90 protein-coding genes, 1 tRNA gene and 2 pseudogenes (2 of these 93 running past the window's edge) are annotated in these 115,343 nt (G+C 41.6%); 46 read left to right on the top strand and 47 right to left on the bottom strand.

Translation table 11 applies throughout. The features are described from left to right. From ACM0OT_RS05275 to ACM0OT_RS05255, 5 genes are all read left to right on the top strand, one after another. A protein-coding gene (locus ACM0OT_RS05275) for an energy-coupling factor transporter transmembrane component T family protein (protein WP_414563328.1) crosses the window boundary here: on the top strand, nt 1–444 show its end. The gene continues 483 nt to the left of window position 1, outside the view; the window shows 444 of its 927 coding nt (coding positions 484–927); its start codon lies off the left edge, out of view; the stop codon is at nt 442–444. A 136-nt stretch (nt 445–580) separates the two neighbouring features. Continuing rightward, complete coding sequence (locus ACM0OT_RS05270; RefSeq protein WP_414543293.1) at nt 581–898, top strand: hypothetical protein; 318 nt, start codon at nt 581–583, stop codon at nt 896–898. Between the two features lie 252 nt (nt 899–1,150). After that, a complete protein-coding gene (locus ACM0OT_RS05265; protein ID WP_414563326.1) occupies nt 1,151–2,878 on the top strand; it encodes a succinate dehydrogenase/fumarate reductase flavoprotein subunit in 1,728 nt (575 codons plus the stop codon). 112 nt (nt 2,879–2,990) lie between these two features. Next, nucleotides 2,991–3,497 carry an SgcJ/EcaC family oxidoreductase gene (locus tag ACM0OT_RS05260; RefSeq protein ID WP_414563325.1) on the top strand — a complete coding sequence of 169 codons (507 nt, stop codon included), beginning with the start codon at nt 2,991–2,993 and terminating at the stop codon, nt 3,495–3,497. 302 nt (nt 3,498–3,799) lie between these two features. Further along, entirely contained in the window at nt 3,800–4,420 is a 621-nt protein-coding gene (locus ACM0OT_RS05255) for a TMEM165/GDT1 family protein (protein ID WP_414563323.1), read from the top strand. A gap of 110 nt (nt 4,421–4,530) precedes the next feature. Here ACM0OT_RS05255 and ACM0OT_RS05250 read toward each other — a convergent pair whose 3' ends face one another. Beyond that, the gene (locus ACM0OT_RS05250; protein ID WP_414563321.1) at nt 4,531–5,394 is read right to left on the bottom strand and encodes a tetratricopeptide repeat protein; all 864 of its coding nucleotides are present in this window, start codon (nt 5,392–5,394) and stop codon (nt 4,531–4,533) included. A 376-nt stretch (nt 5,395–5,770) separates the two neighbouring features. On the opposite strand from ACM0OT_RS05250, the gene ACM0OT_RS05245 reads away from it, so the two are divergent. Both ACM0OT_RS05245 and ACM0OT_RS05240 read left to right on the top strand, forming a co-directional pair. Further along, nucleotides 5,771–6,781, top strand: coding sequence for a hypothetical protein (locus ACM0OT_RS05245; RefSeq protein ID WP_414563319.1), 1,011 nt, complete (start codon nt 5,771–5,773; stop codon nt 6,779–6,781). A 1,418-nt stretch (nt 6,782–8,199) separates the two neighbouring features. Continuing rightward, a pseudogene (locus ACM0OT_RS05240) lies at nt 8,200–9,267 on the top strand (diguanylate cyclase domain-containing protein); the annotation flags it as partial. A 167-nt stretch (nt 9,268–9,434) separates the two neighbouring features. On the opposite strand, the gene ACM0OT_RS05235 reads toward ACM0OT_RS05240, so the two are convergent. Continuing rightward, entirely contained in the window at nt 9,435–10,613 is a 1,179-nt protein-coding gene (locus tag ACM0OT_RS05235; protein ID WP_414563317.1) for a patatin-like phospholipase family protein, read from the bottom strand. A 263-nt stretch (nt 10,614–10,876) separates the two neighbouring features. On the opposite strand from ACM0OT_RS05235, the gene ACM0OT_RS05230 reads away from it, so the two are divergent. Then, the gene (locus tag ACM0OT_RS05230) at nt 10,877–11,437 is read left to right on the top strand and encodes a sugar O-acetyltransferase (RefSeq protein ID WP_414563316.1); all 561 of its coding nucleotides are present in this window, start codon (nt 10,877–10,879) and stop codon (nt 11,435–11,437) included. On the opposite strand, the gene ACM0OT_RS05225 is transcribed toward ACM0OT_RS05230, so the two are convergent. Together ACM0OT_RS05225 and ACM0OT_RS05220 are read right to left on the bottom strand one after the other, a co-directional pair. After that, nucleotides 11,434–11,814, bottom strand: a complete 381-nt coding sequence (locus tag ACM0OT_RS05225; protein WP_414563422.1) for a calcium-binding protein — start codon at nt 11,812–11,814, stop codon at nt 11,434–11,436. The genes ACM0OT_RS05230 and ACM0OT_RS05225 overlap by 4 nt on opposite strands. Before the next feature lie 59 nt (nt 11,815–11,873). Then, on the bottom strand, nt 11,874–12,512 hold the full coding sequence (locus ACM0OT_RS05220; RefSeq protein WP_414563314.1) for a Uma2 family endonuclease: 639 nt from the start codon (nt 12,510–12,512) through the stop codon (nt 11,874–11,876). 148 nt (nt 12,513–12,660) lie between these two features. Between ACM0OT_RS05220 and ACM0OT_RS05215 the strand changes: the two genes are divergently transcribed. Both ACM0OT_RS05215 and ACM0OT_RS05210 read left to right on the top strand, forming a co-directional pair. Then, entirely contained in the window at nt 12,661–12,957 is a 297-nt protein-coding gene (locus ACM0OT_RS05215) for a hypothetical protein (protein ID WP_414563312.1), read from the top strand. A 46-nt stretch (nt 12,958–13,003) separates the two neighbouring features. Beyond that, a complete protein-coding gene (locus tag ACM0OT_RS05210) occupies nt 13,004–13,783 on the top strand; it encodes a class I SAM-dependent methyltransferase (RefSeq protein WP_414563310.1) in 780 nt (259 codons plus the stop codon). A 9-nt stretch (nt 13,784–13,792) separates the two neighbouring features. On the opposite strand, the gene ACM0OT_RS05205 is transcribed toward ACM0OT_RS05210, so the two are convergent. Together ACM0OT_RS05205 and ACM0OT_RS05200 are read right to left on the bottom strand one after the other, a co-directional pair. Further along, nucleotides 13,793–14,662: an SDR family oxidoreductase gene (locus ACM0OT_RS05205; RefSeq protein ID WP_414563308.1), complete on the bottom strand. Its 870-nt coding sequence runs from the start codon at nt 14,660–14,662 to the stop codon at nt 13,793–13,795. A 12-nt stretch (nt 14,663–14,674) separates the two neighbouring features. Next, complete coding sequence (locus ACM0OT_RS05200; RefSeq protein WP_414563306.1) at nt 14,675–15,418, bottom strand: tetratricopeptide repeat protein; 744 nt, start codon at nt 15,416–15,418, stop codon at nt 14,675–14,677. 425 nt (nt 15,419–15,843) lie between these two features. Between ACM0OT_RS05200 and ACM0OT_RS05195 the strand changes: the two genes are divergently transcribed. After that, nucleotides 15,844–17,196, top strand: a complete 1,353-nt coding sequence (locus tag ACM0OT_RS05195; protein ID WP_414563304.1) for a pentapeptide repeat-containing protein — start codon at nt 15,844–15,846, stop codon at nt 17,194–17,196. A 15-nt stretch (nt 17,197–17,211) separates the two neighbouring features. Here the strand turns inward: ACM0OT_RS05195 and ACM0OT_RS05190 are convergent, their stop codons facing one another. After that, nucleotides 17,212–17,859 carry a type I restriction endonuclease gene (locus ACM0OT_RS05190; RefSeq protein WP_414563302.1) on the bottom strand — a complete coding sequence of 216 codons (648 nt, stop codon included), beginning with the start codon at nt 17,857–17,859 and terminating at the stop codon, nt 17,212–17,214. Nucleotides 17,860–18,135: 276 nt separating this feature from the next. Here ACM0OT_RS05190 and ACM0OT_RS05185 point away from each other — a divergent pair, with 276 nt between their 5' ends. Together ACM0OT_RS05185 and ACM0OT_RS05180 are read left to right on the top strand one after the other, a co-directional pair. Then, the gene (locus ACM0OT_RS05185) at nt 18,136–19,317 is read left to right on the top strand and encodes a C1 family peptidase (RefSeq protein WP_414563300.1); all 1,182 of its coding nucleotides are present in this window, start codon (nt 18,136–18,138) and stop codon (nt 19,315–19,317) included. 248 nt (nt 19,318–19,565) lie between these two features. Continuing rightward, nucleotides 19,566–19,898: a protease inhibitor I42 family protein gene (locus tag ACM0OT_RS05180; protein WP_414563298.1), complete on the top strand. Its 333-nt coding sequence runs from the start codon at nt 19,566–19,568 to the stop codon at nt 19,896–19,898. Here the strand turns inward: ACM0OT_RS05180 and map are convergent. Together map and ACM0OT_RS05170 are read right to left on the bottom strand one after the other, a co-directional pair. Next, nucleotides 19,895–20,659: a type I methionyl aminopeptidase gene (gene map / locus ACM0OT_RS05175; protein WP_414563297.1), complete on the bottom strand. Its 765-nt coding sequence runs from the start codon at nt 20,657–20,659 to the stop codon at nt 19,895–19,897. The two genes, ACM0OT_RS05180 and map, sit on opposite strands and share 4 nt — an antisense overlap. After that, entirely contained in the window at nt 20,659–21,675 is a 1,017-nt protein-coding gene (locus ACM0OT_RS05170) for a Gfo/Idh/MocA family protein (RefSeq protein WP_414563295.1), read from the bottom strand. The genes map and ACM0OT_RS05170 overlap by 1 nt, the downstream gene beginning before the upstream one ends. A 736-nt stretch (nt 21,676–22,411) precedes the next feature. Between ACM0OT_RS05170 and ACM0OT_RS05165 the strand changes: the two genes are divergently transcribed. Continuing rightward, nucleotides 22,412–22,711 carry a ferredoxin gene (locus ACM0OT_RS05165; protein ID WP_414563293.1) on the top strand — a complete coding sequence of 100 codons (300 nt, stop codon included), beginning with the start codon at nt 22,412–22,414 and terminating at the stop codon, nt 22,709–22,711. Between the two features lie 317 nt (nt 22,712–23,028). Here ACM0OT_RS05165 and ACM0OT_RS05160 read toward each other — a convergent pair whose 3' ends face one another. Beyond that, nucleotides 23,029–24,693 carry a SpoIID/LytB domain-containing protein gene (locus ACM0OT_RS05160; RefSeq protein WP_414563291.1) on the bottom strand — a complete coding sequence of 555 codons (1,665 nt, stop codon included), beginning with the start codon at nt 24,691–24,693 and terminating at the stop codon, nt 23,029–23,031. 99 nt (nt 24,694–24,792) lie between these two features. On the opposite strand from ACM0OT_RS05160, the gene ACM0OT_RS05155 reads away from it, so the two are divergent. The 7 genes from ACM0OT_RS05155 to ACM0OT_RS05125 all read left to right on the top strand — a co-directional run bounded on the left by ACM0OT_RS05155 (nt 24,793) and on the right by ACM0OT_RS05125 (nt 38,149). Further along, nucleotides 24,793–25,056 (top strand): ParB N-terminal domain-containing protein, encoded by a 264-nt coding sequence (locus ACM0OT_RS05155; RefSeq protein ID WP_414563421.1) that lies wholly within the window; start codon nt 24,793–24,795, stop codon nt 25,054–25,056. 110 nt (nt 25,057–25,166) lie between these two features. Next, the gene (locus tag ACM0OT_RS05150) at nt 25,167–25,658 is read left to right on the top strand and encodes a Dps family protein (RefSeq protein ID WP_414563289.1); all 492 of its coding nucleotides are present in this window, start codon (nt 25,167–25,169) and stop codon (nt 25,656–25,658) included. Nucleotides 25,659–25,693: 35 nt separating this feature from the next. Continuing rightward, nucleotides 25,694–26,338: a nucleotide exchange factor GrpE gene (gene grpE, locus ACM0OT_RS05145; RefSeq protein ID WP_414563287.1), complete on the top strand. Its 645-nt coding sequence runs from the start codon at nt 25,694–25,696 to the stop codon at nt 26,336–26,338. A gap of 7 nt (nt 26,339–26,345) precedes the next feature. Continuing rightward, entirely contained in the window at nt 26,346–26,516 is a 171-nt protein-coding gene (locus ACM0OT_RS05140) for a DDE transposase family protein (RefSeq protein ID WP_414563286.1), read from the top strand. Nucleotides 26,517–27,485: 969 nt separating this feature from the next. Further along, a complete protein-coding gene (locus ACM0OT_RS05135; RefSeq protein ID WP_414563284.1) occupies nt 27,486–30,956 on the top strand; it encodes a response regulator in 3,471 nt (1,156 codons plus the stop codon). 29 nt (nt 30,957–30,985) lie between these two features. Then, on the top strand, nt 30,986–32,320 hold the full coding sequence (locus ACM0OT_RS05130) for a hypothetical protein (RefSeq protein WP_414563282.1): 1,335 nt from the start codon (nt 30,986–30,988) through the stop codon (nt 32,318–32,320). Between the two features lie 303 nt (nt 32,321–32,623). Beyond that, nucleotides 32,624–38,149, top strand: coding sequence for an AAA family ATPase (locus tag ACM0OT_RS05125; RefSeq protein WP_414563281.1), 5,526 nt, complete (start codon nt 32,624–32,626; stop codon nt 38,147–38,149). A 344-nt stretch (nt 38,150–38,493) separates the two neighbouring features. Here the strand turns inward: ACM0OT_RS05125 and ACM0OT_RS05120 are convergent, their stop codons facing one another. The 6 genes from ACM0OT_RS05120 to nfi form a co-directional block, all read right to left on the bottom strand. Beyond that, complete coding sequence (locus ACM0OT_RS05120; RefSeq protein WP_414563280.1) at nt 38,494–38,934, bottom strand: hypothetical protein; 441 nt, start codon at nt 38,932–38,934, stop codon at nt 38,494–38,496. Nucleotides 38,935–38,966: 32 nt separating this feature from the next. Then, nucleotides 38,967–39,701 (bottom strand): GDSL-type esterase/lipase family protein, encoded by a 735-nt coding sequence (locus ACM0OT_RS05115; protein ID WP_414563279.1) that lies wholly within the window; start codon nt 39,699–39,701, stop codon nt 38,967–38,969. Between the two features lie 88 nt (nt 39,702–39,789). Next, nucleotides 39,790–40,677: a lysostaphin resistance A-like protein gene (locus ACM0OT_RS05110; protein WP_414563278.1), complete on the bottom strand. Its 888-nt coding sequence runs from the start codon at nt 40,675–40,677 to the stop codon at nt 39,790–39,792. A 229-nt stretch (nt 40,678–40,906) separates the two neighbouring features. Next, complete coding sequence (locus ACM0OT_RS05105; protein ID WP_414563276.1) at nt 40,907–42,868, bottom strand: FHA domain-containing protein; 1,962 nt, start codon at nt 42,866–42,868, stop codon at nt 40,907–40,909. 13 nt (nt 42,869–42,881) lie between these two features. Then, the gene (locus ACM0OT_RS05100) at nt 42,882–43,454 is read right to left on the bottom strand and encodes an FHA domain-containing protein (protein WP_414563275.1); all 573 of its coding nucleotides are present in this window, start codon (nt 43,452–43,454) and stop codon (nt 42,882–42,884) included. 122 nt (nt 43,455–43,576) lie between these two features. Further along, complete coding sequence (gene nfi, locus ACM0OT_RS05095) at nt 43,577–44,251, bottom strand: deoxyribonuclease V (protein ID WP_414563273.1); 675 nt, start codon at nt 44,249–44,251, stop codon at nt 43,577–43,579. 163 nt (nt 44,252–44,414) lie between these two features. On the opposite strand from nfi, the gene ACM0OT_RS05090 reads away from it, so the two are divergent. Then, complete coding sequence (locus ACM0OT_RS05090; RefSeq protein WP_414563272.1) at nt 44,415–45,257, top strand: prohibitin family protein; 843 nt, start codon at nt 44,415–44,417, stop codon at nt 45,255–45,257. A gap of 199 nt (nt 45,258–45,456) precedes the next feature. Here the strand turns inward: ACM0OT_RS05090 and ACM0OT_RS05085 are convergent, their stop codons facing one another. Continuing rightward, nucleotides 45,457–47,367, bottom strand: coding sequence for a cyanophycin synthetase (locus ACM0OT_RS05085; protein ID WP_414563270.1), 1,911 nt, complete (start codon nt 47,365–47,367; stop codon nt 45,457–45,459). A gap of 316 nt (nt 47,368–47,683) precedes the next feature. On the opposite strand from ACM0OT_RS05085, the gene ACM0OT_RS05080 reads away from it, so the two are divergent. The 7 genes from ACM0OT_RS05080 to urtE all read left to right on the top strand — a co-directional run bounded on the left by ACM0OT_RS05080 (nt 47,684) and on the right by urtE (nt 54,567). Further along, a complete protein-coding gene (locus ACM0OT_RS05080; RefSeq protein WP_414563268.1) occupies nt 47,684–47,887 on the top strand; it encodes a hypothetical protein in 204 nt (67 codons plus the stop codon). A 299-nt stretch (nt 47,888–48,186) separates the two neighbouring features. After that, nucleotides 48,187–49,038: a cyanophycinase gene (locus ACM0OT_RS05075; RefSeq protein ID WP_414563266.1), complete on the top strand. Its 852-nt coding sequence runs from the start codon at nt 48,187–48,189 to the stop codon at nt 49,036–49,038. A gap of 352 nt (nt 49,039–49,390) precedes the next feature. Beyond that, nucleotides 49,391–50,695, top strand: coding sequence for an urea ABC transporter substrate-binding protein (gene urtA / locus ACM0OT_RS05070; protein ID WP_414563264.1), 1,305 nt, complete (start codon nt 49,391–49,393; stop codon nt 50,693–50,695). 71 nt (nt 50,696–50,766) lie between these two features. Next, nucleotides 50,767–51,921: an urea ABC transporter permease subunit UrtB gene (gene urtB, locus ACM0OT_RS05065; protein ID WP_414563262.1), complete on the top strand. Its 1,155-nt coding sequence runs from the start codon at nt 50,767–50,769 to the stop codon at nt 51,919–51,921. Nucleotides 51,922–51,948: 27 nt separating this feature from the next. Next, nucleotides 51,949–53,070, top strand: coding sequence for an urea ABC transporter permease subunit UrtC (gene urtC / locus ACM0OT_RS05060; RefSeq protein ID WP_414563260.1), 1,122 nt, complete (start codon nt 51,949–51,951; stop codon nt 53,068–53,070). Further along, nucleotides 53,045–53,788 (top strand): urea ABC transporter ATP-binding protein UrtD, encoded by a 744-nt coding sequence (gene urtD, locus ACM0OT_RS05055; RefSeq protein WP_414563259.1) that lies wholly within the window; start codon nt 53,045–53,047, stop codon nt 53,786–53,788. The genes urtC and urtD overlap by 26 nt, the downstream gene beginning before the upstream one ends. A gap of 80 nt (nt 53,789–53,868) precedes the next feature. Next, nucleotides 53,869–54,567, top strand: a complete 699-nt coding sequence (urtE, locus tag ACM0OT_RS05050; protein ID WP_414563257.1) for an urea ABC transporter ATP-binding subunit UrtE — start codon at nt 53,869–53,871, stop codon at nt 54,565–54,567. 9 nt (nt 54,568–54,576) lie between these two features. On the opposite strand, the gene crtR is transcribed toward urtE, so the two are convergent. Next, nucleotides 54,577–55,467, bottom strand: a complete 891-nt coding sequence (gene crtR / locus ACM0OT_RS05045) for a beta-carotene hydroxylase (protein WP_414563255.1) — start codon at nt 55,465–55,467, stop codon at nt 54,577–54,579. Between the two features lie 442 nt (nt 55,468–55,909). Between crtR and pyk the strand changes: the two genes are divergently transcribed. After that, nucleotides 55,910–57,679 (top strand): pyruvate kinase, encoded by a 1,770-nt coding sequence (gene pyk, locus ACM0OT_RS05040; protein ID WP_414563254.1) that lies wholly within the window; start codon nt 55,910–55,912, stop codon nt 57,677–57,679. 61 nt (nt 57,680–57,740) lie between these two features. Here pyk and ACM0OT_RS05035 read toward each other — a convergent pair whose 3' ends face one another. The 6 genes from ACM0OT_RS05035 to ACM0OT_RS05010 all read right to left on the bottom strand — a co-directional run bounded on the left by ACM0OT_RS05035 (nt 57,741) and on the right by ACM0OT_RS05010 (nt 65,780). After that, on the bottom strand, nt 57,741–58,328 hold the full coding sequence (locus tag ACM0OT_RS05035; RefSeq protein ID WP_414563420.1) for a Uma2 family endonuclease: 588 nt from the start codon (nt 58,326–58,328) through the stop codon (nt 57,741–57,743). A gap of 46 nt (nt 58,329–58,374) precedes the next feature. Then, nucleotides 58,375–59,478, bottom strand: coding sequence for a glycosyltransferase family 4 protein (locus tag ACM0OT_RS05030; protein WP_414563252.1), 1,104 nt, complete (start codon nt 59,476–59,478; stop codon nt 58,375–58,377). Next, nucleotides 59,478–60,638, bottom strand: a complete 1,161-nt coding sequence (locus ACM0OT_RS05025; protein ID WP_414563250.1) for a glycosyltransferase family 4 protein — start codon at nt 60,636–60,638, stop codon at nt 59,478–59,480. The genes ACM0OT_RS05030 and ACM0OT_RS05025 overlap by 1 nt, the downstream gene beginning before the upstream one ends. Nucleotides 60,639–60,646: 8 nt before the next feature. Continuing rightward, complete coding sequence (locus tag ACM0OT_RS05020; RefSeq protein WP_414563248.1) at nt 60,647–61,618, bottom strand: GDP-mannose 4,6-dehydratase; 972 nt, start codon at nt 61,616–61,618, stop codon at nt 60,647–60,649. Between the two features lie 332 nt (nt 61,619–61,950). Further along, nucleotides 61,951–63,099 carry an AI-2E family transporter gene (locus ACM0OT_RS05015; protein ID WP_414563246.1) on the bottom strand — a complete coding sequence of 383 codons (1,149 nt, stop codon included), beginning with the start codon at nt 63,097–63,099 and terminating at the stop codon, nt 61,951–61,953. An 89-nt stretch (nt 63,100–63,188) separates the two neighbouring features. Beyond that, nucleotides 63,189–65,780 (bottom strand): DUF3458 domain-containing protein, encoded by a 2,592-nt coding sequence (locus ACM0OT_RS05010; protein ID WP_414563244.1) that lies wholly within the window; start codon nt 65,778–65,780, stop codon nt 63,189–63,191. Between the two features lie 502 nt (nt 65,781–66,282). Here ACM0OT_RS05010 and ACM0OT_RS05005 point away from each other — a divergent pair. Next, nucleotides 66,283–67,959 carry a DUF3352 domain-containing protein gene (locus tag ACM0OT_RS05005; RefSeq protein ID WP_414563242.1) on the top strand — a complete coding sequence of 559 codons (1,677 nt, stop codon included), beginning with the start codon at nt 66,283–66,285 and terminating at the stop codon, nt 67,957–67,959. A gap of 181 nt (nt 67,960–68,140) precedes the next feature. Here ACM0OT_RS05005 and mscL read toward each other — a convergent pair whose 3' ends face one another. Further along, nucleotides 68,141–68,575: a large conductance mechanosensitive channel protein MscL gene (mscL, locus tag ACM0OT_RS05000; RefSeq protein ID WP_414563241.1), complete on the bottom strand. Its 435-nt coding sequence runs from the start codon at nt 68,573–68,575 to the stop codon at nt 68,141–68,143. Nucleotides 68,576–68,854: 279 nt separating this feature from the next. Here mscL and ACM0OT_RS04995 point away from each other — a divergent pair, with 279 nt between their 5' ends. Both ACM0OT_RS04995 and ACM0OT_RS04990 read left to right on the top strand, forming a co-directional pair. Beyond that, nucleotides 68,855–69,775 (top strand): class I SAM-dependent methyltransferase, encoded by a 921-nt coding sequence (locus tag ACM0OT_RS04995; RefSeq protein ID WP_414563240.1) that lies wholly within the window; start codon nt 68,855–68,857, stop codon nt 69,773–69,775. 199 nt (nt 69,776–69,974) lie between these two features. After that, nucleotides 69,975–70,047 (top strand) — tRNA-Ala (locus ACM0OT_RS04990). Between the two features lie 295 nt (nt 70,048–70,342). On the opposite strand, the gene ACM0OT_RS04985 is transcribed toward ACM0OT_RS04990, so the two are convergent. The 3 genes from ACM0OT_RS04985 to ACM0OT_RS04975 all read right to left on the bottom strand — a co-directional run bounded on the left by ACM0OT_RS04985 (nt 70,343) and on the right by ACM0OT_RS04975 (nt 72,343). Continuing rightward, nucleotides 70,343–70,582 (bottom strand): hypothetical protein, encoded by a 240-nt coding sequence (locus ACM0OT_RS04985; protein ID WP_414542835.1) that lies wholly within the window; start codon nt 70,580–70,582, stop codon nt 70,343–70,345. 222 nt (nt 70,583–70,804) lie between these two features. Further along, nucleotides 70,805–71,335 (bottom strand): phosphate-starvation-inducible PsiE family protein, encoded by a 531-nt coding sequence (locus ACM0OT_RS04980; protein WP_414563237.1) that lies wholly within the window; start codon nt 71,333–71,335, stop codon nt 70,805–70,807. Between the two features lie 90 nt (nt 71,336–71,425). Beyond that, nucleotides 71,426–72,343 (bottom strand): tetratricopeptide repeat protein, encoded by a 918-nt coding sequence (locus tag ACM0OT_RS04975; protein ID WP_414563235.1) that lies wholly within the window; start codon nt 72,341–72,343, stop codon nt 71,426–71,428. A gap of 283 nt (nt 72,344–72,626) precedes the next feature. Between ACM0OT_RS04975 and ACM0OT_RS04970 the strand changes: the two genes are divergently transcribed. Continuing rightward, nucleotides 72,627–74,672, top strand: a complete 2,046-nt coding sequence (locus tag ACM0OT_RS04970; RefSeq protein ID WP_414563234.1) for an elongation factor G — start codon at nt 72,627–72,629, stop codon at nt 74,670–74,672. 64 nt (nt 74,673–74,736) lie between these two features. Here the strand turns inward: ACM0OT_RS04970 and ACM0OT_RS04965 are convergent, their stop codons facing one another. The 7 genes from ACM0OT_RS04965 to lepB all read right to left on the bottom strand — a co-directional run bounded on the left by ACM0OT_RS04965 (nt 74,737) and on the right by lepB (nt 86,451). Beyond that, nucleotides 74,737–76,473 (bottom strand): R3H domain-containing nucleic acid-binding protein, encoded by a 1,737-nt coding sequence (locus ACM0OT_RS04965; protein ID WP_414563232.1) that lies wholly within the window; start codon nt 76,471–76,473, stop codon nt 74,737–74,739. 66 nt (nt 76,474–76,539) lie between these two features. Beyond that, nucleotides 76,540–77,658 (bottom strand): circadian clock protein LdpA, encoded by a 1,119-nt coding sequence (gene ldpA, locus ACM0OT_RS04960; RefSeq protein ID WP_414563230.1) that lies wholly within the window; start codon nt 77,656–77,658, stop codon nt 76,540–76,542. A gap of 129 nt (nt 77,659–77,787) precedes the next feature. Then, nucleotides 77,788–79,191: a sensor histidine kinase gene (locus tag ACM0OT_RS04955; RefSeq protein WP_414563419.1), complete on the bottom strand. Its 1,404-nt coding sequence runs from the start codon at nt 79,189–79,191 to the stop codon at nt 77,788–77,790. A 230-nt stretch (nt 79,192–79,421) separates the two neighbouring features. Then, nucleotides 79,422–81,257, bottom strand: a complete 1,836-nt coding sequence (locus tag ACM0OT_RS04950; protein ID WP_414563228.1) for an EAL domain-containing protein — start codon at nt 81,255–81,257, stop codon at nt 79,422–79,424. Next, the gene (locus ACM0OT_RS04945; RefSeq protein ID WP_414563226.1) at nt 81,254–84,328 is read right to left on the bottom strand and encodes an ATP-binding protein; all 3,075 of its coding nucleotides are present in this window, start codon (nt 84,326–84,328) and stop codon (nt 81,254–81,256) included. Before ACM0OT_RS04945 ends, ACM0OT_RS04950 begins: the two co-directional genes overlap by 4 nt. 590 nt (nt 84,329–84,918) lie before the next feature. Then, complete coding sequence (locus tag ACM0OT_RS04940) at nt 84,919–85,710, bottom strand: MOSC domain-containing protein (RefSeq protein WP_414563224.1); 792 nt, start codon at nt 85,708–85,710, stop codon at nt 84,919–84,921. A 99-nt stretch (nt 85,711–85,809) separates the two neighbouring features. Beyond that, nucleotides 85,810–86,451, bottom strand: coding sequence for a signal peptidase I (gene lepB / locus ACM0OT_RS04935; protein WP_414563223.1), 642 nt, complete (start codon nt 86,449–86,451; stop codon nt 85,810–85,812). 216 nt (nt 86,452–86,667) lie between these two features. Between lepB and ACM0OT_RS04930 the strand changes: the two are divergent. Beyond that, nucleotides 86,668–87,125, top strand: a pseudogene (locus ACM0OT_RS04930) (amidohydrolase family protein); the annotation flags it as partial. 942 nt (nt 87,126–88,067) lie between these two features. Then, a complete protein-coding gene (patS, locus tag ACM0OT_RS04925; RefSeq protein WP_414563221.1) occupies nt 88,068–88,175 on the top strand; it encodes a heterocyst-inhibiting signaling peptide PatS in 108 nt (35 codons plus the stop codon). A gap of 281 nt (nt 88,176–88,456) precedes the next feature. Here the strand turns inward: patS and tsaE are convergent, their stop codons facing one another. Then, complete coding sequence (tsaE, locus tag ACM0OT_RS04920; RefSeq protein WP_414563220.1) at nt 88,457–88,912, bottom strand: tRNA (adenosine(37)-N6)-threonylcarbamoyltransferase complex ATPase subunit type 1 TsaE; 456 nt, start codon at nt 88,910–88,912, stop codon at nt 88,457–88,459. 252 nt (nt 88,913–89,164) lie between these two features. Continuing rightward, nucleotides 89,165–90,535, bottom strand: a complete 1,371-nt coding sequence (locus ACM0OT_RS04915) for a gluconeogenesis factor YvcK family protein (RefSeq protein WP_414563219.1) — start codon at nt 90,533–90,535, stop codon at nt 89,165–89,167. Nucleotides 90,536–90,689: 154 nt separating this feature from the next. Between ACM0OT_RS04915 and ruvC the strand changes: the two genes are divergently transcribed. Together ruvC and ACM0OT_RS04905 are read left to right on the top strand one after the other, a co-directional pair. Then, a complete protein-coding gene (gene ruvC, locus ACM0OT_RS04910; RefSeq protein WP_414542849.1) occupies nt 90,690–91,181 on the top strand; it encodes a crossover junction endodeoxyribonuclease RuvC in 492 nt (163 codons plus the stop codon). A gap of 323 nt (nt 91,182–91,504) precedes the next feature. After that, nucleotides 91,505–94,093 carry a GUN4 domain-containing protein gene (locus tag ACM0OT_RS04905; protein WP_414563217.1) on the top strand — a complete coding sequence of 863 codons (2,589 nt, stop codon included), beginning with the start codon at nt 91,505–91,507 and terminating at the stop codon, nt 94,091–94,093. A gap of 49 nt (nt 94,094–94,142) precedes the next feature. Here ACM0OT_RS04905 and ACM0OT_RS04900 read toward each other — a convergent pair whose 3' ends face one another. The 5 genes from ACM0OT_RS04900 to ACM0OT_RS04880 form a co-directional block, all read right to left on the bottom strand. Then, nucleotides 94,143–94,331 carry a hypothetical protein gene (locus tag ACM0OT_RS04900; protein WP_414542851.1) on the bottom strand — a complete coding sequence of 63 codons (189 nt, stop codon included), beginning with the start codon at nt 94,329–94,331 and terminating at the stop codon, nt 94,143–94,145. 223 nt (nt 94,332–94,554) lie between these two features. Beyond that, the gene (locus ACM0OT_RS04895; protein WP_414542852.1) at nt 94,555–96,129 is read right to left on the bottom strand and encodes an NAD(P)H-quinone oxidoreductase subunit 4; all 1,575 of its coding nucleotides are present in this window, start codon (nt 96,127–96,129) and stop codon (nt 94,555–94,557) included. A 248-nt stretch (nt 96,130–96,377) separates the two neighbouring features. Beyond that, on the bottom strand, nt 96,378–98,468 hold the full coding sequence (locus ACM0OT_RS04890) for an NAD(P)H-quinone oxidoreductase subunit 5 (protein ID WP_414563214.1): 2,091 nt from the start codon (nt 98,466–98,468) through the stop codon (nt 96,378–96,380). 206 nt (nt 98,469–98,674) lie between these two features. Continuing rightward, a complete protein-coding gene (locus tag ACM0OT_RS04885; protein WP_414563212.1) occupies nt 98,675–99,061 on the bottom strand; it encodes a thioredoxin family protein in 387 nt (128 codons plus the stop codon). Between the two features lie 398 nt (nt 99,062–99,459). Beyond that, nucleotides 99,460–100,173 (bottom strand): NnrU family protein, encoded by a 714-nt coding sequence (locus ACM0OT_RS04880; RefSeq protein WP_414563210.1) that lies wholly within the window; start codon nt 100,171–100,173, stop codon nt 99,460–99,462. 215 nt (nt 100,174–100,388) lie between these two features. Here ACM0OT_RS04880 and ACM0OT_RS04875 point away from each other — a divergent pair, with 215 nt between their 5' ends. The 4 genes from ACM0OT_RS04875 to ACM0OT_RS04860 all read left to right on the top strand — a co-directional run bounded on the left by ACM0OT_RS04875 (nt 100,389) and on the right by ACM0OT_RS04860 (nt 105,421). After that, nucleotides 100,389–101,402, top strand: coding sequence for a LysR family transcriptional regulator (locus ACM0OT_RS04875; protein ID WP_414563208.1), 1,014 nt, complete (start codon nt 100,389–100,391; stop codon nt 101,400–101,402). A 227-nt stretch (nt 101,403–101,629) separates the two neighbouring features. After that, entirely contained in the window at nt 101,630–102,997 is a 1,368-nt protein-coding gene (locus ACM0OT_RS04870) for a protein kinase domain-containing protein (protein ID WP_414563206.1), read from the top strand. Nucleotides 102,998–103,018: 21 nt separating this feature from the next. After that, nucleotides 103,019–104,410 (top strand): ABC transporter substrate-binding protein, encoded by a 1,392-nt coding sequence (locus ACM0OT_RS04865; protein ID WP_414563205.1) that lies wholly within the window; start codon nt 103,019–103,021, stop codon nt 104,408–104,410. 138 nt (nt 104,411–104,548) lie between these two features. Continuing rightward, nucleotides 104,549–105,421, top strand: a complete 873-nt coding sequence (locus ACM0OT_RS04860) for a 6-carboxytetrahydropterin synthase (protein ID WP_414563203.1) — start codon at nt 104,549–104,551, stop codon at nt 105,419–105,421. 241 nt (nt 105,422–105,662) lie between these two features. On the opposite strand, the gene ACM0OT_RS04855 is transcribed toward ACM0OT_RS04860, so the two are convergent. Together ACM0OT_RS04855 and hisF are read right to left on the bottom strand one after the other, a co-directional pair. Then, complete coding sequence (locus ACM0OT_RS04855) at nt 105,663–105,854, bottom strand: hypothetical protein (protein ID WP_414542859.1); 192 nt, start codon at nt 105,852–105,854, stop codon at nt 105,663–105,665. Between the two features lie 105 nt (nt 105,855–105,959). Further along, entirely contained in the window at nt 105,960–106,733 is a 774-nt protein-coding gene (hisF, locus tag ACM0OT_RS04850) for an imidazole glycerol phosphate synthase subunit HisF (protein ID WP_414563201.1), read from the bottom strand. Between the two features lie 155 nt (nt 106,734–106,888). On the opposite strand from hisF, the gene ruvB reads away from it, so the two are divergent. The 4 genes from ruvB to ACM0OT_RS04830 all read left to right on the top strand — a co-directional run bounded on the left by ruvB (nt 106,889) and on the right by ACM0OT_RS04830 (nt 111,496). Beyond that, the gene (gene ruvB / locus ACM0OT_RS04845) at nt 106,889–107,989 is read left to right on the top strand and encodes a Holliday junction branch migration DNA helicase RuvB (RefSeq protein WP_414563199.1); all 1,101 of its coding nucleotides are present in this window, start codon (nt 106,889–106,891) and stop codon (nt 107,987–107,989) included. A 220-nt stretch (nt 107,990–108,209) separates the two neighbouring features. Next, nucleotides 108,210–109,094 (top strand): FkbM family methyltransferase, encoded by an 885-nt coding sequence (locus ACM0OT_RS04840; RefSeq protein ID WP_414563197.1) that lies wholly within the window; start codon nt 108,210–108,212, stop codon nt 109,092–109,094. 198 nt (nt 109,095–109,292) lie between these two features. Further along, nucleotides 109,293–110,099 carry a tetratricopeptide repeat protein gene (locus ACM0OT_RS04835; protein ID WP_414563196.1) on the top strand — a complete coding sequence of 269 codons (807 nt, stop codon included), beginning with the start codon at nt 109,293–109,295 and terminating at the stop codon, nt 110,097–110,099. Nucleotides 110,100–110,212: 113 nt separating this feature from the next. Continuing rightward, nucleotides 110,213–111,496: a glycosyltransferase gene (locus ACM0OT_RS04830; protein WP_414563194.1), complete on the top strand. Its 1,284-nt coding sequence runs from the start codon at nt 110,213–110,215 to the stop codon at nt 111,494–111,496. A 96-nt stretch (nt 111,497–111,592) separates the two neighbouring features. Here ACM0OT_RS04830 and ACM0OT_RS04825 read toward each other — a convergent pair whose 3' ends face one another. The 3 genes from ACM0OT_RS04825 to ACM0OT_RS04815 form a co-directional block, all read right to left on the bottom strand. Further along, entirely contained in the window at nt 111,593–112,981 is a 1,389-nt protein-coding gene (locus ACM0OT_RS04825; protein WP_414563192.1) for a cytochrome P450, read from the bottom strand. A 269-nt stretch (nt 112,982–113,250) separates the two neighbouring features. Beyond that, nucleotides 113,251–115,065, bottom strand: coding sequence for an alpha-amylase family glycosyl hydrolase (locus ACM0OT_RS04820; protein ID WP_414563190.1), 1,815 nt, complete (start codon nt 115,063–115,065; stop codon nt 113,251–113,253). 100 nt (nt 115,066–115,165) lie between these two features. Next, nucleotides 115,166–115,343: the end of a sodium:solute symporter family protein gene (locus ACM0OT_RS04815; RefSeq protein WP_414563188.1), read on the bottom strand. It continues 1,478 nt past the right edge of the window; the window shows 178 of its 1,656 coding nt (coding positions 1,479–1,656); the start codon falls outside the window, past its right edge — the gene reads right to left on this strand; its stop codon occupies nt 115,166–115,168.

Here is a 115,343-nt window from a genome sequence, read left to right as displayed (position 1 = left end):
AGCAGTAACTTATATCTCCTCACCACAGCGCCTGAAGAAATTACTACAGCCATAGAAAGCTTAATGCAGCCCTTGCGACGGTTGAAAATACCTGTAACTGAAATTACTTTAACTTTAACTTTGTCCTTACGATTTATTCCCTTAGTTCTTGAAGAAGTGCAAAACTTAATTCGCTCTATCATGACCAGGGCCATAAACTGGAAAAAACTGGGGTTGAAGGGAGCAGTCAAGGTTTGGATGATAGTAGCCGAAAGACTATTAGAAAATCTCTTATTACGGGCAGAACAAATGGCTAGCGCCATGATGGTACGCGGCTTTACTAGCCCCAACGAACATCAAGTCAAATGGCACGAACTACGACTCAAAGCACGAGATTGGCTAGCGATCGCAATCTTAACGTTATTTTGGGGGGCAAGGTTAGTTCTAGGCAATATGGCGTTTTAAAATAGTGTTGAGATGGGTAACAAAAAGAAATTTTTGTTAAGTGATATTACAAAGCTTGCAAAAATATTGAGAAATTACCTGCTATTCAAACATGGTTCTAACGTAGAACCTATAAGAGAGACTTGAGGTAAATATGATGAATAAGAGCAATATTCAAAAATATCGGTTTGTTTGTACCCTGACCTTTGGTGATATCTACGGTCAGATCATGATTTGGTTAATCACAATTACTCTGAGTTTGGCATCAGCCTTAGCATTGATGGGTGCGAAACGGCCTGTGTATGCCTTAGTAACCGTAGGTCTTATCGTTCTGCTATCGCTGCCATTTTTATTGTTTGCATTCGTCACGACATTGTTAAATCATATTGAAGTCATGCCGATGGAATCAACAACTAAGACCGAACCTATCCCTGGCAATATTTCTCAGCAACAACCAGTACAGGCAACTAGCTGACTATTAATCATCAAATTTTCCTCTAAAAAAAATATCCAGTCAGTAGGGTGCATTGTCGCGTAGCGCAAAGCACCATTTTTATCCGAAATGTCGTGTCATGGAAGTGTATCCATACTCACGTTTGAAAATGTCATGTACCCTATCAACTAATCTTTGTTGGTAGGGATTTTTTTTCAAAATGCATTTAACTCACTGCTGGATGAATTACATCTCTACAATAGAACAGCAGCTTTTTGCAGTCAGGGGCTAGTTATGCTGGAACATGATGTGATAATTGTCGGGGGTGGATTGGCGGGATGTCGCGCTGCTGTGGAAATTGCACGCACTGACCCCAGTTTAAATATTGCTGTGGTAGCTAAAACTCACCCAATTCGTTCGCACTCGGTGGCGGCTCAAGGTGGTATGGCGGCGTCGCTGAAAAATGTTGATTCAGAAGATAGTTGGGAAGCACATGCGTTTGATACTGTCAAGGGTTCTGACTATTTAGCAGACCAAGATGCCGTAGCTATTCTTGCCCAAGAAGCCCCAGATGTGGTGATTGATTTGGAACACATGGGTGTTTTATTCTCGCGTTTGCCGGACGGTAAGATTGCCCAAAGAGCTTTTGGGGGACATTCCCATAACCGTACTTGCTACGCCGCTGACAAGACTGGTCACGCGATTCTACACGAATTAGTGAACAACCTGCGGCGTTATGGGGTGCAAATTTATCAAGAATGGTACGTCATGCGCCTGATTTTAGAATCAAATCAGGTCAAGGGTGTGGTAATGTTTCACCTGCTAGACGGACATATAGAAGTGCTGAGGGCCAAGGCGGTGATGTTTGCCACTGGCGGGTATGGTCGCGTTTATAACACCACGTCTAATGATTATGCCTCTACAGGTGATGGCTTGGCTATGACAGCCATCGCAGGTTTACCTTTAGAAGATATGGAATTTGTGCAATTTCATCCTACTGGCTTGTATCCGGTGGGGGTACTGATTTCCGAAGCAGTGCGCGGGGAAGGAGCGTATTTAATTAACAGTGAAGGCGATCGCTTCATGAAAAACTATGCACCCAGTCGCATGGAACTAGCTCCTCGTGATATTACCTCACGGGCGATCGCCTATGAAATTCGTGCCGGTCGGGGGATTCATCCTGATGGTAGTGCAGGTGGACCCTTTGTCTATCTTGATTTGCGGCACATGGGCAAAGAAAAAATCATGAGTCGCGTTCCTTTTTGTTGGGAAGAAGCCCATCGTTTAGTCGGTGTAGATGCTGTAACTCAACCAATGCCCATTCGCCCCACCAATCACTATTGTATGGGTGGTATACCTGTAAACACAGACGGTCAAGTCCGCAGCAGTGGCGATAATTTAGTTGAGGGCTTCTTTGCTGCTGGGGAAACAGCTTGCGTGTCTGTACATGGTGCCAATCGCCTCGGTAGTAATTCGCTATTAGAATGTGTAGTTTATGGTAAGCGCACTGGGGCGGCGATCGCTCAATATGTACAAAATCGAAAGCTACCAGACATCGACGAGCAACTTTACGTTAACGAAGCCCAGCAACAAATCCAAGCCTTACTCGAACAATCAGGAAAATATCGTATTAACCAAGTGCGTCAATCTTTCCAAGATTGCATGACTGAGCATTGTGGCGTTTTTCGCACTGAAGAATTGATGCGCCAAGGATGGCAGAAAATAGATCATTTGCAACAGAAATATTCTGATATTTATTTAGATGATAAAGGTAGTTGTTGGAATACAGAATTAGTAGAAGCCTTAGAACTAAAAAGTTTAATGGTAGTAGGACAAACAATTTTAGCCTCAGCCATAAATCGTCAAGAAAGCCGTGGCGCCCATTTCCGTGAAGACTATCCCCAAAGAGACGATACTAATTTTCTCCAACACACTATGGCTTATTATTCACCAGCAGGTATCGATATTCAATATCGGCCAGTGGCAATTACCATGTTTGAACCAAAGGAGCGAAAATATTAAAAATTGCCAATAAACCCCTATGAAAAGCGATAAGACTACCTCTAAACCCTTTGGTTTTAATAGTTAAGTTGGAGTAATTCAAAGTTCACTTTCTAGTAAAAACAAAAAAGTCATGAGAACAATGATTGCTCAATCTACCCTGTCATCAGTTTTTGGAGCTGCACTAGCTTTTTCTAGCATCGTGCCCATACCTGTCCAAGCTCAAACTAACTGTCCTACAGTCGAAGAAGGCGATATTGCCCAACTCTTCGACCGCTGGAATGCGTCTTTACAAACGGGTGATCCAGATGCAGTTGTCCAAAACTATGCCCAAGATGGTGTTTTATTACCGACAGTTTCTAATCAAGTGCGAACAAATCATGATGAAATCAAAGATTATTTTGTCAAGTTCTTGGCACTGAAACCCGAAGGTAAAATTAATCAGCAAAACATTCGTGTTTTTTGTGGTCTTGCCATCAATTCAGGCATTTATACATTTAATGTGACTCAAGATAATCAAGCCGCACAAGTCCAAGCAAGATATACATTTGTGTATCAAAAAATAGATGATAACTGGGTAATAGTCGAGCATCACTCTTCAGCTATGCCAGAAGTAATTGGTGTTAGCGCTCATAAATAATCTGCTAACCCAGCAAAATACAAAGTTGGTCAAGCGACGCTGAAACTAGCTTGACTGCTACCGCGTAAAGATGTACAATCCAAGCACTCGAAGGGGAGTAGCTGCTGGCATTAAAGAAATTTCCGTGCCAGTACATCTGAATCAACATGCTGGTGATGAGCCTGGTTCAGATGACAAATAACAAATATTTGGCAGCGAGACCTTCACTAAAGTTTGCACAAAAAAGTGTGTGAGCTTCTGTGAAGTGTTTTTGCTCTCATTGAAGCTCCATACAGGTAAAAAATCCTTGGGAGTTTTAGAGAGTGTTAACAGCATTTACCGCAGGTTTATTACTAATTACAGTTTCAGAACTAGGAGATAAAACATTTTTCATTGCTGTCATATTAGCGATGAAACACTCACGCAGACTGGTGTTCATGGGTGTAGCATCGGCTTTAGCGGCGATGACAATTCTGTCAGTGCTATTCGGGCAAGTAGTATCTTTATTACCAAAATTTTATATTCATTACGCAGCGATCGCTTTATTTATAATCTTTGGGATTAAGTTGTTATACGCAGCAAGTAAAATGCCCGCCTCCACATGTGACACAGAAGTTGTAGACGAAGCCAAAGCAGCCGTAGAAAAGGCCGATTCCCAACTATCAAAGAGACAAACCCCATTAACAATTTTTCTAGAAGCCTTTGCCCTCACATTTGTAGCAGAATGGGGCGATCGCACACAAATTGCCACAATTGCCCTAGCAGCCAGCCACAACCCCATTGGAGTCGCAGCAGGAGCCGTATTAGGACATGCCATTTGTACTGCGATCGCCGTCATCGGCGGTAGAATCATCGCCGGGCGCATTTCCGAACGTCAACTCACCTTTGCCGGCGGATGCTTGTTTCTGCTCTTTGGTATCCTCGCTGCGGTGGAAGGAGTGTGAGGGATTGGGAAAAAAGGCAAGGGGGAAGGGTGCAGGGTGCAGGGGGGAAGACTTTCGGTTGGTATTCCAAACGTATACCCCATCTCCCCCATCTCCCCACTCTCTACTCCCTACTCCTCACTCCCTGCTTCCGGTGCAGCAGCAGGCGGAGACGGCGGCGGAGCGGCGGCTTTGTTGATTTCGTCTTTGTATTGAGCAGGTGCTAAAGCCAAGGCGCTATCGAATAAAGGTTTTGCTTCTTCGACTTTGCCTTGTTCTTTGAGTAGCATTGCTTTTGCTAAAACTGGACGAAAATCTTTGGGGTCGTTTTTAATTGCCTGATCGTAGGTAGAGCTAGCTTGAGGATAGCGTTTTTGGGAAGCGTGAACCGTACCCAATAGCACTTGTACAGCCACAGTATCCACGCTTCCCGGTTGAATTGTATTCACCTGAGCAGCGTTAGAGAGGGTTTCTTGTAGTAAACCTACAGCGGCTTCAGGACGTTGCTGATCTAACAACAGCGCCACCATCCCCTGCAAAGCTTTCAAATCACCAGGTCTAGTGGACAAAATCCCGCGATAAGCTTGAGCGGCTCCTTCTTTATCGCCCATTTGCTGCTTGGCTTGGGCTAGTAATACTCCATATTCCGACTGCTCAGGATTGAGTTTAGCTAATTTTTCTAGAGGTTCAATAACTCCTTGAACATCACCTTGATTTAAACTTAAGAGTTGTAGCCTAGCCTGTAACAAGCCTTTGAGCGCAGTTTGATTTTCTGGCTCCCGTTGCAACACCAGTTCATAACCTCGTACTTCGTCTGCCAACTTTGATGTTGGGTCAGAGGAAGATACACTGGTTCTCGTGCCAGTAGCCTCCTGGTTTGGGGATGAGGTATTATTCAATGCGCTAATGATAGGAATCACCGAAACGCCTACAAAAGCAAGAACTGCCAGCGCTAAAATGATCCTAACTATCCAACGATTGCGCGGTTGAGACACAGTTTTGTCTTACTCCAGAATTCAAACGACATGATCATTGACATAAAATCGGCAAGCGAAAAATTTCCAAAACTTTGCGGAATACCGCCAATTGCCTGTGAATTTTATAACAAATAACTATTCACACTGCTAAAGTAAGTGTTGACTTTAGGAGGAGCCATCAGAATTGTACTTATGATATGCTTCCGAAACTAGTGTAAAGGCGCTAAATTACATTAGCGTATAAATGTAAATGTAGCGTCTCTACTATTGTATTGGGCGCTCTGGTGTAGGTTTGTAGAAAGCAAATACACTTTCCATTAGCCACACAAACGCTTTTTCAAGATGCCTTCGTAAAATCCCACTATGGGATGTGTCTCCGCCGCAAGGAGTTTTTATGAATTCCGACCTGATGCCTTCGCCTGAACCTTCCAACTCTTCTGCCAACCATCAACCTCAAATCAAGAAAGAGATAGCCGCTAATGTTCGTACAGTGGCAGCCCAGACCTCTAAACTTGAAAATTCCTCTGTCAATAGTAGCGAGACTGCTGCCAATGGGAACTTAGCCAATCGGCAACAACCGATTCCGCCTCCCAGTGAACCAATGCAGTATCGAGCCATCGGGTTAGTCCGAGGTCGCTATCATGCCAGCAGCGAACAATTTACTCAAGGAACACTGCTAACTCCAGATGGTGTAGAACTTAACGCCGTCCTACTTGGCAGGATTATGAGCTTAGTCAAAAATCACCTAGATTTAGAAAAAGATCATTTATGGGTGGTTTATCCGCGCACACGCCAAGAAAACGATACCTTGCACCTCCAAGTTGTGGGAGTTTGGGAACCAGAAAATCTGGCAAAACAACCAACAACAGAAGCAGAGGAGTCAACTGCGGGTGATCAACAGTCACAGAAAACCGATGATGAACTAGAAAACCCAGCAGAATCTCCCAGTGACCTCGTATCCTCATCCGAACTTCCTGATGGTAGTTTTTCCGTTCGAGGCGAGGTAGTCTATCAGTCTTTTGACGCCAAAAGCTTAGTAGTCAAAATTAAACAAGCTCCTCGCAAGCCAACTGACAAACCCAAATATTTTAAGTTGAAATTGCGGGGTGTGTTGACCACCAAAGCCGTTGGTAAGTTTTGGGACTTCCAAGCCAAACGAGAAGCCGACGGATTAGTAGTAGAAAAAGCCGAAGCGATCGCTGATTTGCCCAAAAAACGCAAACCACCGTTCAGAGGTGGCCCTCGTGGTGGTGGTGGTGGAAGGAAACCCTTTCCCCCCAGACGCAATGGAGAAACCCCAAAACCTATCAAGAAAACAGGTGGCGACCCCTCCGCAGTTTCTAAACCCGTACCTAAAACGCCTGCGCCTAAGCCCATTAAACGGACAAAACCAACTCAGGAGTAGATGATGGGGTGATGGGGTGATGAGGGAGCATTTTATTTCCAGTCCCCATTACCCCTGATACCCAGCTAGCGTGTACACACAAGTGGGAAAACCTCACCCTCGTTTGTTTTTAACTGGTAGTAGTGGACTTTAGTCCTAAAGCACCGGCAAACAAACATTAATGGTGCGTTGCGCGACAACACACCCTACTTGCAAAGGATTTGGGGTGATTAGATAATTTGTGTGTACACCGTAGATTATCCCCATGTCTCAAGTTAAGTCCGATGCCCAGATGTCAAGTAACCGACACCGACGCATGGCTTTAACTAGATCCATAAAACGATGATATTCCACAAGCTATAGAGACTTCTTAATGAGTGTGCCGCAACTAAAACATTCCTAGGAAGTTAATGGTGGGTTAACTGCAACAGCCAAACTTAACGCCAAAATATTCCAGCCATTTTCTGAATAAATACCTATCTGCATCATTAATAACCTGAGTTCGGGATAATCTGAAAACTCGATTCTGTCGTTATTCTGGCTGAATACCTACGATATGTCCGCCGCGAGTGGAACAACTCAATTACAGGGGTTTTGGGATTGCTTCCCTTCTCCTAAGGGAGACGCTGTGCGAACGGTCGTAATGACAACAATTTTTCTACTGGATAGATATTTAGTTCTGAACCCGAACTGACGTTTAATAGACTTGGCGAGACAGTGATTTTTCACTAAAATCTTAATCCTCAAATCTATAGGCTTCTCGAACATAGGCGACCAAATCGTGAAATTGAATTACGCACCGCGCCACTCTCTTGGCAGGTTCTATACGCTTCGAGCAGGCTTCACCAACACGTTGCCTGCTTATTTTAATGTAAAAACTGGGATGCCCGTCCTTCTAATGTAATATTTCACAAAAATTTGATTTATATAAAGTATTTTGTATGAATTATTGCTTCGTAAAATCAGCATTTATCTGGATAATTTTCTAGCTGAATCAATGAAAATTGTATCAAAAATAGAAAATACTTGAAATTAAATTCATCGCCTGCCAAAAATGAACTTATTTGAAGTTGTTGGCTAGTAAGCAAATTGGGTAATTTTTGGATTTAATAATGTATATATAGGACTTGTTTTTACGTAAATGCCGTAATTAATTGTATTGATTATTTATATATTTTTCTACATGTAAAATATGATATTTCCCTGTAGCATTCTTACGGTTTTTACGCTTTTTTTGAAAAATTTGATCTAAAATATGTCAGTTAAATAAGCTAAGTTAGGAAGACTTGATAAACATACAGTATGAGGTCTAGCATGAAAATAGTATTTGATAATTAATCAGTATTTTAGTCATAAAAATACACCTATATTAGAGAGATTGATTATCATAGAATTATTAACTTTCAGATTGAGTTAACACTAAAAACGATTTTTATACTCTGGTTTTGTATTTAGCTGAATGTTTAGAATATATCAAGTCACCTAATAATAGATTAAGTGAGTCTTTGAGTTACATCTTAAAACCATTCACTGAAATAGACCTGCATCTCGCTGTGGAAATGGCCATTTATAAGCACCAAGTGAATCAGAAAATGCAGTCAGAAAAACAAAGAATGGGGTCGATTATTGACAGTATGCCCTGTGCTGTAGTGGTGACATATACCAGTGGACGTGTCCAAATGATGAATCCAATGGCGGAAGCACTCACTGGTTGGAAACAAGATGAAGCATTTGGCAGAGATTTATCAGAAGTTGTCAAGCTAGTGGACAAAGATATGGATGAAGCAATCAATAATTTAGTAACACAGGTAATGGAAGTAGGTGAGATATTGAACTTACCAGAAAACTGTATGTTGATTGCCAAAGATGGGAGAGAAATAGCCATTGGCGATAATATCGCACCTATCCGCGATCGCAATGGTCAGATTACCGGCGCAGTGTTAGTGTTCCATGACATATCTCAACGCAAGCAAATGGAAGCGCAACTGTTGCGGAATGCTTTTTATGATGGGTTAACTGCATTACCAAATCGAGTATTATTTTTAGATCGGCTGAAGCACGCAATACAGCGCCGAAAAAGACGACATGAATATCGGTTTGCGGTTTTGTTTTTAGATTTAGATGGCTTTAAGGAAATTAACGATCGCTTTGGGCATGGTATGGGAGATGATTTTTTAGTAGCGATCGCTCGTCGGTTAGAATCATGTGTACGTGGTGGTGATACTGTCGGCAGATTTGGTGGTGATGAATTTGCTGTACTGTTAGAAGAAATTAAAGATGTCACCGACACGACAAATGTGGCCAAACGCATTCAAGATACTTTAGGATTGCCAATTAACCTCAATGGACATCAAATTTGCACCACAGTTAGTATTGGTATTGCCTTGAATAGCGGTGATGATGATGAACCGGAAACTTTGGTACGGGATGCTGATATTGCGATGTATCGCGCTAAACAACAGGGAAAAGCTCGTTATAGTGTATTTGATGCAGCAGCTAATTCTTAGCTGTTTTTCCATCACAACACATTCATTTTTTCAGGCGCATTTACCTAATTTTTCACTAAATATTTTTTTTATATTTTCTAACATTTTTATGTTATTTAAAACTAAAAAGAGGTATACGTCCCCGAATTATTGAACAATCGGGGATATTTTTATTTTTGTCTCTTTATTCAATTAATTTGCAGAAAATTCTGTATTTCAGCTTGTATATTTGATTGTTGAACATACTTTTGAGCTGCTTCGACTAAATTATCAATATTCTCCTGACTCACATCATCAATATCATCACTCAAGCGTTTACCTGTTAACGCTCTATCTAGCTTAAACTGTAAACGTAAAACTCGCTCATGCAGAAGTTGATTAGTAATATATTCAGGAACATTAGATGAAGCATCTAATAATACACCAATAAGTGGTTGTGCCCACTGTACCAGACCCCAACCTTGGGCTTTTTCAAATGGAATTACTCGCGTGAGATCCCCAGTACCTATAGAAAGAATGCTAATTTCTTCAATGTTATGGCCTAACCTGACTGCTTCAGCAAGGGCACAGCTAGAAGGATTATTAGCAGCAACGCCACCATCAATAACAGAGTAAATGGTTTTAATTGAATATTCAGAAGTGTTATCGGGAATTTGTTCCCAAGGTAAATTTATTAAAGCGCGTTGTTTTTCACCAACATACTTTTTAATAGTGCGAGTTTGACCTTTTCCTTTACCATCAATAATTCTAATTTGCCCGCCTTGATATATATTCTCTATTAAAGACTCCTTTTCCTCAAAAGTTATGGTGTTATTATTGCCATCTTTAGCTATGCCATTAATTCTTTTATCAAGTTTCTGTGCGGGGAAATATGTAGGAGCCGATGCTGAACATAAACAGGCTTTCCATAAAGGAAGATTACCATAACTAGCATCTTGGTGCCAGCTTTTAAAAATAACTGGTTTTCTGCCAATAGTATCGTAAGCAACTATTAACAGCATAGGTGCAGAAATATCTAATAGCTTGATATCACCTAAAGCAGATTGCAAAACTTGTGTTAACCCACTGTCAGAAAACTTAGGCGCAGATAAACCATATTTCAGTATTAGAGGAATTCTCCGCCATGAAAAACGACTTCTGTAAGGAAAGATAATTGAGCCTTGTTGTCTATATATATCAATGATTTCTTGGCTACTACGTCCTGTGGCGATCGCAGCTGCTAAAATCGATCCTGTAGAGGTACCGGCAATCAAATCAAAGTACTGATTTAAAGGTTGATTAATTTGTCTTTCGACTTCTGCCAACATAGCTGCGGCAACTACGCCCCGAATGCCTCCTCCGTCCAAACTTAAAATCCGAAAAACCATATTTAACTACATCTCCTGCAATTTTTCTTAACTCAATTTCAAAAATATTAATTATTTGCGTAAAGTTATTAAAATTATATTTTTGGTAATTACATTTTAAAAAAAGTACCCTAAATAATAGACAATATTTAGTATTGTTACTATAGCTTATTAGGTTTCATGTATTTTCAAACCAGTGTAAATACCGTTATTAACTTAATGAATTTATTTTAAGTTTCCCAATATCTATGAATTTTATTTAATTGATGCAGCTAAAATTTTTTATGGAAAAAACCGAAAGACAAAAAATGTTAGCAGGTGAGTTATATCTAGCAGATGATCCTGAATTAGTTGCTCAAAGTAAGCAAGCCAGTCATCTTTTGCAAAGATACAATGCTACAACAGAAGAAGAAAAACCCCAACGCCAACAAATTCTGCAAGAATTATTGGGACAAGTAGGACAAAAATTAACCATTGTGCCACCCTTTCATTGTGATTATGGCAGCCATATTTATGCTGGTAACGGCTTATATATGAATTATGGCTGTGTCATTTTAGACTGTAATGTCGTGGAAATTGGGGAAAATGTTTTGTGCGGCCCCTATGTCCAGATTTATGCTGCCTATCATCCTACAGAACCAGAAATCCGACTATCTGGAAGAGAACTTGCTGCCCCTGTGAAAATTGGCAATAATGTTTGGATTGGGGGTAGTGCAATTATTTGTCCAGGAGTCACCATTGGCGATAACACTACTATTGGTGCTGGTAGCGTAGTTGTCAAAAATATACCCGCAAACGTTGTCGCTGCGGGCAATCCTTGTCGGATAATTCGGCACTTATCTTAAAACTTGTATCCTCTGGCAAGCCAATAATGCCAATCAGCGATCGCCTCTAACGTATCATTATCTGTATCAAGTGCAACTAAATCTGACAACTTAGCCACAAATACATCTTCATCATTGCCATTGGGATAAACCACTTCCACATACATATCTTTCAAGCATTCGTCTTCTGGCGCCATTCCTAACACCTCGACTTTTTTTTCCTCGACTGTAGAAGTTTTGCGTGACTTTTTCGACCAATTAGCCATAAAAGGCACATTTAGAGTATCGTCAAGGTAATAGTACCAACCCATCGCTCGGTCTTCTTTGTCTTCAGCATCGACAATTATCTCTGTTTCAATGCGATGCTCTCGTTGCTCGTCACGTTCAACACTAGGCATAAGATAAAAGCTTACATAGGATGCACCTTGATATGGTATAGCGTTTTGCCAATGGTGTGTCAATTTTCTCTTTGCTGTTTTACCCAATCACGGAACGAACGAATCATAGGTATTTCCCCAATTATGAGACTTTCTTGCAAAAAACGGGGAATTTCAGTGGTTAGTGGTAAATTTTTAAAAGTCGGTGAAACATCACAAGGGATGTATACACTCTCTTGTAATTGGTAAATTTGCATTACAGGTTCGTCATAACGCCACACTTCTGGAATACCCAAAGCCAGATATATAGAAAGGCGGTCAATAGAAGCGCTGGTGTAGTCCACCTCAACTACCAAATCAGGTGGTGGATCTTGACTTAAATCGAGATTTTGCTTATGTCGCATCACAGGTTCATTCTGGATATAAAAACTCGAATCTGGTTCCACACCCCGCAGTAAGTCTTGGCGCTTACAAGTCACAGAACCAGTGCTTTTCAGATTAAGGTTAAGTTCCTCAGCTAAATTATCTATCAATTTTTCTATCAGTCTTTTATTATGCTCATGGGGCATTAAAGGAGTCATAATTTCCAGCGTTCCGTGGTCATAAGCCAGTCGCGTTGCTCGATTATTCCCCATTTCTGTGAGAATGGTTTCAAAAGTTTGCCAACTGATGTTAGGTAGTATGGCGCGTTGGGAATTTGAGGGTGCAGTTATTACCATAGGACTTATTCCTCAGGCTTTTTACCAAGATATCAAACAAAGGAGTTAGCAGGATTCAAGTAACTGTTCACACTCCCCCACCAAGAAAGTATTAAGAAGCAACAGGAATAGGAGGATGTGTTATGTCCCGATGAGCTTGAGTGAGAACGTGAGCAAGATAACTGGGTCAACTTTTCTCAAACGACAAGTCTCAACGATACTCAACAAGGAGCGACAAAACTGGAAACAAGAACCAGGGAGTTATCCAAGCGAGTGCATGGTGGAGATGAGAGTTCTCATGCTATCTCTGGAGACTATCGGTTCTCCTTATAATCGCGCTCGTCGTCAAGAGAGTTATACAGTGTACAGTAGTGGGCTTCATGAACATGAGGGAGATGAAGGCTATTTTGGTAAAGAAGTTGCCCAAGATGATGGCAAAACCTATATCGAACTAACATTGAAGTAGGTTAAAGAACTCCCTATCTGGACTTCTGCTTCACAAGGAGAAGATTTTGCCAAAAAAAATCAACATTGATTTAGATTTTTCAGAAGATTGTATTAATCCATTTGATCAAAATAATCAGAATTTATGGATTAAAATCGAGCATTTAGGGCGTTATTTATTTGCAGCTGATTACCTGCGACAATTTAAGCTTAACTGTATTGCTGATATTGCTTGTGGCTTAGGCTATGGCATACCTGAACTAGAAAAAGCTGCTAATTTAGTCATTGGTGTAGATGGTAATGCTGAAGTTTTACAACAGGCAGCACAGCAATGTCATCATTCCCAGACCCAATTGATTCAACATAACTTAGAAAAACCAGGATTGTTGGCAGATAAAAAATACCCAATTGTTGAGGCAATTGTGAGTTTTGAAACCTTAGAACATCTAATTAATCCTACTAGTATTTTAAAGCAATTTTCCCAAATTTTGCCATTAGGTGGATTGCTTATTTGTTCTGTTCCTAATGTTTTATATGAACCCCATGACGTAGCCAGATTGCCCACAAATTCATGTCATAAACAGTTGTTTAACTATCAATCGCTAGCTCAGTTACTCGAAACCAATGGGTTTAAGGTAAATTATCGAGTTGGTCAAGCCTGGTCAAATATTTTATTTAAACGTGAGTCTCAGCTTTTAAGACATCGCGCAATTAAACAACGTCTAGGAGAATATTCTGGTTTACATTCCCCAGAAATAATTCGTTACTTCTCTTACCTTATTGCTTACCCAACAGTTGAGGATGTAGATGGTTCTTACTCTTTGATTGTGGTGGGACAAAAAATTTAGGAATTTTGCTCAAAGTAATAGTTGCTCTAATTCTGATTTTACAGATAAAGGTTGATAACCTAAGGCAAAGGCTTGAGAACTATTTAAGGAAACGTCTGCTGGTCTAGGTGCTGCCATTTTCACATCTTTTTGGCGACAACCTTTTAGTCCAGTGGTAGGTAATTGAAATACTTCTACTAATAGGCGACCAAAATCATAACGCGAAATTCGCTCTTTTCCTCCTAAATGAAGATAACCGTTGATTTTTTCTAAGGCTAATAAAATTCCTTTGGCGGCTGTGGTTGCACTGGCTGGGGTCCGAAATTCATCTGTAAATAAACTTAATTCTTTGCCATCTTTTAATGTTTGCATAAATGGCTGAATAAAGCTTTTAGCGGTGGGTGTTTCTCCACCGAACATTAACGGCATTCGACATACGGCTGTCATTGGATAGCGCTCTAACATACCGATTTCTGCCGCAACTTTTTGCTCACCATAAAGGTTTACAGGGCATACTGGATCTGTTTCTTCATAGGGTGCATTTAAGCCATCAAAAACTAAATCTGTTGATGTAAAAGCACAAGGAATAGCATCATCTGCACACAGTCCGGCAACATCACAGGATGCTGTAACGTTAATTTTATAAGATTCTTGGGGATGGGTTTGACAAAAATTAGGTTGCGATTGTGCCACAGTATGAATAACTGCTGCTGGCTTAATTTCCCTAAATAACTGCTTTAATTCGGCAAAGTCTGTTAAGTCAACTGGGATAATTTTTACACCAGGAATATCTATAGAATGGGAGTAACAAGTACCATAAACTTCCCAATTTGTTTTTGCTAGTTGGCAAATATGCCATCCTAAAAAACCACTACTGCCAGTAATTAATAATTTTTTCATTTCTCAAAAAAACTATTTAATTAATGCTTTAAATTTTGGATGTTCACGGACATGGTCAAAATCTGAATCTATTTTTGCCAATTGTTGGTATTGATGAGGAGAAAGCTGAATAGCTTTTTGGAGGTTTTCAATTGCTAAATCTACATTTTTTTCTAAAGCATAAGTACAAGCTTTATTGTAATAAGCTTGGTGCTTCTCTGGCTTAATGGCGATCGCCTGATCATAAGATGATAATGCTTCTTGATATCGTTGCAATTTTGTGAGGACAATACCCCGGTTAATCAATGCTTCAGGCTTGTTGGGCTGGAGTGCGATCGCTTGATCGTATGATGCTAGTGCTTGTGGGTATTGTTTTAACGATGTGAGGACATTACCGCGGTTATACCAAGCTTCATCTTTGTTGGGGTTGAGTGCAATGGCGTGATCGTATGATTTTAGTGCTGTATTGTAACTTGACAATGAAAACAAGGCATTACCCCGGTTAATCCAAGTATCTGGATTGTCTGCTTTGATAGCTATGGCTTGATTGTACACTGCGATCGCATCTTGGTAGCGTTGTGTATCTAGTAAATTATTGCCTTCATCAAATAACGTTTGTGCTTTTTGGATAGACTCTGCTTCTGTCAGGAATTGGGCAACATTAATTTCTTGTACTGCTTGCTTGGTATATTTAGTTGATGAATTTCCTCCATTATCGCAACCAAGTGTGAAAAAAAGGCTCAAACTTGAAGCAACTAAGCAACGCCGAACGACCATTCTGTACCTACAAAAGTTATCAGATAATATTAAAATTTGTTTGTATTTTGTAATGGTATCAGTAATTGCTCTGTTTGAAAATTAATTTCATCATATTTTGATAATTAACTCTGCTAATATTTTTCTGGTGATGAATTGATGCATTTGTTAAGTAAAAATATTAAAACATACATATTAATTATAAACAATATAAGGTTGCTACAAAATTTTAACTATCCTAGGGGATTTGCGAAAATTTGGGAAAAATATTATGGCAATATTATTAGAAGCAGGAAAGTGATCGTGCGGGACGTATATCCCACCAAGTCGGCCAGGACACCAAGAAACAACAGTTGAATTTGTTTTGTTGTTGGTAATTTAAGCTATTTTGGTGACAGTTATATCAAACAGTGTTGAACTGGATCTGCTGGCCCAAAATAGTAAGCATGACAACCGAATCTAACTCCTCTAATCTACCCACGCCAGAACCTATACCCGAACCTGACTTGCAGTCCGATGACTTTGACAGTGGTACAACTGAAAATCACTTAACCCCAGAGGCACTGGCTACCCAACAATCCTTAGCGGCAATAGCATCTTTGCAATCTCCGCAACATGCAGATGCCTTGAAAAAAGCGCGTTCTAGCATCAACCAACATAGTGTCAATCAATTTGCAGTTAAGCCTAGAGCATTACTGTTAACTGTAATGGCCATCGCCTTGACTTTGTTAGGCTTTGCCCTGAATAACTGGATTGTGGGTTTTTTGGGCACAGTGGCAACTTTGGTGTTATCTCTGGCGATGTTATTACCTTGGTGGCAATCTGTGTTGCAAAGGTGGTTTACTGCTCAAGATAGAACCCTGTTTGTGGCTTTTGTGGGATTATTGGTAGGCATTATCGGTATATTAAAGTTTACCAACGTAGGCGATCGCTTGCTGGTTTGGGGACGCCAAATTAGTTGGGAGGCTTCGGGTTCCTTAGCAGAATGGTTTGGCGCATTGGGGCAAATTCTCATCGCCATCATTGCTGTGTATGTGGCTTGGCGACAATATATAATTTCCAAAGACTTGACAATTCAGCAAAACTTACTCACAGTTCAGCAAAATATTATTACCCAGCAGCAAACAATAGACTCTTATTTCCAGGGCGTCTCAGATTTAGTATTAGATGAAGAAGGATTATTAGAAGACTGGCCCCAAGAAAGAGCCATCGCCGAAGGACGCACCTCCGCCATTTTTAGTAGTGTTGATGGTAGTGGTAAAGCCAAAATTCTCCGCTTTCTCTCTCGTTCTAAATTGCTAACACCCTTAAAGCGCGATCGCCGCTTAGGTCGAGCTATTCTCAATGGTGTGGGTGGTTATGCCGAAGACCGTTTAGAAGGTGTGCGTGTCATCGATTTAGGTGTCATGTTAGCCGCCGCCGACCTTTCTGATAACGATTTGCGTTGGACTGACTTGAGTGAAGCTAATCTTGTCCGCGCGAATCTGAGAAATTGTGATTTAGTCAAAGCCAACCTCTCCCGCACCATTCTATATGATGCTGACCTCAGTGGTGCTGATCTGCAAGGGACACGTTTTTTCTATGGTTCAGTCGCCACAGCATCACCCCGGAGTCGCACTGAACCACCAAATTATCAAACTGGCGAACACACAGGTGCTGTTATAGAAAATGCCAATTTCACCCAAGTACAACGCCTACCTGATATTACCCGTTGCTATTGCTGTGCTTGGGGTGGCGAAAAAACCAGAGCCACTATTCCCGGCGGTTGTGAAGATGTCCCTAACAAATTGGGGAGATGAAGGATAAAGATTGTGTTACGGCAAATCATCACAGATTGTTTGACCGATACGCTTGAGGATTTGCAAAACGTTGTACAGTTCTTTGGCAGATGTAAATAGAGCAAAGACCCGTGACAAGTCATATTGTAGTGTGCCTACTTCTCGCTTGACTTTGATAAATAAAACATCGTCCCCATTTGTTAACATCCCAAACACAGGTTTATCGGGTTGAGGGTTAGCCATAAGATAAGCTAAGGCTTGCGGTAGAGCTGACCAAACCGAAAGTGTAGTTTTTTTGCACTCTAATACCATTACCCACAACTGATTTTGTAGTACCAAAACGTCAATTCGACCACGCAGCACTTCTTCACCATCATCCAGTACCAACTCTACTGATGATTCGGCTTTCATTTTAAAAGGAGGATCGTAAAATCCAGACAGTGCAAGTAAAGGCGACACAACAAGCAACATGACTGTTCCCTCTAACAAATTACCTTCGCCACGATGGTACAAATATCTCCGGCGTAGTACATCTAGGGAGGCTGTTTCTGTTTCGGTAATTTGGCGCAATTCACTAGACCACTCTGGGAAAAATTGCTCTGACTCAATGCGAACTAAGCCAAAGCGGGTATGTACTTCATTCAAGCTGGTAATTGCTTCTGTGATTGCTTTTACCTGTGTCATTATTTCTTTACCGCTAGTGTTTTGTGGTTGTTAAGGAAGGTATCCATAACAAATTGGCGAGATGGGGAAGAAAAACCCTTGTAGTCCTGCATGAATTTTGGGAACCAATCCTATATCTCATTAGAGTAACCGCAGCTAGCTGTAGGTGAGAAATGACACCATTTTGCATTTTAGATTGGGAATCGACTTATCCTAATTTACGAATTGGTATCAATTTTATTTACAGCCTAGAACGGACTTTGTGAGTGTTAATTAGGCATTTCCAAGGTAAACAGGATGAAACCGTCTACATTTTTGCCATTATCTGCTGCTGCATTGTTGAGTTTGGTGAGCTTGCAAAGTACATCTTTAGCTCAACAAGTTAGACCCATTAATGCACAACTACAAATCCCTTCATCTCCAGTTTTAGAGCGCAATTTAACTCAAATAAAACTTAGTCCCTTTTATCTTGAGCGAGAACAAAAAGCTCCTTTAGCAATTAAAAATCAAATTGTAGATCTACGGCGCGACATCCAAGCCAAAAATCTGAGTTTCCAAGTGGGTTACACCACTGCTTTAGATTATAAATTACAGCAACTTGCTGGCACAAAAGCCCCAGATGATTTACCAGCACAAGCTCAAAAACAAAATGCTTTAGCTACACAAATTTTAAATATTGACTTAGCTGAACGCGATACATTTGAAAGACTGAATCCAGGAAAAATACCTGAGTTACAATTAATTCAAAATCGTGGATGTTTTGCCTCAGCTAAATCTTTTGATTGGCGTAATTTAAATAAAGTTACACCTGTTCGGAATCAAGGTGGTTGCGGTAGCTGTTGGGCGTTTGCAGCCCTGGGCGCTTATGAAGGTAATAACTTAATTCGTAACAACGCTCAAGCTGATGCTTCCGAACAGCATATTGTTAACTGGGGTAATGCAGGTAGTTGTAGTGGAGGCTGGTGGGCGAAAGCGTTTGATTTCTTGATCAATAATGGTACGGCCACCGAAAGCGCTGTACCTTATACGGCAAGTAATAATGCTTACAACTCCAATGTATCGACTCCTTACCGTTCTATAGCGTGGGGTTATGTCAAGCCCGATGGCGGGATTCCCACAGTTGCAGCGATGAAACAAGCTATGTGTAAGCATGGCCCTTTAACCGTTGCTGTACGTGTTACTCCTGCTTTTCAGGCTTACACTGGTGGTGTATTTAACGAACAATCCACTGGTGCGATCAATCATGGTGTTACTCTCATCGGTTGGGATGATAATAAAGGAGCCTGGTTAATCAAAAATTCTTGGGGTACAGGCTGGGGTGACAATGGTTATATGTGGATTTCTTATAACAGCAATAGAATCGGTTATGGCGCTGCATGGACACAGACCAGAAGCACTTTTTACAAAATATCTCCTGAGTTGTTTAAAAAATTAAGTCCAGATTTAATTAGACTTAACCCGCACATTATTCCTCGTTAATGGTTAAATTTGGGGGCTGGGGACTGAGAAAAACACTTTAGGTGAGTGCCACAATCATTGATTTTCCCTAATCCCCCATCCTACGGGAAGCTGCTGTCAAGTCTCAATCTTTCATTTCCACACTCCATACTATGAATTCGATTAAGCGAGTTTTACCCAGATTTTTTATAATTATTTGTCTGCTAACTCTCTTGAGTCTCGCTTTACAAGTACAAGTTACTTCTAATACTTCTATATCAAACTCTGAAATGGCTGTTTCTGAAATAACTGTTGATGACACCAATCATGATCAGCAAATTACTCTGGAAAAAGGTAATACTTTGATTATCCAACTGTTATCAAATCCAGGTATAGGCTACGGTTGGCAAATTATCAAAAACGATGCAGACAAACTTCAACCTGTAGGAGATTCGGTATTAGAACCATTAGAAGAGGAAGCACCAGGAGCAACGGAAAATCAGGTTTTCCGCTTCTTAGCACAAGATACAGGTTTTACTTCTGTAGAACTCCACTATTTACGCCCCTGGGAAAGCAATATTCCTCCTCTGAAAACTTACCGGCTCAATGTGCAGATTCATTAATCGGCAAGAGTCAGGATTTCTACACCATCTTCTGTCACGGCTAAGGTATGCTCACATTGGGCGGATAGTTTGCGATCGCCTGTGACAGCAGTCCAATTATCATCCAGTACTTCGACTTCCCAAGTACCTTCGTTAATCATGGGTTCAATGGTAAAAACCATCCCTGGTCTTAAACGTTTGCCTTTACCACGTGTCCCATAATGGGGAATATCCGGCGCAGTATGAAAAATATTACTAATGCCGTGTCCGACAAAATCTCGCACCACAGAAAAGCCCTGAGATTCGGCATATTCTTGGATTGCTGCCCCAATGTCGCCAATTTTGGCCCCTGGTTTGACTTCGGCAATACCTAAGCGACGACATTCTTCGGTGACTTCAACCAACTTTTTCGCTATGGGGGAAGGTGTACCGACAAAAAATGTTTTGGATGTGTCGCCGTGGTAGCCTTCCACAATCAGCGTCACGTCGATATTGATGATGTCACCATCTTTGAGTATTTGCCTGTTATTAGGAATACCGTGACATACGACCTCATTCACACTGGTACAAATAGACTTGGGATAGCCTTTATAACCTAGAGGTGCGCTTTTTGCTCCATGAGCTTGCGTCCAACGTTCGGCTTCATCGTTGAGCTGGAGAGTCGTCACCCCTGGCTTCACCATTGGTTCGAGATGCTGTAATAGTTGAGCTGCCAAGCGTCCTGCTTGACGCATTTTATTAAGTTCTCTTGTGGATAAAATAACAATTGGTTCGGTTTTCATTAACTTTCGGCTAACGTATCTGTCATAAATATAGTGAAACCTGTCTGTGCAGCTCTTTGAGCAGCATCAGCAACTTTGAGGGTATACAGGCTCTCCTCTGGGGTAACGTACAAATCAGAGCCATGCAAGAGATGATCTAACACCATACTTGTATCTTTAGCAAACAAACCCCGACGAGTACCAACCTCTATGGGTGTTTTTTCCTCTGCCTGAATTAAAAATCCGCTGTTGCCTTCAAAAATTAAACCCCCCTTTTCGCCGTGAACCTCAAATTTGCGTTCTGGTTGCCAAATAGTTTCGCCTTTGCCATAAACGACTTCTGCTAACAGTCCACTGTCAAAGCATAGTTGACTATTACAAAAACAGGTTTGGTAGTATTCATCTTCTGTTTCCCAATATCTTTGGTGACAGTTAACTGTAAAAACTTTACCAAACAAATCGGTGAGTCGATGCAATCGGGAAAGCGCACCAATTAAAGGAAAACCAAAAAGTTCATGATTATAAGTCCACTTACGCGGTGCAGGATGCTGAGGATTGATGGTGCTGTAGGAAACATAGAAGACATCGCCTATTTTTTCTATGTTTTGTTTTAAGGCTTGATGTAATCCGCCTAAGAGTTCGATATGTTCAACGTGCAAGAATTTTTTTTGTGCTTTGGCTAAGGCGAGAATTTCTTCAGCTACTGTGAAATCTATAGCTAAAGGATACTCAACGACTACGTGTTTATCCTGTAACAACGCTGCTTTGGCGATCGCCCCATGATCACGATTAATTGTGGAAATGACCACCAAATCTACATCTTCGCGCTCTATTAATTCCTGCCAAGAACTCAATGCTTCCGTGTGATATTCTTTCGCCAATGCTGCCGTGATTTCTGGTCGATGTCCGGCGATGGCTACTAGCTGCGATCGCTCATCACAAACTAGTGCTTCTGCTCGGAGTTTTGCCGCATATCCAGTACCAATCAAACCCACGCGCACTTTTGCTGTTTCCAAAGCTGCCTCTGAATTATACATGATCCTCAATGGTTCTATTTTTGACCATCACACGTCTAGAATATGGGAAATACTTTGTTCATGGGTAAGCCACTTTCAGTTTAGAGACTTCCAAAAATTAAATTACTCAATTCCTGCATCCAATACGACTGTCAAATTTATTTTCTCCCTGCTCCCTGCTCCCCTACCGATTGATTATTTTTTTAATTGGAAGTCCCTTTGCCAGTCCCTTACTGTGTGCCTGTGGTAACTATGCCATGCTAGCTTGTTCTACAACTCCTAACACCTGTTGCAGTTCATGAAGTCCGGGTACAGGTTTGATGTTCTTGAATATTTACACTCAGGAAATTCATGGTGGTACTAAACATTTTCCTGATACACTCCCCTGTAATGCATCTGAAAATATTCTCGGTGTTGCTTTTCCCAGTCTTTACTCTGATAAATAAAGCAGCTACAAAGAACTATCAACTCCCTCAATATCCTCTGTAATTTTTTGGCTGCATCTAGGTTCTATTTTTAACTCATCGTTTTTACACATCAAAGCATGGTGAGGCTGTTAGATGTATAAAAAAAACTTATTGTTATTTACTAACTAAACTTCATTACTAATCGCGGACGATTTAAAGTTATAACCTGGAATTTTTCTCGTAGTATCAGAATTGAAGCAAGTTTAATTTAACGGCTAATCCATAAGGGAAGCTGTTGAGATTGCTTCAGGATAACTTATACTGCCGTTTGCAAAAGAGAGGATTACTGAATGGCTACTTTTAAAGTCACACTGATCAACGAATCTGAAGGATTAAACCAAACCATCGAATGCGACGATGATGTGTATATTCTAGATGCTGCTGAAGAAGCGGGTCTGGACCTACCCTACTCTTGTCGTGCGGGTGCTTGCTCAACTTGTGCAGGTAAAATCAAAGGCGGTACCGTTGACCAGTCTGACCAATCTTTCTTAGACGATGATCAAATTGAAGCTGGATATGTGTTGACCTGTGTCGCTTATCCAACTTCTGACTGTACAATTGAAACCCACAAAGAAGAAGAACTCTACTAGGAGTTAGGTGTGTGAATTAACCATCTCTTGCTTGCAAGAGTTACTAGCGATTTAGTGGGGGTGTAAGGCCTTGCACCCCTCTGTTTAAAAAACCGGGTTTTTGTCCCAGGGATCATTAAATTTCCTTGAAGGACTGTCAAATAAAAATATCCACAAATTTCTTGTGGTGCAGGTATCTTGCCCGGTAATCAGTAAAGTCTGGCAAAATGCCCATACCACAAGATGGGATAATTTATTTGCTGATGTTCCTTTATGCCCAAGTAGCAAAAACCCTGTTTCTCAGATTAATCCAATATCGATTGAACTCTCTGATAGTTTTAAAACTTGACATTGTTGCTGAGATTTTGAATTTCAGTATCGGGATAATAAAATTGCAAAATTTTCGGATTTGACCAACCTAGCTTGGCTAAATTTTGGGCGCCAGTTTGACTTAAGCCGACTCCATGCCCGAACCCACCACCAATAAACGCATATCCCCAGATATCAGGTTTGCCTTTGTTGAGGGGTTCTATGTAAAAAAGTGTACTAATAGGAGCTGCAAAGGCGCTACGAATTTCGTCTTTCTCTAGAGTAAAAATGCCGAGATCAGTCTTCACCGCCATTTCCAAAATACGTCCACTTTTACTACGCTTCACTATAGACATAGCCTCTAGGGTGTTAAATTTGGCATAGGGGCTATTTTTGATAGTCAAGAATTTTTGTAAGAGCTTGGTAATATCCTCTATAGGAGTTTCCCTATGCCAACGAAAGGTTTTCCAGGCACTTTCATTAAATCCTTCTTTGCGATTAATAAATTTGCGAAAATTGGTTTCATCCGCTAAACTCTGCTGAGATAAGTTCCACAAATTAGTAGCAGAGTCTACTACTGGGCGTAAATAAGGACGATCTTCACCATTCCAGACATCGCTAAAGTAAGCGGTAACGCCCCCAGTAGTGGAAGAATACAGAGCATCTACTAGCTGATTATTATAAGTTAATACCATGCCCTTGGTGGCAGCGATCGCCTTGTCGGTATTAGGACTTGTTCCACTCAGCCCGTAATAAACTTGGCAATGTGTATCCGCACACAACTGATAGTTATCTATGGCAAACCGACGTAAATTTCTCAAAGCATAAGTCCGAGCGATAACTGCTTGGGCTTCTACGGCTGCTGCTGGCGCATTGGTGCCAATTTCGTGAGGAACTACCCCACGTAAATAGCTTTCTAAAGGGACTTCATTGACTAAAGTATATGTACCATAGGCATTTGGCTGCAAAGTCAAACGGCCTGGATAAAGACGAGAAGTTTCTAGCTTTTCGCCCTTCTTTACCTGAATCAAGTTTTTGTCTGTACTAATTTGTAAATCATTGGGGCTGTAGCGGTTACCGTTGATTTCCCAACTGACTCGCGGCACTTGTGACACAATCTTGGTGTCGATATATGCCATTTCCTTACCCCCAGCTTGTACACTCTGGAATAACAAGCGTCGTAGTAAAGGCGTATTGTAAACATCCCGTTTAGCCCAAACTTGCCAACGTTCTGGCTGGGCTATTTCTACCTGGATTCCCTGAGAACGCCACTTTTCGGCACTGTTTTCTGCGGTTTCAAAGGTACGGTATGTACCTAAAACCACAACCTCCTCCACCTCAGGTTTAGCTAAAGGTTGCATGACAGTTTCCAGCTTGATGGGGTTTTGGGTGACTAAAGTCTTTTGCTGGTTGCCTGCTGTAAATTTTAGCGTTAAGCGATCGCCTGTGGTGGGTTCTAGTTGCATCTGGTATTGGGGATTCTCGCCCAGTCGCTGCACAACCCCCACTCTCAGTTCTAAATCCTGATTTTTGCTCTCAATGGCTGAGGCACCTGTTAGCCCCAATACACAAAATGTCGTCAGTACTGTGTAAGAAAAACGCCAGAATGTAAATTTCATCATTATCTGATTCTTACCCTTTGTACCTTGGGGCTGATTTTTCCCTTGCTTTGTAATGCGGTGCTGTTGTCGCATGAATGCTCCAATGATACCGTTACCTATTTTTACTCAAATATCACTTGCAAAACGAAGTCATAACGACTATGATTTATTTAAAGACACAAAACAAATGTGATCATGAGAGTTCAAGAAATTCCCTTGAATCAAATCAAACGCCCATTACCCCGTGCCAACGATGCCCATAAAGTCCAAGCCTTAATGGAATCGATAGCCGCCATTGGGCAGCAAGAACCAATAGATGTCCTAGAAGTAGAAGGACAGTATTATGGCTTTTCGGGTTGCCATCGTTATGAAGCTTGCCAACGCTTAGGCAAAGAAACCATTCTCGCCAGAGTTCGGAAAGCGCCACGTAGCGTTCTGAAGATGCACTTAGCATGAGTTAATGGATTTTAGCTTTGTGATTTGGCATCGCAGATCCGGAAAATTCAAAGTTAGCCGCCAATAGTTAAGTTACTCCACTAAAACATATAATCAACTGGGAAAAAAATATGTCATCTCAAGCAACAGTTAAAAGCATCAATATCGGCATTGATGAAGAAAGCAGAGCCAAAATTGCCGAAGGGCTGTCTCGCGTGTTAGCCGATACCTATACACTCTATCTAAAAACTCATAATTTTCATTGGAATGTCACAGGGCCGATGTTCCAAACCTTGCACTTAATGTTTGAGACTCAGTATACAGAACTAGCCTTAGCCGTTGATTTAATTGCCGAAAGAATCAGAGCGCTAGGCTATCCCGCCCCCGGAACTTACAGCGAATACGTCAAACTAAGTTCAATTCCCGAAACTCCTGGAGTTCCCAAAGCTAAAGACATGATTAGCTTACTGGTGGAAGGACAAGAAGCTGTAGTGAGGACTGCACGGTCAATTTTTCCAGTTTTAGAAGAAGTCAACGACGAACCCACCGCCGATTTATTGACTCAACGGATGCAAGTTCATGAAAAAACCGCTTGGATGTTAAGAAGTTTGTTGGAAGAATAGAGGCTAGGGGCTAGGGAGATAGGGACTAATCAAGAATGACTAATTACACCGAAAAGTTGCAAAATTTAATGCAACGTGTGAATGTTTCTAGTTTTAAAGCGCTGAGTCGTCATGCTGGTGTTTCAGAACGCCAAATTTTGCGGTTGCGACAAGGCAAATTAGAACAGATGCGACTGGAAGTGCTACTTAAGTTAGCGCCAGTGTTACAAGTTTCCTTGAGTGAATTAGTCGAAACCTTTTCCCCAGTCCCTATTGCTCCTGATCCTCAGGCTCCAGTATCTACCCATCAAGAAATTGCAGATTTAACCACAGAATACCAGCGATCGCTCTTACAACTGCAACAGCAGCGAGAAGTATTACAGCAAGAATTTCAGCAGTCGAGTTTGCAACTACTGGAATCATTATTATTACAATGGCCCACAGCAGCCCAGAAAGCTACGGAAAATCCTCAGCTAGCAGCAGTTAAAATTGTGCCTTTGGTACAGAAGCCTTTAGAAAAATTATTACAAGCCTGGGGAATAGAAGCGATCGCCCCCGTAGGATCAGAAGTATCATATAATCCACAACTGCACCAATTAATAGAAGGTACAGCACAACCAGGTGATTCAGTCAAGGTGCGCTACATCGGCTACCTGCAAGGCGACAAACTACTTTATCGAGCCAAAGTCAGTCTAATTTAAAAGAATTATGTGGTTTATTGTTAAAAATAATACTGGACATTGTCAAATCGTCTCTAGCGACCAAATTAAAGCAGATAATGCGGAAATTCTCGAACAGTGGGGGCCATTTACTTCTGCGGAAGAAGCGATCGCTCATCGCGTAGGATTGATCAGGGCTGGCAAGTGTCAACCCCAATAAATTCCCCATCATCCCAGTTTAAATCATTGCTGACATCTGGCGATCGCGTGCCCAAACCTCAGTACTAGCTAGGCAATTGCCACTCTACAAAAGAACCTGACAACTCTAGTTAATGGTTCTGATTGCTAAAGTAGAACGAGATACTATATTTTTGTCATCTAAACCATATTTGTTGTCATGTTGCTGACTCTACCATGGTTGATGTAAATAAAATTTACCTGCAAGTGTTAGTGAAACTGCTGCAACGGGAAAACTTAATATGCAGCCTCAGATGGTTTTTGCCGCCAGCCTGAGTCTGTGTATATAGTATGAGAAATTTCTCGTAAAAGGAGGTACAGAAAAGGTTGGCAAATAAGGAACAACTCTATGACACCAAAACTCAGTATGTAAATTCCACTCCATTAAGTAGAACGACTTGAGAAAACCAAACTATGTAAACTAATGTAAATTCACCTAAAATCAGTTCGTAGTTAGGACTTTAGTCCTGATTTGAGAACTTTAGTTCTCACTACAAACCTTTAATTATTTACCCTGTTCTACTTAGAGCAATTAGCAATCTGTACAAGCTATTGAAACAAATTACGGTGAGTAAATATTCTGACACTCAGCCGTCACTTAGTCCAACAGCCTCATTGGTCAAAATTCTTGGCTCTGATATTACCGAAAGAGTCAGGATAAAAGATATTAGGGGCAAGGGGTAAAAATTATCCCTACCATAGCGGTTTCAGGATGCCTAAATTTGTTTATGGAAAAGGAAAAAAGGTTTTATTATGCCTACGGCACGCTGCGCGAACGAGATGATTGCACGAGAAATAATACGTCCTTGGTTTAGAGTTATGTAAATATACTGACAAAATAGCGTCCCATGCTACTTATCCCCTGCTTCCTTTCATCTTTGATGACTCGTAAATATTCCCATCTGATCAGATTATTCTTTATTCCACTGCCGTTGCAGCAGGAAAGCGGTGCATGAAATCTCAAGCAAACAGTAAGCCCAAAATTTTGGTTGTTGATGACGAACCAGACAACCTTGACTTGCTTTACCGCACCTTCTATCGCGACTATAAGGTGTTGAGGGCCACCTCCGGCCCAGCGGCATTGGATCTGCTAGCGCAAGAGGGAGAAGTCTCAGTGATCATATCCGACCAACGGATGCCGATCATGAGCGGTACAGAATTCCTGAGCCTGACAGCAACTCAATATCCAGATATTATCCGAATTATTTTAACTGGTTACACTGATGTCGAAGACCTAGTAGAAGCCATTAACGCTGGTAAGGTCTTTAAATATGTTACTAAACCCTGGGAAGCGGAAGAACTTAAAGCAGTTGTCCGCCAAGCCCTAGACACTCATAATGTCCTCAAAGCCCGCACCCGTGAACTAACACGTACCCTCCGTCAAGAATCACTGCTGAACACAGTCACCAATACAATCCGCAGTGCTTTAGACTATCGGCAAATTTTACAAGCAATTGTCGATACCGTTGGTCATATGTTGGAGGTGGATGTTTGCCTATTACGTCCCTTTCAAGATGGACAGTTAGTAGATGAAGAATTCATTTACCAAAACACTCCCCAGGAAAAAGTTGAGGGAAATTTTGCTACCTCATCCCTTTTAGCTCAAACTGTTTGGGAAACCCATGAAGTTCAGGTAATCTATGATGTCGCCAATGATGCGCGCATCCAAGGAGAAACGCCCGAACTACAGCAAAGAACTGAGGCTTTTGCTACAGCAAATATTTGCTCTAGTTTAATACTACCTTTAATTTGCCAACAAGAGTTGATGGCCGTACTGGCACTGCATCAGTGTGCCCAGCCCCGCTTTTGGGAGCAGGATGAAGTACAGCTGATATTGATGGTAGTAGATCAAGCCGCTTTAGCACTGTCTCAAGCTTATGCCTACGAGCAGGTGCGGGCCCTGGCCAAGCGAGAAGCTTTAATTAATACAATTACAACGGCAATTCGTTCTAGCTTAGATCCTGAAGATATTTTCGCAGCCATCACACAACAATTGGGACAAGCCTTACAAGTTGATGGCTGTGTGTTGTCTTTGTGGACTGAGGAAGATGAATTTGTCCATTGTGTAGGCTTGTATGATAGTTCTCGACATGCTGGTAATTCTTGCCTAGCCGCAAACAATATTTTAAATAATCATCATCACCAGATCAATCAGGAATCACCAGACTCCCGCACCTTTCAAAACAATCCCATTTTTCAAGAAATTTTGCGGACACAAGAGCCAGTGGTAATTACTGATATGAGCGATTGTTCTCTAGCAATCCAAGGTCATGATTTGCCTTTAAAAATGCCTGGGCGATCGCTCATGCTTGTTCCTCTACTGGCTGATGGTAAATGTATCGGTAGTATTACTCTAAGTGAAAGTCATAAAATACGTAAGTGGTTGTCATCTGATATTGAACTAGCGAAAGTAGTCGCAGCCCAAGCCGCGATCGCCGTGCAACAATCACGTTTATACCAAAAAACTCGTGAGCAAGCCGAGCGCTTGTTACAACTAGACAAACAAAAAACCGAATTTTTCCAGAATATTTCCCATGAATTTCGCACTCCCATTACCTTAATTCAAGGGCCTTTAGAATCAGCAGTCAGTACTGGTGAAGGATTATCTCATGAACAAAGTGCGATCGCTCTACGTAACTCCCGCCGCCTCTTACGACTGGTAAACCAATTACTAGATTTGCAACGCCTAGACGCTGGACGAATGCAGCCAAAATTCCGTCCTTGTGATTTAGTCGAATTTGTCAGCCAAATTGTCGAATCATTCCGTCCCTACTGCGAAAAAAAGGGACTAATTTTAGTTACTCAAATGAGTGCATGTCCTACGGTTTACCTAGACATGGAAAAATTTGACAAAGTGGTTTATAACCTGCTGTCAAATGCCATGAAGTTCACACCTGATGGTGGCACTATCAGCGTCAAACTGCAATCGACAGAAAACCATTGTCAATTACAAGTCCAAGACACAGGAATTGGCATTATTCAAGAACAAATTCCCCAACTATTTGAGCGCTTCCGTCAAGCCGAAGGTTCAGCAAATCGTTCCTATGAAGGCAGTGGTTTGGGTTTAGCCTTAGTTAAAGAATTAGTAGAACTACACGGCGGCAAAGTCACAGTAAACTCAGCCTATGGAGAAGGCACAACCTTTACCTTATGGCTAGTCATTGGCAATTCTCATTTACCGCCAGAGCAAATACTAGAAACTCCTGTTGAACTCAACACCAGTCGCGCTAGTGTGGAATTAGCTGATTTAGAACTAGTAGAATCAACTACAGACACTATTGAAATTATTACAAAAGAAATATCATCTAATTCTGACACACCGCAAGGAATACACAGCACACAGCACTCTATCTTAGTTGTAGACGACAATCCAGACTTACGAATTTATGTATCTGATATACTCCGTCGCCACGGTTATCAAGTGATCACAGCTCGTAACGGATATGAAGGATTCGGTAAAGCCCAGGAAAATACACCCAGCTTGATCGTCACTGACTTGATGATGCCCTTGGTGACAGGACTAGAAATGATTCAGATGATCCGTAAAGAGGAGAATTTGCGAGGAACACCGATTATTCTCCTCACAGCGAAAGTTGATGAAGAAACCCGCATCGAAAGCACAGAACATGGTGCAGATGCTTATTTAGCTAAACCATTTAATGACCGGGAACTTCTGGCAGAAGTGAGGAATCTTTTAGCTTTGAAGGCCAATGAACGGCGGGTTGTGGAGTTAAATACTTACCTCACAGAATCAGTATTAAAACGCTTTTTACCGACTGCATTGGTGCAAAAAGCCGCAGCCGGCACTTTAACACTAGATTTGCGACCAGAACCGCGCTTAATCACAGTTTTATTTAGTGACATTGTAGGTTTTACTCAGTTAGCAAATACCCTGAGATCCCGACGAGTAGCAGAATTGCTTAATGAATATTTAGAAGCCATGACCAAAGTCGTCTTTGAAAATGGCGGCACTGTCGATAAATTTATGGGAGACGCTATTTTATCTTTATACGGCGCACCAGAGGAACTCACCCCCAATGAACAGGTGCGCCGTGCCATCAGTACAGCCAGAGCAATGCAAAGCTCACTTACTCGATTAAACCAGCGCTGGCAAGACCAAGGACTTTTTGAAAGTCACACCCATAAAGGCGTACAGTTTCGCTGCGGTATTCACCAAGGTACGGCAGTTGTGGGGATGTTTGGTAGTGCTGAACGTGCTGATTATACAGCTATTGGGCCGAGCGTTAACATAGCAGCTAGATTACAGGCTGCCGCTGTTCCCGGCACAATTCTTGTTTCTGCCGCCGTGGCAGATTATTTACAGGACGAAGAAATTATTAAAGGTAGTCCGTTAAAGCTCAAAGGAGTAGATGAAACAGTTTTGACCTTTGCTGTGACACCAGAGCTGATGGCTAATCGTTAAGATGAAAGCTGGATTTCATGGCATGAGCAATGAGCAAGAACACCGAATCATATCTGGGTTCAAATATGACACCATCGGTTACAGACAAAACTCCTATTTCCCCCAAAAACTGGAGGAGACACACTGATCCACCAAGTTTGTGGATTGCTGTAACTATAGGTTCACTTTCCTTGCATTTGTTAGTTTTCTGGTTCATGCGCTCATCTGAGGGTTTTAAACCGTGGTTTCCCCAGCAAAGCCAAGCCTTTGTTCCCATTGAATTGATTGACATTTCTCCCCAGGAAACACCTCCCGAAACACCTCCCGAAATAACTCCCGAAACACCTAACTTACAAGCTCAAAAAATCTCTCCCAAACCACCAGTTTCAACTCAACAGTCTGTACCAGAACAACTACCAAAAACTACCCCAGTCACACCAAATACTCAGGAAACTGAGGTGATAGATTCTGATTCTAGTGTCCAAGAAGAGAGTACTGCTGATGCTCCTCAACCTGATACGGAAATCTTTTCTGACAGAATAGCTGCAATGCCAGGGTTCACACCGACACCCATACCCACACCGACACCAACACCGACACCCACTGCGACACCGACACTGACGCCTACACCCATACCCACACCGACAATTCCAGTTGGTGATCTTCCTTGGAACCGTCGTCAGGAAGTAGAACTAGGAAAAGGCACACCACTACCGACAGATATTCCATCTATTCCATCAGAACAGCCACAAGTTTCTGATACTGAACCTGGGGAAACTGCAAATACACCAGAAGCCGCAACAGCACCGACACCTCCTGAGGAAACTGCAAATACACCAGAAGCCGCAACACCGACACCTCCTGGGGAAACTGCAAATACACCAGAAGCCGCAACACCGACACCTCCTGGGGAAACTGCAAATACACCAGAAGCCGCAACAGCACCTACACCTCCTGAGGAAACTGCAAACACTAGCTCAGAGGGAGGAGCGATCGCCACTGTTGCGCCTTTGCTTGAAACGGAAGTACGCCAGTTAATACAAGAGGGGAGATTAAGACCAGACGGTCTACCCGATGTTCTAGCTATATACAAGGGAAGTAACACCAAACAACTAGACGCCACCTTTCAACCTGGTGCTTCTGTGCTTCAGCCTGCACAGTTCCTCGTTAGCTTGGTAATCGATCAAAATGGCAACTTTCAACAGGCTACAGTTTTAGAAATAGAACCAGTAAGTCTACAAAGTGAAAAAAGGTTGTATGAGGAAGTCGCCAACGATATTTTCAAAAACGATAACTTTTTGCCAGCCCAAAATAACGATGGCTCCAAACCAGAATTGAGTAACCTGTTTGTACGCATCACGATTCAGCCCGTTAACCGCAACTAGTGCCGCCGTGAAGTCAAAAAGAGCCAGTGCATTGGGGAGAAATCACTGTGGTGAAGCAGTCCGTTGGGCAGGTAACGCCCGACTTGTAGCCACTGGCGTTAATTAAACGAATCCCATAGCTAACCAGGTTCGGGAAAGCTCCACGCCAACCGGGTAACACGTGCAATGTATAGAACAGAACTCCTTGAAAGTGCGGTATCCACTGCCGGAAAGACTATCACTATGGAATCACTGCTCATTTGACCCCATAAAATATTTGGTGTGTATGGGAATACTAAATCTAGTGCTTAAGAATTTGGTAGTATGATTAGCATTCCTGGATATTGCCTTAGTGAAAAACTTTATGATGGTTCGAGAACCCTGGTTTATCGAGGGAATCGAGAGACCGATTCATTATCTATAGTCATCAAACTGCTGAAAAATCCTTATCCCAGCTTTAGCGAACTAGTACAATTTCGCAATCAATACACCATCGCCAAAAATCTCAACTATCCGGGAATCGTCCAAACCTACAGCCTAGAACGGTTCAAAAATGGCCATATATTAGTGATGGAAGACTTTGGGGGAATTTCCCTCAAGAGTTATTTCGCCAACAATAATCATGTCCCATCTCTAGATGAATTTTTACAAATTGCGATCGCTGTGTGTGACACCTTAGACAGACTCTACCGCGATCGCATTATTCATAAAGATATCAAACCTGCCAATATTCTGATTAATCCCGATACCAAGCAAGTTAAACTCATCGACTTTAGTATCGCTTCATTACTTGCCAAAGAAAACCAAGAAATTAAAAGTCCCAATGTCTTAGAAGGTACACTTGCTTATATTTCTCCCGAACAAACTGGAAGGATGAACCGAGGGATAGACTACCGTAGTGATTTTTATTCTTTGGGTGTGACTTTTTATGAATTACTAACGGGAGAGTTACCATTTATCTCTGATGACCCGATGGAGTTGGTGCATTGTCATATTGCCAAACAACCGCCCAACATAAATATACCTCACCCTAACCTGATCCTGATAAACTCCAGGGAGCGAGAGGGAATGAATATTCCCCAGGTTATTGTTGATATTATTTTCAAATTAATGGCGAAAAACGCCGAAGATAGATATCAGAGTGCTTTGGGATTAAAGCACGATTTAGAAACTTGTTTGTATCAACGCAAAGAAACTGGCAAAATTAACTATTTTGAAATTGGTCAGAGGGATATTTGCGATCGCTTCCTGATTCCCGAAAAACTCTATGGTCGAGAAATCGAGGTTGAGCAATTATTGGCTGCATTTGAGCAAGTTTCTCAAGGGAACAGTGAAGTGATGCTGGTTGCTGGTTTTTCTGGTATTGGCAAAACTGCGATCGTCAACGAAGTTCACAAGCCCATTGTCCAGCGACGGGGCTATTTTATTAAAGGCAAATTTGATCAATTCAATCGCAACATTCCTTTTTCGGCATTTGTGCAAACGTTCCGTGATTTAATGGGGCAATTGTTGAGTGAAAGTGATGCTCAATTGTCAAGTTGGAAAAATAAAATTTTACAAGCTGTAGGGGAGAATGGACAAGTCATCATTGATGTGATTCCTGAATTAGAACGCATCATTGGAGTGCAACCATCTGCACCAGAACTATCGGGGATCGCCGCCCAAAATCGGTTTAATTTACTATTTCAAAAGTTTATTCAAGTTTTTACCCAGCCGGAACATCCATTAGTCATGTTTTTGGATGACTTGCAGTGGGCGGATTCTGCTTCATTGAATTTAATCCAACTGCTAATGGCGGAGTCGGGAACAGGCTATCTGCTGATGATTGGTGCTTACCGAGATAATGAAGTTTTTGCCGCACATCCATTGATGCTGACTTTAGATGCGATCACCAAAACCGGGACAAAGGTAAATACCATCACCTTGAAACCCTTAAGCCACGACAGTCTCAATCACTTGGTAGCCGATACCCTCAACTGTGCCACCGCAGGTGCAAGCGAAGCTATCGCCTTAGCTCAACCCTTAACAGAATTGGTGTATCAAAAAACCCAGGGTAATCCCTTTTTTACCACCCAGTTTCTCAAGGCGCTGCATCAAGACCAACTGATTACTTTTGATACCCAAGCTAGACATTGGCAATGTGATATTGTGCGGGTGCGGGAAGCAGCACTGACAGATGATGTGGTGGAATTGATGGCTACCCAGTTGCAAAAGTTACCAGAAATCACCCAAAACATTCTCAAGTTGGCGGCTTGTATTGGCAACTCTTTTGATTTAAATACATTGGCGATCATTGCGGAACAATCCACAATCGAAATTGCAACGGCATTATGGACAGCCCTGCAAGAAGGACTAATTCTGTCCCAGAGTGAAATCTACAAGTTTTACATCGGGGAAGCAGTGCAGAATGTTGATCTAAATGCCCAGGTTGCCCATTACAAGTTTCTGCATGATCGCGTCCAACAAGCTGCTTATTTGATAATTCCAGAAAACCAAAAACAGTCTACACACTTAAAAATTGGTTGGCTTCTGCTCAGAAATACCTCAGCAGCAGAACGAGAAGAGCAGATATTTGCCATTGTCAACCAATTGAATATGGGACGAGGCTTAATTATTCAAGCAGCAGAGCGAGATCAACTCTTGCACTTGAATTTGATGGCAGTTCAAAAGGCTAAAACATCAACTGCTTATGGTGCGGCGACTCAGTATTTAGAAATCTGCATTGAACTTTTGCCAGAAGATAGTTGGCAGTCTCAGACTGACTTAACTAGGACGATCTATGAGTTAGCCACAGAAGTTGCTTATTTGAATACAAATTACGAGCAAATGGAGCAACTCGCAGCAATATTTCTATCTCATACAGATAGCTTCATCGAGAAGATTCGGGTTTATGAAATCAAGATGTTGGGAGCAAAAGCTCAAGGGCAATTACGAGAATCGATTCAGATTGGGCTGCAATTGCTCAAACTACTGGGGGTAGAGTTTCCAGAACAGCCAACGTCTGCGGATATTGGGCAAGCCTTGGAGCAAACTTTATTAAAGTGGAAAGACCTTTCCATTCCTAGTTTATTGGATTTAGCAGTGATGACCGATCCTAGTAAGCTAGCGGCAATGCGAATCTTAACCCAAATGATTGCCCCTGCCTATCAATCGTTTCCAATCTTGATGCCATTACTGATCTTTGAACAAATCAATTTATGTATTGCGGAGGGTAACTGTGAAGTTTCTGCCTTTTCCTACGCCGATTATGGGTTGGTGCTTTGCGGCATCGTCGGCGATTTGGATGCGGGCTATCAGTTTGGGCAACTAGCGTTAAATATCCTTGATCGCTTCCAAGAAAAGGCTTGCAAATGTCGCACCTATTTTATTGTGCATAGCTATATTAGCCATTGGAAAGAATCCCTCAGTAGCCGATTACCTTTCTTCCGCGAGGCATATCAAGTGGGTTTAGAAACCGGGGACTTAGAGAGTAGTGCCTTAAATGCCCAAATGTATTGTGCCAACGCCTACTTTGCGGGTCATGAACTGCCAACTTTGGCAGCAGAGATGGAAACCTATCGGCAGGGACTCTTACAGCTGAAACAGGAAACAGCGCTCAATTATCAAGCAATCTATCATCAAACCGTTTTGAACTTGCTGGGACAGTCTGACGATCCCTGCCGCTTAGATGGGGAAGTCTATACTGAAACACAGACATTGCCAACGCTCCAACAATCAAATCATCGTACTGCCCTCTATTACTTGTACTACAACAAAACAGTTCTCTCCTGCTTGTTCGGGCAATACCAGCAGGCAGCAAATTACGCTGCTTTAGTCGAGTCCTATGCCGACAGTATGGTGGGGATGTTTGCCATCGCACTGTTCTGTTTTTACAGTTCTCTGATTTATCTGAAGTTGTATTCATCAATAAATGAAACTGAGCAGGCTCGGTATCTTGACAAAATAGCAGTCAATCAACAGAAACTAAAGGCATGGGCAGACCATGCCCCGATGAATCATTTACACAAATTTTATTTGGTGGAAGCAGAGCGACATCGGATTTTAGGGGAAAAAATTGAGGCAATGGAGATGTATGATCGTGCTATCGCTCTCGCCAAAGAAAACGGCTACATCCAAGAAGAAGCCCTAGCTAACGAACTGGCATCTAAGTTTTACCTAGATTGGGGTAAAAAGCAATTTGCTCAAATTCACATCGCAGATGCTTACTACTGTTATGCTCGCTGGGGAGCAAAAGCCAAAATCACTCATTTAGAACAAAAATATCCCCAATTACTAGCAGCTATTCTCCAAGCTCCTACCCTTCCTATCACCCATGAGGGAACCATCGCCCCAACCTTGATGAGAAGTTTCACTAACGTCAACAGCAGCCAGAATTTATGGTTAGATTTTCCGGCGGTAATGAAAGCAGCACAAGCTATCTCACAAGAAATTGAGTTAGAGAAACTGTTAGCAACCTTGATACAGATGGCGATCACTTTGGCGGGAGCGCAAATCGGTCGTTTAATTGTCCGCCAAGACGAACAATGGTTAGTAGTTGCTCAAGCCGATTCAATGCAAACACACAGGTTAGAAATTCTCCTCGAACAATGTCAGGAAATTCCCCAAAGTGTGATTTATGCGGTAGCGCGGACACAACAGACGACTGTGTTTGAAAACTTGAGCTATTCAGCACAATTTGCAGGTGATCGCTATGTTATTACCCACCAACCCAAATCCGTATTATGTACTCCCATTAGCCAGCAAGGAAAATTAATTGGCATCCTGTACTTAGAAAATAACTTAACCGTGGGCGCATTTACGAGCGATCGCCTGCAAGTCATTCAACTCCTTACTGCCCAAGCAGCTATCTCCCTGGAAAATGCCCAGTTGTATTGCCAATTAGAGAAATATTCCCATACTTTGGAGCAAAAAGTATCCGAACGCACCCAAGAACTCACCGAAAAAGCAACTCAGCTAGAATCAATCTTGCAAGAATTACAACGCACTCAAACCCAACTACTTCAATCAGAAAAAATGTCGAGTTTGGGACAATTGGTGGCTGGAATCGCTCACGAAATTAATAACCCTGTCAATTTTATTCACGGGAATATTAGCCATGTGAAACAATATACACAAGATTTATTAAAGTTGGTCAATCTCTATCAACAGTCCAATATCAACCAGGTGGAAATTCCAGAATTATTAGATGAAATAGATTTAGATTTTCTTCAGAAAGACTTACCCAAAACGCTCAAATCGATGCAAGTGGGGACTGAGCGCATCCGCGAAATTGTTTTATCGCTGCGAACTTTTTCTCGCATGGACGAAGCTGAATTTAAACAGGTTGATATCCACGCAGGTATCGATAGTACACTGATGATATTGCAACATCGCCTCAAAGAGAAAGCAGAGTGTCCGGCAATTGAGATTATTAAAGATTATGGCAAATTACCTGTAATCGAATGTTATGCCGGACAATTAAATCAAGTATTTATGAATATTTTGACAAATGCAATTGATGCAATCGAAGAGAAAAATCTTCAACAGAATTTTGAGGAAATAGAAGCGAATCCGCAGCAAATAAAAATTCGGACTTCAGTTATCGATACTAACTGGATCGAAATTGCGATCATTGACAATGGTATAGGTATAACTTCGGAGGTGCAACAAAAAATATTTAACCCATTTTTTACCACTAAATCCGTTGGTAAAGGGACGGGAATGGGCATGTCGATTAGTTATCAAATTATCACAGAAAAACACGGTGGCAAATTAAAGTGTGTTTCCATCCCCAATCAAGGCACTGAATTTGTGCTGCAAATACCTATTCGTCAATCATCAGTAAACCAAAAAGTTTTTCTGAAAGAGTGATCGCTAATCAAAGTTACTTAGGTTAATGTGCTACAAGCTACCTGCTTTATAATTAATGGGAAGTTGAAGCCCCGACCGGGCAAGAACAGTGCGCGGTCGCACCTACTAAAAGCTTTGATATCGCTGGGTTGGGACAATTACAGTAAGAAATTCAGTGAAGACGTTTCTTACTAGGTGGTTTTTAAAGTATTTTTGGCTCTACTCTTTGGTGGCGATAGCGCAAGCGCTGTTTTTTGGATGCCCGGAGGGCTTTTGTCAGTTCGCTCAAGACTCAAAAACTCAACCGGGATGACTGGGCTTTTATTGGGGTCATATTCCCCAAGGGCTTGTTTACACGCTTCTTTTTAAGATTTCAACCACTCTCCGCCTCGGAAACGCCAACGAGGAAAAATAATTCGCATCAGGCTTTGAGAAGAAATAAAAACCGCTAACCAAACACAGCTGTAGTGTACTAAAAAGGCTCCTATTGGTAGTTCTGCTTTTGGTATGGGTATGGGCAAGAATCCAACAAGTTTTACCCCACAAAAGATAAACAATAATTCCCAAATGCCAGCTAAAACTTGATAAGCTGCGGGCCAGTCTCTATCCCAGCGAACTTTTTGCAGATAGTCATACAGCACATCCCAACCTAAGCCAAAGATGGCAACATAGGCAAGTATCCAGAAATAAATTGAGTTAGCACCAGGGCCAATGATACCCATTGCAAAGGGCAAAGATACTACAACGCCCACAGTTACCAATAGTAATAAGCGCGTTTGCCAGCGACCAAATAAAGTTGGTGTCATCTGAGATTAGAAAAGTAGATATGTAAAAAAGATTACTGATTTGAGAATGTTCTTAGCTGTCCATCAAATTTAGCATGATACGCTTTCAATGGTTCCCAACTGATGACATCCTCTAACAAAGCCTGATAGCCCAGTGTATTAGGATGCAAACCATCTGTACTCAAGCGTTTTGTCCACCAACTTTCACCACGTGCCATCCATTGATCGAAAATATCCAGATAGGGAATTTGGTGTTGACGGCAAGCTAATTTAGTCGCTTCCTTATAATGGTACTGGTCGCTGTGATTGTAGTAAAAACAATCGAGAAACGGCATTTTTGCCTGATCCACTGGTACCATGCCCACAAATAACACCGGACATAGTTGCTGTGCTTGGTCTAGTAAAGCAGCAATTTCTGATTCAAAAACCGAAAAATCTGTATAATTTTTGCCGTTGGGACGTGCTAATCGGGCTGAATCATTCACGCCCACGGAGAGAATAATTAAATCAGGGACACGATTGCGGAGTTCACCCCGATGGCGAAATTCTACTTCTAGCCTTTGTGCTACTTGTTGAGTGCGATCGCCTCTGACTCCCAGATTATATAGTACATGTCCAGAGCTATCCGGTAACATCCACCACCGCCGCAGTTGTTCAACCCAACCGCCTCTTTCTGGGTCTCCAAATCCGTAAACTAAGCTATCTCCCAGTGCAATAATCTTTAAAGGCTGACATTGGGTTGGTGCTACAGATAACTGCATTGAGGAAGAAAGCTCGAATGTTTGCATTTTCCAGAATATATTTTATATCTTTACAAGATTCTATACATTTCTACATCATTCAAGAGTATCTTTCTTTTCTAAAATTATGCAAGCTTTACATATTTGCTGGGGAAGCGTTGACTAAGTAAGGTATTGCTGTATTCTTGCGGGGCCAATTCCGGGAGAGGAAACGCATCAGCAAAGGTAAGGATATCAGCATCAGCACAACCCCAACCCACCAACTAGAACGCAATTGTTCTAAATTATTTACGGCTGAGGTAGTTTGCGATTCACTAGCAAAAAAGCCCATGCTCACGGCTAGTAAATTATTCACCGCATGGCAGACAATAGGCACAATCAGCGTGCGGGTTTTGATGTATAGCACCCCCATCATGATGCCAAACATAGATAATCCCACGATATTGGCGTGTAAAATTCCAAACAGTAGAGATGAAGAAATCAAAGCGGTGCGTATACCCCATTTAGCCGCCCAGCGCTGTAATATTACCCCCCGAAAAATAAATTCCTCAGCAATAGGTGCGACCACGACAGTTGCGATCGCCGCAAGTACGTTGTTCAATAAAGGTGCCGAACTTTGCGGAGTAGGATTACTAGCAACTTGACGCATCAATTCTTCAACGAAATTCGGGGCAACCCATGATAAAAGAGAAAATGATACTAAATAGGCACTGAGTGAAAACAAAATTAATAAAAAAACTAATCCGATAATAGGCAACCATCTGTAATTTTTAGGGACAGTGCCCACAACATACTGAAGATTAATTCCTAAGCGATTAAAGTCTGATAGTATCCACAAACAAAGCAACACAAAAATTAAAATATAGAGAATTAGGGGCATAACTTGATTGTTCAAGGTTATACCACTAGCCGCCATTCCAAAACCTAATGCTATACCGAGAATGAACGATATAAGTAAACCCTGCAAGAACAAATTACGAACCTTGAGCTTGCGGAATGGATGATCTAAATTATCAGGTGTCATAAATATAAAAGCATTCCTTTATTCCTGAACGTACTTTGCGGTTACCTTCTCAATATTAAGTACATTTTTATTGTTAATTAGTATCAGAATTAACTAATAATAATCAATCCACAAAACAACCGATAGGGGATATCCAAAATGTGAAAGTATAATTTATATATGGGATTGTGACTGAAGTTACATAATTTTCCTCATTACAGTGGCGTATATGGTGGGCTGCCATAACTAATTATTTACTAGGTGAGTGATTTAATACCCACTTCCACCACTGCCCAAAAGAACTGACAGTATTTAAACGACGAACACCAGGCGCATGGGCGGCGGCGAGTCCATCAACAGCAACCAATGCGGAGTACTGCAAACCAAGGAAACTATCAACAGCAGCATAAGGGCCACCCAAAGTAATTGCCCCAGCCGCATACATTTGACCTTTGCCATTCCGCATTTCTGGTAATTCAAAATTATTAGCCACAACCAAGCGTCCCAAATAATTCAGAGGCAAGTTGTAATGTTTAACAAGATCCTCAAGTAAAGGGCTGGCTTCCACCTTGGCATCAAGCCCGGTAGCATCAACAATGAAGTCAGATGCTAATTTCATTTCTCCCAAGCCTTTTTCTTGGATATGGGTGATAGTGCGGTTTTGAGTATCCCGTTCCACACCCATCACTTCACCGAAAGTAATTTGATACCAACCTTCACTTAAACCTTGTTCCGTAATGCGCTGCCAATCGTGACGGTCCGCAGTAGTAGTACCGCCCCAATCAGCTAGCAAACGCTGGCGTTCATCAGGATTCGCTTGTTCTAACATAACGCGGAGTTCCCCGCCCCAACAAGCTTTCGGCCAGTTAAACGGCTGCAATTCGTAATGATTTTTGACGGAACGCTGGGATTTTTGAAATTTGTTGCCTTGGGGTTTAGGCGATCGCATCAAATGCAAAACTGTAATTTGACGATTTTGTTTTCTCGCTTCATAAATTCGCTGGACAATGCGCGAAGCCACAATTCCCCTTCCTCGAATTAATACTGTTCCACCTTGTCGTTCCAGTTGCTGATAAACGTGGTCGTGTGCTTCATAAGCATTCACCACTGACTTAAAATCTTGATATTTTTCTCTATAAGCTTGCAAATCTGGGAGAAACTGAATTGCTGGATACCCAGTAGCTAAATGTAAATAACGACTAACTAAAAAAGCATAATTTCCCGGCCCGCGAGAATAGGCTACACAATATCTGCCATCATCTGTTTTACGAATTGCCCTGACTCGCCCATAACGATAAATTTGATTCCAGCCAATGCGCTTCACTTCCCTATCTATAGAATCAAAGACATTAGCCGCGCGGGGTGTATAAGTTTCTGCGAAAGTTGGTTCAGCGAACACTTGCCATAAATACTGGAATGCTGATTTTAACTTGCTTTGAGTCACGTCACGCCATGCTTCCCGCAAAGCATAACTAGGCCAACCCCAAATATTATCAGGACAAGAATCGGAATTAGATCTCAATCTTTCATATAAGGGAATTTGCGAATTCAGACATAGACGCTTATAACGTGCATATGGTTCTGCTTCTAATCCCAACGCGACAATTTTGCTGGCATCTACACCACTAATCCTCAGTAAATCGACCCAAATGAAACTCCCCAGCCCAGCCCCCACGGCCAGATAATCGCATTCATCCACTGGTAAACCGGTCGCGTGGAGTGCTTGCACCGCAACATATTCTGCTTGAAACGCAGGTGGCGGAAAATTACTTCCCAAGGGCGTTAGCGGCTGTACAAGTGGCAAGCCAGGGTCAGGGACATTGGTATTAGGGTTAAATTGAATCGTTGACGGCGGACTGGTAACTTGGGTGGTGGCGTTGACATTAACCATCACCGTCATCATGTAGGGGCCAATTTGCAATGTATCGCCATTAGTTAAAACACTACGCGTTTGTTTATGGCCATTGACAAACACCCCATTAACACTGCCTTGGTCAATGACTACTAGCTGATTTTGTTCCCAATCAATTAGGGCATGATAGCGAGATACTTCATTACTATTAAGCAGCATCCTAGCCACACGCTGTCCCTGAAATTCAACAGGTAACCGGGCAAATTCACGACCAAAAGCTATAGGCACACTCAACCTTGGTTCTCGCCTTTCCCCTGTAGCTGGATCTTCCCAACTTAATTGAATTTGTGGATTAGTCATCTTCTCCATCTTTCTAATGATTAGGTGCTACCAACACACTAGCTGCGGCAGCTAAAGATGTCCCACACCAAGGACAGCCAATTTGCAGATTCTCTGCTGGGGAAACTTTGTGACATTTGGGACACTCTAGCCCATAAACACCTTGGGGGGGAACTAGTTGATGGTGATGATGTCTTGGTTGTACGGGTAATTGCTGGGGGTGGGAGTGGGTTACTTGTGGTTGTGGCGGTATCAAAATTGTTGCCGGAATATGGGAGATAGCAACTTTGGTAACTTGGAGTTGCGCTTGACCTAAATAGATAATACTGCCTTCGTGTAAAGGCATTTCACCCTGGACTAATTGCTGTCCATCCACAAGGGGGGGATTAGGCGATCGCAAATTTCTGATATAAAAGCGTTGTTGCTGGTGGTGAAAAAATATTTCCACATGTAAACCAGATACAGTCGGGTTACTCAGAACAATGTCACACCGCAGTGGATCACGACCGATGCGGACAGTGCTAGGATTTTTACTGGGTTGTTGTTCATAAATGTTTTGAATTTTATCTTGGCCTGCATCATGCCACTGTAAAGTTAGTGCATTCATTGTTCTAACTTGGGTAACTCGTATTTATTTAATTACTTCAATTTTTATCTGTGCGATTCCTAACACGATTGAGTAGGAGCAAGCAAGTATTTAGGACAAACTTCAACAAAATGATATGGAAACTATTTGCTTGATCTCGCAGATGCCAATTTATCAGCAACACGTGTGGTTTCTGGTAGGCGATATTTTGGTGTGCAACGTAATACATAGTCAATTGCTGTAGGTAAACTGATTTTATGCCCTATGGAGACATATACAGGCTTGACTCCTTGACGTGTTCTTAAAACTGCGCCAATAATTTCACCTCTATGTTTCAGAGGTTGCCAATTACCTTTAATGTCTGGCAATTCTTCATGCTTGCCAATTAACAATGATTTTGCGACACCGATTGTCGGCATATCTAAGATCACCCCTAAATGGCTAGCGATGCCAAGTCTGCGGGGATGGGCGATTCCTTGACCATCACACAAAATAATATCTGGTGTGATTTTAATCTTTTCTAGTGCATCGAGGACTGCCGGGATTTCCCGAAATGAAAGGAAACCGGGAATATAGGGAAACGAAGTCGGACGGTACGCTAACGTCGTCTCTACGACTTGCAAATCAGGAAAACTCAGCACCGCCACTGCTGCACGGCTAATAGTGCCATTGGACTCAAAACCCATATCCACACCAGCAACATACTGAACTGGTTGTGGAAGTTGATCTAATGGAATTACCTGATATCGCAAATTTTCTTGGATGGCTATAGCTTCCTCTAGGTTGAGAGGCCAAGTATGATGTTGATGAATTTTCATATTTAAACTGGGAATTAAAAGCTGTATTTTTCCGCAATCTTGATTGGTAACTGTGTATCTACCGATGACATTAATTTTTAAATTTTTGTAGCTTTTAGAAAATAGCGATTCGTTTGTGTATCCATAATTAACGAAAATATCATTTTATTTAGGTGCAAAATATATGCGTAACATTAGCAGTACTACTGAGAATAATCTTCAGTATGGATTTTATATTGCTGGAGGCATATTTATCTTAATTCTGGCATTTATGATTCGTCCTTTTGCCATTGTTAATGCTGGTGAACGGGGTGTAGTGATGCAGTTTGGCAAGGTTCAAGATAAGATATTAGATGAAGGACTACATCCTATTATGCCAATTGTCACATCAGTTAAAAGACTCAATGTTCGTGTTCAGCAAAATACTTTTAAATCTGATGCAGCTTCTAAAGACCTCCAGACAATAACTACAGAATTGGCAGTAAATTGGCATCTTGACCCGCTAAAGGTAAATAAAATATTTCAACAAGTTGGAGATGAAAAATTAATTATTGATGGTATTATTACTCCTGCGGTATCAGAAGTTCTTAAAGCGGCTACTGCTAAAAATACAGCCGAAGAAGTCATTACTAAAAGGACGGAATTAAAACAAGAAATTGATAATCATCTGAAAAATCGTTTAGCAAATTATGGCATTATTATAGATGATGTTTCTTTAGTAAATTTTGCTTTTTCGCCAGAGTTTAGTAGAGCCATTGAATCTAAACAAATAGCTGAACAAGAAGCTAAACAGGCAGAATTTATTGCTCAAAAAGCAACTCAAGAAGCTCAAGCAGAAGTTAATCGTGCTAAAGGTCAAGCGGAAGCGCAAAGATTACAGAGGCTAACTTTAACGCCAGATTTATTGCAAAAGCAAGCCATAGAAAAATGGGATGGACGTTTTCCCACAGTTATGGGTGGTAATAGTTCAATCCCATTGATTAATATTAATCCTGGTAGTTTAGCAGGTGGAGAGAAGAAACAATAATTTTTAGTATTGATTACCCATGAATAATTTTGCACCAAACCCTTTCTACATTTGAGAGAGGGTTTTGATGCAACTAAATATATCCAGGACTTACGTAACCAACCACGTATTTTCATCATTGCGACCCTAGGGAAGCAATCTCAAAGCCTTGATTTTCGTAGCGAGTGGGTAAATTCTAATATCTCACAAAAATCTGTGTTTACTCAATCGTCCCAACTTCTTTGAGATAAACTCGAGTGAATGGTTCGTCTACTCCTAAGGTGTAATCTTCAATCAACCCCTGACGACGGATAGAAATGTTGTGATCTTTCTTAATCACAACTGTAGACCCATCAATCATATTCCGCATTAACATCATTTCTGTTTCTGTGGGATTATCTAAAACTACCATGTTGCTATTCTGGTAAAACATCCCCTGCTCTTCTAAAGTGGTGTCATCGTATTCCACAATCAACAAATCAACCTGGGGATTACGTAGCAAATTTTGCACATTGCTGTTGTAGTCTTGGCGGAATGATTTTTGCGACCGATTGACGAAAACTGCATCGTGGCAAACAGCGCCTATTGTCCAGTCAGGATGGTGGGACAGAATATGGTCTATGGTTTCTTGGAGTTCTCCGACTGAAATTTTGTTAAAGGTGATAATGGGAATTTTGGTATTGATACCCGATGTAAAAAAGGTTTCTAAAATATGGGAAGGCACATCAACACTATCACCCACACAAGGGTTCAGATGCATCAAAATTCCCGGTGCGGCGTTGATTTCTATAATGGCAAAGTTCCCAGATTTCCAAGATTCCGCCAGATTTTCAGCAATGACATCAATGCCAAGACAAGTCAATCGGAAGTGTTGGGCAATATCTTGAGCCAAGATAATATTGTCATCATGAATTATCGAAGTAGCATCAATGCTAATTCCTCCCGCCGAAAGATTGGCAACTTTGCGAAGATAAACAGTTCGTCCTTTCTTAATTACACTGTCTAATGACAAACCTTGTTCTTCTAAGTACAGTTCCATTGCCTCATCGCACTGTATTTTAGACATGGGCGAAGTGGGTGTATCTAAGCGTGCTGATGTGCGATTTTCTTCGCGGATTAACTCTTGAATGGTTAAGTAACCATCTCCAACCACTGATGCGGGACGACGTTCGGTGGCGGCTACAAATCTACCGTTGACACACAACAACCGAAAATCCTGGCCGGAAATGCTTTTTTCGACGATTATCCGCGCTGGCTGGTCTTCAGGAATTGCTGCTAATGCTCTACCATAAGCTGATTCTAGTTCTTTGGAATCTTGCACACCAGCCGTTACACCAATTCCTTTGTGACCAACTACAGGCTTGACTGCTACTGGGTAACGAATTTCTCTGGCTACTGCTAAGGCTTCCTTTTCTGACCAGACAATATCTCCTTTGGGGATTGGTAAACCCAAAGTTTTCAAGAAGGTTTTGCAATCATCTTTGCGGGTGGTGAAATCTGAATCTAAATGACTATCACACTCAAAGGTCGTTGCTACACCACGAACTTGTTTCTTACCATAGCCATATTGCATTAGTCCTTCTTCCCACAGATAAAAAGTGGGAATACCTTTTTCGTAGGCTGTTCGCAATAAGGCGTAAACTGTGGGGCCACCGTAAACAGATTGGCGGAATTGCCTTTGAAGACGCAATAATTCTTCATCAAAGAAAAAGTCTTTATCTTGAGTTATGGCTTCAAACCAATCCCAGACAAAGTAAACCACTGCTCTAGTGGTGCGTTCATGCAACGATTGAACACTGATGCGCCAGTAATTTGCACCTGGCTTGATACTCCAGCGGTGAGAGTGTAAATTCATGTCCAACTTACTCACTTCTGACACTACTTGAGCAAATAGATGGGCATGGGATGCGTATGTTTGTTTGCTCAGATGCGGGTAGCGATCGCCTATGCTGGAAATATAATCTTCAATGGGTAGGGTTTTTCTATTCTCAATTAGCGCCCAATCAAATACCAGCGCCCCTGTATCTAAATAAGGGTTAGGCCCGACGTAATGCTTGAAATTGAAAATATCGAATACATCACTTTTTCTAGCATTAACGCGTACTAAAACACTACTTGTTCCTTGCGTCATTGATGATAAACCTTTAGCTAAACACCCTGATTATAGAATTTAATCTCAATTTTTTTAGGCTTGTAAATTGTTAGTTAATTTAATGCAAACGATTAATTTATTTAAAAGTTTAGCTATAACTCACCTAGCATACACTTTATGGCTACGCGGTTTCAACCGCTACCCAATTTACCAAGAGCTACTCTAACTCATAAATTTATAAATATCTATCTGGCAATAGTCATAAATCACTAAAAAATATATCCTTTGGAGGGTGAAATCTGCTGACTAAATAAATAAACTATTGAAAATTAGGTTTATAAAAAAAAATTCAGTCATGAATAGCACACAGGCCACTCTTAGGGATGAAGTTCGTCAACTAGCTGAGGAAGCCTTCCACCTTAAGCTAATTTCTGGTCATGGAGATGGGCCAAATATTGATGAATACCAAATTGTCTATCAGGGTAAACCTAGACATATCTCACTAGAGCAAGCACGTTTTTTCTTAATGAACTTGCTGTACAGAAAAGGTATTAGTTAAACTTCCCTTAAATAAGTCATAACTTTATGCATTCAAGCCAGTCCTTAAGGTAAGGACAAAAATAAATTGACCGATAATGACAGGGTGTATTGCTAGACAATGCACCATCTTCATTTTCAGGAATTTTATTCTTTATTTATCGAATTTTGGCTAACAAAAAGTAGTTTATTTATCAACAAAAACTACTTAATAAATCTTTCCATCTTACAGACTCGATTGTATCTGCCAAATGGATGATTTTACGGATCTAATTGTCATGCTTTAGTTATATTAATTAACTGATATCAGGAGTCAAAATCATGGACGATACAAGCAAAAGACAGCTAGTAATTATTGGGGGAGCTGAAGATAAAGAAAAAGATTGCGTGATTTTGCGGGATTTTGTACGGCGCTCAGGAGGTATCAAGTCGAAGATTGTAATTATGACTGCGGCTACAGAGCTACCAAGAGATGTCGGAGAGAACTACATTAGAGTATTCGAAGGACTAGGAGCCGAAGAAGCTCGCATCATTGACACAGAAACCCGTGAGGATGCATCATCATCTACAGCTTTACAGGCGATCGCTCAAGCTACAGGGATATTTTTTACTGGAGGAGACCAATCTAGAATCACCAGTATTCTCAAAGATACAGAAATAGATACAGCTATTCACAAACGCTTCTCTGAAGGGGTAGTTATTGCCGGGACTAGTGCAGGTGCTGCGGTAATGCCAGATAAAATGATTGTAGAAGGTGATTCCCAGACCAACGCCAGAATTGAAGTCGTAGAAATGGGGCCAGGTTTGGGGTTTCTTCCAGGAGTAGTTATCGATCAGCATTTTTCTCAGCGTGGACGCATAGGACGCTTAATGGCAGCATTAATCCAAGAACCTGCTGTGTTAGGATTTGGCATTGATGAGAATACCGCTATGGTAGTGACTGACCACCAAGTAGAAATCATTGGAGAAGGTTCAGTCACAATTGTCGATGAATCAGAATCTACACATAACAATATGGATGAGATTTTGAAAGATGAGCCATTGGCGATTTTTGGAGCGAAACTGCATATATTACCCCACGGCTATAAATTCGATCTCAAAACCCGCCAGCCAATTCTCGATCAAAATCCTATGGCGAATATCGCCCCACCACTAGCTGTCAGTAATTCGTAGTAGCCGCCCAAGGCTTGTTACGCACTAACCCAGCTATACCCACAAGGCTCTACATAATCTAAGAAACTTACTTTTTTAGGGTGTTTTATGCTTTAGACTAACGCACTATCCCAGATTTTTGGTGCGGTAGAACTAGTATACATAACGCACCCTTGTATTTTTATAGGTCTTTTTTGACTGTCATACCATCTCAGCATTAAGTAAAGATTAACTTTTTATGATGCAATACCAAATTTTGTATAACAGATAACTTTTTAATAGTAAAATATCGCACTAATATCACAACTTAAAGATTAATCTTGTCAGCCTTTGATGATTTGGCTGATTCATACAAACACAAATTTATCAAGATATGAGTAGAAAAATTAACAGACGCAAGTTTTTAATTTACAGTTCTGCAACTATCGGTAGCAGCATTTTGTTAAAGGCTTGTACAAATGACACCCCAACCGCCATAAACAGTCCAGGGGGTGCTTCTACAACCGCCACAGCTGGTGACACTATCAAAGTAGGCATTTTGCACTCCCTCAGCGGCACAATGGCCATTAGTGAAAGAAGTGTTGTTGATGCTGAAAGATTAGCAATTAAAGAAATTAACACGGCTGGTGGTGTCTTAGGTAAACAAATTGAAGCGATTACTGAAGATGGCGCTTCTAACTGGGATACCTTTAGAGAAAAAGCTACCAAGTTAATTGATCAAGATCAGACTGCTGTCATTTTTGGTTGTTGGACTTCTGCTAGTCGCAAGAATGTGAAGCCAGTATTTGAGAGCAAAGATCATATGCTCTGGTATCCAGTACAGTATGAAGGTCAAGAATGTTCTAAAAACATTTTCTATACTGGTGCGGCGCCAAATCAACAAATTGAACCATCTGTTGACTGGATGTTAAAAAATAAAGGCAAAGAATTCTTTTTAGTTGGTTCCGATTATGTTTTTCCCCGCACTGCTAACACCATTATTAAAGCTCAACTAGAGGCATTAGGTGGTAAAACAGTTGGGGAGGATTATTTACCATTAGGTAACGTCGAAGTTACACCAATTATTTCCAAAATTCGGCAAAATTTACCCAATGGCGGCGTAATTTACAACACCCTCAATGGTGATAGTAATGTTGCATTTTTCAAACAATTGCGGGGTGCTGGATTAACACCAGATAAATATCCTTCGATGTCGGTAAGTATTGCAGAAGAAGAAGTTAAAGCTATTGGTGTTGAGTATCTCCAAGGTCATTATGCTGCTTGGAACTACTTTCAAACAGTAGACACACCTGCTAACAAAAAGTTTGTAGAAGCTTTCAAAAACGAGTATGGTGCAGAGCGGGTAATTAATGACCCAATGGAAGCAGGATACATTGCAGTCTATTTGTGGAAACAAGCAGTAGAAAAAGCCGGGACAACTGATTTAGATAAGGTGCGCGCTGCGGCCTACGGTCAAACGATAGATGCGCCGGAAGGTAAAGTGACGATGGGCGCTAATCATCACATTTCTAAAATTGTGAGAATTGGTCAAGTCCGAGGAGATGGTTTATTTGATATTGTCTACGCTACTCCTGCACCAGTTGAGCCTGTTCCTTGGAATCAATTTGTGAATGAAACTAAGGGATTTAGTTGTGATTGGTCAGATCCAGCTAAAGGTGGTAGGTATAAACAGGTTTAATTCGTAATTCGTAATTCGTAATTAGGATTACGAGTTACTGGTTTGAATGCATATTTGTGGGGGATTAATAGGTGTTGATAGGGTTTTTGGAAGCGGTATTTAATGGGATTAGTATTGGGTCAGTATTGTTAATTGCTGCCTTGGGACTAGCCATTATTTTTGGGTTGATGGGCGTCATTAATATGGCGCATGGTGAATTGATGATGTTTGGTGCTTATGCAACTTTTGTGGTGCAAAATGTTTGCAAACAGTTCGGCGGAGTGTGGTTTGAATTTTATATATTTTTAGCTTTGATTATTGCTTTTCTATTCACTGCTGTAGTGGGGTTGATTTTAGAAAGAGGTGTAATTCGTTATCTCTATGGGCGACCTTTAGAAACTTTATTAGCCACTTGGGGTGTGAGTTTAATTTTTCAACAGTTTGTCCGCAGTGTAAATTGGTTGTTGGTAATTGGGATTGCTGTATTTTGTTTATTATTTTTTGGAGGTTTACGGATTTTAAATTCTCGCCCAAATTTGGGGAGGGTGCGTAATTGGGTTATAGCAATAATATTATTTTTATCTCTAGGGATAACAATCACTACGGGAAATTTATTAGGCACACAACAAACACTAACTCAACCTTGGTTTGGCGCTCAAAATGTAGATGTCACGGCTCCTACTTGGTTGCAAGAGGGGCTATCTTTGGGTGGGGTTCAATTGCCGTTTGCTCGGTTATTTATTATTGCTTTGACAATAATTTGTGTCGCCGGAATTTATTTATTTTTACAGCGTTCTAATTGGGGCTTAAGGATTCGTGCTGTAACCCAAAATCGGAGTATGAGTGCTTGTTTAGGAATCCCTACTCAAAAAGTTGATGCTATCACTTTTGCTCTGGGTTCGGGGTTAGCTGGTGTAGCTGGTTGCGCCATTAGTTTACTCGGTTCGGTAGGGCCAAATACTGGACAAAATTACATTATCGATACCTTTATGGTAGTGGTTGTCGGTGGTGTGGGTAATTTGGCAGGTACTATTGTCGCGGCTTTAGGAATTGGTACGGCGAATTTTTTAATTGGTTCTGGGACTCTGGCTTTTTTGTTGTCTCCGATTCAGCCTTTAGCAGATGTTTTCAATTTCTTTGCGACAACTAGTATGGCAAAGGTGATGGTGTTTGCACTAATTATCGCGTTTTTACAGTGGAAGCCTGGGGGGATTTTTCCTCAGAAGGGTCGTACTGTTGATGTTTGAACCACGGAGACACAGAGGACGCAGAGAATGAGGAAGAAAGGAGGATGGTTAATTTTAATTGAGGTTGGGGTGGTGGTGGCGATCGCACTGATCCTGATTTTGATGATGCCATTTGTGCTGTCAGAGTTTCGCTTGAATTTGTTGGGGCGGTTTTTATCGCTGGCTATTGTGGCTTTGGGTCTGGATTTGATTTGGGGTTACACCGGATTGTTGAGTTTGGGACATGGGATTTTCTTTGGTTTGGGTGGGTATGCGATCGCTATGTACCTGAAACTGCAAGTTCCCTCTGGTGAATTACCTGATTTTATGGGGTTGTACGGTGTTACGGAACTACCTTGGTTTTGGCAACCTTTTTATTCGTTTCCTGTAGCGACGGTTGCTGTGGTGGTGATTCCCGGTTTATTTGCAGGATTATTGGGTTATTTAGTATTTCGCAATCGCATCAAAGGTGTGTACTTTTCCATACTCACTCAAGCCGCAGTGATTATATTTTTCAACTTTTTTAACGGTCAACAACAACTCTTCAACGGTACAAACGGACTTACAAGTTTTAGAACTTTGTTAGCAGCAGATATTAATGATAGTAATACGCAATTCATTTTTTACAGTTTGACAGTAGTATTTCTCGCCGCCACCTACGGAATTTGTCGCTGGTTAACAAGTGGACGCTTTGGCAGATTATTAATAGCCATTCGTGATGATGAAAGCCGAGTGAGATTTTCCGGTTATAACCCTACAGAGTTTAAGGTTTTGGTGTTTGCAGTTTCCGGTGCGATCGCAGGTGTTGCAGGGGCATTTTATACCCTCCAAAGTGGTTCTGTATCACCCAGATCAATGGACATTGCTTTTTCTATTGAAATGGTAATTTGGGTAGCAGTGGGGGGACGCGCTACATTAACTGGGGCAATTGTCGGCACTTTATTAGTCAATTACGCCCGCACCTTTTTAAGCGAACAATTTGCCGAAATCTGGTTATTTTTCCAGGGCGCACTCTTTTTAATTGTTGTGACAGTCCTACCTGACGGCATCATGGGATGGTTGCAAAGTCAAAAAATGTCTTTTTTCCACCGCCGTCAACAAATTGCCACATATCCCACCTTGGAAGAAGATCCCGAAGTGCAACATGAAAGCCAAAATTTTAGAAACTGAAAACGTCACTGTCAGCTTTGATGGTTTTAAAGCGATAAACCAACTTAACTTCAGCATGGATGTGGGAGAATTGCGGGTAGTAATTGGCCCCAACGGTGCAGGCAAAACCACATTTTTGGATGTGATTACAGGCAAAGTACAACCAACAGTTGGCAGAGTTTTATTCAAAGGCAAAAATCTACGTTCCTTATCAGAACATCAAATTGCCCGGTTAGGAATTGGGCGAAAATTCCAAACACCCAGGATTTACTTAAACTTAACTCCCCGGGAAAATTTAGAAATTACCAGCAACCGCCATAAAAACGTTTTTTCAACTTTATTTAAAGCTTCTCAACCTGCCGAAAAAAATAATATTAAAGGATTATTAGAAACAGTCGGCTTAACACCCAAAGCAGACATCCCCGCAGCCTTACTATCCCACGGCGAAAAGCAGAGATTGGAAATTGGTATGTTAGTCGCCCAGTCCCCCGACCTACTACTAGTAGATGAACCAGTAGCCGGATTAACAGACGAAGAAACCTACAACATCGGCGAACTCCTACTAACACTAGCCCAAAATCATTCAATTTTAGTAATAGAACACGACATGGAATTTGTCCGCCAAATTGCCCGCCAAGTCACAGTCCTCCATGAAGGTTCAGTACTGTGTGAAGGCAACTTTTCCGAAATCCAAAACGACCCCCGCGTCATCGAAGTATATCTAGGACAACAGGAATAGATGAAAAAAAATCTCTTTTTAACTCTCTGCGCCTTTGCGTCTCTGCGTGAGTAAATCAACCACCATTCCACACAACGATAATGCTAAAAATTGCCAACCTCAACGTCTACTACGGTGAAAGCCATATTCTGCGAAACGTAGACTTAAGCGTTCCACCAGGACAAATGATCTGCCTAATTGGACGCAACGGCGTAGGTAAAACCACCCTACTCAAAACAATCATGGGCTTACTCTCCCCTCGTAGTGGCACAATTAACCTAGCTGGCGAATTAATTAACAAAAAAACTCCCGACCAAAGGGCAAAAATGGGAATTGGTTATGTTCCCCAAGGAAGAGAAATCATCCCCCGTTTATCAGTCAAAGAAAACCTACTACTAGGCTTAGAAGCCAGACGCAAACCCAGCAAAAAACCAGAAATTCCCCCAGAAATTTTTGATTTATTTCCCGTCCTCAAAACAATGTTGTCCCGTAGAGGTGGCGATTTAAGTGGAGGACAACAACAACAACTAGCGATCGCCCGTGCTTTAATGGGACAACCCCAATTACTCGTCTTAGATGAACCCACCGAAGGTATTCAACCCTCAATCATCTTGGAAATTGAAGCCGCAGTGCGTCGCATTGTCGAAACCACAGGTATTTCTGTTTTATTAGTAGAACAACATTTACACTTTGTCCGTCAAGCCGATTACTATTACGCTATGCAAAAAGGTGGTATTGTCGCCTCTGGTTCCACTGACGAACTCAGCCAGGATGTGATTCAAAAGTTCTTGGCTGTTTAGTGGTAACGATTATTCTTCATGACGGTGAAATCTTATTCCTAAAAAAATGTCATAAACAAATTCAAAAAAGTCTTTTTTATTTAATAAACCAGATGTTTGAGGACTTCCCTTTTCATCTAACAGTGGCTTCATCATATAGTAAGCAGGCTGGTAATTATACCAAGGAATAGAAGGCCACAAATGATGTATTAAATGGTAATTCTGTCCCAAAATCAGGATATTCAGCAGTTTACCAGGATAAACGCGGGCATTTTTCCAGCGATCGCGCTCCACAAAAGGACGATGTGGTAAATAATCAAAAAATAATCCCAAGGTTATCCCCACCAAAAACGCTGGGATAAACCAAAAATTGAGAACATAGCCTAAAAAGTGATATTGAACGGAAATATAAACAATAGAAATCACAATTAAGCGGCTGATGAACCATTCGAGTAATTCATATTTACGCCAAAGTTGCCGCTGAAAGAAAAATACTTCATGGTACAAAAAACGTACAGCAATCAACCATAACGGCCCACCTGTAGACACATAATGATCTGGATCATCTTTTGGGTGGTTCACATGGGAATGATGCTGTAAATGTACCCGCGTAAACACGGGAAAGGCAAAAGCTAAAATCAAAGCGCTGCCATGACCTAACATGGCATTAATCATGCGGTTACGATGGGCAGATTGATGACAAGCATCATGAATCACTGTACCAGAACAATGCAAAGCCAAAGTGTTGATGCTAAAGCACAGCCAGTCGGGCCATTGCCATAGCCAGTAACCACAATTAGAAAACACCAGCATGGCTACCGCTGACAAAAACAGCACCATTGTGGGATTGAAATCACCAGGAGGCGCTAAAAATTCCTTCGGCGGGACTTTCAGTGACTTCTGTGCCTCCAATGTGAGCATTCTTAACTCCTTACTTCATTAATCATTACGAATATACGATAAAGATGAGGGAATAATAAACTTTTGTAAGCTTTTGTTTAGCAAGATTTATTTTCATTCTTGCTGATTGGTAGATGAATAGCGCTATGATTCCAGACGAGAGCTAAGTTTTTACTGAGCCGTAGGGTGTGCCACCCAGCTACCAACCAGCTACCAAAGAGTTAATTTAAAAAAATCTCCCTGAGGGGGGATGAAACCAAGATTGGTGTACGATATTTACTCTATCCCACAACTCCTGGGAGTGATGAAGGAGAGAAAATAAATTATTTCGGATCAAAGTTACTCCCACAGCCACATTCGTCCGCTGCCTTTCTTGTAATGGATATAGCAGTGACTGAAACTGTAATGCCCCTTAATTTAGTATGACTCTTTAGAAAGAGATAGCCCATTAGAACCAGCCCCTATGCAATTAAGAGATTCTCTACGCCGAACAAAAATTGTTGCTACGATTGGTCCCGCTACTAGCAGCCCAGAAACCCTTAAGGCAATTATTGAAGCGGGTGCAACGACACTGCGGCTAAACTTCTCCCACGGTACTCATGCCGACCATCAGCGTAGTATTCGCTTAATTCGGCAAACCGCCTTTGAACTAAATCAGCCAGTGGCAATTCTCCAAGATTTGCAAGGGCCAAAAATTCGCTTGGGTCGGTTTGAAAATGGGTCTATAGTTTTAGCGAAAGGCGATCGCTTCACCTTGACAAATCGCCCAGTTATCGGGTCACAAGAAATTAGCTGTGTAACCTACGATTATTTGGCTGATGAAGTCCCAGTAGGTGCCAAAATCCTCCTCGACGATGGGCGAGTAGAAATGGTGGTGGAGGAAATTAACCGTGATAAAGGCGATTTACATTGCCGCGTCACGGTACCAGGTAAGTTATCTAATAACAAGGGTGTCAACTTTCCCGGTGTTTACCTGTCGATTAAAGCCATGACCGACAAAGACCGAGAGGATCTGATGTTTGGTCTAGATCAAGGCGTAGACTGGGTAGCACTTTCCTTTGTCCGCAACCCCCAGGACATGATCGAAATTAAAGAGCTAATTTCTAGCACCGGCAAACAGGTACCAGTCATTGCCAAAATTGAAAAGCATGAAGCCATTGAACAAATGGAAGAAGTTCTGGCTTTATGTGATGGCGTGATGGTTGCTAGAGGTGACTTGGGTGTGGAACTACCTGCTGAGGATGTCCCTGTACTGCAAAAGCGGCTAATTGCCACAGCAAACCGCATGGGGATTCCTATCATCACCGCTACCCAGATGCTAGACAGCATGGTGAGCAATCCTCGTCCCACTCGTGCAGAAGTGTCAGACGTAGCCAACGCAATTTTAGATGGCACAGATGCCGTGATGCTTTCTAATGAAACGGCTGTGGGTAACTACCCGGTGGAAGCAGTGGCGACAATGGCACGAATTGCCGAACGCATGGAACAAGAAGAAGTAGATCATCCAGCAGTACGCCCACACAGAGATGATAGACGTTCTATTCCTAATGCCATTAGTCAAGCCGTCGGGCAAATTGCGGAACAACTGGGCGCAGCAGCAATTATGACTCTGACACAAACAGGGGCAACAGCTCGTAATGTTTCTAAGTTCCGTCCCCACACACCTATTTTGGCGGTGACACCCCATGTGAATGTGGCCCGCCAGTTACAGATGGTCTGGGGAGTAAAGCCGTTGTTGGTGCTAGGGCTACCTTCTACTGGACAGACATTTCAAGCTGCTATCAATGTGGCTCAAGAGCATAACTTTTTGTTCGAGGGTGATTTGGTAGTCATGACCGCCGGTACACTCCAAGGTGTCTCTGGTTCCACGGATTTGGTGAAGGTTGAAGTAGTGACAGCCGTACTCGGTCAGGGTATTGGTTTGGGGCAAGGTTCAGTAAGTGGTCGTGCTAGAGTGGCTCACACTGGCATGGATGTGAGTAATTTTCACCCTGGTGAAATTTTAGTAGCACCCCGCACTGATGCCGATTTTGTCGAGGCGATTCGTAAAGCTGGCGGGATTATTACTGAAGATGAAAGTCTTACAAGTCACGCGGCGGTTATTGCGTTGCGTCTCGGTGTACCCGTGATTGTGGGTGTGAAAACAGCAACAAAAGTAATTCGTGATGGGGCAATTTTGACGCTGGATCTGCAACGGGGTTTAGTTTACTCTGGGGCGGTGGGAACTCCGTAATTCGTAATATTTTCTAGCGGAAACGCTGCGCGAACGTAATTATGGATGTTTTAGTAAGTAGTTATTGGGGTTGGGTTTCAAATTTTACTTTCTCGTAAATCTGGCGATGGGGAATTTGGCTGTTGGCGGCAGCTAAGGTTAAAATTCCATCTTCATCGTCAGATTCTTTAAATAGCCAGTTACCTTCTGGAGTTTTGCTGAATTGCTCAACATGAAGTTGATATTGGTCAATTAAGATATATTCTTGAAATTCAGGAATGGAACGGTAATAAGTAAATTTATCTCCTCTATCTCTACTACTAGTAGATTTAGAAAGCACCTCAAAAATAATGCTGGGATTTAGCACTGTGTCTGTGCGTCCTTCTTGGAAGATGGCTTCATCTTTGATGATGAGAATATCAGGATATGTGTATTCTCGGTATCGAGGAATCCATAGGCGGAGGTCGCTCAAGAATACTTCATAAGGCTGTTCTTGCAAGCTTAATTCTAGAAGTCTACTCAGGTTGCGGATAATTCGGTTGTGATTAATTGAGCCTCCAGCCATTGGTACAATTTCCCCATTTCGGTATTCGCTGCGATACTCGGCAGCTTCTTCATGTGCAAGGTATTCTTCTATAGAATATTGGCGGGGGGGAGTTTGCACAACCATAGAATTTATTAGTGAAGGCATGAGGAAGATAACTTTAGCCTAACATTCATAAATAGCGTGATAAAACTTCGGCGGTAGCTAGTCCGGTTTTTTCCCAACTAAATTGTTTTGCTCGATTTATACCTTGGGTGGAAAGGTGCGATCGCAGCTCTAAATCTCCAGCTATCATCTGCATAGCGTCGGTAATTTCTGCGGTGTTATGGGGATTAATTAAAATTGCTGCATCACCAGCCACTTCGGGAAGAGAAGAAACATTAGAAGTAATTACTGGTGTTCCACAAGCCATTGCTTCGAGAACCGGGAAACCAAAGCCTTCCCACAGACTAGGAAAAACTAGAGCGATCGCACCATAAATAATTTTGGGCAATTCGCTGTAAGGTACATAATTAAGGAACTTCACTTGATGAGTTATCCCCAATTCTGCCACCTGTGTCTGTAAAGCTGGTGTATGACGCGGATCAATGGGGCCTGCTAACCATAGTTGGTATTCATCATGATTTGAGAGTCTAGCAAAAGCTGCAATTAGCCGATGTAGGTTCTTATAAGGGTCATGTCGGCCCACGTAGAGAAAATAACGCTGGCTATGTGACCATTTTTCTTTAAAGGGGCGAAAATGCAGGCGATCGTAAGCTAGGAGAATGGGGGTAATTTTGCTAGCGGGAATTTGGTAAAAGTCGATGATGTCTTGCGCTGTGGCTTGGGAATTGCAGACAATGTGTTGCGCTTGTTCCAAGACTTGGGGAATATAGTAGCGGTGGTATGGTATTAACGGCGAAAAGCGTTTAGGAAAGCGTAATGGTATTAAGTCGTGAGACATGACAACAAAACGGCAGTTACTATTAAGAGGCGCTTCCGGTAGAGGCGAAAATAACAGCCGGGATTTCAGTTGTTTGTAGATTTGTGGTAGTTGCAACTGTGTCCAAATTAAGCGCCGTAAATGTCCTTTTGTACCTTGAGCCGGAGTTAGATTATTGGGGACTGGATAGCATTTAAATCCAGAGCTATTTTGCGCTGTTAATAAAGTAGGTTCAAGAGATTTTAAATAAGGAAAAATATTGTTGGCATAGTTACTGATGCCTGTTGGTTGTGATAAGAGAATGGATAAGTTAATAATTAATTGATGAGAGTCAAAATCATTTGATATTTTCATTAAATAATACTTCTATAAGCCTTTAATGTTTCTTTTGCCGTTCTTGACCAGGAAAATAATTTTGCTCTTTCTCTGCCTTTATTAATCAAATCTTGACGTAAATGAGCATCACTAATTACTTGCAAAATCGCCTCAGCTAATTGCATGGGGTCATTGGGGTCAATTAGTATGGCTGCATCGCCTGTCACTTCTGGAATTGACGATGTATTCGCTGTAACAACTGGTGCGCCTAAAGTCATTGCTTCTAGTACAGGTAGACCGAAGCCTTCATAATGAGAAGGATAAACAAAAACATCAGCTTTTGAGTAAAATAATGCGACTAATTCATTAGGTAAGTAGTCAAGATGATGAATTTGCTTTTTCCAAGGCGAATTTTCTATAGCTGTAAATATCAGTTCGTAATTCCATCCTTTTTTACCAATCAATATTAAATCATGCTCAATGTTATATTTTTGTTTTAAGAAATTAAAGGCTGTAATAATAGAATTAATATTTTTCCGAGGTTCTATGGTGCTGACAAAAAGTAAATATGGTTTAGTAAAATTAAAATTACTTTGATATTCTAGTTTTTCCCATGTTTTTGTAGATAAATCATCTACATGGTAACGACTAGCTAGAGGAGTAACATATATTTTTTCTGGTTCTACTTGCAAATATTCAACAATATCTTTTTTAGAGCTTTCGGAAATTGTTAACACTAAATCGGTCCATTGTAGACAGCGCTTGACTCTTTCTGTATAAGTTTTGACAACTGAATCTATATAGTGAGGATATTTAATAAAAGTCAAGTCATATATATTCATCACCTTCAAGCTATGATTACAAGGATAAACTGAATAATTAGTCCCATGTAATATATTTGGTGAACCTAAATATTTTTCAAAATAAGATAAACTAGGTTGCCAAGATAAAGCTAATAATAAATCTGATATTCTTACAGGTAGAGGTAGGACATGTTTATGAGAATACTGTTTTAAAGAATCAGGAAAACTCAAGTTTCTTTGCAACCAATTTTTTAAGCCTGGTTGATAGACGATTCCTAACTGAAAGTTTTCATCTGTTTGTAGTGCATCGAGGGCATATATTAAGTTAGCAACATAAAAGCCAACCCCACTTGGTTTTGGATCTATGGGGGTGGCATCAACTACAATTTTTAACATCAGCAAGTTTAAGTTCCAGCGTTGCTTAATTTCTTGAGGTCATAATCAACCATTAATTCAACCATTTGCTCAAAAGAATGTTGAGGTTGCCAACCTAAATCAGTTTTAATTTTATCAATAGAACCAACTAACTGTACTGGTTCATCAGGACGGTAAAATGCCGGGTCTACTAAAACATAATCTTGCCAATTTAGACCAACACAGTTGAAAGCACACTCCACAAGTTCTTTGACCGAGTGAGTTTCGCCACTAGCAATAATGTAATCATCTGGTTGCTCTTGCTGCAACATCATCCACATAGCATAAACAGCATCTTTGGCGTAGCACCAATCACGACGAGCATCTAAATTACCTAATTTTAATTCATTTGCCAAACCGAGTTTGATTTGGGCGGCTGCGTGGGTAATTTTGCGAAAGACAAATTCTATACCACGTCGGGGAGATTCGTGAGTGTAGGTAATACCGCAGCAACCGTAAAGATTATACTTTTGGCGATAGTTGACAGTCATCCAGTGGGCGTAAGCTTTAGCAACACCATAGGGGTTACGTGGACGAAAGGCGGTGCGTTCAGTTTGTGGTGATTCGTCAGGTTGACCAAAAACTTCACTACTAGAGGCTTGGTAAAATTTAGCATCCGGTTTGCAGCGACGGATTGATTCTAAAAGACGGGAAACACCAAGGGCTGTGTATTCGGCGGTGAGGGCTGGTTGAGTCCAAGATAGGGGGACGTAGCTTTGAGACGCGAGGTTATAGATTTCATCAGGTTGCGAGTCTGCAATTACGTCCATTAAGGAACATTGATCTAGCAAGTCACCGGGGACAATTTGAATACCGGAAAGGTGACTAATACGTTCTAGGTTACTGGTGCTAGAACGACGGACTAATCCGTATACTTGGTAACCTTTTGTTAAAAGAAGTTCAGCAAGATAAGAACCATCTTGTCCGGTTAGTCCGGTGATTAGGGCTTTTTTTTGTGTCATCGGCTATTTAATATTGAATATTTTGGGGCTACGAGTTCTAATGTGGGAGCATAAGGGCGGTAGCGATTACTAACCAAAAGCATCATGTCCGCGATCGCACCATGAGCGCCAATATAGAAGTCTGTTAAAGGTGATCTTCTAGTTCCCCTTTTTGGCGATATTGGTAGTCATTTTTACTGTTGCTTTACCTCGCATCCTTTCTACTAGATTTTGAGCAGAAGTGAAATTATCTTTAACTTTTCTTAAATAAACAACGTCTCCAATAACTTCAAACTCTACTTCTGTGTTGAGTATAAGTCCTAGTTTTTTCCGTATTTCTACAAAAGTCAGAGTTAATTTTCTGGCAATTTAGAGACACCAGCCGACAGTTTACCCGAATCTGACAAGGATTGGTTGTCGGCATTTATAGGAATTTCGTAGATAGTGGTTTTTCCTTCAGCCAATAACTTGGGTTGCAAATAAAGATTTTCTAACAAGACTGCTACACCAGCTACCCAAGGCGGGACAATCACAGCGCCGATAATTCCTAAAACTTGTGTTCCTCCTAGCACAGCTAAAAGTTGATACAACGGACGAACTCGTACTGAAGAACCGACTAATAACGGGTCAAGCACATAAGTTTCCAAGTTCTGAATCAAGACAAATAACAGCAATACCCACAAAAAAGTCAATCCACCTTGAGGAATAGCCACAATTAAAGCCGGGACTGCACCTAATACTGGGCCGACAAAGGGAATTAAATTCGTAAAACCAGCAATTACGCCCAACGCTAAGGCAAACTCTGATAATCCTAAAATCCGTAAACCCACTGTAATCACAACACCTAAAATAGCCGAAACCAATACTCGACCTTGAATGTAACCTCCCATGCGGCGGGAAATGGGTGTTACTTGGGCGGCTAGGCGTTCATCCCAAGGTTGGGGAAATAGTCTGACTAAACCTTGAATTAAGTTTTTACTCCCAGCCACCATATAGGCGGACATCACCAAAGCTAAAACCAGGTTAACTACCCCGCCAATAAAGCCGCGAGTAAAGCCGAAAGAACGCACAACTAGCTGCTGACTAGAACGAAATAACCAATTAGTCAGCGATTGAATATCAAAGAATTGCTCTATTGACTCTACTTGAGTAATTCCCATTCGCAAAGCTAAGTTTTCCGCCGCTATCCACAAATTATCTAAATAAATCGGCAATCTACTGGCTAATCGCTGAATTTGCTCAGAAACAGATGGGCCAATAATCAAACCTGCACCAATTAATCCGGCAATTAAGCTAATGTACACCACAATTACGCCCAGCCAACGAGGAATCCGTAATTTTTCGGCTGCGTTGACCAGGGGTGCGATCGCAGCTGCCAACACTACCGCAATCATTAAAGTTACTAATAAACTCCGTAATTGCCACAGGATAATTACCAAAAATAAGGTGGCAAGAATTAGCAACAAATCAGATAAGGAAATAGCTTGACGCTTTTCAGACATATGAAGGGATTGAGTACTGGGCAATGGGGATTGGGAAGATGAGGAAGATGAGGAAAAAAACCTGCACCCTACTCCCCACTCCCTACTCCCTAATTATTAGTAGATTTTGCTTCTAAATTTTCTAAGCGGCTTTTTAGTTCTTGGTTTTGTTGTTTGAGTTGATCGAGTTCTTCTCGTAACTGACGTAGGGCATTGTCTGTACCTACATTCTTTTGTACCTTGGTAATTTCTTCTTCAGCATAGCGACGGACACGGCCATCTGGTGTTTGATCAGCAAGCGATCGCAAAATCCTGATGGCTTTGGGGGTTTCCATTTGTCCCAAGGCTATAACTACGGCTACTTGGGTTAAAAAGAAAGTTTCTTTGGCTAGTTCTGCTAATTTGTCTAAAATTCGTTCGACGTTTGCTTGACTTTGACTTACAGAAATTTTGCCTAATGCCCGGATTGTCGCTAAACGCAACGGTTGTGGTGTACCAATTTGGCTATATTCTAGCAACAGATTGACAGCATCTTCTGAGGTTTTGAGTTCAGCTAAACCACCAACTGCACCACTACGGACTACTTCATTCCAACCGGCTTTTTCTTCTAAAACGGATTGCAGTAGCTTAACAACTTTTTCTTCTTTGGGTTTTTCGTTCAAGTTAGCAGATGCGATTGATCCAATAGCACGACAAGCAGCGGCTTCTACGTAGTAACTGGAATCACCATTTTTCACCAAGTCTTTTACGGCCTTGTAGCTTTCATGAGTCTTGATTTGCGCCAGTGCTTCTACTACAGCACGTCGCACAAAAGCATTTTGGTCTTGCAAACCAGTAACTAACCCATCAAAGGCTTGATTCAACTTGATGTCTGCTAGTTGTTTGGCTACTTCAACTTGTACACCCCAAAATGAATCATTTTTCAGTGCAGCCGATAATGCTTTGGTAGCTTCTAATCCACCTTTTTTAGCTAAAGCTTGGGCTGCATAGATGCGAGAAATGGGGTCTGGGTCAAATTCTAACTGTGCTTTTAATTCGGGAACTGGATATTCTAAAGTCACAGTTTTCAGGAAATGATTACCTACATCAAAGCTGATAAATTGGGGCTTTTCGGTCAAGGGGAAGTAAAAGCTTTGTTCGCGTTCATGTACCCGCACAGTGAAAGTTTGTAGTTGTGCAGATTCACCCTTTGGGGAGTAGCCAAAAGCAATGGGGATTTTCAGGTCAAATAAATCTTTACTATCATTGTTTTTTGCTTGAGTTTGAGTGACTGTCACTTTCGCTAAATTAGCCTCTCCATCCCAAGAGTAAGCTACTTTAAAGTCGGGATGACCGCCACGATAAACGTACTGATCGAAGAGGAAAGCCAAATTACGCCCCGTTGCTTTTTCAATTGCCCGGAGTAAGTCTATTGTTTCTACAGTTTTATGAGCATTATCCTGGACAAAGGTTTGTATTGCCTGCCAAAACAATTCTTCTCCTAATTCCGCCCGGATCATGTGATACACACAAGACCCTTTTTCGTAGATATGGCGGTCATATAGTTCGATGGCTTCTCGGTAAACATGGGTTACCATTGGTCGGCGGTAACGGCTGCTGTCTTCGCTGAGGTAACTTCTAGCTTCTAATAACCGATAGTATGCAGCATCTTGATCGCCATATTCCTGTTCTGTCCACATCACCTCAGAATAGGAAGCCATGCCTTCTTTGATCCAAGCATGAGACCAATGTTTAATTACTAGTAAATCACCAAACCACTGGTGTGCTAATTCGTGGACGACTAAACTTTCTGTGCCACGGTTATCTAAGGTGGCGCGTTCATCTAGCAAACATCGATCTGTTAACAGTGTTGTAGAAGTATTTTCCATCCCCCCAAAAATGAAGTCATCCACACAAACTTGAGCGTATTTGGGGAAAGCATAGGGATAACCATACTTCTCGCTTAAAAACTCCATCATGCGGGGAGTTTTGCCCATACTACGTTTAGCATCTTCTTTTCTGTTTTTTTCTACGTAGTAGGTGACGGGTTTACCTTGCCATTCATCACGGATTTCAGCAAAGTCACCCACTGCTAGGGTCATCAAATAAGTGGGATGAATTTGCTGTTGTGACCAATGGTAGATTTTGTAATCGCCATCTTTTTTAGTATCGATTAATTCACCGTTGGAAATAGCTACCAAGTGTTTAGGAACACGGACGCGAATTTCCGAAGTAGACAATTGGCCTGGGTAATCAAAGCAGGGAAACCAGAAACGAGAGTCTTCGTCTTCGCCTTGAGTCCAAACTTGGGTGGGTTTGTTGGGGTAGTGCTTGTCTGGTTGAATAAAATAAATACCACGTTGGGGCTTTTCTACTGAGTAGGCGATCGCCATCAACAAATGCTGGCCAATCTGCGTTGGTTGAGAAAGTTGAATCAAAAGCTGTTCGCCGTTGTAGTCAAAATTCTGCGTTACCTCGTCTACCGTGACAGACTCAATGTTCAGATTCACAGCATCCAAAGTCAAACGGTCAATACCATTGCGGATGGGCAATAGGCGAATACTGCAAGTACCGTGGTAACTTTGGCGAGGAATATCCAAATTGAGATCGAGAAAAATATGCTCTACTTGTCCAGGGCGATCGGGATTGTAGTGAGGTTTTGCACCTGGTAACTCAAAAGATTTGTGTTTGTTATTCTCTGTATCAAAATAAAGCTGAGACATGGATGCTTACTGACCTTTTAATCTTGAAGAGTCTGGCTAGATGTATTCCCAAAAATTAAGCTATCTGGTTGATTGTCCCCATGAAAAAGGCTATTTGGAGATAAAAATTTCTGGCTGCGGTAGGGAAAGAAAACTATATTTATTCTTTCCGTCACGAATTTGTTGTGCTGATGTTGTGTGCCTTTTGATCATGGGGTAAAAATTTTCTTACATCTGGTTCAATTCCTATTGAGTACAAATACTCCTAAGTCTTCCTATAGTTTAGGATAGCTTGCCACTATCAATCAGAATAGCTGGAAAAGAGGAAGCAGGGGTGTAGGGTGTAGGGTTCAGGGTAAACAGGGCAGACAAAAACAGAGGTTATTCTCAGTGACCAATGACTAATTGTTAACTTTATCAGTATTTACTGACAAATTCGGGAATATTACTAACAATTCCGAGGATTAAAAAATGACATTTCAACTCACCTCGGTGACAATTTGCATAAAAGAGGACAGTAATAATGCCTGAACGTAAGTCAAATTTATTAATTCCTGCTATTGGTGCGACTGTATTAGTGGCTGGGGGTGTAGCTGCTTATATGTATTTTCAAGGGCCATCTGGAGATAGCTCGGACGCTCTTGGTAGTGCTAAATTAGTACCTTCCACAGCATTGATGGCGACTTATATTACCACTGACCCCCAAGCCTGGGCAAAATTAGATCAATTTGGCACTCCAGAATCACAAAAGCTACTGGCAAAAGGTTTGGAAGATTTTAAACAAGATTTTTTTAGTGCAGGTAACATTTCCTACGAACAAGATATTCAGCCTTGGGTTGGTGGTGTCATGCTGGCTGTGCTACCAGCAAATCCCACCAAACTTGCACAGTCGAGTCAGCCTAATTCTTCGCCACAGAGACAGCCAGAACCAAATATCTTGATGGTGGTAGGGATCAAAGATAAACTTAACGCTTTGAGTTTTGCCAATAAATTAAAAGCACAAAAGGGCGTCAAAGTTCAAGAATCTAATTACAAAGGAGAAACAATTACAGAAACTACGGGAAATAGTAGACCGACATACAGTGCTGTTTTAAACAATAACCACTTAGTAGTAGCTCCAGAAAGGCAATCTGTAGAAAATGCTATTGACACCTTCAAAGGACAGCCATCTTTTGCCAATCAAGAAGGTGCAAATGCGATTCTGACTGCCAATGCAGATGTGCAAAACATTCTCGCCCAAGTTTACATACCAGACTATGCAGGCATGGTACAAAAATTGCTAGCTGCGAATCCCCAATCTAGTCAACTGCCTCCAAAAAGTTTGACACAGTTAAAACAAATAAAATCCGTGGTGGCGCGTGTTGGGGTTGATGATCAAGGCTTGCGGATGAAAGCGATCGCCAACTTAGATCCACAACTGAACAAGTTTGAGTATCAAACAACTCCAGCAAACATAGTCAAACAATTACCCTCAGATACCTTTGCTTTAATTACTGGTAACGGCATCAGCCGTAGTTGGACAACCATAGTAGAAGAATCCCAAGATTATCCAGAATTTAACCAAATATTGCAACAGGTGCGCGGACAACTCAAGTTTGTGAATATTGATCTAGATAAAGATGTGTTCGGGTGGATGGATCAGGAATTTGCCTTTGGTGCGATGCCATCTAATCAAGGTATGTTAGCGAGTTTAGGTTTTGGTGGCGCATTAATATTTCAAACAAGCGATCGCCAAACTGCCACAGCCACCTTGAGTAAATTAGATAACCTTGCTAAAACCCAACAACTTAGTATCAGCAAACGCAATATCGGCGGTAAAGACGTAACAGAATGGCAAATCCCCCGACAAGGCGCTTTACTATCCCACGGTTGGCTAGATCAAAATACCGTATTTTTAGCACTGGGTGGTTCTGTAGCCGAAGCGATCGCCTCTACCAATACTGCCAAACTTGATAGTAGTGACAACTTCAAAGCTGTAACTGGTTCACTGCAAACACCCAATGCTGGCTACTTCTATATAGATGTGGACAAAACTACATCCCTAGTCAATCGCTTTGTAGCCCAAAGACAACCTCTACCATCCCAGGCCAACACAGTCCTGAGTTCCATTCGTGGCCTTGGCGTTACAGTTACCAGTCCTAACAAATCTACAAGTCAATTAGAGATGTTGTTGGCGCTGAAACCGCAGACAGTTAAGTAGGGAGGTGGGGAAGAGACACGGGTGCAGGGTAGAAACTTTCTAAAAGTCCCCCTTTTGAAGGGGAGCCAATGCTTTGGGCGGGTTTCCCGACTTGTAGCAAGTGGCGTGAATTTAGGGGGATCAGATCATTTGTGTGTACACCGTAGCTTATCCCCAGAGGGGGTCTCGAGTTCCCCAGTCCCTACAAAACCCTAGTATCCCGAGATTCCAAAGTCTCAGTCAGCCTATCCAATGCCCCAGTCAGTCTTTCCTGCGCTACTAAATTGGCATCTGGGGGTGCAGTTTCTTCTACAACTTCTTCTTGTCTTTTGAATCTTTGTAAGGCGCGCACGGCTAAGAAAATAATCAAGGCAATGATGATAAAGTCAAGGATAGAGCCGAGAAAACTACCAATTTTGATTCCTGGCCCCACCGTGATTGTTCTCCAGTCTTGCCCTGTGACAGCAACCAAGGGATTGATCAATGGCATAATCACATCTTCTACAAAGGAAGTGACAATCCGACCAAAGGCAGCACCAATAATAACTGCGATCGCCAAGTCCATGACGTTGCCTTGGAGGGCAAATTCTTTAAAATCTCTGAAAAAGCCGTTGGCTCTTCTTCTTGCTCTAGACATACTTGATTATCAAAAATTTTTTTAGTTTTTTTAAACATTACTTAGCTTGTGTCTCCATCAGTTGAGCCGAATTAAGCCAAGTTATCGGAATATTACAAATCTTATAGCCCAAGAAACATCTAACTTTAGCTGGAATACAAAATTTAAATTTTCCCATCAGTTTTGGCAGTCAATGCTATGAAAAAAACTAGAATGCCGTTAAGCAATGTAATTGGCTTCTAGACTAGCTTGCGGTAATTGTGTCATAAGTAAAGAAGGCCGTTAAATGCAAACTGATTTATGACTGCTGCTGTAACCACTGCTCCTGGATTAGCCTCCCGTTTGGTCAATGGCATACTGGCTATTAAACCTTTAGCCAACTTAGCCAAGCATCAAGCTAGACAAATGATGATTAAACGTGCTGAAAGAATTGGCGTTCCTTGGACACAAGAAGTACAAAAATTACAGGCGCGTGATTGGACGCAAGAATTGGCTCAAGTTCAAAATCCGCAAATTTCCTACCCGGAATATTACCTGCGTCCATTCCATGCTTACGAACATGGCGACCTCAGTTGGCAGGCGGCTTTTGAGTTAGAAGTGGCTGCAAATACTGTCCATGCTGGAATTTGGCCGGATGCTGGAGCAAAAGGAGATGCTCAACTGCGTCAAAGTTACCACAATATCCTCACAGCACAAATCCCCCATCCACCACAAGATATTCTAGATTTGGCTTGCGGTGTAGGTTTAAGTACTTTTGCTTTGCAAGAAGTTTATCCTCAATCCCAGATTACAGGTTTAGATTTATCGCCTTACTTTTTAGCGGTTGCCAACTACCGCGCCCAACAGCGTCAAGCTAATATTAATTGGCTTCATGCCGCAGCTGAATCTACTGAGTTACCAGATGCTTCATTTGATTTAGTTTCCATTTTCTTGATGTGCCACGAATTACCCCAGTCAGTCACCCGCAAGATTTTTGCAGAAATGCGGCGTGTGTTGCGTCCGGGTAGTCATTTGGCAATTATGGACATGAATCCTCAATCGGAAATCTACAAGAAAATGCCCCCCTACATTTTGACACTGCTCAAAAGTACAGAACCTTATTTAGATCAATATTTTGCTTTAGATATTGAGCAAGCTTTAGTGGAGGCTGGTTTCCAAGTTCCCACCATCACTAGAAATACCCCTCGTCACCGCACAGTCATCGCTCAAGTGAGTGGCTAATTTATTTTTAATTGTTTGGGCAGCAGCTACACACTGCTGCTTCTTGACTGTTACTATTCAGTGTCAAAGATCTACTCTATTTACATAAATTAATACTTTCTCTATTCAAAATTGACATAGACTACCATATAATCAGAAAACATGATAACTTCTAAAAAGAAGTAATCAGTAGCTAAGAAGCTTATAGAATAAGGAACCTGGGGCTATAGCGCAGTTGGTAGCGCATCTCAATGGCATTGAGGGGGTCAGCGGTTCGAATCCGCTTAGCTCCATATTATTATTACTAGCCATAGCGGCTATAATTCGCGCGTCAGTTGCTTAAGGGAAAACCCCAAAACTGCACTGGCTTGGCTATACAGACAAAACCCGCGGCTCGACTGACTTCTACTAAGCCTTGTCGAAGTAGCTTCGCCGAACGTTCTGCGCGGGTTAATATCCTGATTTTTGAATTAGTCCACGAAGGTGAGCTTTATCTGTGTAGTAGCGTCAAACCTATATGGGTATAGCTGCACTTAATTTGTCTTGGGCTGCTATTATCTTCACCCAAAACTTTTAAAATGCTTTTAATTACATTTTACCGTGCTGCATTACCTGTTGTAGATGGTGGCGAATTTCTTGTGCTTGCTCCATTTCGGATTGCCGCAATTTTTGAAATAATTCTACACACGGCTGAGAGTTAACCTCTTGTGCATCTTTAATGTAACCTTCGTAAGCCTTTACAGCTTCGGCTTTATTATGCAACACAGAGATAAAGTCATACTCTAGGTTGCTAATAGGTTCTTGAGAATGTCCGTTTCCAGTAGCCATAAATTTTTTCTCCTTTAAGTTTCTAATTAATTTCTACTCAACTTTTATGAGTCTTTCATCTCCCTAAAAGCGTAGAAAAAGATACGTCTATCAGAATATGGCTACGGTGTTTTAAAGCAATATATTCGCCAAAAGCCCCCACTCTAGTGGCTGTGAAGATTTTAGACTAGGTAACTGGTTATGATTATTTATGGCCTCAGGCTACAAGCCTGAGGAATTTGATTACACAATCGGCTGATTTTCATCAGATGGATACGGAAATCTACGCTCGTTACGTTCTTGATTGATAACAGGACAAACTTTAGTGTTAGCACTCATACAATCCATATGCGGTGTTTTAGCACACACTATAAGTAACACACCCAAACTAAATAATAAGCCACAAATTGCCGCTGTTTTCACTCCAGAAATTTCCATTGCTCCATGAACAATGACTTCTCGTAATAGAGATACAATTGTGACTTCAACTGCTACTCCTACAGAAATACTATGTTCTTGCAAGTAGACCATAAGTAGCCGAAATAATTCGACTAAAATTAACACAAATAGTACTTTTGCCGTCACATATTTATAGTCTAGGGACTGCACGATCGCCACAAATATGCCCCACAACTGTATTAACATGAGGGCAAACAATCCTAAACACAGAAGAATCACAATTAAGTCTTGGAAAGCTTCCATGTTGCGAACAATGGTATGGCGATCCAACCAGCGATCGCAAAATAAAAATCGACTCTTGAAGCGCTTGTACATGTAAGTTTTCATCCCATCTGGTCAAGTTCAGACCATACTAGCTAGTCCAACCATTAACCCTATTGTGACCTAATATTAAGTAATCGCGCTTCAGCGAGGTTGGAAATTTAAATTTTGTGCTTGTTGCAACAATTGCTCGGCATTTTTTCCCCATTGAGGATTACCTTGAGCATTGTATAAATCTCTCGCATATTGTAAGACTTGTAACGCTTGGGCATACTGCTTTTGTTGCATAAAAACTAATCCTGCACCGTAATAAGCATTGGGATAATTAGTGTTTGCTTCGGCTGATTTTCTAAAAGCGTCTAATGCTTCTGTTAATTTGCCTTGATTAAATAAAATAGAACCCAAATTATAGTGAGCTTCTGGATATTTGGGATTAATTTTAATAGCTTGCTGGAAGGCTGCTTGGGCTTGATTAATTTGACCTTGCTGAAGATAACATATCCCTAAATGATAAGCAGGCTCTGGTGCGTTTTTACTATATTCCATTGCCTTTTGAAACGAGGCGATCGCTCGATCCCAATTTTGCTGCTGTTGTAGGACTAAACCCAAGTTATAGTGAGCAAAACCCAACTGGGGATCGAGTTCTAACGCCCGTTGTAAATAATCGTTGGCTTGCTGGAAATTATTGCCTTCTAATAATGCACCGCCTAAATTAGCAAAAGCCAAGGCAAACTTGGGATCAGCTTGGGTTGCTTGATAAAATGCATCAGCCGCCGGCTTTAATTGTCCGATTTGTCGTAGTGCTAATCCTAAATTGTAGTGCGCTGGAGCTAACTGGGGATCTAGCTGAATTGCTTGTTGAAAAGCGGCGATGGCATCTTGAACCCTCCCGGCTTGAATTGCTTGTAAGCCTTGGTTTAATAAGGTTGTGGCCGTTGGCAGACTATACTGGGCTAGGAGTGGGGTCATGGGGTGACTAGAAGCGGTGAAGAGAAAACTTTCACCTAGCATGATTAAACTTACTATGCCGACTATGGGATATTTATCAAGTGATAATTTCATTGATTCTCGGATTCGCAACAATGTTCGTTACTTTTACTAGATGAAAAGTTTTATTATTTCGAGTATATTTACAAAAATTTTGGGTTTGGTATTAAAGTTTGTGTTACTTAACTTTTCTTAAGCTAAATCTTACGACAGACTACAATTTTTTTTACTAGCGATTAAAAGAAGGATAATGTCAAGTTAAGGAAGGAATGATTCTTCCGCTTGAGAACTATTTTTTTATCCCTGATAAATTACAGAATCACGCGGGTAAGAGTGACTTACCGCAAGGGAGTTTTTTATGAACGAAAAAGTCAAATCGGGTTCGCGGAACGTTGCAATTGTCGGCCCTTATTTAAGTGGAAAGACCACATTACTAGAAAGCTTGTTATTTGTCACTGGGGCAATTTCGCGCAAAGGCAATGTTAAGGATGGTAACACAGTGGGAGATAGTGCAGCGGAATCGCGCGATCGCCACATGAGTGTAGAAGTCAGCGCCGCTAGTACTGAGTTTAATAACACTCGTTTTACCTTGATTGATTGTCCTGGTTCAGTAGAATTTGCTCAAGAAACCTACAATGCTTTAATAGGAGTCGATGCGGCAATTGTAGTTTGTGAACCCATAAGCGATCGCGTCCTCACCTTGGCTCCTTTATTTAAATTCCTTGACGATTGGGAAATTCCCCATCTCGTCTTTGTGAATAAAATGGATCGGGCAAATATTCACGTTTTAGAAACACTACATGCCCTGAAAGCAGTTTCTAGTCGTCCACTAGTAGCCCACCAATACCCCATCATGCAAGGGGAACAACTCACCGGCTTTATCGATATGGTGAGTGAACAAGCATATCAATATCATGCCGGCGCACCTGCCGATTTAATTCCTTTCCCGGAAAGTTTAAAAGCAGAAGAACACATAGCACGGGCGGAAATGCTCGAAGCTTTAGCAAATTTTGATGACCATTTACTCGAAGAACTTTTAGAAGATATTGAACCGCCCCAAGAAGAAATTCTCAACGACCTCAAACTAGAATTAGGCGCAGATTTAGTTGTTCCTGTTTTCTTTGGTGTGGCTGAACAAGACTATGGTGTCAGGCCTTTATTAGAAGCTTTGGAACGAGAAGCACCTGAAGCAGCAGCCACAGCAGAACGCCGTTTAAAAAATATCAAAGGTAATACTCCCTTAGCCCAGGTACTCAAAACTTATTACACTCCCCAAGGTGGCAAACTTTCCCTAGTGCGTGTGTGGCGGGGGACATTAACTGATGGTATTGTTCTCAATGGTATGCGGACTGGTGGACTTTACCGCCTCACAGGACAACAACCGCAGTTGGTTAATGAAGCGGGTACCGGTGAAATTGTGGCTTTGAGCCGTTTAGAGGGTATCAAGACAGGAGATACCATTTCCACAGACGGCCAGGTAAAGGATTTACCCAAAGCAGAACAATTGGCACCAGTGTATGCCTTGGCTATTACACCAGAAAAACGCAACGATGAAGTCAAACTCAGCAGTGCGATCGCTAAATTATTAGAAGAAGATCCGGCGTTAGCTTGGGAACAGCATGGGGATACCCACGAAGTTATTCTCTGGGGTCAAGGTGAGATTCACTTACAAGTAGCCCTCGATAGACTGCGCCGCAAATATAATTTGCCCATGTCAACTCATCTGCCACAAATTCCCTATAAAGAAACTATTCGCAAAACCGTAGAATCAGTTCATGGGCGTTACAAACACCAAAGTGGTGGTCATGGACAATTTGGCGATGTTTTTCTGAATATCCAACCCCTAGCACGTGGCGAAGGTTTTAATTTCAATGAAACTATTGTCGGCGGTGTAGTTCCCAAACAATACATCCCTGGGGTGGAAATGGGTGTGCGGGAGTTTCTCACACATGGGCCTTTGGGTTTCCCCATCGTAGATGTAGCTGTAACTCTGACCAATGGTTCTTACCACAGCGTAGATAGTTCGGAACAAGCATTTAAACAAGCAGCCCGACTAGCCATGCAAACAGGTATACCCCAGGCTCAACCCACACTCTTAGAACCGATTCTGCGGGTGCGAGTCACAACACCGAGTGAATTTACCTCCAAGGTGCTGCAATTACTCAGCGGTAGACGCGGGCAAATTTTAGGCTATGAAGGTAGAAATGATTGGCCGGGCTGGGATAATGTAGCTGCATACTTGCCCCAAGCAGAGATGCATGACTTTATTATCGAGCTGCGATCGCTTACTCTTGGTGTTGGTTCTTTCCACTGGGAATATGACCATCTCCAGGAAGTACCAGACAAACTTGCTGAACGTGTACTTCTCCAGAATGGCAATGGTGGTAACGGTAACGGCAAGTAGTTGATGAGGGAGGGGATGAGGGAAGTAGATAAATTACTCCCAGTCCCCAGTCCCCAGTCCCCACTTAAGCTGGATAAATCCGCAAACGCCGATTTGGTTCTTCGCCAAAACTATCAGACTTGAGTCGATAGTGTTCTACCAACTCATGCTGCATTTTCCGTACTTGGGAAGAACGAGGTAATAACTCAACTGGCTGTCCTTTAGGAATCACAATCTGCTCTACAGCAAGTCTGGCTTCTTCGAGGGCATCCATTTCGTCATCACTACCACTGTGCAAAAACAGTTGCAATTCTCGATCATCGGTCATGTCCGGATCTTCTATGTTCAGCAAGCGCCGCAAACCACGGGTAATCTGCGGTATTGTACTGGACTTAATCATGTGGATGGGCACATGCCGGGCTTTGGCCATTTGCCGGAGTTTGGCGTGGTTTTTGACGTGCGATCGCAGTGCTAAAATTGCATCAGCATTATCAATCTCTTTTGTCAATACTACTGGCAAAGTTAGGACACCAATTACCTGTTCTAGTTGGTGGCGACTCACACCATAAGGGTAAATGTGTAGTGGCAAATCCTCGCCGTTTGGGCCTGCGTGTCTGCTGGGTTGGAGATCAATACTCTCTGAGTAGTTGAAGGATTCATTCAGCAAACGGTCAAATTCACTACGTCCGCTCACCCGCTCCCGCTCTAAAGACAAAGGTGGCAATGCTACCATTTGTCCCGATGAACGCCAGCCATTACTCTGTCGCACTGGGGGAAAAGATCCTTCTTCTGCCGCCACTTGTCCACCTCGACCATTGACTACAGATAATTGCCTGGTAATTGCCACTTTACCTTGGTCATCAACAGTTCTTGTTTGTGGGTTCGGCTGACGGCCCCGGAGCAGAGTATCTACTGTATCCGCCACACTTTCATGTATGACCCAGCGTTGCCGTTCTAACATTTCCACAGCAATCTCGAAGGTGGGAGGAGCTTTGCGTTCCAAAACAGTCTTTTGACTACCCCGCCTTCTGGCTTCGTCATCTCCTAAAGTCACAGCCTGAATACCCCCAACTAAATCAGAAAGGGTGGGGTTTTTGATCAGGTTTTCAATTTGGTTACCATGAGCAGTACCAACCAATTGCACACCTCGTTCAGCAATGGTACGCGCCGCTAAAGCTTCTAATTCTGTACCAATTTCATCAATGACGATGACTTCTGGCATGTGGTTTTCCACTGCTTCAATCATCACCTGATGCTGAAGTTCTGGTTGTGCCACTTGCATCCGCCTGGCGCGACCAATGGCAGGGTGTGGCACATCACCATCCCCAGCAATTTCGTTGGAAGTATCAATAATCACTACACGCTTATGCAGATCATCTGCCAAAACACGGGCAATTTCTCTTAAGGCAGTAGTTTTACCCACACCAGGCCGTCCCAGCATGAGAATTGATTTACCAGTTTCCACCAAATCGCGGATCATGCCAATTGTGCCAAATACCGCCCGACCAACACGACAGGTCAAGCCAATAATCTGACCACTGCGGTTACGGATAGCACTGATGCGATGCAATGTTTGCTCAATTCCTGCTCGATTATCTCCGCTAAAGATGCCGACTCGCTGAATACAATCATCTATTTGTGCTTGAGTGACGGGGATTGCGCTCAGATACTCAGCTTGATTAGGAAAGCGAGCCTCTGGGCAACGACCCAGATCCAAGACTACTTCAACTAAACTATCTCGTTGAGGATGATTCTCTAGTACTTGTCGCAGGTCTTGGGGCAAAATGTCTAATAACTTTTGGAGATCTTCTTTAATCGTCATGCTTTCTATGGTGACGTTATGAGAGATAACGAACGAGCTACTGTAGGGTACGGCATGGCCGTACTTCTACTCCTGCTGTGACTTGATCTGGGAAACGAGAGAACGGGCAAGCTTTACAGCTGGCCAGAGTAATTCGGGTTTTTCTTCGAGGCGGACTTGCGCCTTGACACTGGTTTGACTCACCTCCTGTTCTAATTGCTCAAGAATTGGTGACAGCAGTACGCGGGCATAGCTACCGTAAGCGACTCCGGAAACAGAGGCTGAAGGATTGAGGGGCGGGGGGGCTGAGAGAAAAAATTCTTCTTTCTCCCCTGCTTTCTTCAACAGTCCCATTGTCTTTAACTTAGCAACAGTGTAGCTATTAGTGCCACCTGCTAATTGCACATATCCCGGTAACTTAGCTGCCAAAACTTTCTGCCCTAATTTCACTGCTGCTAAAGTAGTGCCATCTCCAATATCACCACTCATCGGACGACCGTCTGTTTGCCAAATTAAGGCACTATGCAATGGGGTAATTAAGTCAGTAATTGCATGTAGGTAGTCAATCATACATTCACCATCAGGACAGCTAACGGCTACTACTTTTAATTGATTAGCCCACGGTGAAATTGCTTGCCATAATTGCCGAAACTCTGCCAAACGTCCTACTTTTGTATGAATTTCTACGGCATCTACTCCCGTTGACATGACCAATGGCGCAATATCGCCAGCGCTGGACATATATGATTTTGTATAAATTTTATCATATGGGCAAATGGGTAGGCAACGTCCGCAGCCATAGCATTTTTGGGATTCAACCCCTGAAAAATCAATCGCTTGTGCTGGGCAAATCGTTTCACAAGGTCTAGGACAATCTTGGGGACATTCCGTAGAATTAAACTCTGCTTTGCGAAAATGAGGGTCTTCTCCATCGTTCAGGCTGACCATCAAAAAGGGTAAATTGCCTTGATAGTCGTAGCCTTGCTCCTTGGCATCCTTCACTAGATGCCTGGCGACTTGTAGCCCTTCTTGGGCGGCTATTATTACTGCGGGATCAGCTGCCACGTCTATACAGTCAGCGCCTGCCAATGTGTAGGCTAATGTTAAACTTCTGACTGCGGGCAGATGCTGGTAACTGGCTCCGCAGATCAGTTTGAACCAGTGGCCTGCTTTCAAGGATTGTAAAGGGGCGAACAAATCAGTCACATTTCTATTATGCGTTTATAGAACTAAAAATAGTAGTTTTTAATGTAGAAAAAATCTTGATTTTCTGATGGTAAAGCTAATTTTAGTAGTATTTTATACTTGCTTACTACTCAATAATAGTTAATCATATTAGCTAGCTGAATTTTCCGGTGGTTTTCTAGGAATAGCTACGCCTGCGGTATTAAATGGAATGCAAATTGTAAACTCTGTGCCCTTTCCTGGAGATGAAGAACAGTTAAGGTGACCGCGATGTTTTTGCACTACAATTTGGTGACTAATTGATAATCCTAAGCCGCTACCCTTACCCACAGGCTTTGTGGTGAAAAAAGGATCAAATAAACGCGATTGCATCAATTCAGCTATCCCATGACCATTGTCGGCGATCGCAATCTTCACAGTATGAGACTCGACTAATTCGGTGCAAATGCGAATCTGCGGATGGGGAATGGGCATTGGTGCAGATTTCCTGGTATTTTCTGTATGACGATTAATTTCTACTCTCCGAGATATTTTTTTTTGGCCATTGACAGGGCTAGAACGGACGGTCACACTGTGGCTAGTCTCCAGATTTTCTGAAGTTTTGCATATTGTCAACTGATCTTCGGAGTTCTTTTCATTACTACCTCCCCTTTCTAAAGCATCAATGGCATTATTTAATAAATGCATAAATACTTGATTGAGTTCACTGGCATAACAAGTAATTAGGGGTAAAGTACCATATTCTTTCACGACAGTAATGGCAGGACGATTTGCTGTTGCTCTGAGTCGATGTTGTAACATTACCAAAGTACTATCGATGCCTTCATGGATATTTACTGGCTTCATTTGGGCTTCATCGTGTCTAGAAAAGTTTTGTAATGCCAAGACGATTTCTCGAATGCGATCTGATCCTCTATGCATCGCACCCATCAAGTTTTGCAGGTCATTAATTACAAAATTCAGATCAATATCCTGAATAATTTTTTGAATATGGGGGGTTGGGTGGGGATATTCTTGTTGATAAGCTTCAATGATTTTCACTAAGTCTTGCACATATTCACTAGCATATTGAAGATTGCCATAAATGAAACTGATGGGATTATTAACCTCATGGGAAATTCCTGCTACTAATTGCCCTAAGCCAACCATCTTTTCATTCTGAATCTGTTGGACTTGGGCTGCTTGTAAATTGTCGAGGGCTTCTTGTAATAGTAAATTTTTTTCTTTCAGTTTTATTTGTAATGATTGTAAATTAATTTGATTTTCAATCCGTGATATTACTTCTGCACCATGAAAAGGTTTAGTAATATAATCTACTCCACCCATGCCAAAGGCTTTCACTTTATCTAAAACATCATCCAGCGCACTAATAAAAATTACTGGGACTCCACAAGTTTTATCATCTGCTTTCAAGCGTTGACAAACTTGATAGCCATCCATTCCCGGCATATTAATATCCAGCAGAATGATATCAGGTAACACCATTTGACAGGCAGTTAAAGCCATTTTACCGTTTAAGGCTTTGCGAACTTCAAAACCTCTGGACGTCAACATTACCGACAAAAGCCGCAAATTATCTGGTGTATCATCAACCACCAAAATATTGCCTTTACAATTGTTACTTTTATTTAAATGCATTTTCAACCAAAAGCTATATTTATCATCATGGAGGATAATGAAGCTTCTTGGAGACACCACTAACAAAATCTATCATATTAAGAGCATAAATTTCAAATCTAAAATTGTTTGGCGAAGTTTAAACTGAGGATCAAACTAACATGCCATCACCACTGAGGAGCCTCATTAATAAATTTGGGTACTAAATGAGGTTCTAGAGGTTGAGAAAATAGATATCCCTGAGCAAAATTACAGTTTAAAAATTTCAATTTTTCTAACTGTTTTGTAGTTTCCACTCCTTCTGCAATCACACTCATTCCCATTGATTCAGCAATACTAATCATTGCTGGTACTAGACCCATATTTTCTTCACTATCTTCCATAACTTTGACAAACGATTTATCAATCTTCAGGGCATTTAAAGGAAACCTATGTAAATAACTTAAGGATGAATAACCTGTACCAAAATCATCTATAGTTAATTTAATACCTCTGTCTTTCAACTGTTGAATAATTGTTTTTACAGCATGGTTATTCTCCATAATTACACTTTCAGTTATTTCTAATTCTAAGCTAGCTGGATTAATTTGAGTTGCATCAATAACTTGATCAATTTCTGTTATTAAGTTAGGTTGTGAAAATAACCGTGCGCTCAAATTGACACTAATAGTCAGTTTTTGCGTTGTTGTGAGGGAATCTTGCCAGATACGTAATTGCTCACAAGATGATTGCAATACCCACTTATCGATAGCATTAATTAAACCTGTTTCTTCGGCGACGGGAATAAACTCTGTAGGCGAAATTAAACCACGTACTGGATGTTGCCAGCGTATAAGTGCTTCAAATCCAGCTACTTTGCCTGAAGATAGAGAGACAATTGGCTGATAGTATATCAAAAATTCTTGCCGTTCAACAGCCCGACGCAAGTCATTTTCTAAATCTAAAAGCTGAAGAGCTTCTTGATACATTACTGGATCAAAAACATGATATCTAGCTCTGCCTAAAGCTTTAGCACGATACATCGCTGTATCAGCATCCCGGAGCAAATATTCTGATTGTTCGTAATCTTTACTGCCCCAATTAATACCAATACTAGCATTCATAAAGACTTCATATCTTGACAATTTAAAACTCAATGATAATTGTTGTAATATACTCTCAGCTAATTGGATAGCTACACTTATATCTGGTAATTTCTCTAAAAGAATACCAAATTCATCGCCACCTAACCTGGCAAGAGTAGCCGATGGTGTCAGGCATATTTGTAGACGGCGAGCAATAGCAATTAATAATTCATCTCCTACCAAATGTCCTAAAGAATCATTGACAACTTTAAAGCGATCGCAGTCCAAAAATAAAACAGCAAACTGATAACTTGGTTCTTCCTTGGCAAGATGGAGAGCTTTTTCTAGGCGCTTAATAAACAAAAATCTGTTGGGTAACCCAGTCAGCGAATCATGCAATACCATGTCTAGCAGTTTACTTTGTAGTTGCTGACGGGAAGCGATTTCTCCTTGGAGTTTTTGCAGAGTTCTTTCTAACTCCCAAGTGCGCTGTTGTACTCTTTCTTCTAGTTCTGTATTAAGTTTCAATATTTCTAATTGTGCATCTCTTAATACCATTTGGTTCTGTACACGCACTAAAACTTCTTCAAACTCAAATGGCTTGGGAATATAATCTACTCCCCCGACTTGAAAGGCCTTCACCTTATCAAAAACATCATCTAAAGCACTAATGAAAATTACCGGAATATCTGCGGTCAGATCCCACTCTTTAAATCGCTGACACACTTCATAACCATCTACATCCGGCATCATAATATCAAGTAAAATTAGATCCGGTAATACTGTTTGACAAGCAGTTAAAGCCATTTGCCAGTTCAAGGCTTTGCGAACGTTATATCCTTCTCTGGTGAGGAGAGAAGACAAAACTCGCAGGTTGTCTGCCATATCGTCAATGATCAAAATGTCTTTTTTATTAGGGTCTAACCGCTTGTAATTCATTCTGCCTTTGTTCTAGTCAATTCCATAATTTTCTCAAACTGATATTTTCTGGCTAAATCACTGAAAAATCGGAAAACTTGACTTTTATCTGGTGGCATCTGGTGAAGTAATTCTAAAATTAAGTCATCACTACAACTGGCTGCGGCATGGTGTATGTTTTCCAATAACTCAGGTGACATATGCAACAAATGTTGCATAATTTCCATTTCATTGGGCAATATATGTGTTTCTAGATTGAGAGTAGCTATTTTAGGCGTTTCTATTTGGCTGATATATTTTACACCTAGATGTTGATGCAATTTCTCTAGTAATACTTCCCTAGTGAACGGCTTGCGAATAAAATCATCGCAACCATTAGCTAATATTTTTTGACGTTCTTCCTCAAAGGCACTAGCAGTGAGTGCAATAATCACTGTATGAGTCTTAGCTAGACCATTAGATTGTGAATGAGTCCCTGGTGAAATCAGTGAATTAGAGTGGCAACATGTAAAGTGAGTATTTGGCAGCAACTCACATTGAGTGTCTCGACTAAACAAATTTTCTAGATAATTAGTTTGTTTTACCCCCTCAGCTAATGGGGTATGAATTTTCCACAGCTTATAAGCTATTTCCCTAGCTTTAATAATTTTTGTGGCTTCATAACCATCCATTACAGGCATCCGCATATCCATAAAAATCAGGTGTGGTTGCCATTCTAGCCATTGAGCGATCGCTTCTTCACCATTTTTGGCTTCTCGCACCACAAAGCCAATGGCTGTCAGCAGTTTCACAATCACCAAACGACTTTCCATCACATCATCAACTACCAAAATTCGATATTCTGGCTGTTCTGGCGCTAAACCAACGACTTGGCGTTGAATTGTTTGTGGGGGAATTTCCTCAGACAAAGCTAAAGCAATCTGAATATTAAAAGTAAATGTGCTACCTCTCCCCAAGGTGCTGCTAACGCTAATATCACCTCCCATGAGTTGGACATATTTGCGACTAATTGCCAAACCCAATCCTGTACCCTGCTGTGATTTTCTCCCTGTTTCAGTTTGCCCAAAAGCTGCAAACAGCATATCAAGTTCTTCTGGAGAAATACCAGCGCCAGTGTCTATCACCTCAAAGTGGAGGAATTGGCCAGAAGTTGCACAAAGGCTAGGTACTGGGTAAGGCTTTTCCCCATCTTCCTCATTTTTTCCTCTTCCCACGCCCACCCGCAAAGCCACACTCCCCGTAGTGGTAAATTTGATCGCATTGCCCAAGAGATTGAGTAAGACTTGACGTAATTTAATTTCGTCAGTTTGCACATATTGAGGAATATCGGCAGCATATTCAAATATCAGTTGTAAGCCTTGAGAAGTAGTACGAAAGCGAAACATTTTTTCTAGACTTTGCAAAAGGTGAATCAAGTCAAAACTGCTGACATTCAAGGTAGTTTTGCCTGCTTCAATTTTTGACATTTCTAGGATCTCGTTGATTAAATTGAGGAGATGTTCGCCAGCACGATTGATGATGGCCAAGTTTTCTTGATGTTCACTAGATAGAGAATTGTCATAGCTCATGACTTGGGTAAAACCCAGAATAGCGTTCAGGGGAGTACGCAGTTCATGACTCATGTTAGCGAGGAATTCACTTTTGGCGTGATTTGCCCGCTCGGCTATTTGCTGTCCTTGAGCGGCAATTTGTTGAGATTGAATTAGTTCTTGTTGTGTGGTTTGCAATTGAGCCAATCGGCTCTGATTTTCAGCTAAGACCTCATTTAAAGCTTGCATTTCCACATGTTGTGCTTCCAAGTTGGTAAAGGATGCTTTTAATTGCTGCGCCATGCTATTAAATGATTTAGCTAGATCTCCTAGTTCGTCAGAACGCTGAATATCTGTGATTTGCTGCCATTCCCCTGAAGTAATTTTTTTGGCTGAGATGCTTAACTGCACAATTGGTTTAATGACCCAGCGATTAGTTAAAATGCTGATTTCTGTAGCTACTAATAAAGCCACTACGCATAGTAAGATAGTGACTTGGTTATTGTGATTAATTTGCTCGGCAAATTCGGCTTCAGGAATAACTACGACAATTAGCCAATCAAGACCAATTTTATCTTGCCAATTTCTTGCCTGCACAAAATAATGTGCCCCATCTGCCTTAAATTTGAATCTTTGCTGATCTACAAGTAATTTTAGGTCGCCAAAGCGCTGAATTAAATGCTCAGTTGTCAGTCTAATTAAATAATTTTGGCTATCTGATGCCAACAGACGTTTTGTCTGTCCATCAATCATCATGTAAGATGGCTCTGTTGTAGAACTAGCGATCATTAGCCCATCAGGTTCTAAAATAAAGGCTTTTCCTAATCGTCCAATTTTTAATTTATTTAAAAAATGACCAATTTGTGACAGCATTAAATCAAAACTAATCACCCCAATTAGCTGATCGGTGCTATCGTCAAGAGGATAGTTAGAAGATCTGGAAAAAATATCGGGTTGGTCTGTTCGTTGATCAACTTGACTCCAGAGGGGTTTACCTAGTTTAGCCGCATCTGTATACCAAGATTTTTGGCGAGGTTCATAGTCTCTTATAGTCTTGACTGCAACGATATTTTCTTGCTTATTTGTCGTGTAAACATCAAGTTTGCCAATGCCTTTATCTGCGGAAATCTTGTTGATTAAAAAGTTGTCATTATCCAGACGTTGAATACCAATAAATTCACCTTTTGGATGAACAAAGTTGTTGCGGCCAATTTGAAAAATCCGCATTTGTTTCCTTAAGTAACGCTCAGTGGTTTTTAAATCCAACGGCTGGGGTAAGCCCAGGTGCATCGAATATTCATTGGTTTGATTGATTTGCTTGGGAGTTATTAAGTAACTATTGAGGTGTTGTTCGATGCGATCGCAGATTTCATTTTGTAATCGAGTAGCCAGATGTTCTACAGATTGCTGTCCGTTTATCCATGAAAGATAGCCCACTACCCCCATTACCCCACCAATTTGCAATACAAACGGCACAATGAGAACCGATTTGAGGTGTATATTGGCATCAACTTTGCCAATTAAGCGGTTAAAAAATTTGACGGGCTGAAGTTTGGATAACATTGTGGTTTGATTTTTCCCAAGGCTAAAATCGAGAAGCTTTGGCTCTATTAGTTACTTATTAATTTCGGTAATATTACTGAAATAATCCTACCGAATCATCAAGCAAGTAACTGATATAAGTATAAACATATATGAAAACGAGGTTGTATATACTCATTTGTCTAGTTGATTTTCGCTGATACATAATCTTCAAACTTTGTTATAACACCTTAATTTGCTACATTTCATCTAGTAATAGATCAACATATACTCCTGCTGAGAGTGCAAAATATATTGACACTCATTCACAAACGCATGAAAGTTTAGGGGAACTGTTGCTATTAGCACTAAAACTCCCGTCCTATTTGGCATTTCTCGCAATCACCTACAAGGAGAGACTGAATTTCCCTTCACTCAAGCACAAACTTGAGGGTGATTACGGTTTTTCGCCTGCGCCACAACATCAGCAAGAATTGGACGTGGAAAAATCTACACTCCGCTGTTGTGTACTTTCAAGACATATGGTTAAAAATTGTCAGATCAATATTCCAGAAAAAAAGTCACAAAAATATTTTTATTTTTTAAATTTCCCAGATATTTATGAAAAAATATTACAAGCATGGCTGAAATATGTCAATTTTGTTACCAATTTGGAAAATTTTTTTAGTTTCTGAAGCCATTAATTGCGTATTGACGCTCAGGCGATAAAAGTGATTGAAATGGGATGAGTCCACCCACTTTGGTAAAGTTGCTTGTCGCTGTTGCACAAATATTTTTTGAAAGTTTGGGTAAGCCTCTCCAGAATCAGGATTACGTGTTGGGACTACACAACGCTGACAAGGATTCACGCCCAACAAATGTATATCTCCTACTCGCAAGAAGACATGATTGTCTGGTTGGCTAAATAGTTGATCTTCCCAAAATGCTGGTACACCACCAACTTCAATATTTGCACGTATCCGGCGACGCATTTGGGCAACACTCACACCGGGAAACCAGGAAGCTACTTCTTTTAAAGTCGCGGTACTAATTACCGTTGGCCCCGGTGAATTTGTATCATCGGGAAAACCCATGAGAGAATTTTGCTTTAATCTGACAGTAAACCCAAAAAAATCACTTAGAGTTGCGGCTAGTGCTTGTTGTTCTTCATCCAGATGAAAAACTTGTGGTGAGTCGCGATTTGGGATTTGTAGAGAAATAGTTCTCTGAAAAATATCAAATTGTGATCTTAATAAATGAATTTTGCCATTGCGCTTACCATTGACCAACCTACTCCGTTCGTCAACAATGGCAAACTCACGATCAGATTTTAGTGCGCCACTGGCCAGAATCCTAGCTTGCTCAACTTCCACGCAATCTAGTGACTTAATCGGGTAGAGTAAGATTTTAGCTAAGTACGACATTGCAAGGTGATTCTATCGCTGGAGAATGAGGATACCTGGATATTGAATCATCACAAATACTCAATATTCCCTACTGCCAACTCTATAAATAACCATTGACTATGGATACAATGGTGACTTATCAATACCTCCAACGTTGTTTAAAGGCCAAAAGCGCAGTACTGCACGACCGATAATATTTTCGCGGGGGACAACACCCCAGCAGCGGCTATCGTAGCTACTACTACGGTTATCACCTAAAACTAAGTATGAATCGGGGGGTATAGTTTCTGGTTGTGCTAAATAAGCTTGCTGTTGTCCTGATGTACAAACATCAATGGCTGTATTCTGCTGGGTTCTGAGGTAGTTAATTTCCTGTAAAGGTTCATTGTTGATATAGACTTTACCATCTCTGAGTTCTACTTTTTCTCCAGGTAAGGCGACTATACGTTTAATGAAAGCATCGTTGTATTGTTCGGCTTGTAGTGTTTTCGTTGGGGAAAATACTACAATGTCTCCCCGCTGCGGTTCGGAGAATTTATATCTCAACTTATCAACGATGATTTTATCTGCTTCCCATTGGTTTGGGGTACCGTTGAGTGTAGGTTCCATAGAACCAGAAGGAATCCAGCGAGCTTCAGCAACGAAAGTACGAATTCCCAGAGCCAAAACAATACTTAATACAACTGTTCTAGCTAGTTCCGCGAGCCAGGAATTATCGGGTTGTTGACTAGAGTTTTTATCAGACACTTGATTTCGCATGAAATTACTGAAGTAAGCAAAAATAGAGGTGACGAACTAGATGGGGGAGATGATATTTTTTATCTTAACGAGTAAACTTCTGATTTCCTGGTTGAAGTTAGCATCTTCACCAAGAGAATTGATAACTCAAAAATAAACTTTTTTTAGGTATCGGCAAAAATATACGATGACGTGTGCAACCAAGTCTAACCTAAAAGCATAGTTATCTGTATAAATGTGATTAACGCTATGTCATTACTGATTCGTCGCGCTCGGATGATTCTCTCTGATGGTGAATGGTTGGAGGGGGACGTGCTGACGCGCGATCGCCTGTTAGCCCCGAAATTTCTCCACCGACACCAGTCACCACAATTGACGCAGAAGGGTTAACTTTGTTGCCAGGGGTCATTGATCCACAGGTGCATTTCCGGGAACCTGGGTTAGAACATAAGGAATATATATTTACGGCCAGTTGTGCCTGCGCCAAAGGTGGAGTTACTTCTTTTTTGGAAATGCCCAATACTCGTCCCCTGACCACTACCCAGCAAGCCTTAGACGACAAACTGCAACGCGCCGCCAATAAGTGCGTGGTTAATTATGGTTTTTCAGTGACACCCCAGCATTTATTATTGAATACCAGTGCTTATGAAACAATTGGCACCTTAGCACAGATGAATCCACCGTTGCGATCGCCTCTTTTATGACTGCTAAATCATACATTCATAGAAAATCAGCAATGTCAATATTGTTGGTATACATAAAATAGTATTTATACGAAAAATGTCGTCCAAACACTTGACGGAAATTTCAGTTGACCTGTTCGTCAAAATTATTTTTATAAAATTAATAACTACATAGATAACTATAGATATAAGTATTTCTTCTAATTAATAGAAAAGAAATTAATTTAATTTATGCAATTAATTTACAAATAGTAACCTTCTAGTTATAGATCCGGAACCTGACCTGGGAATACTAAATGCAAGGAGCAGTTAAACGAGTGGATATGCAAATGTTAATCATTTAACTTTTCACCACTATCTTTTTGTATTTAACTATCCGGATTTTTTCTCGAAATAACTGTAGAGAATTAGTAGGGTTAAGTAAACGGGCAAATTTCTGTGAAAACTATGTTTGATACATATAAAAATTTTATATGCACTTAATTTGTACGGTCTTAAAACCTACTTTTTACAGTTCTGAGAAAAGTGGGTATCAGGCAATGAATTTGCTCAACAGCTGATCATTGACCCCCAAAATGCAGTAAACAACGCCAAATAAGCATCCAATCAAACAAACTCAATCACTATTTATCGAGATAATCAAAATAATGAAGCAATAGGAATCACCATAGTTTCACCAGATGAAGAAAAGTTACCAGCATTTAAGGGGTAATTGCTATTCATCAAACAGTTCGATATAGACAAATAATCGCCTAGAGGACGGGTTTATATTAATTCTCAGGTGAATTTAGTTTTCCTTGAGGGTAAGTATTAAAAACATCTGACACATTGCCAGATATTACCTGCAACAAGATTGTTCTAGGACGCTTTGAGTCAAATTCTCATTCATCTACTGCAATTATGATCTGCGAGAATACGCCAATCCTAGCTAACCGCAGCAAAAAAAGCTAGTAGATGTTAATCATAACCAGTTCTTGTGTTGAAAAGTATTTCATTGATTTTTGGATAATGAAGACAACAATGTTAGTGAATTTTCTGGATGAGCGTGGTAGTGGTAGATAGAACGAGTGTGGCATTCTCCCTCGACTATCTGTAAAAATTTTGTAGTGCTGTGATGAGGTTGAAATATTTGGGATATGACCCTAGTAGCACTATTACCGCTATGCGGGAGTTAAAATTCGTCTTGAAAAGTTTGCCCGCAAGGAAATCCTCCTGGCAACTTTTTGTAAAAGTCAAAAGTCAATAAAGTGCGGCTCTTTGCCTACTCTATGGTGGATGGAGAACATACCCAAATGAATGCTGTTAAACATGGGATAAAGTTCTTAACCAAAATCCACAAAACCTCAGATGCTAGGAAGCAATTTGTCAATGGTGCAATTGAATGGCGTAATTTCAGCTTGACGAGTGCCCTCTTCGCCATAAGTTATGACCACGCTAATATAACTTTCTGGCTTATAGGGCATTCTTTCTGCCCACTCAATCGCCACAATTCCCGGCATTACTTCAATCCCTTCCCAATAAGTTTCTAAGTTTAAAGCTACGACCTCATGGGGTTCTAGGCGATATAAATCTAAATGGTAAAGAGGAACACGTCCTTGGTTGTACTCATTAATCAGAGTAAAAGTAGGACTGACAATTGATTCGGTGATACCTAAACCTTGACCAATCCCTTGTACCAATGTAGTTTTGCCAGTTCCTAAATTACCTTCTAATAAAATCACACTCCCAGTGGGGAGAGTTTGGGCAAGTGTGATACCCAAGTCTAGTGTGGCCTGTGCATCTGTAAGTAATCTCTTCATAGGGACTGGGGAAATACTACACTCAATATCCTAAATTAGTGGTCAAGATGTGATGTTGTTCTTGACTAATAGACTAATAGACTAATAGACTAATATTTTTTAATGGTATAAGTCCCAAATTTATCTAGGGAATTAATTCAAAATCATCAGGACTTACGTAACCAACCACATATTTTTGTCATTGCGACCCTAGGTAAGTAATCTCAAAGCCTCGATTTTCGTAGCGAGTGCGTAAGTCCTAATCATTTGACTTTATTTTCCATGATGAGCGCCACTGTACCACCGCAACAAAACGCGTGCTAGTTTCTGGGGGTTGTGACGCACGCAACCTATTTCATCTTCATATAAGATATTAGCTAGAACAATGCGTCTCCCTAACTGGGTAACAGCCTCCCTGTCGAGAAACACTGGATGAGAGTCTTGTTGGGCATAGCGCAGCAGTGATTTTTCTGAAGGGGATTTTTTGTGTACTAGTACTGCATCAAATAATTGTCTTTCTCCGCAGGCCATATCAATGGCTTGAATGTGGTCAGCAACAGTATATCCCTGAGTTTCTCCTGGTTGGGTCATGATATTGCAGATGTAGATGCGGGGAGCATTGCTTTTGGCGATCGCATCGGCAATATCTGGTACAAGTAAATTCGGAATTAAGCTGGTATAAAGACTACCAGGGCCAATAATAATATAGTCGGCTTCTTTAATAGCCTTAATCGCTGCGGGTAAAGCCGGAGGGTTAGCTGGGATACAGCCAATTTTGACAATTTTCCCCCCAGCTTTGGGAATACTAGACTCACCCTCAATACGCCGGCCATCGTCTAATTCTGCCCAGAGGCGAACATCGCTGAGGGTAGCGGGCAAAACTTGTCCCCGCACAGCTAAAACCTTGGAACTAGCTGCCACAGCCCGTTCTAAATCTCCGGTAATATCGGTCATGGCAGTTAAAAACAAATTGCCAAAACTATGCCCTGTCAATCCATCTCCAGCTTTAAAGCGATATTGAAATAATTCTGTTAATAACTTTTCCTCATCTGCCAAAGCTGCCACACAATTACGAATATCGCCTGGTGGTAAGACGCCAAATTCCTGACGCAGCCTTCCAGAAGACCCACCATCATCAGCTACAGTCACAATAGCAGTAATATTAGCGCTGTAGGTTTTCAATCCTCGTAACAACGTGGAAAGTCCTGTACCACCACCAATTACTACTATTTTTGGCCCTCGGTATAATCGGCGATGAGCCAGCAACATGTCAATTAGTTCTTCTTCACCATCTGGTCTTAGCACCCTAGTAATTGAACCGACGGTGCGAGTTTGTCCCCATAGGATTAATAAAAAACCACACAGCAATACCAAAGGGCCGCTGATATAGTTGGGTAAAATGCCCGCGATTACTCCCAGAAAACCCCGAACTAACTCAATCATCCAAAAAATTGGGGTTAGCTTTACCCATATAGCCAACCCCAGAATTGCCAGCAGTACCCCGCCAAGACTGATTAGTAGCCAGCGTTTGATGGATAGCCCAGGGGATAACCACTTAAACCACTGGTTGACCCTATAGGACGTACGGCCGCGCGACTGCTTTTGCAGGGCGTTGAGGGCTTGTCTGAGAAAACCAATTGACATACCTGATTCGGAGCAGCGCTACAAACTAAATGATTAACAGAAAATGCACACTACATGGTTTTAGCATCAAATGTGAAATTCTTAAATTTATCAAGGACTTTAGACTAGCTGTAAGTCGTCAAAGTTGCCAGTATTGCCAGTAAAAGTAAATTTAATGGAAAAACGAATTTTAGGACTAGACCCAGGATTGGCAACTTTAGGATTTGGAGCCATTACCTGCACACAAAATCCCCAAAGAGTACAAGATACAACAGTCAATATGATTGACTTTGGGGTAATTCGGACAACGCCGGACACGGAGATGGGACAGCGGTTGTGTATCTTGTTCGACGATTTGCACACCCTGATTGAACAATTGCAGCCAGATTTGGTGGCAATTGAAAAATTGTTTTTCTATCGTATGTCAAATACTATCGTTGTGGCACAGGCACGGGGTGTACTATTGTTAGCTTTAGCACAACACCAACTTCCATATGTTGAATTTACCCCTGCTCAAATTAAACAAGCTTTAACTGGTTATGGCAATGCAGATAAGTCAGAAGTTCAAGATGCAGTGGCCCGGGAGTTGGATTTAGAGGAGATTCCGCGGCCAGATGATGCGGCCGATGCTTTGGCTGTGGCTTTGACTGCTTGGTTTCAAATATAAATTGTAAAACGAGAAGCGTTAATTGTACCTAATAACTGATTTGTCTGATTATTTCCCATTTCGGTGCTGGTGCGTCGCTACCTTTGCCAAGGTTGGCTGCTTGCAAAAGACACTTAAGAGGAAAAGTCAGAAATTCTCATTACCATAAGTAAATTAACGTATCATCTTTTCAGGATTTACGTAACCTACCACGTATTTTCGTCATTGCGACCGTAGGGAAGCAATCTCAAAGCCTTTATTTTCATGCCGAGTGCGTAAGTCCTACTTTTATTAAAGACGTATTTAAGCGTAACCATATTAATACCTTCCTTTAAGCCCGATAAATGCAAAACATTACACAGGCATTAGTTAAATGGCTTCCTACTGGTGCTGGAGCTGGTGTAACAGTTCATTTCCTCCTTAACCAACAATGGATACAGGCTGTAATTTCCACTTTTCTCACTGCCAGTTCCTCTCTTTGGGTGAAGTTTAGCGGCGAATTTATGAAAGCCCTAGAAGCGAAAGCAGAGGAAAAAGGTAAACAAGCTGGAGAATGGACTGCTAAACAAGCAGACGACTTACCAAATCAATTTATTAAAAAATTTTCAGGATTTGAGAGTAAGTATAAAAGGTTATTAGTTGATTTTTATTGTGACTTTGAGACCGAGGGGTTCAAAATTGGCTTACCTGTCTTGAATTTAGAAGATGTATTTGTACCGTTAAAAGTTGAGACAGGTAATTTAGAAAATATTCCTGGTGCAATGGTTTCTACTCAACACACCAGTCAACATTTTGAAAATCAAGAAATTTGGGATTTTTTAGCTGCTATTTATAAACAAAATATTTATCGCCGCATGGCTGTTATTGCTCCCCCTGGATATGGTAAAACAACCTTGCTGAAGCATTTAACTTTGACATATGCCAAAAATGGTCATAGCAAATATAAAGCACCGGCATTTTTACCAGTTTTATTGTACCTGCGCGATATCCGTGAAAAAATTACTAGCGATAATCCTCCAAATTTACCAGAATTAATTACCAATCACTTAAAAAATCAACCTGCTTTTGCTGAACTCAACCCCCAAACAGACTGGTTTAATCAACAATTAAAAAATGGTAAGTGTTTGGTCATGTTGGATGGATTGGATGAAGTCGCTGATAGTAATGAACGCTTGCAGGTAAGTAAATGGGTAAATCAGCAAATGGCTACTTATCGCCAAACAGCTTTTATTATTACTTCTCGTCCTTATGGTTATAGTAGTGCGCCTGTGGATGAGGTGAAAGTTATTTTAAAAGTTCTACCTTTCACCTTAGAGCAGATGAAGCAATTTATTAACAGTTGGTATCTGCAAACAGAAATTAGAAGTCGCGCAGGCAGAAATAATCAGGTAGTTAGGGCAGAAGCTGAGACAAATGCCGCCGATTTAATTGACCGGATTATTAATAATCGTGCTATAGCTGATATGGCAACAAATCCGCTTTTGGTAACAATGATTGCTACTGTTCACTATAGCGGTAGTGCTTTACCAGGACGGAGGGTAGAACTTTATCAAAAAATTTGTGATTTACTTTTGGGAACTCGACTAAATGCGAGAATTAAACCCCCTCTGACATCTGAACAATATAAATCGGTATTGCAAGTTTTGGCACTGGATTTGATGAAAAGGGAAACTCGCACTTTTGCACCAGCAAAAGTTGAGAGTTTAATTGATAAGGAACTGCAAACAATAGTTAATATTACATTAACGTCAGGAGAATTTTTAGAACAAGTTAAAGATGTGAGTGGGTTGATAGTTGAAAGAGAGCAAGGTATATTTGAATTTGCTCATTTGAGTTTTCAGGAATATTTAGCTGCGGCTGAGGTGAAGGAGTTGCAGCGAGAACAAATATTAATTGATAATTTTGATAATTCTTGGTGGGCGGAAACAATTCGCCTTTATGCGGCTCAAAGTGATGCCACTAATTTGATTCAAGCAGCGTTTCTAAATCAAACAGTTGCCTCTTTAACTTTGGCTTATGATTGTTGGAAAGAAAGTAAGAAAGTAGAACTACAAACAAAACTATATCTGGAAAATATTCTTGAAGATGGATTGATATCTAAAAAGGCCAAAATTGCCCAAATAGCAGCACAGGTGAAATTGACCAGAAGGTTAAATAACTTATTGCGAATTAATGAAACACAAGAAATAGATCAAAGTTATCTTACTTGGGCAGAGTATCAGGAGTTTATCAAAGATACTTTTGGAACAAATACTGTTGAACAAGGCTTTTTACCAGTTGATGTGAATAATATTTCTCCCACTCAACCTGTCACGGGAATTAATTTTCAAGCTGCTAATCGTTTTTGTGCTTGGTTGAGTTTAAACTCTAATTTTGATAACAACCTAATTCGTTATAGATTACCCACAGAAGCAGAAGCAAACCAGTATCCAGCCAGAGAAGAGAAGCATCTTACCTGTTGGACTCAGGAAAACCGCACTGATGGAGAAGAAATCAGGGTTGTGAAAGATCAATGGCCAGAACAATACAGACAACTTTTGGAACACTTAGCTGCTGGAAATTGGCGCGAGGCTGATGAGGAGACAGCTAAAATGATGCTGAAAGTAACTAAACGAGAACGTGAAGGGTTTTTAGACGTTGATGCTATTGAAAAATTTCCCTGCTCTGACCTCCGTACTATTGACCAACTGTGGGTACAATATAGTGAGGGTCGCTTTGGTTTGAGTGTTCAGAAGCGTATTTACGAAGAACAAGGGAAAGAATGGTCTAAGATGTATAGCGCATTAGACTGGTCAAGTAGGATATATGATTATATAAAAGCCCCAGAAGGACACCTACCGTACTTTATGGTGGGATTGGTGGGATTAGATTTCGGGAGACTTGAAGGGGTAGGAGTAAGGCTCTTCTCTCGCGCAGAGACTTGTAAATTCTAACCTATAAAGCTTTCAGGCAATCTATAAACATTTTTTATTACCTACTTTTCTACGACGTTTCAAGGTTTCCCGGTTTTCGATACCTGGCACTCCCCCCTGGTGGTTGATAGCAGTTCGCCATAACAAATTTATCAGCTACTTTCTGAATTTCTGGGTCTGTTGCTTCCCATGTATTCCAAGGTAGATTCATTTGTCCTGGTGATGTTTTCTTCTTATTCGGCTTTCCTTTCAACTTCATTCCTGCTAATAGCTTGCTTCCCCAATGGTTACGCTTTTCTGGTTTTGGCTTTGGCTTTGGCTTGTACTTGCGACAAAACTCCCGATATCTAGCAGCACACTTATCTAGAGTCTTTCCCAGCCATAAAAATGCAGGATGCCATTCTGTTAAGCCAAAAATAATAAAAAAGAGCGGGTCAAAAACCCGCCCCTAAAGTAATATTAATTCAACTAGCGATCGCTACTCAATTAGCAATTTCTGGCGCTTTCAAAGATAGCTGTGGTGCCTCTTTTTGCTGCGCTAGAGTCGGCACAGAATCACGCAACCTTTCTGTTAACTGCACTGTGGTTGCGTCATACATCTGAGTCAATAATTTGGGATAAAACCCAATACCAATAATTGGCACCAACAAACAAGCAATGATAAACACTTCGCGGGGTTCCGCATCTATCAAAGCTTGGTGGGAAACTAATTCTTCGTTTTCTTGACCGTAGAAAATTTCCCGCAACATAGACAGCAAATAAATTGGAGTTAAAATTACCCCAACTGCCATCAAGAACACCACGATAACTTTAAAAGTGGAGCTATAAGCATCGCTGGTGGCAAACCCAACAAACACCATTAATTCTGCTACAAAACCGCTCATACCTGGCAATGCTAAAGAAGCCATAGAACAGGTGGTGAACATAGCAAAAATCTTTTTCATCCTCTTACCGACACCACCCATTTCATCCAACATCAAGGTGTGTGTCCGGTCATAAGTTGCCCCTACAAGGAAGAACAAACTGGCCCCGATTAAACCGTGGGAAACCATTTGTAAAACTGCCCCACTTAACCCCAAATCAGTAAAGGAGGCAAAACCAATCAGCACAAAGCCCATGTGAGAAATTGAGGAGTAGGCAATTTTCCGCTTGAGGTTGCGCTGGGCAAAGGATGTCAGGGCAGCGTAGATAATATTCACCACCCCCAAAACCACTAACACCGGTGCAAAATAAGCATGGGCATCGGGGAGCATTTGGGCATTCATGCGAATTAAGGCATAACCGCCCATTTTCAGCAGAATCCCGGCTAGTAACATGTGTACGGGGGCTGTAGCCTCACCGTGGGCATCAGGTAGCCAAGTATGTAAGGGAATAATTGGCAATTTGACAGCGTAGGCAATTAAGAACCCGCCATACAATAACATCTGGAAATTTAAGGCGAAATCCTTCAAGGCGATCGCTCGCATGTCGAAAGTCACCGTATCGCCGTAAAATCCCATTGTCAGGGCAGACAGCAAAATAAATAGCGACCCGCCAGCGGTGTATAAAATGAATTTAGTTGCTGCGTATTGCCGCTTTTTGCCTCCCCAAATCGACAGCAGAAAATATATTGGTACCAGTTCTAGTTCCCACACCAGGAAAAATAACAGCATGTCCTGAACGGCGAACACGGCAATTTGACCGCCATACATCGCCAATATCAAGAAATAAAATAGCTTGGGCTTGAAGGTGACAGGCCAAGCTGCCAAAATCGCCAGTGTGGTAATGAATCCAGTCAAAATAATCAGGGGCATAGACAAGCCATCTGCCCCCACTGACCAATTCAAACCCAATTGTGGTACCCAGGGGTAACTTTCGACTAACTGCAAATCTGGATTGGAAAAGTCGTACCCAGTATAAAAGGCGTAAACAATTAGTGCAAAATCTATTAACCCCACAATCAGGGAGTACCAGCGCACTGTTTTGCCTTCTTTGTCAGGGATGATGGGAAGAAGTAGCGACGCCGCTATTGGTAACAAAATAATGGTCGTCAGCCACGGGAAATTAGCTGTATTCATCGCAATTCGTCTGCAATCAGAATCATGTTTGGCAAAAAGACACTAGCTATTTATTAAGTAACAGCTTTTTGGTTATTTAGTCTGGCTTGTTAGGTTGATTTAATAAAACAAAGAAAGATGAAGGAGGGAAAAGATATACCCTGCCTTCATCTCGTAAAACAGTGCTGAGTGCTGAAGAACCAGTGCTGAATGGCGAACTGGTGTGTTTGAGTAAGAAGAGAATTCAAAGTCACCACTCAACCATGAAGTTAGGTTATACCGAATAAAATCACTAAGCCCAAAACAGCCCCGAAGATAATTAAGGCATAGAATTGAGCGCGACCGTTTTCTAGGTATTTCAGCCCTTCACCACTTACCAGGGTGAAAAAGCCTGTGAGGTTAACTGCACCATCGACAACCCGGAAGTCAACTTCCATAACTTGTCTGGCTACACGACGTAAGCCCAAGACAAAGACACGATGGTAAATGTCATCAAAGTACCACTTGTTGAGGGATAGCTCGTAAAGTGGTTTGATTTGCGAGGCGATGGCAGCTGGGTTAATTTTACCCTGCAAGTACATCAGCGAAGCCAAGGTAATACCAATTAAGGAAATGCCCACAGAAGCCCCCGCCATCACGTAAAACTCTGACGGGTTAAACTCAGCGGCTTTTTCCAAAACTTCGGTGAGGGTTTCGCTAGGGGGAAAAATGAACTCCTCGAAGTAGTTGGCGTAGGGTGTCCCTACCAAACCAATCAAAATTGAAGGTATAGCTAACAATGCCAAAGGCAAAGTCATCGTCCACGGTGATTCATGGGGAGTATCACTGTGATGTCCGTGGGCGTCATGGGCATTATGTGCTGCTAATTCTCCTTGTTTCATTGCCCCAGGTCCAAAATTAGGCGCTGGTTCGGCTGACTCTAATTCCCAGACAATGGTGGATGCAGCTTGCTTAAGTTTGGTTTTGATTTTCTCGTCAGTACCCCGGAATTTGCCTTCAAATGTCATGAAATACATTCTGAACATGTAGAAAGCGGTAATCCCGGCGGTTAGCCAGCCAATCAACCACAAAAATGGGTTAGCTTCAAAAGCATTACCGAGAATTTCATCTTTTGACCAGAAGCCAGCAAATGGCGGAACACCAGAAATTGCCAAGCAACCAATCAAAAAGGTAATGCTGGTAACGGGCATATACTTTCTTAGTCCCCCCATCAAGCGCATATCCTGGGCTAAAGCAGGGTCATGACCAACAACGCCTTCCATACCGTGAATCACCGAACCAGAACCCAAGAACAGCATGGCCTTGAAATAGGCGTGAGTCATCAGGTGGAATAAACCAGCACTGTAGGAGCCTAGTCCCATTGCCATCACCATGTAGCCTAATTGGGAGATGGTGGAGTAAGCTAGACCCTTTTTGATGTCATTTTGGGTTATGGCGATGCTAGCCCCTAAAAACGCCGTAAATGCCCCGGTAAAGGCAATGACGTTCATGGCAACTGGCACGTGTTCAAAGACTGGATACATGCGGGCAATGAGGAACACCCCGGCTGCCACCATTGTTGCTGCGTGAATCAGGGCAGAAATGGGTGTGGGGCCTTCCATTGCATCTGGTAGCCAGACATGCAAAGGAAATTGGGCAGATTTAGCAACTGGCCCCAAGAACACTAAAATCGCCAAGAGAATGGCGAGGAAATTGCTCACAGAACCTGTTTCTACCAGTTGGGCCAGGCGATCGCCCATGACACCAAAATCAAAGCTGCCTGTGGCCCAAAACAGCCCTAAAATGCCGAGGAGTAAACCAAAGTCACCCACCCGGTTGGTGACAAATGCCTTTTGACAAGCATCTGCTGCGGCCTGGCGATCGTACCAAAAGCCCACGAGCAAGTAGGAACACATCCCCACAAGTTCCCAGAAAATGTAAATCTGTACCAGGTTGGGACTAACTACCAGACCTAACATCGAGGAACCAAACAAGCTGAGATAGGCGTAAAACCTCACATATCCTGGATCATGAGCCATATAGCCATCGGTGTAGACCATGACTAATAAAGCTACTGTGGTCACAATCACCAGCATCACAGATGTGAGGTGGTCGATAGTGTAGCCCATACTCAGGTGAAAATTACCTGCTGCTGCCCATTCTAGGGTGCGGATATAAGGCGCATGTCCTTGAATTTGGCTCCACAGCAAGGCCAACGAGAACGCCATCGCTGTTCCCATCAGGGAGATGATCACCACAGCGTTGAGTTGTCGCAGGCGGTTTGTCACCTGATTTAAAGAAATTAACCCTAGACCAACTAGCATTGCCCCTAAAAGGGGAAATACTGGAATTAGCCAGGCATATTGATAGATTACTTCCATCACTGACGCTTACTTTTAGAATTCTTGACTAACTTGGCGGAACTGTTAATAATTGTGACACACACCCTTGAGGATAAAATACCCCACCCAATGAGCTTTGGGCGGGGTAATTAAGCATGGTTTTATATTTTAGCGACTGGGGACTAAGTATTAGGTACGAAAAAAGAGTGTTATTCACGCCCAGTACCCAACCCCTCATCCCCTATTTACGCTGAACGACATTCTAAATCTGCTGTCATGGCACTGTTGTATGTTTTAGTGCGATTACTGTAAGTAAGATTAATTTGTTCTAAAGCCAAACGTAAATCGTCTCTGCCACGAAAACCTTCTAGGCGCTGCCGAACTATGCCGTTTTCTACTAGTAGTAAAGTAGGTAATGACTTTAGTCGATAAGCATTAGCCAGTTTAAAATTGTCGTCAGCATTGACCCCGACTAATTTAATTTGATCCCCACATTGAGCATTAAATTGCAACAATAAAGGATGAATAATGCGACACAAGCCGCACCAAGGTGCTTCAAAATGAACTAAAACAGGGATTGGTGATTCTAAAACTTCTTGAGTAAATGTCCGCTCACTAACCGACAACACCATGACGCCTCTAAAATTATAGGGTTTTGATATCAAAACTAGCTATCAGTCGTGGGAATTGGCAAGCTGCCCAGTGCCTAAGTCATGCTTTCAGGGTAAACATGATTGTGCAACTATTTCCGCTCTTATTTTAACTTTGATAAAAAAGCCAGTGCGAGTTCACGGTGACTTTTTTGTTTTTCAACTCCTGATTGCTGCTCTTGAGGGCATCAGACTACTTTGCCATCGCTCTCCCCAGATAGCCATTTGACCAGCAATATACTTTTATAAATTATCAAACTGACTGACCCCACTCCCACTGACAGCTGTTTGAATTTATCCTACATTGATTTGGTAGCAGTTGATAAGTGGAAATTTTCATGAATTTTGTATTTTTTGGGGATCATGGGGATCATCTGAAATTACCATTCTACCCTACTAGTCGCTACAAGCAATAGAGGATGTGCCCACCATAACAGACCTATAAAAATTGTTACTCCTAAATAGGCTGGACGGATAAATTCCTGCCATTTGATAGATTGACGACCATCAATAATTGCTTGGAAAGGAATAATTGAAGTCCGTTGTTTGGCAATTTCAAAAGCTTCTCCATAACGGGCAGCCAGGCGACGATCGCCATGCCAAACTCCAAACATATGGTGCAAAATCAAACCAATGGAAGTAACCAGTGTAAAACTAGTTCCTAACCACAGAGTATGGGCAACACACCAGATTATTTGCCCTACCATCTGCGGATGGCGGGTAATACGAATGATGCCTGTCTCGTAGAGGGAGACTTGGGGCTTTTGAATAGCGGCAATTTCTAGTAGATTGAAGGTGGCAGGATACAAAAACAAAAACGAAATTGCTGACAACACCCAAACAACGGACTTTACACCAGGTACGCCCTGCACCTGCCACAGTTGTAAGCCATCGTAACGATGATTAAAAAAATAAATAATTAAGATCACAGCCAACGGTAAACTAACTAATGCAAAAAAAATGCGATAAAGCCTTGGCCCGATATACTTCTCTGCCCAAGGACGTAGAGCGGCTCCTCCACTGTGGGCGATCGCAAAAGCTATTTGTAACCCCAACATGACAAAATGACTGGGAGTAAGCCAAGAATTCAGCATCGTATACATAGGTGAGGGAATTTAACAAAAATTTAATTCAGTACAACCAATACCACAAAGTATTCCCTAGGGAACTTTCGTCAAAATGTTGTGGTACTGTCTTTTTCGAGTCAAGCTTCCAAGTTTTAGATGCAACAAAACATTTGTGGCTAGAAAGCTATGACACTTGATTTGTTGCCAAAGCTGCTTTTTTCCAAGTTTGTGGGTTGAGCCTTATGTCTGACCTTCCTTTCACTTTAGATCAGTTACGTATCCTGAAAGCGATCGCTGTAGAAGGCAGCTTCAAGCGTGCCGCTGATAGTCTTTATGTCTCACAACCTGCTGTGAGCTTGCAAGTACAAAATTTAGAACGGCAACTGGATGTGCCCTTATTTGATCGGGGAGGACGCCGCGCACAATTAACCGAAGCGGGGCATTTACTCCTGAGCTATGGGGAAAAAATCCTCAGTTTATGCCAAGAAACTTGTCGCGCTATCGAGGATTTACAAAACCTCCAAGGCGGTACCTTAATTGTCGGTGCTTCTCAAACCACCGGCACTTATCTGTTGCCGAAAATGATCGGCATGTTCCGGCAAAAGTACCCCGATGTGGCAGTCCAACTACATGTCCACTCTACCCGGCGCACCGCTTGGAGTGTCGCTAATGGACAAGTTGATCTGGCGATTATCGGGGGAGAAATTCCCGCAGAACTGGGCGAATCTTTGGAAGTTATGCCTTACGCGGAAGATGAACTGGCACTGATTCTGCCCATATTTCATCCTTTTGCTAAACTCGAAACTATCCAAAAAGAAGACCTATATAAACTTCAATTCATTGCCCTCGACTCCCAATCAACTATCCGCAAAGTAATTGACCAGGTATTAGCACGCTGTGATATCGATACCAGGCGGTTTAAATTTGAAATGGAACTGAATTCCATAGAAGCAATTAAAAACGCCGTGCAATCAGGTTTAGGTGCTGCCTTTGTCTCTACTTCCGCCATCGCTAAAGAATTACAAATGGGTGTACTAAAATGCACTCCCATTGAAGGCGTTGTGGTGAAGCGGACGCTATGGCTGATTTTTAATCCTAATCGTTATCGCTCCAAAGCAGCAGAAGCCTTTAGTCAGGAAATTCTCCCGCAATTTGCTACTCCAGACTGGAATCAAGACATGTTAAAATTATCACACAAAAAACTAGTGGTAAATACACTGGATGCAGCAACCCCAAGTTCCTCTGACGCAGGCTAACATCTAGTCATTAGTCCTTTGTTTTTTGGCAAATGACTAAATAATTACTAATTCGTAGTTCGTAATTCGTAATTAATAAGTTCAGGAAACCATTTCCCTAATTTATTGATTAAAAAAAGACAATTTATTTGTTGTTTTGTCGAGTAACTCCTTGGATTGATGGCATGACAATTACGAATTACGAATTAACAATTACGAATTATTCTGACTAATGACTAAAAACTAAAATGGAAGTCTACTGCACCCGTCCTCGCTGTCCGCGCCCTAAAAATTATTTTGCGGATTTAGATGATGTCACAACATTAAGAACAACACAGCAAAAATACTGCACTACCTGTGGGATGCCACTTCTGCTGGATGGTCGGTATGTACCCATTAAATTACTGGGAAAAGGTGGTTTTGGTGCAGCTTTTCTCGCACGCGATCGCCGGATTCCCGGAATGCGTGAGTGTGTAGTTAAGCAATTCCAACCGGCGGGAAATTTAAGCTCTACTCAACTAGAATTAGCTCAACAGCTGTTTGAAAGAGAAGCTGAAGTTCTCGCCCAAATTGGCAACGAACATGAGCAAATACCTGACTTGTTTGCTTTTTTTCCCGTGGTAGTTAATAGCTTGCAACCAGGACACCAAGACCAATTTTTTTACTTAGTTCAAGAATACATTGATGGGCTAAATCTCGAAGAAGAGTTAATACAAAATGGTAAATTTTCGGAACAGCAGGTTATAGAAGTACTGTCAGAAATTCTCAAAGTATTACAGTTTGTTCACGATAGACGCATTATTCACCGAGATATCAAGCCTTCTAATATTATGCGTCGTCGGGATGGCAAACTTTTTCTGTTGGATTTTGGTGCAGTTAAGCAAGTCACAAATGCCCCATCAGCAGGTGCTGGTTCTTCTACAGGTATTTACTCTATGGGATTTGCCCCACCTGAGCAAATGGCAGGTAATCAAGTCTTTCCATCCACAGACTTGTATGCTTTGGCTGTAACTATGCTGAATTTGCTCACAGGTCAAGAAGCAAATCAGTTATTTGATGCCTATAGTAACCAGTGGAAATGGCGCTCTCAAGTAAGTATTAATCCTCAACTCGCCGATATTTTAGATAAAATGCTGCTAGCAGCGGCTAATCAACGCTTTCAATCAGCTAATGAGGTGCTGACAGCCCTGAATCAGCCATCCACACTCCCTGTTATACCCAAACCGCAGCCGCCCCACATACAGCCCCAAGCAACACCATCTCAACCGAATTTTGCTACTTGGGAATTATTAAGTAGTGCCGCTTTTAGTGGCTTTGAAGGGGCATTAATTGCCATCGCTTTGTTTAGCTTATTGCCATCAGCTATTATTACCTTGCCAGTAGCCGCCTTAATTTTAGGGATACTAATTTTTGCCCAAACTAAGCGGTGGATTGAAAAATTCGATTTATTAATAATTTCGGGAATCACCTTCGCTATTATCGTTTTTACTCCCTGGTTCCGGGGAGATTTAGGCATTGGAGAAATCACGCTTTTAGCAGTTGCAGCTGCTTTAGTCACGATTGCTGTGACAGCAATATTTCGCCTGATTTATAAATTATTATCTTTGATATTTTAATTAAAATTAAAAAAATTAGATATGTCTTCTAAGAAAGAAACTACTATTCTTGTTTTATCTTTGCTAGTTACATTAGGCTTAGTAGGTACTGGTTTGTGGTTATTTCAAAATCGAATTTTCCCCCAAAACCAGTCAAGTAATAATTTAACAACTGATAATCAATCGATTGCTGACCGCATTAGTTTTGGAGAAAAAACTTTAAATGCTGGTGAAATAACGCCAGTCAAAAAAGAGGGAATACAGGCGTTAGCTAATGAAAATTATCCTCAAGCGATCGCTAGTTTAGAAGCATCCTTAAAACTCCAGCGTAATGACCCAGAAGCGCTGATATATCTAAATAATGCCCGTATTGGGTCTTCTCAAAGTTACACCATTGTTGCGTCTGTACCCTTAGGTACCGACCCCAACGCTTCTTTAGAAATTTTACGTGGCACTGCCCAAGTGCAAAATGCCGTTAATACTTCTGGAGGAATTAACGGAGTACCCTTAAAGGTCGGTATCGCTAATGACGATAATAATCCAGAAATAGCCCAACAAATTGCGGCTACCTTAGTCAAAAATCCGCAAATATTAGGCGTTGTTGGCCCTAATAGTAGTGATACGACTTTAGGGGCAGGCAAGATTTATAATTCGGGAAAACTGGTAGCTATTTCTCCCACCAGCACTTCGGTAAAAATTTCTAATTTTAGCCCCTACGTTTTTCGCACGGTTCCCAGTGATTTTATTGCTGCTAGAAGTTTAGCCAACTATATGGTAAAAAATTTGCAGCAAAAAAATGCCGTGGTTTTCTTTAATTCCCAGAGTAATTACAGCCAGTCCTTAAAATCAGAGTTCGTTTCTTCTGTTTTGTTAGAGGGTGGACAAGTATCACGGGAATTTGACTTGTCTCAAGCCAACTTTAGTGCGGCGCAAAGTCTAGAACAAGCCAAGCAGCAAGGTGCAAAAGTGTTGATGTTAGCAACCAATACTGACACTTTAGATAAAGCCTTACAAGTAGTTCAACTCAACCAGAAGCAATTAAGTCTTCTTGGGGGTGATGATGTGTACACAGTTAAAACTTTAGAAATTGGCAGAGATCAAGCAGTGGGAATGGTGGTAGCAGTTCCCTGGCATATTGCAGGCGATACCACATCAAAATTTCCCCAAGAATCGCGGCAGTTATGGGGTGGTGATGTCAGCTGGCGCACTGCCCTGGCCTATGATGCCACGGTGGCACTCATTGTGGCATTAGAACGTAATCCTACCCGTTCTGGAGTCCAACAAGCACTTGCATCATCTGATTTTGCTGCTCTTGGTGCTTCTGGAGCAATTCGATTTTTACCCTCAGGCGATCGCAATGCGGCTGTACAACTAGTACAAATAGTTACTGGTAATCGTTCGCGTACTGGCTATGACTTTGAACCACTCAGGTAAACCGTGGCGTTTTCTAGAACAATTTACCTTTGGGAAGGCGAGAAAATAGGCGATCGCTGCATCCACTGGTCAAGAAATTAGTTTATCCTGGAAATAGTGAAAGTTTAAGAAATTTTAAGCTCTGTTTCCAAAATACTCATGCAATGCATTGTTAATCGCCGCGCTCAGTTTTCGGCTAGTCATCGCTATTGGTTACCAGAATTGAGTGAAGCCGAGAATACTGAGAAATTTGGTGCTTGTTCGAGATTTCCCGGACATGGACACAACTATGTTTTATTCATCTCTCTAGCGGGAGAATTGGATCAATATGGCATGGTGTTGAACTTGTCTGATGTGAAACATGTAATTAAGCACGAAATTACCAGCCAACTAGACTTTTCTTATCTCAATGATGTGTGGGCAGATTTTCAAGAAACTCTACCTACAACTGAGAATATTGCACGGGTTATCTGGCAACGTTTAGCACCCCACTTGCCTTTAGTCCGTGTACAGTTATTTGAACATCCTGAACTTTGGGCAGATTATATAGGAAACGGAATGGAAGCCTACCTCAACATCAGCACTCACTTTAGCGCCGCCCATCGGCTGGCTCATCCTGACCTGAGTAACGAAGAAAATTCCCAGATTTATGGTAAATGCGCCCGTCCTCATGGTCACGGACATAACTACCATTTAGAAGTTACCGTAAAAGGGGAAATTGATTCGCGCACGGGGATGATTGTCGACTTAGGTGCTTTAAATCAGGTAATAGAAGATTATGTGGTAGAACCATTTGATCACACCTTTTTAAATAAAGATATTCCCTTCTTTGCCAACGTTGTACCCACAGCTGAAAATATCGCACTTTACATTAGTAATTTACTGCGATCGCCTATTCAGGAATTAGGCGCTACATTGTACAAAATAAAACTGATTGAAAGTCCCAATAACTCCTGTGAAATTTATTGCACAAATTCAGAAACCAAGAATGTCAGTACAATCACACAAGAGCCAGTTTTAGCGCGTATATAGTCTACCAACTGGATTTTAAAAAATCTCTAATATCCCCGGTTTCTTGAAGAAGTCGGGGATATGTGTTTTGAGTTAATTTAATTTAACGTGACGTGAGTTCGACGGAGTTTAAAAACCCCCTAAACCCATTTTTTTTTGGGAATAACATTTCTGATAGAGACGAATTTTGTAATTCGTTCTTAATAATGACTTAATATTAATATTTTTTATGTTAAGTATTTTCTGCATTAAACAGTACTCTCTAGGACACTTGCAATAAATAGCTCATACAGTGCCCCATGAGAAAGTAAACTACCAACATAGCAGCCGCAGCAAGTGCCACCAATGTCCCCGCCAGCATTAAAGAAAATTCTTTATGCTCAACAGCTTTCTCCATGAGGTGGAGTGACCACGCTACCAGCGCCACATCAAATAGTAAAATAGGGATCAACATATTTCTTAATATTTATTCATACTCGTAAACTAATGTTAACACTGTTTTAGAGAACTGTATCTAACTTGTGATAGATGTGATTACTTTTCGATCATGTTGAACACATCATGATAATAATCGAATTGGCACCGAGCGATCGCCTAGATAATTTTTGATCTCGGCTACGCTTAATTGTCCATAATGCAGTAATGATGCTAGTAATGCAGCTTCGGCTTTACCCTCAGTTAGTGCCGTATAGATATGTTCACAGTTACCTGCACCACCAGAAGCAATCACAGGAACTTGTACAGATTCAGCGATGGCTCTTGTTAACTCCAGGTCGTAGCCAGCTTGAGTCCCATCAGCATCCATACTAGTGACTAGGAGTTCTCCTGCACCTCGTCTTTCAACTTCTTGTGCCCAACGTAAAGCATCTAAGCCGGTGTTTTCCCTACCACCTCGCACGTACACATCCCAGCCGGGATTGTTGGGGTCAATCCTGCGTCTAGCATCAATAGCAACAACTATGCACTGATTACCAAAGCGATCGCTTGCCCGATCAATCAAGTCTGGATCACGTACTGCCGCAGAATTAATACTAACCTTGTCTGCGCCTGCCCGTAACAAAGCTTTAACATTTTCTAAGGATTGAATCCCACCACCTACAGTCAAAGGAATAAAGACCTGTTCAGCGGTGCGGTACACCACATCAATAATTGTATCCCGGTCTTCATGAGTGGCTGTAATATCCAGAAACACTAACTCATCAGCACCAGCCTCATTGTAAACTTTTGCTAGTTCTACGGGATCACCTGCATCCTTGAGATCTACAAAGTTAACTCCTTTTACAACCCGTCCCGCCTTAACATCTAAACACGGTAAGATTCTTTTAGACAACATAATAACTTTTTCACTCCTGGGTAATCATCCGGAATTTAAATTCTAAATTGGTGCGCGCAGTTCCCACAAAAAATTTTTGCACCCGTGTTTAGTCGCGGCCATTGTGGCCTCGATGGCACTCAAACAGTCCTCAAGTCAAAGTTGATAGCTGAATTATGGCGATAATCTCCTCGAAAAAACAGCCTCAAGAACCCAACGGACAACCAAAGCAGCGTCAGGAGTCTGCGCCCAAACCCTCCCATGAAAATATTTTGCAACCGGAAGCTGCTGTTGATGAACAAGGTAAGCAAGAAGAGAGTATCCGGCCGCAGCGATTTGCTGATTACATTGGGCAGAAAGACTTAAAGGATGTGTTAGATATTGCCATCAAAGCAGCTAAGTCACGCAGTGAGGTGTTGGATCATTTGCTGCTATATGGGCCTCCGGGATTAGGTAAAACAACAATGGCCATGATTTTAGCATCGGAGATGGGAGTAAACTACAAAATTACCAGTGCGCCAGCGTTAGAGCGTCCAAGGGATATTGTAGGGCTACTAGTGAACCTTAAACCCGGAGATATATTATTTATTGATGAAATTCACCGTCTTTCGCGGATGACCGAAGAAATTCTTTATCCGGCCATGGAAGATTATCGCTTAGATATCACCATTGGCAAGGGTTCCAGCGCCCGGATAAGAAGTGTACCACTGACTAAATTTACCTTGGTGGGAGCCACAACCCGTGTGGGTGCCTTAACTTCACCATTGCGCGATCGCTTCGGGTTAGTTCAGAAATTGCGCTTTTATGAAGTTGACGAACTCAGCCAAATTGTCTTACGCAGTGCTGAATTTCTCAAAACTCCCATTGCCCAAGATGGAGCTACAGAAATTGCCCGTCGTTCCCGTGGGACGCCCCGTATCGCTAATAGATTACTTAAGCGTGTACGTGATTATGCGGAAGTTAAATTATCTGGTGAAATTACAGAAAGTGTCGCAGCGGAGGCATTACAACTATTTCAAGTCGATCCATGCGGTTTAGATTGGACAGACCGCCGAATGTTGAGTGTAATTATTGAACAATTTAACGGTGGCCCAGTGGGATTAGAAACAATAGCCGCCGCCACAGGTGAAGATACCCAAACAATTGAAGAAGTCTATGAACCGTACCTGATGCAAATTGGTTATTTAAGCCGCACTCCTCGCGGTAGAACAGCCACAACCGCAGCCTACAAGCATTTAGGATTTAAGCCACCTAATGAACAGTTGTCGTTGTTGTAGCCGATAATGACATTCTTACCGCCAAGCTGATGCTATGGCGGGGGGAATCAACGTGTTCATAGTGAAATCAGCAGAGGGAGTGAGGCTACGGTGTACACACAAGTGTTATCAAGTTGCCTAACAGGTTCCGATCCCCTTCAAAAAGCAGGGCTGTTTAGTTCCCTAAAATGGTTAAAATTGCAAGGGTCAAAAAAATTAAAATTGAGACAAGCTGACAATTTTGGCAAGAAATTTTTGCGCCTTTGCGCGCCAGTTAAAGTTACTAAGTGTTGAACCTGAATTTATGAGAAATTCTTTCATGCCAAAAATTCGTCTTTCTAATGGAACGAAGATATTTTGTCTACAAAAAGACGAAGCCCGATTAATGTATCAGGAGGTACAGAATTATGTGAAACACGGTATTCAGATCAATGCAGGTGATACCGTTTTTGATGTTGGCGCAAATATAGGATTATTTACACTTTGGTTATTTGAAAAATTTAATCATCAAATTAATGTTTATTCTTTTGAACCCATACCTGATATTTATGAAGTATTGAATGCTAATGTTAAGGGTTTGAATGCTGAAAATATCAAATTATTTCCTTGTGGGCTTTCACAACAATCTGGTGAGGTAAAATTCACTTATTATCCAAATATGACATTTGGTTCCACTGCATACCCAATTATAAAAAACTCAGAAATAGATGACCTCAAAGATATAGCTGTAGCAAATTTCAAACATTTTCCTGCTTCGATTTCCTGGTTACGGTGGTTGCCATATTCTGTGTTCTCAAGAATTATCAATTATAAATTGACAAGCAGTTTTCAAGGACAACAAGTTGATTGTCAATTAAAAACTATTTCAGAAATTATTTTTGAACATCAAATTGAGCAAATTGATTTATTAAAAGTGGATGTGGAAAAAAGTGAAATGGATGTGTTATTGGGTATTAAAGATGAGGATTGGAAAAAAATTAAGCAAGTTTTTGTAGAAGTACATAATTTGGATTTTCGTATAGATCAAATCAGATATTTACTGAAAGATAAAGGATTTAAAAATATTAAAATTGAACAAGAACCTATACTCAATGGATCTGATATTTTTAGTTTGTATGCTTGGTAACAGTATTATGAAATATCCAAATTCTCGATGAAATCCAGTAACTGAGATATCTGCAAAAATGCAAAATGCATTAACTGTAAACTTTGTAGAGACGTTTAAGGAAAATTTCTATATTCTTGGCTGGATATGTATTTTATTGTTAACTAATAATTAAAGATTGTTTTATGATCAATGATGTTGCACATAAAAAAGAATTAAATGATTAAAATAATTGGTATTTTTCTAAGTCTATTACTTGTGTTTGGCTGGAGTAAACCAGTTATGGCAGTATCCCCACCGCCTAGCATTACTCAAGAACAGTTACAACAGGGAGATGAATTAGCAAATAAGGCTTTTACAGCTACGAATAAAGGTGATTTTGCCACGGCAGAAACTTACTGGACACAGATTATAGAACAATTTCCCACCAATGCCGGTGCATGGAGTAACCGGGGCAATTCGCGGGTGAGTCAGAATAAGTTACAAGCTGCATTGACAGATTACAACCAAGCCATAGAATTGGCTCCCAATGCCACCGATCCTTATTTGAATCGTGGTACAGCCTTGGAAGGTTTGGGAAAATGGGAAGAGGCGATCGCAGATTATAATCATGTCCTGGAACTTGATCCGAATGATGCGATGGCTTACAACAATCGAGGTAATGCCAAATCAGGGTTGGGAAAATGGGAAGAGGCGATCGCAGATTATCAAAAATCAGCAGAAATTGCCCCAAATTTTGCCTTTGCCCGTGCCAATTATGCCCTCGCCCTTTATGAAACTGGTAAAACTGACCAAGCCATCCGCGAAATGAAGAACATAGTCCGCAAATATCCCCAATTTGCCGATATGCGCGCCGCCCTCACAGCAGCTTACTGGGTAAATGGCAATAAAGGTGAAGCGGAAAGTAATTGGGTGGCAGCTTACGGACTAGATAATCGCTACAAAAATATGGACTGGGTAACAAATATCCGCCGTTGGCCTCCCAGTATGGTGGTAGCTTTAGATAAATTTTTGAAACTTCAGTAAGTATTACTGATTCTAGATTCCAGGCTAGCCATCAAAAACCTGTCTGGTAAACCTTCTGTAAACTGTCCCTGTTTTCTGGTATACATCTTTGTAAATAACCAAAAATAGGGATTATGACTCATTTTGGCATCATCTGTCCCGGCTCCACTGGTCCCATCAATACGATGCTTCCTTTAGGACAAGAACTTCAAAGACGTGGGCATCGCGTCACTCTATTCGGTATACCTGACGCTAAATCTAAAACACTGGCAGCAGGTGTGGAATTTCAAGCTGTTGGTGAGGAGGATTTTCCGGTAGGAGCAACGGCAGAATCGTTTACACAACTAGGGCAACTTAGTGGATTAGATGCATTGAAATATACGATTGACCTACTCAAGCAGTTGGCAACAATTATGCTTCGAGATGCTCCAGATTTAATAAAGACAGCAGGTGTAGAAGCGTTGTTAGTCAACCAAGGTTCGTCAGAAGGAGGGACTATTGCAGACTTTCTAGGCATTCCTTTTGTTACCGTGTGTAGTGCTGTCGTCTTGAATCGAGAAACTGGTGTTCCTCCCTTTAACACTGTTTGGCCGTATAGCCCAACTTGGTGGGCGCGTTTACGTAACAAAATGGGTTATGCATTACTGAATCGCGTTGCTAAACCAATTGGAGATGTGATTAATCAGTATCGCCAAGAGTGGAACTTACCCTTACACACTCACCCTAATGAACGCTATTCTCAACTGGCTCAAATCAGTCAAGCGCCTGCTGAGTTTGAATATCCCCGGCAGGAATTGCCTCCTTGGTTTCATTTCACAGGAACCTATCATACTTCTGCAAGTCGGACAGATGTTCCTTTTCCCTACGAAAAGTTGAATGGAAAACCTTTGATTTACGCTTCAATGGGAACATTGCAAAATCGACTAATTTGGGTTTTTCAGACCATTGCCTCAGCTTGTGAGAATTTAGATGCCCAGTTAGTAATTTCTCTGGGAGGTTCTGCTAAACCAGAATCACTGCCAGACTTGCCTGGTAATCCCTTAGTAGTTGAGTATGCACCGCAATTAGATTTGCTAGAAAAAGCCACCCTGATGATTACTCATGCGGGCATGAATACAACAATGGAATGTGTAAAAAATGGAGTGCCGATGGTGGCAATTCCCGTTGCTAATGATCAGCCAGGAGTAGCAGCACGTATTGCTTGGACAGGAGCGGGTGAGTTTGTCCCTCTCAAGAAATTAAACGTCCCCAGGTTGCAACATGTCATAAAAAGGGTATTTACAGAACAATCTTACAAACAGAATGCGCTCAGACTACAAGCAGCGACTCTTCAAGCTGGAGGGGTGACTAGAGCCGCCGATATTATTGAGCAAGTGGTATCTACGAGGAAGCCTGTATTGGCTCAAATCAGAAAATAAGAATATTTTTTCGTGCTGGTGTACTAAAAATTATTAACCATTCAGTATTTGGCAACTAGTTTTAGTGGGATGCGATCGCACCACACCCCCTTGGTTTTATACTGAACTAGTCTCACGAACTGGCTGATATTGCTCACGCCTGCCTTTGACTAGCATTTGTACACCTCCTTTGGGCCCAAACAACAAGCCTTTACGCTGTGGCTGTACTGGTTCACTATTAGCCAATTCCATTTGCCAGTTCGACAGTACGGTTGCTAATACCAATTTCATCTCAAATAAAGCAAAAGCCATGCCAATACAGCGACGGTTTCCACCACCAAAGGGTAAATATTCCGAAGCTGAAAACTGTTTTTCTAAAAAACGCTCTGGTTTAAATGTCTTGGAATCAGGATATAAATCTTCCCGATGATGGGTGAGATAAACACAGGGAATCAATAAAGTCCCAGGAGCAAACTGATATTCTCCAATTTGTAGCGGTGATTTGACTAATCTAGTCAACGTCAACATTGCGACTGGATAAAGACGTAGTGTTTCCGAACAAACTGCATTTAAATAAGGTAATCGGAAAATAGCATTGGGGTCGGGGTTTTCTCCCAGATTGTCCAACTCTTGCAATAGTCGCTCACGCACGTGGGGCTGATGATGAATCCAGTATAAAGCCCAAGCAAGTGATGTAGCTGTAGTTTCATGACCCGCTACTAATAAAGTCATCAACTCATCACGTAACTCTACATCTGTCATTGGCTCACCCGCTTCATCACGAGTTGCCATCATTAAAGATAAAATATCAGTCCGGGATGAGTCAGGTTTTGCCTTGCGTTCTTGAATCTCAGCATAGATGAGTTCGTCAATTTGCTGCCGTAAACGCAGAAACTGTCCCCAAGGACTCCATGCACCTAAATCGCGGCGCAGTGATGGTAACACCAGTAGCACTACCCGTACAATGGGTCTTTTGGGATTGAGGATAGCAATTAAAAGTTCCTTAAGTTTTTCGTAACGAGGCCCTTCAGATAAACCAAATACAGCCTTTAAAATCACCTGAAAGGAAATGGCTTGCATCGATGACAGGACAGAAATAGTCTCGCCAACCTGCCATTGATTAGTTACTTGCTTACTGATATCACGAATTAACTCACCATAGGCTAGCATTCGTTCCCCATGAAAGGGGGGAGTTAATAGCTTGCGTTGTCGCTGATGAGGCTTACCATCTAGGGACAGTAATGATTGCTGTCCCAATAAAGGCGATTTAAATCCAGCAGCTTCACCAGAGTCTAAATATTTGGGGTCGGTGCTAAAAATCTGCTGAATAGCTTGAGGGTTGCTAACGAATACTTGAGGCTTAAAAACCGGGCCAATGCGGAGAGTGAACATATCACCATAGCTTTTAGCACAGTCCTCCATATATCCCAAGGGGCTAGTCAGCCATCGATATGTTTGTAGCCAAGGCGGAGATTGGGGGCCATCAGGTAGTTGAAGAGTAGGCATATTAATGAATCTCTCAAAAACTAGAGCAGGAATCTATAGCGGTAACAGGCTTGGACAGCTATTTTTGTAAGGATTTTATGAGCAGTTGATCTTTTAAGCTATCTGACAACTAGTATGTTTGATGCACCTATTGCTTGATTTCTGCAAGCCGCACACTCGTGAATTTGAGTCATGAGTTAGGCGTTTTATTAATCTTAGAACACATATAACAATCCAGCTTTGCTGAAGATGTTCACAAATCACGAAGAATTGAAATAGGTACGCACAAATTATTGCGATAGCATCAAAACACTGTACGCACCAATACCAATATTTCCACCGAAAGTCATGCCATCAGTATCACCCCAAATAGCCCTGCCTGCTGTTGTATCGTAGCCCGGTTGATTGCCAAAATCTGGGCTAAAACCTTGCCAGTCGCTATTAAATCGCACGTACCAAATGCCTTCACGGGGAAAGCCAATATTGTAACTGTTGTAGTTGCGATCGCTCATATTTACAACCACAATTACATCATCTCCCGGGCCGCCATTTTCCCAACGATGAAAAGCAATGATTTTGTCATTATTATTGACATGATGAACATTTACATGCTGTCCTCTCAGCCCACGGGTATTGTTAAACCAATTACGACGCAAGCGAATCAGGGCTTGGTACATATCCCAAATACCGCTATATGTGTCTTTCTGACTCCAATCAATAGGAGTATGGTCACTCCAACTACCCCATTCCAAAAATTCTTGTCCTTGGAAAAGCATGGGAATACCAGGAGATGTCAAAACTAAAGCAGCCCCCAAAGTTGAACGTTTGCGCGAAAACCAACTATCTGCATTACCCCGCCATATATCTTCTGGTACACGGTATCTGTCTGGCTTATCATCTAAAGATTTGGCGACTTCATCATGTGATTCTGTGTAAATAACACGTTTAAAACCATCTGTCTCAAAGCGAGAGTAAATAGCATCTCGCACTGCAAACATATTACGCCCTTGGTCACTGGGGTTAACTATGGCTTCACGAATCACGTGATGAAAATTCAAATCCCACTGAGAACCAAAGCCTGCACCACCCGAACCTGTATCTTTAGTTAGCCATTCATTGTTACGGATATCTTCGGCGATGGTAATTTTCTCAGGCTGTCTGGCGCGAATTTCGTTATTAATCCATTGCATCAGGCTCCAGCCATCGGGAATATCATTAGCTGGGTCGTTGTTGTTCCCAAAAATATTTCTAATAAATGCCGTAGCATCTAACCTCAGACCATCTACATGGCACTCTTCTATCCACATTAAAACGTTATCACGAATATATTCCCGGACTTCTCCACGACCGTAGTCTGGTCTTGTTTGTCCCCAAGGAGTATCGGAACGTCTATCGTTGTAGAAGTAAATTCCGCCTTTGCCGTCTATATTCCAACCTGTGAATTGCCACAGATCCAAGTCATTAGGCCCTAAATGGTTGTAAACTACGTCCAAAAGTACGGCAATGCCATGTTCGTGGGATGTTTGAATAAAATTTTTAAAGTCTGTGAGTGTACCCAAAACACTTTCTATGGCAAAAGGATGAGATGGGTTGTATCCCCAGGATAAATCTCCGGGAAATTCTGTCGTGGGCATGACTTTTATGGCATTGATGCCAAGTTCCTGTAACTCTGGTAATCTAGCCCTGACACTGCGGAAGGTTCCTAAACCTGGGTCTATGTCATCGTTGAACGTGCCCACGTGCATTTCATAAATTACTAGTTGATTCCATGCTGGCATCGTAAAATTGGTGGGTGACCAATCGTAACTAGAATCATAAATAATGCAGTTGCCGTCAGAGTTGTTGAGGTTTCTAGCGTAGGGGTCTTGTTTCCAAAGAATTTGCTCACCGTTGCGAATGACGAATTTATATTCTTGCCCAACTCTGGCATTTAAGACATCTGTTGACCAGTAGCCATTGGCTTCGTGAGTCAACAGATTCGCTGTCTCAGACCAAGCGTTAAAGTCACCGACAACCGCAACACTACTAACAGAGGGTGCCCAGACACGAAAAGCTACACCGCCATCGAAAGGAATAGCACCCATCCCTGTATGTGTAGAAACCATGAAAAGTCTCCTACCTAAATATGACTTGATAAACCTCACTTCCTGTAGGCGGTGTTCCAGAAAAGTTAGGAAATCGGGTGCTGCTGATTAATCAGATGAATTATATTTCTACAGCAGGGGAACGCAAGTCTTCCACCAAGGCTTGAATTTCTGGTGGTGGGGGTGGTGTGAGACGAGAAACTACTAGGGTAACTACAAAATTAATCAGCATTCCCAAAGTGCCAATACCTTCGGGAGAGACGCCAAAAAACCAAGGTTGCATACCTGCAAATTTTACG

Origin of the sequence: Anabaena sp. CCY 9613 (genome assembly GCF_963920895.1) — a bacterium.
GTDB lineage: Bacteria > Cyanobacteriota > Cyanobacteriia > Cyanobacteriales > Nostocaceae > Cyanocohniella.
This window is presented reverse-complemented; position numbering and strand designations above follow the sequence as displayed.

What these genes read in the sequence shown, in the direction of transcription:
- ACM0OT_RS05270 (WP_414543293.1), top strand. Translation starts at nt 581, where the DNA reads ATGAATAAGAGCAATATTCAAAAATATCGGTTTGTTTGTACCCTGACC.
- ACM0OT_RS05265 (WP_414563326.1), top strand. Translation starts at nt 1,151, where the DNA reads ATGCTGGAACATGATGTGATAATTGTCGGGGGTGGATTGGCGGGATGT.
- ACM0OT_RS05260 (WP_414563325.1), top strand. Translation starts at nt 2,991, where the DNA reads ATGAGAACAATGATTGCTCAATCTACCCTGTCATCAGTTTTTGGAGCT.
- ACM0OT_RS05245 (WP_414563319.1), top strand. Translation starts at nt 5,771, where the DNA reads ATGAATTCCGACCTGATGCCTTCGCCTGAACCTTCCAACTCTTCTGCC.
- ACM0OT_RS05235 (WP_414563317.1), bottom strand. Translation starts at nt 10,613, where the DNA reads ATGGTTTTTCGGATTTTAAGTTTGGACGGAGGAGGCATTCGGGGCGTA.
- ACM0OT_RS05230 (WP_414563316.1), top strand. Translation starts at nt 10,877, where the DNA reads ATGGAAAAAACCGAAAGACAAAAAATGTTAGCAGGTGAGTTATATCTA.
- ACM0OT_RS05225 (WP_414563422.1), bottom strand. Translation starts at nt 11,814, where the DNA reads ATGCCTAGTGTTGAACGTGACGAGCAACGAGAGCATCGCATTGAAACA.
- ACM0OT_RS05220 (WP_414563314.1), bottom strand. Translation starts at nt 12,512, where the DNA reads ATGGTAATAACTGCACCCTCAAATTCCCAACGCGCCATACTACCTAAC.
- ACM0OT_RS05205 (WP_414563308.1), bottom strand. Translation starts at nt 14,662, where the DNA reads ATGAAAAAATTATTAATTACTGGCAGTAGTGGTTTTTTAGGATGGCAT.
- ACM0OT_RS05200 (WP_414563306.1), bottom strand. Translation starts at nt 15,418, where the DNA reads ATGGTCGTTCGGCGTTGCTTAGTTGCTTCAAGTTTGAGCCTTTTTTTC.
- ACM0OT_RS05195 (WP_414563304.1), top strand. Translation starts at nt 15,844, where the DNA reads ATGACAACCGAATCTAACTCCTCTAATCTACCCACGCCAGAACCTATA.
- ACM0OT_RS05190 (WP_414563302.1), bottom strand. Translation starts at nt 17,859, where the DNA reads ATGACACAGGTAAAAGCAATCACAGAAGCAATTACCAGCTTGAATGAA.
- ACM0OT_RS05185 (WP_414563300.1), top strand. Translation starts at nt 18,136, where the DNA reads ATGAAACCGTCTACATTTTTGCCATTATCTGCTGCTGCATTGTTGAGT.
- ACM0OT_RS05180 (WP_414563298.1), top strand. Translation starts at nt 19,566, where the DNA reads ATGGCTGTTTCTGAAATAACTGTTGATGACACCAATCATGATCAGCAA.
- map (WP_414563297.1), bottom strand. Translation starts at nt 20,659, where the DNA reads ATGAAAACCGAACCAATTGTTATTTTATCCACAAGAGAACTTAATAAA.
- ACM0OT_RS05170 (WP_414563295.1), bottom strand. Translation starts at nt 21,675, where the DNA reads ATGTATAATTCAGAGGCAGCTTTGGAAACAGCAAAAGTGCGCGTGGGT.
- ACM0OT_RS05165 (WP_414563293.1), top strand. Translation starts at nt 22,412, where the DNA reads ATGGCTACTTTTAAAGTCACACTGATCAACGAATCTGAAGGATTAAAC.
- ACM0OT_RS05160 (WP_414563291.1), bottom strand. Translation starts at nt 24,693, where the DNA reads ATGCGACAACAGCACCGCATTACAAAGCAAGGGAAAAATCAGCCCCAA.
- ACM0OT_RS05150 (WP_414563289.1), top strand. Translation starts at nt 25,167, where the DNA reads ATGTCATCTCAAGCAACAGTTAAAAGCATCAATATCGGCATTGATGAA.
- grpE (WP_414563287.1), top strand. Translation starts at nt 25,694, where the DNA reads ATGACTAATTACACCGAAAAGTTGCAAAATTTAATGCAACGTGTGAAT.
- ACM0OT_RS05140 (WP_414563286.1), top strand. Translation starts at nt 26,346, where the DNA reads ATGTGGTTTATTGTTAAAAATAATACTGGACATTGTCAAATCGTCTCT.
- ACM0OT_RS05135 (WP_414563284.1), top strand. Translation starts at nt 27,486, where the DNA reads ATGAAATCTCAAGCAAACAGTAAGCCCAAAATTTTGGTTGTTGATGAC.
- ACM0OT_RS05130 (WP_414563282.1), top strand. Translation starts at nt 30,986, where the DNA reads ATGAGCAAGAACACCGAATCATATCTGGGTTCAAATATGACACCATCG.
- ACM0OT_RS05125 (WP_414563281.1), top strand. Translation starts at nt 32,624, where the DNA reads ATGATTAGCATTCCTGGATATTGCCTTAGTGAAAAACTTTATGATGGT.
- ACM0OT_RS05120 (WP_414563280.1), bottom strand. Translation starts at nt 38,934, where the DNA reads ATGACACCAACTTTATTTGGTCGCTGGCAAACGCGCTTATTACTATTG.
- ACM0OT_RS05115 (WP_414563279.1), bottom strand. Translation starts at nt 39,701, where the DNA reads ATGCAAACATTCGAGCTTTCTTCCTCAATGCAGTTATCTGTAGCACCA.
- ACM0OT_RS05110 (WP_414563278.1), bottom strand. Translation starts at nt 40,677, where the DNA reads ATGACACCTGATAATTTAGATCATCCATTCCGCAAGCTCAAGGTTCGT.
- ACM0OT_RS05105 (WP_414563276.1), bottom strand. Translation starts at nt 42,868, where the DNA reads ATGACTAATCCACAAATTCAATTAAGTTGGGAAGATCCAGCTACAGGG.
- ACM0OT_RS05100 (WP_414563275.1), bottom strand. Translation starts at nt 43,454, where the DNA reads ATGAATGCACTAACTTTACAGTGGCATGATGCAGGCCAAGATAAAATT.
- nfi (WP_414563273.1), bottom strand. Translation starts at nt 44,251, where the DNA reads ATGAAAATTCATCAACATCATACTTGGCCTCTCAACCTAGAGGAAGCT.
- ACM0OT_RS05090 (WP_414563272.1), top strand. Translation starts at nt 44,415, where the DNA reads ATGCGTAACATTAGCAGTACTACTGAGAATAATCTTCAGTATGGATTT.
- ACM0OT_RS05085 (WP_414563270.1), bottom strand. Translation starts at nt 47,367, where the DNA reads ATGACGCAAGGAACAAGTAGTGTTTTAGTACGCGTTAATGCTAGAAAA.
- ACM0OT_RS05080 (WP_414563268.1), top strand. Translation starts at nt 47,684, where the DNA reads ATGAATAGCACACAGGCCACTCTTAGGGATGAAGTTCGTCAACTAGCT.
- ACM0OT_RS05075 (WP_414563266.1), top strand. Translation starts at nt 48,187, where the DNA reads ATGGACGATACAAGCAAAAGACAGCTAGTAATTATTGGGGGAGCTGAA.
- urtA (WP_414563264.1), top strand. Translation starts at nt 49,391, where the DNA reads ATGAGTAGAAAAATTAACAGACGCAAGTTTTTAATTTACAGTTCTGCA.
- urtC (WP_414563260.1), top strand. Translation starts at nt 51,949, where the DNA reads ATGAGGAAGAAAGGAGGATGGTTAATTTTAATTGAGGTTGGGGTGGTG.
- urtD (WP_414563259.1), top strand. Translation starts at nt 53,045, where the DNA reads ATGAAAGCCAAAATTTTAGAAACTGAAAACGTCACTGTCAGCTTTGAT.
- urtE (WP_414563257.1), top strand. Translation starts at nt 53,869, where the DNA reads ATGCTAAAAATTGCCAACCTCAACGTCTACTACGGTGAAAGCCATATT.
- crtR (WP_414563255.1), bottom strand. Translation starts at nt 55,467, where the DNA reads ATGCTCACATTGGAGGCACAGAAGTCACTGAAAGTCCCGCCGAAGGAA.
- pyk (WP_414563254.1), top strand. Translation starts at nt 55,910, where the DNA reads ATGCAATTAAGAGATTCTCTACGCCGAACAAAAATTGTTGCTACGATT.
- ACM0OT_RS05035 (WP_414563420.1), bottom strand. Translation starts at nt 58,328, where the DNA reads ATGGTTGTGCAAACTCCCCCCCGCCAATATTCTATAGAAGAATACCTT.
- ACM0OT_RS05030 (WP_414563252.1), bottom strand. Translation starts at nt 59,478, where the DNA reads ATGAAAATATCAAATGATTTTGACTCTCATCAATTAATTATTAACTTA.
- ACM0OT_RS05025 (WP_414563250.1), bottom strand. Translation starts at nt 60,638, where the DNA reads ATGTTAAAAATTGTAGTTGATGCCACCCCCATAGATCCAAAACCAAGT.
- ACM0OT_RS05020 (WP_414563248.1), bottom strand. Translation starts at nt 61,618, where the DNA reads ATGACACAAAAAAAAGCCCTAATCACCGGACTAACCGGACAAGATGGT.
- ACM0OT_RS05015 (WP_414563246.1), bottom strand. Translation starts at nt 63,099, where the DNA reads ATGTCTGAAAAGCGTCAAGCTATTTCCTTATCTGATTTGTTGCTAATT.
- ACM0OT_RS05010 (WP_414563244.1), bottom strand. Translation starts at nt 65,780, where the DNA reads ATGTCTCAGCTTTATTTTGATACAGAGAATAACAAACACAAATCTTTT.
- ACM0OT_RS05005 (WP_414563242.1), top strand. Translation starts at nt 66,283, where the DNA reads ATGCCTGAACGTAAGTCAAATTTATTAATTCCTGCTATTGGTGCGACT.
- mscL (WP_414563241.1), bottom strand. Translation starts at nt 68,575, where the DNA reads ATGTCTAGAGCAAGAAGAAGAGCCAACGGCTTTTTCAGAGATTTTAAA.
- ACM0OT_RS04995 (WP_414563240.1), top strand. Translation starts at nt 68,855, where the DNA reads ATGACTGCTGCTGTAACCACTGCTCCTGGATTAGCCTCCCGTTTGGTC.
- ACM0OT_RS04985 (WP_414542835.1), bottom strand. Translation starts at nt 70,582, where the DNA reads ATGGCTACTGGAAACGGACATTCTCAAGAACCTATTAGCAACCTAGAG.
- ACM0OT_RS04980 (WP_414563237.1), bottom strand. Translation starts at nt 71,335, where the DNA reads ATGTACAAGCGCTTCAAGAGTCGATTTTTATTTTGCGATCGCTGGTTG.
- ACM0OT_RS04975 (WP_414563235.1), bottom strand. Translation starts at nt 72,343, where the DNA reads ATGAAATTATCACTTGATAAATATCCCATAGTCGGCATAGTAAGTTTA.
- ACM0OT_RS04970 (WP_414563234.1), top strand. Translation starts at nt 72,627, where the DNA reads ATGAACGAAAAAGTCAAATCGGGTTCGCGGAACGTTGCAATTGTCGGC.
- ACM0OT_RS04965 (WP_414563232.1), bottom strand. Translation starts at nt 76,473, where the DNA reads ATGACGATTAAAGAAGATCTCCAAAAGTTATTAGACATTTTGCCCCAA.
- ACM0OT_RS04955 (WP_414563419.1), bottom strand. Translation starts at nt 79,191, where the DNA reads ATGTTGACGTCCAGAGGTTTTGAAGTTCGCAAAGCCTTAAACGGTAAA.
- ACM0OT_RS04950 (WP_414563228.1), bottom strand. Translation starts at nt 81,257, where the DNA reads ATGAATTACAAGCGGTTAGACCCTAATAAAAAAGACATTTTGATCATT.
- ACM0OT_RS04945 (WP_414563226.1), bottom strand. Translation starts at nt 84,328, where the DNA reads ATGTTATCCAAACTTCAGCCCGTCAAATTTTTTAACCGCTTAATTGGC.
- ACM0OT_RS04940 (WP_414563224.1), bottom strand. Translation starts at nt 85,710, where the DNA reads ATGTCGTACTTAGCTAAAATCTTACTCTACCCGATTAAGTCACTAGAT.
- lepB (WP_414563223.1), bottom strand. Translation starts at nt 86,451, where the DNA reads ATGCGAAATCAAGTGTCTGATAAAAACTCTAGTCAACAACCCGATAAT.
- patS (WP_414563221.1), top strand. Translation starts at nt 88,068, where the DNA reads ATGTTAATCATAACCAGTTCTTGTGTTGAAAAGTATTTCATTGATTTT.
- tsaE (WP_414563220.1), bottom strand. Translation starts at nt 88,912, where the DNA reads ATGAAGAGATTACTTACAGATGCACAGGCCACACTAGACTTGGGTATC.
- ACM0OT_RS04915 (WP_414563219.1), bottom strand. Translation starts at nt 90,535, where the DNA reads ATGTCAATTGGTTTTCTCAGACAAGCCCTCAACGCCCTGCAAAAGCAG.
- ruvC (WP_414542849.1), top strand. Translation starts at nt 90,690, where the DNA reads ATGGAAAAACGAATTTTAGGACTAGACCCAGGATTGGCAACTTTAGGA.
- ACM0OT_RS04905 (WP_414563217.1), top strand. Translation starts at nt 91,505, where the DNA reads ATGCAAAACATTACACAGGCATTAGTTAAATGGCTTCCTACTGGTGCT.
- ACM0OT_RS04900 (WP_414542851.1), bottom strand. Translation starts at nt 94,331, where the DNA reads ATGAAGTTGAAAGGAAAGCCGAATAAGAAGAAAACATCACCAGGACAA.
- ACM0OT_RS04895 (WP_414542852.1), bottom strand. Translation starts at nt 96,129, where the DNA reads ATGAATACAGCTAATTTCCCGTGGCTGACGACCATTATTTTGTTACCA.
- ACM0OT_RS04890 (WP_414563214.1), bottom strand. Translation starts at nt 98,468, where the DNA reads ATGGAAGTAATCTATCAATATGCCTGGCTAATTCCAGTATTTCCCCTT.
- ACM0OT_RS04885 (WP_414563212.1), bottom strand. Translation starts at nt 99,061, where the DNA reads ATGGTGTTGTCGGTTAGTGAGCGGACATTTACTCAAGAAGTTTTAGAA.
- ACM0OT_RS04880 (WP_414563210.1), bottom strand. Translation starts at nt 100,173, where the DNA reads ATGCTGAATTCTTGGCTTACTCCCAGTCATTTTGTCATGTTGGGGTTA.
- ACM0OT_RS04875 (WP_414563208.1), top strand. Translation starts at nt 100,389, where the DNA reads ATGTCTGACCTTCCTTTCACTTTAGATCAGTTACGTATCCTGAAAGCG.
- ACM0OT_RS04870 (WP_414563206.1), top strand. Translation starts at nt 101,630, where the DNA reads ATGGAAGTCTACTGCACCCGTCCTCGCTGTCCGCGCCCTAAAAATTAT.
- ACM0OT_RS04865 (WP_414563205.1), top strand. Translation starts at nt 103,019, where the DNA reads ATGTCTTCTAAGAAAGAAACTACTATTCTTGTTTTATCTTTGCTAGTT.
- ACM0OT_RS04860 (WP_414563203.1), top strand. Translation starts at nt 104,549, where the DNA reads ATGCAATGCATTGTTAATCGCCGCGCTCAGTTTTCGGCTAGTCATCGC.
- ACM0OT_RS04855 (WP_414542859.1), bottom strand. Translation starts at nt 105,854, where the DNA reads ATGTTGATCCCTATTTTACTATTTGATGTGGCGCTGGTAGCGTGGTCA.
- hisF (WP_414563201.1), bottom strand. Translation starts at nt 106,733, where the DNA reads ATGTTGTCTAAAAGAATCTTACCGTGTTTAGATGTTAAGGCGGGACGG.
- ruvB (WP_414563199.1), top strand. Translation starts at nt 106,889, where the DNA reads ATGGCGATAATCTCCTCGAAAAAACAGCCTCAAGAACCCAACGGACAA.
- ACM0OT_RS04835 (WP_414563196.1), top strand. Translation starts at nt 109,293, where the DNA reads ATGATTAAAATAATTGGTATTTTTCTAAGTCTATTACTTGTGTTTGGC.
- ACM0OT_RS04830 (WP_414563194.1), top strand. Translation starts at nt 110,213, where the DNA reads ATGACTCATTTTGGCATCATCTGTCCCGGCTCCACTGGTCCCATCAAT.
- ACM0OT_RS04825 (WP_414563192.1), bottom strand. Translation starts at nt 112,981, where the DNA reads ATGCCTACTCTTCAACTACCTGATGGCCCCCAATCTCCGCCTTGGCTA.
- ACM0OT_RS04820 (WP_414563190.1), bottom strand. Translation starts at nt 115,065, where the DNA reads ATGGTTTCTACACATACAGGGATGGGTGCTATTCCTTTCGATGGCGGT.